We start from the raw sequence: 115,343 nt of genomic DNA, 5'->3' as shown, positions 1-115,343 counted from the left end.
GCGCCGTCGTCGAGAATCGGTTATGAGCACTCTGATTCCACCACGACCGGTCACGACGTCGTCGACCGCGACATCCGGCGGGCCAATCCGCTGCTGAACTCCGGCGACGTCCCGCAGCCGCAGAGCGTGAGCGAGGAATTCGTCCACCACCTCTCCGTGGAGATCAAGATCTACGCGGACGCCGAACTGCCGGCGCCGCTGGCCTCGGTGCGGAGCGACCACTTCTCGGAGTCCTCGCGCTCGAAGCCGTTGGTGACGTTGACGAACGACGGCGTGACCATGCGCACGGTCGTGCCGCGCCATTTCACGACGCAGGAGGAACCGGCGCAGGCGGAACCGGCACAGGATGGCGCGGCACAGGTGGACCCGGTGGCGCAGCCACGGAGCCGGGTGGCGGGCCCCGAGGACCGGACAACGCCGAGCCCGCTGGACGTGTATCTCGGCAAGCATCTCCAGGCCCTGTCTTTCCCGGGCCTCAAGCATGTCCTCGACGCCACGCCCGCCACGATCCTGCCCCGCCAGGACGCCACGGCCCACCTGTCCCGGCGCGCCGGCGCGCAGCCCTTCGCCCACACCGAGGTCTACGATCCGACCACCGACCTCGGCGTGACCCTGAGATCCTCGCTGACGAACCGGAACGTCCGCGACAACACCCAGGACCTGTTCCTGGGCAAGATGGAGCTGCCCTCCCCCACCGGCGATCCGATCCTGCTCGGCGGCCACAGCGGCGTCATCCGCCCGATCGGCGACTCGACCGCGTACAGCGGAATGAACTTCGGCGAACGCGCGTCCGAGCCGAGCTTCGGCGAGGAGTCGGGAAGCAACTGGTCCAAGGGTATGGGCTTCGGCGGCGGCGATCACGTCGGCGCCGGGGTGCCGAGCCGGTCCGGCGACGGGGAGAACACCCGCGAGCGGGAGGGCACCAGCGGCGACTACGTCGAGGACAACGCGAGTTGGTCAGGGACCACCTACGCCTACGGCGGGAAGTTCTCGTACACCTTGCACGGACCGCGGAACCACACCGTGGTGGTCGACGCCGGGAAGAACTTCGAGGGCCTGCTGCCCCGGGGCTGGGCGCTCAGGGCCGCTGAGGAGTTCCCCTCCCAGGTCGTGCACCCGGACGCGATGACGATCGCGGCTGCGGATCAGGTGCGGGACCTCGTCAACCGGGCGGGACGACCGGGGGTCGACGACACCCTGCATCTGGTCGGCGACGTGACGGGACCGGACTCCGCCGATGCGCTCAACGGGATCGCGCGGGACCTCTCCGTCCGCCTCGACCGGCGTGTGGACCTGGCCCTGGTCGTTCCTGGGACGGCCGGGAATCCGGAGCACTTGGAGCACCACGTCTTCGAGCGGACGACCGCGGAGCACCAGGCGGCGCGGGACGCGCTGGCCCGGCAGCAGGATGCTGACATGCGGCATCCGCAGCTGGAGCAGGCGGCACGGACCGCGCAGTCGATGGTCGGACCGAACGATCAAGCCCTCGTCGACCGGGCAGCCCGCAGTTCGCGGGAGCTGGCCGATCATCAGGCCCAGCATCCCGGAGACCAGTTCGCGCTGGATGCCAGGGCGCGGACCCTCAGGATCCAGGCTGAGAAGCTGACCAACGACGCCGGCAACGCGCTTGAGTTCGCGAAAACGAACAAGCAGTTGGAGGGCGACGCGCAGGAATTGGCGACCAGGGCGTCGCTCGCGTCGCAGAGCGCTGATCAGGCGACGCGGGTCGCGAACGACCGGCGTGAGCTGACCAGACTCGCCGGCCAGCACACGGAGGCTGCTCGCGGCCCGCAGACCCGTCTCATCGCACGCGAGAACGCGGAAGCGGCCTTGCGCGAGAACAGAGACGCGGCCACGACGGCCCAGACGGACCTGGACGGCGCGCATGGGCAGATGAGCGTGTCCGCACACGACACCGGGCAGCGCTTCGTCGAGGACGCCGAGAACCGCTCCGATCTGGGAGCGGCCCACCTTCCCACGCATGACGAGGCCGTGGCCCGGATGTGGAAGACCACGCCGTCGGGGTTCGTGCTGGCCGACAACAACGTGCACCTGACGACGGCGCGCGCCGTTCCCAGCGTGCCGGGCGCCACGGTGGTGTCGATCGGCGGCACGCGGGATGCGGGGACCGGGGCGCACGTCATCCGGAATCGGACGATGACGCCGCGGGAGTTGGGGGCGGCGATCGTGAACAGGCTTACTGCGCAGGGGGCGGCGGGTGCTGTGCTGCCGCGCAAGGTGGTGGTGCACGGCGACGACAGCCACGCCGTGGCCGAGGCGATCAGCCAGGCGCTGCCGAACGTCGATGTGATCGGCGCGCGTGGCAGCGTCGGGAGTTTGAAGTCCGGGCGCACGGTGGCCGGGGCCGTCGCCGCGCTGGGCAACCGGTTCCTTCTTCAGGGGAACGGCGGGGGGCGGTGGGTCGCGTATCGGAACGGGGAGCCGGTCGCGATTCCGACCATCGCGGGCCTCCGTGACCTGACATCCGTGATCGCCTCGCTGGACGCGCGGCGGCGACGGCGCGTGCCGAACCCGAACCCGAACCCGAATGCGAACCCGAACCCGAATCCGGCGCTTTTGGCGAACCCGGCCGACAATCCGCCCCTGGATCAGGGACCTGTCGCGGTCCCGATCGCTGGGGAACAGCTGACAGGAGCAACCGCGTGACCTCGACGGACCACCAGGCAGCCGACTCACGGTCGGACGCCTACCACCGGCTGCTGCTCCGCCTGGCGGGCCGCGTCCCCGACGGTCTTGTGGCGCAGGGCCGCGAATGGCTCGCCGCGGGAGACCTGGCGACGCTGGCGCGCGGGGTCGTGTCGTGCTGCGTGGCGATGCGCGTCGCGCTCCCCGCCGCCGACATCGAGGCGCTGCGCGCCGTCTTCGCGGCCGAGCGGCTGGACGCCGCGGCGCTGGACCGGCTGGTCGGCAGCGAGGCGGAGCCGTTGGTGGAGCACTCGTTCGGCGCGGCCGCGCCGAGTGTGGTGGCGGCGTGGGCTGAGCGGGGGGCGGAGTTGGGGTACTGCCTCGATCTGACGGGCGGGGGCAGCGGGCTGGCCGATGACCTCGACTGGGCGCTGGCCGACGCCGCCGCCGCGCTGCCGGGCGCCTTCGCCCTGTGGCGGACGTGGCGCTCCCCCGCCGACGGCGCCCCATGGCCCGCGCCGCGCCGCGTATTCCTGCTGGCAGTGGCCGAGGGCACGGACCCGAGCGGGACGACCGCCGCGCTCCAGGCCCGGCTGACCACGCTGGGCGAGACCGACCCGCAGGTCGAGGTCTTCCCGATCGGGGACGCGCTACCCCCGTACCAGCGCGCGGCCCGAGCCATGTCCGCCCTGCTGTGGACCGCCGCCCCGACCGCACCGATCCGCCTGGCGCAGGTCTACGACCACGTCCACCCCGAATCAGGACCCGGATTCGCACCGGACCGCGAGCACCTGGGCGAAGCCGAGGCCCAGGCCGTCACCCGCCTGCTCGAAGACGCCACCGTCCTGCTCGCCACCACAGCAGCGCTCGACGACGTCCTCCGCCCAGGAGCAGGCCACCGCGTCCCGGTGAACTTCCTCACCGACGGCACCTGGGTCTGGAGCGACGCGATCGGCTACTACGCACGCGAACACGGCGTCGCACCGGTACCCGAACTACTGGCCCACCTCCGCGCCGACCGCGAACGACAGAGCCCCGACGACGTAGCGCTATTCCGCGCAACCGCCGCGCTGACGCGCCCCGAGCAGGAAGGCTGAGGCACGTGCAAGAGCACAACGAGCAGCACGAAGCTGTCTTCCACCTGCCGGAAGTGGACCTCGCCGCGATCCTGGACCACATCGAGCCAGAACTCGAACAACAGGCCGGCCACGAAGCCGCCACCGAGTTCGAACCAGCCATGGATGTCGAACAGGCCGCTGAGTTCGAACCACATGCTGTGCTCGAAGCCGCCGCAGATCTCGAACCGGCTGCCGACCTCGAAACCCTGGCGGCGCCCGAACCGAAGCCGGGGTCGGAGCCTGAGCAAAAGCCTGGGCCGGAAGCCGAGCCGGAAACCGGGTCGGAAACCAAGTCGGTGACTGAGCCGGAAGCCGAGCCGAGGTCTGAGTCTGAGCCGGAAACCGAGTCGGAAACCAAGTCGGAGCTTGGGTCCGAGCCGGAAGCCGAGCCGGAGCCGGGGTCGGAGCCTGAGCAAAAGTCTGAGTCGGAAACCAAGTCGGAGCTTGAGTCCGAACCGGAAGCCGAGCCGGTGACTGAGTCGAAGTCCGAGCCGGAAGCCGAGCCGAAATCTGAGTCGGAATCTAAGTCGGAAGCCGAGCTGGAAACCGAGTCGGTGGCCGAGGTGGAGCCTGAATCGGAAAGCGAGTCGGAATCGAAGGTCTCCCCCGCCCCAAAACGTCGCGTCCTGATCCTCACCGGCGTCGCCGCCGCAGCCCTCCTGGCTGTCCCCCTCACCCTCGTCGGCACCGGCGGCGGCACGTCCACCGCCGCCGCCGGCTCTCGGCACGCCACACCGCAGGCCGGCGGGGCCGTCTTCGGCGCGGACGGCGCCGGTCAGCAGCTGACCAGCGATCCTGCCTCCGGCAGCATCGGCACCGCCGTCCCCGCGCCGTCCGACTCCCCCTCGACCGGCACCTCGACCGGCACGTCGACCGGCGCCTCGACCGGCCTCTCGACCGGCAGCTCGGCCCCGTCGGCGGCCGGCGCAGGCCCCGGGCCGTCGTCTCCGTCGGGAACCTCCCAGCAGCTTCCCGGTGGGGCATCGGGCTCGCAGAGCGCCTCGTCCCAGCGGGGGCCTGGCAGCCCCACCTCAGTGCGGTCCACCGCTGCGGGTGCGGCTCCGACCACGCTTCCCGGCTCCGGGCCGGGCCCGACCACGTCGCCCGCGCCCGTTGTGCCGCCCGCGCCGACGACGCCGGCGTCGAGCGCCCCGCCGGCGCCGAAGGCTGTCTTCGACGCCTTCGCTGGTCCCGGCTGTCCCGCGCCGGCGGGCGGCGGGTACTCCGCCCATGGCTGGTACGTCCAGGGGACTCAGGGCTGGTATTCGCACTCCTCCGGCGGCTGGGCCGGCAACCGCTGTGACGGCTCCATGCAGTCCATGCCGATGTCCGGCAAGGCCGGTACCGACGCGGGCAATATGGGCCTGTGGTGGTTCGGGACCGGGGCTGTGACCCAGGGGAGCTGCGACATCGGCGTCTACGTTCCCAACGACGGCAAGCCCAGCGACACCTACGGCACCGCCGCCAAATACGTGGTCTTCAACCCGTCGACCTACGCCGTGACGACGTCCTTCACCGTCAACCAGACCGCCAACCGCGGACGGTGGATGTGGTACCCGGCCGCCCCGCCCGCCGCTGGCAGCCCGGTGACCAAGGGCTTCCCGGTCACCAACGGATCCGTCGGACTGCACCTCATGGACCAGGGCGTCGACTACACCATCAGCCCCCTCGGGCACTACGGGATCTCCGCCGCCCGGCTGTACTGCACCTCTGATTGACGGAACGTGCGGCGGTACGCACCGGGTGTCGTACCGACCAGAGCCTGGAAGCGCCGCCGCATGTTCACGATGGAGTGCAAGCCGACTCGGACGGCTATCGCCTCGATGGGCATGGAGGTCTCCTCCAGCAGGACGCGGGCTTCGGCGATCCGCTGTTGGAGCAGCCATCTTCCGGGGCTCTGTCCGAGCTGTTCCTCGAACTGGCGCGCCAGGGTCCGGGACGAGACGCCGGCGCGGGCGGCGAGACGGTCCAAGGTCAGTGGGGCGTCCAGGTGCGAGCGGGCCCATTCCAGGAGCGGCGCCAGGCTCACGGCCCGAGGCGCAGACGCGGACGCGGACGCAGTTGCTGATGCGGCGACAGGCGCCGTGTAAGCGTACTGAAGTTGTCCGCCCTCACGATGCGGCGGCAGCACGGTGAACTTGGCCACCCGACTCGCATAGGCGGCGCCATGGTCCCCGCGAATCAGGTGCAGGCACAAATCGATTCCGGCACCCAGGCCGGCGCTGGTGGCCACATCCCCGTGATCGACGTACAAAACATCGGCGTCGACCTCAACCTCGGGAAAACGGGCCGCGAGTTCAGCCGTCCGCATCCAGTGAGTCGTGGCCCGGCGGCCGTCAAGCAGTCCGGCTTCGACCGGGACGAACGCCCCACTACAAATACCGGCGATGCGTGCTCCGCGGGCGTGGGCCGCGACCACGGCCGCCAACACCGGCGGGGGCACGGGCTCCCCGGCCGGCTGCCAACCGGGAATCAGGACAGTGTCGGCGTCCTCAAGAGCCTCCAGCCCACGGGTCACGGCGATCGAATACCCGGCCTGGGTACGCAGCGGTCCGGGGACCACGGCGCAGACGTCGAACGAGTAGGGCGACGGCTCGCCAGGACGGTCGGCGGCGAACAGCTCAGCAGCGAACCCCACCTCGAAGGTGGACTGCGGAGGATTGAGCAAGGCTACGACCCGATGCGGCATGGCAAGAAGATACCCAAGGATGTCAATCAAGACACTGGGCGGCCCCCTGAACGTCCGGCAGAGTCGAGGGCATGAACAACACCGCCATCTCCTTCGTCCACGTCGACGCAGTACAGCCCGAGGCCCTGGGGCCCGGTGTCAACGTCCGCGCCTTGTTCCCCACCGAGCACGCCATCTCCTGGATCGTCGATTTCGCCCCCGGCTCCACGCTGCCCGCCGTCGACGTCCACGCGACCGAGGAGCGCTATTTCGTGGTCAGCGGCGAGCTGATCGAGGGCGACGTACGGCACGGTCCGGGGACCTTCGTCGTCCAGGCCCCGGGCAGCAGCCACCGGCCGCGGACCGAGACCGGGGCGAGGATCCTGGGCTTCGCGATCGCCGAATGACTGAATCGCCGAATGACTGATCACGCCGTGACGGCCGGAGCCGGCCGGGGATTCCCGGGCCGGCTCCGGCGCATCAGTACCCGCACACGGTCAGTGCCAGCTCTGAGCCTTGTTGGCGCTGTTGCAGGCCCGCATGTAGACCCCGCCGGTGCTGCTGCTCTCCAGGCACTTGCCGTCGTCGGACTTGAACATGAGCCCGTAGGAGGTGTCGATGAGGGTCCAGCGCTGCGAGGAACCGCTCGGGTTGTGTCCGCAGTAGACACGCCAGACGGTGGTCCCGTTGGTGGTCATGCACCGGTTCATGCCGGTCGCGAGGTCGTTCACGACGTGGATGTAGCCGCCGCTGATCGGCACGAACTGCCAGTCCTGGCTGTACTGGCCCTGACAGGGGTTGGTGAACATGGTGGAGTCGACCAGGTTCCCGTCCAGGCAGCGCCCGGTCTGGTAGTTCTTCCAGGTCAGGCCGTCGCCGGGCGCGGCCTGTGCCGCCGCCGCCCCCGTGACCAGTGCCGTCGTCACGGCGCCCAGGGTGAGCGCCGAGCGAAGCAAAGCCTTGAGACGCACGTGTTCTCCTTCGAGTCGTTCGAGCATGAGACGGTGATCCCGTCCGCGGACCATGCTGGTCGGGCCCGGTTTCCCGGACAACGGAACTTGTACAGATCTGAACAGGCTTGTACGGCGACGGCTTGGAACAGGTGGATGGTTTCTCCGGAGCAAGGGCGCCTCGATCCGGCGTCGGCCTCGACGCACACCGAGTTCATCGAGTGTCTTCGAGCCCTGAAGGTGCACGTCGGCGACCCGCCGCTGCGCGAACTGGCGCGGCGGAGCGGCTTCCCGCACACCACGGTGGCGCACGCGCTGGACGCGCGGCGGTCCCGCCTGCCGTCGCTGGAACTGGTCGTCGCCCTGATCCGCGCCCTACGCGTTCCGGAGTCACAGACCGCGGTCTGGGTCGCCGCGTGGCGACGCATCCAGGCGGGCCGTCCCCCGGAGAAAACGTGGGCGCAGCCTTGGAAAACGCGCAACGACCTGCCGGCGGACGTGGCGTCCTTCACCGGGCGACGCACTGAGCTCCAACGCCTCCTGTCCGCCGCGCCCGCGCCCGGCATCCCGTCCGTCTGGGCCATCGACGGCATGGCGGGCGTGGGCAAGACGGCACTGGCGGTGCATGCCGCGCACCGGCTGACCGGAACCCACCCGGACGCGCAGTTGTACGTCGATCTCCACGGGTACACAGCCGGACGAGAGGCCCTCAGCGCCGGTGACGCACTCCACCGCCTGCTGACCGTGTGCGGGGTCGCCGACGAGCAGATACCCGCCGATCTCGACGAGCGGGCGGCGCTGTGGCGGTCGGTCGTCGCCGGTCGCAGCGCCGTTCTGGTGTTCGACAACGTGCTGAGCGCCGAGCAAGTACGGCCTCTGTTACCCGGTGCCGCGACCTGCACAGTTCTCATCACAAGCCGTAGGCGGCTGGTCGGATTGTCCGACGCGGTGTCGGTCTCCTTGGATGTAATGCCGGCCGCCGACGCCGCCGCCTTGTTCATCCGGACCGGGACCGCGGGGGTCGAGCCCGGCAGCCGGCGGAACGCGGCCGTCGACGAAGTGGTCGACAAGGCGGTCGACAGAGCAGTCGACGAAGTGGTCGCACTGTGCGGCCACTTGCCGCTCGCGATCCGGATCGTCGCGGCGCGCCTGGTCCACCGCCCCGCCTGGACGATCGACGACCTCCGGCGGCGCTTGGCCGGCGGCGTGCCGCTGGGGGCTCTGGACGACGGCCGGGTCGCGTCCGCCTTCGACCTGTCCTACCGGCAACTGATCGTCGGCGAGCAACGGCTCCTGCGATGGCTGAGTGTTCACCCCGGGCCCGACCTCGACGTGCGGCTGGCCGGTGCGCTGCTCGGAACGTCCGCGGAGTCTGCCGAGGCGATGCTGGAGGAGCTTCTCGACGTCCACCTCCTCCAGCAGTACGTGGCCGGCCGATACCGCCTGCATGATCTGGTCCGCGGCTACGCCGCCGTGCAACTGGCGAGCGCTGGTGAAGACCGGGACGGGATCTGGAGGCTGGCCTGGGGCCACTTCACCGGAACGGCCGCGGCGGCGATGGACGCGCTGTATCCGCACGAGAGTGCGCATCGCCCGGCAGTCGAAGCCATGCGTCCGACCGTGGCGCTCGCGGATCCACGCGCGTGGCTGGACGCCGAGCGCGACAACCTGCTCGCGCTGCTGGCGGACGCCGAGGCCCGGCGCGCGCCGGTGTTTTCCGGGCAGCTCGCCGCGACCTGGGCGTTCCACCTCATCGCGACAGGCCGCTATCACGACAGCCTGGTTGTGTACGGATATGCGTTGCGGGCAGCGCGGGAGTCGGGCGACGACGTATCGGAAGGGCGTGCGCTCAGCGGCCTGGGTGCTGCGTACGGCCGACTTCATCGGCTGCCCGAGGCGATGGAGCACCACCAGCGGCATCTCGACATCGCCGTCCGAACCGGCGACCTCGGCGCCGAGGCCCGGGCCCACAACAGTCTGGGCATCACCCACTTCCGCCTGGGCGACTACCCGGCGGCTCTGGGACACCATCGCCGATCGCTGGAGCTGGCCCGGAAGACGGGCGATCGGGCCGGGGAAGGCAGGGCACTGAACAACCTCGGCCTGGTGCTTCAGATGACTGGCGGATACGCCGAGGCGCTGGAGCACACGCTCAGAGCCCTGGAGATCCACAGGGAAGCCGGGAACCGGATCGGGGAAGCCAATGCTCTGACCAACGCCGGCTCCAACTGCGAACGTCTGGGCCGGTACACAGAGGCACTCAGCTACCACGAGCTGGCACTGGCGATCGCCCGCGAACGCGGCAATCACCACAGCGAGGCGATCAGCATCGGCAATATGGGCATCGCACACCACCGGCTCGGCCAGCATGACGAAGCAATCCGTTGCTTCACGCTCGCCCTGGACATGGCGCTGAGCGCCGGCGAACTGGGGCTCCAGGCCTCGGTGATGAGCAGCTACGCCGAACTGCTGCACGACCTCGGGCGCGGGTCGGAGGCCCGGGAGTTGTACGAGCAGGCGGAACGGATGGCCGTCGACGGCGGAGATCGCCTTCAGCAGGCCCGAGCGATCGACGGTCGGGGCGCCGTCCACCTGGCGGCGGGCGACCGGCGTCGGGCCGTCGAGCTTTGGCGGGAGGCGCTGGCCATTTACGGCGAGATCGGTGCGCCCGAGGCTTCGGATGTCCGGGCGGCATTGGACGGGGTCGGGTGGGGCGCTGGGGATGGTGAGGATGAAGGGGATACGTCGTCGTCGGATCCGGGCTAGGAGGTCCTGCCTGGAGTTCATGCCGACGCGATGAGCCCTCGATCGCAATGTTCGAGCTCTGATTAAGTTGGCGTGCGAGCCCCTTCCCGAACCAGGCGATATCGGCTGGAATGTTTCGGGTGCGGCGCGGGGCGGGCCGGCGCGGGGTGGGGCGGCGCGGGGTGGGGCGGCGTGGTCCTCCGTGGCGGTGGTGTCCGGCGTCCGGCGTGCCGCCGCGTCAAGCCGTCCCGGTCCGGGGCGCCGGGGTGGGCGCCGTACCGGGGAGGGGATCCCATGGCGGGATCAGCGCCAGCAGTGTTTTCCAGGCTCGGAAGGGTCTGGCGGAGATCGGCGTCGGCGGGTTGTGCGCTCGGGTTGGCCGCGGGCGGGGTGGTCGGGGTGGCGGCGGCGCCTGCGCACGCGGCTACCGGGATGACGCTGGCCTACGTCACCGACTCCGCCGGCGGTTCGGCCGGGAACGTCCGGGTGGTGGACGTGGCCACGGACGCGGTCGTCGGCACGATCCCGCTGGGCTACAACCCGGTTCAGGTTCTGGCCAGTCCGGACAGGCGCACCGCGTACGCCCTCAGCTACGGCGGGACCTCCACCGGGAACAAGGTCTACGTGATCGACGCGGGCACCAGCGCCGTCACGCATGCCATCCCGGTCTGCGACGATCCCGAACTCGAAGCGCTGAAGCCGGACGGCAGCCAGCTGTGGGTCGGCTGCGGCTCCGGTGCCGTCACGGTGATCGACACCGCGACCGCGACGGTGACTGCGACGCTCACCGCCATCGAGAACAGCCTTGAGGGTTTCAGTGGCCTGGTTTACTCGCCGGACGGGTCCAAGGTCTACAGCTCGTACTACGGGTACCGGGACGCCGCCAGCGCCATCAACGTGTTCGACAGCACGACCGGAGCGGTCATCCGCTCGATTCCGGTCACCGGGTTCGCCGGCGGGCTGGTCGAGAGCCCGGACGGGTCGACGCTCTTTGTCCCCCGGGAGAGTCCGAACTCGATCACCGTGGTCGACACCGCCAGCGGTACCGTCACCGGTTCGATCGCCCTGCCCGCGACCGGGCTGCCCGACGCCGGCGTGCTGGATCCGTCCGGCACGACCGTGTACTACTGCATGGGCGGCACCAGCATCGTCGGCGTGAGTCTGGCAAGCCGGTCGGTTGTCAGGACGCTGGCACTCACCTGCGCCATCAGTGAAGGCAGCACCGCCAGCCCCCTTTCGTTCGCACCCGACGGCACGACGATGTACGACGTCGTCGGCAAACCCGGCGGCATCGCCGTGGTCGACCTTCCCAGCGGGACGCGCATCGCCACGATCCCCAACGGGCCCCAGCTCAGGGGGCCGGGCCTCAGCGTGGCGTTCGTCCGAGGCGCCATCGCCCCGACGGTGACCGCGGTCAGCCCCGCGCAGGGCCCCGAAGCCGGCCACGGCACCGTCGTCGTCACCGGCGGCCCGTTCGTCGGCGGCTCCGGCGCCACCTCCGTCACGTTCGGCGGGATCCCGGCGCTCAGCTACACCGTCGACTCCGACACGCAGATCACCGCCGTCGCCCCGCCGCAGGTATTCCGCACCGTCGACGTCACCGTCTCCAACGACAACGGCACGAGCGCGGTCGGACCAGCCGATCAGTACACGTATCTGGAGGCGCCGCCGACCATAGGCAGCCTGACCCCGTCCAGCGGCGTGTCCAGCGGCGGCACCACGGTCATCATCAGGGGCACCGATCTGTCCACGACCCAGGCGGTGTACTTCGGCGGAACCGCGGCCGCCTCGTTCACCGTGGACTCCGACACCCAGGTCACCGCCGTAACGAGGGCGCAGACCAACGGCACGGTGAACGTCACGGTCACCAACTCCGCCGGCGTCAACGCCTCCGTCCCGGCCGGCCAATTCACGTTCTTCTCCCCCGTACCGGTGATCGGCTCGGTGAGCCCGTCCACGGGCCCGAACACCGGCGGCACCACGGTCACGATCCGCGGCATGCGGTTCACCGGCACGTTCCGCGTGGCGTTCGGCGGCTTGGCGGTGCCGTACACGCTGGACTCCGACACGCAGATCACCGTCGTCGCCCCCGCGTGGTCGTCGACCATGACGCCCGCAGCCGGGACAACAGGTTCGAACACCTCGGGCGGACCGGTCGACGTCACGGTCACCACGGACGTCGGCACCAGCGCCGTCACCGGAGCCGATCAATTCACTTACGCATCCCCTTGAATCAGCATCCGATGACAATGCCGAGCGGGGTGAACTCGTTTCGCCGCGTAGGGCCGTCGAAGGGTAAAACGTGGCGAAATGTCTCCTTGGCGAGTTTACGGCGCACTGAGAGCCGGCGAGGCCTCGGCCTCCGCCTCGGACCGCACTCGCCCATCGGGAAGCCTCGGATCCGTCGCCGTCGCCGTCGCTTGATCGAATCCGACGAGCGCGGCGAGCAGCAAGGGCCCGAGCAGGCAGATGCCGAACACCGTGAAGACCATGTGCTTGGCCACGTCGCTGTCGCCCTCGCTGAACATGACGATCCAGAACTGCGCGGCCGAGGCCAGACTCGCGGTCATGAGCACATAACCCGTCGACAGAGCGGCGCCGCAGCGGCGTCCACGAACCGCGACATACATTCCCACGGCGATCGAGCCCAGCCAAAGAGCGGGAAACACGATCCAGCGGAAAGGCTCAGCCATCGTGAACGCGGCCTCCGCGACACAGACTCGGCATTCCTTGGCATAGGGCTGATGACCGGAGCCGGCCGGATAGGTGCCGAGGTAAGGAGGTCGCGCCTTGGACAAACCGATCAGTCCGCGATCCGCTACTCCGATCAATCGCGTGGGGTGCGTCGCGTAGAAACGCAGTTCGCTGTCGAAGGAGGCGTGGTCGAGGAAGTCGGAGTAGGCCGGCAGAGTCGCGGCGCTGTCGGAAGAGACGATGGTCGCCCCGGCGGCGGAGGCGAGCGTGGGGCTCAAGCCGAGGGCCCGCAAGTCTCCGGGAACGTCATCGCTGTGCCCGAGGATCTCCTGGAAGACCCCGTTGTACAGCACGATCTCATTGAGCCACCGAGGCTGCGTCATCTGGAACCCGACAGCGAACATCACGAGCACCAGGCAGGCGGCCGCGCCCAGCGCCCTTGCGCAGATCGCCGACACCGGCTTCGCCCAGCGCCCACCCGCGCCGCGCACCAGGCGCTCGACAGCGGCCGGAATCGCGGTCGGACGCATCAGCAAGGCCGGGACGACCGCGACCAAGACGCTCACCATCTGGGTCTTCGCACCGACCGTCCACAAAGCCACGGCGACCATGGCCGCGATCTCGCGCCATCGGACTGTCTCCACGCGCAGCAACCTCAACAACGCCGGGACAACGAAAAGCAGCCCGATCACACCTGCGGGATCCGACAGCGGCGAGATGAAGTCCGGAGCGATCGCACTGTCGGACGCGACCACACCGATCCCGCTCGCCACCACGACCCGGACCCAGACCGAGCCCGGCAGTTCGCGGACGCACCAGCCGAGGGCGACTCCGACCAGCGCCGCGTACACGACGCCGAGCACGCGCAGATCGAGCACGTCGTGCGGTCCGAACAGTGGAGCGCCAAAAGCCGTGGTGAGCACTTTGGCGATCCACAACGGAATGACGGCGGTGGTGAGGTACGGCTGTCCGGTCCCGCCGGCGCTGCACGCCTCGCCGTACCAGGTGTAGGCGTCGTAGCGCGGGGCGGCGAAGGCCCAGAGGGACTGGCCGTCGGGAATGGGTTCCGGGGCCACGCCGAGCTGGCACATCAGGCGGTGGCCGTCGTAGTTGTCGGCCAGGCCCACCATGCCGCCGACGAACAGACGCAGCAGGATGAGCAGCGTCCAGGCCAGGCCGGTGCTCGACGCCGGATGCGCCTGTGCGACGCGGGCGCCGCGCCTGAGTCCGTCCCCGAGGCGGCCGACGGAACCGACGAGACGGTCGACGGCGGCACCGGCCGGCACCCGCGGCGCGGCGTCAGGACCACTCATCGGGCAGCCTCCCCCGGGACTCTGTTCGGCGCGCTCATCGGGACTCTGTTCCGCTCGATCATCGGGACTCTGCTCCGCACGCTCCCCGTGACCGCTCGGCCGGGCCTGGCCGGGCCGACCCAGCAGGTCCCGTCACGGCTGTCCGTCAACGGCGGTTCCCCGGGGATCCGCGCGCGGACGGCCAGATCGGGGCGGTCGGTCAGCGGCGTGCCGAGGTACGCGGACACCGGTCCGATGCACGCCGCGTAGACCGACGCGGCGATCGCGGCCCGAGTGCGGTGGGCGAGGTCGGCGCCGCTGACGGCGATCGTGGGCCGTACGAGCTCCGCGTCGTGCGGCCGGTCGCAGCCGACCTGGACCGGGCCGAGGGAGCACACCCGGAACCGGGCGCCGACGTCCTCGGTGAGCACGCCGCGCAAGGTCTGGGAAATCATCGCGACCCCCTGCCGGGTACGCGGCCCGAGGAGGATGTCGCACCTGACCGTGCGGACGCCGCGCCGCCATTCGGGCTCGGTGGGCACCACCGGCATGATGCTGACGTCGCGGAGGGCGTCGACCGGCTGCGCGCCGAGGTAGTCGATCATTCCCGTGCCGGCGCAGGCCGCGACCATCGCCGGGCGGATCAGGAGCGGACTGGGCCGCTGGGCCGCCGCGGCGACGGCCCCGGTCAGCGAGGCCACGGCGAACGTCTCGCTGGAATGCGGACTGTCGCAGGGCACTGCGGGCGAGGAATCGGTGTTGTAGACGGGATCGGTCTCCATGAACTGGGCCATCCGATGGCACGATCCGACGGTCCAGGTGGTGGCGAAGTCCCCGATCCCCAGCCCCAGCCGGTCCACTCGGGGCACGGCGCACGACGTCGTCAGCAGGGCGGACATCACCACGCAGGCCACGAATGCCGCCGTCGGCCGTCCCCGCCGACCCGGCCGTCGCGAGCATCCCGCCGGTCCCGACCAAACCAACCGTCCCGGCCGCGCGTCCGTCACGTCGCGCCGTGCCGTTGCGCACCGGAGACGGAGACCGGCGCGCCGGCCGGAATGTCCGCATGCTCCCGAGGCCGCACCAGTTCCGCGTTGCGCGGTGTCTTGGGCCAGGAGGTGCGGCCGGTGACGAGGCGGGCGAAAGCGCGCCAAGCAATGGCATATCCGAGGAATGAGTAGGCCATCATGGCCAAGCCGACGGCCAGCGAGTAGCGCCGCGACAGCTTGGTCTCGCAGCGCACTCGGTAGACCACACCCCACACAGCGAACTCGCCAACGGCGATCACGGAATACAGCAGGAGCATGGCCGCGCCGCCGTCGCGCAGGAACTGCTGCGTGGCCTCCGGGGCGCAGGCAGCCGCGTACGCGAACGCGATGAACGGGATGGGGTAGACAACCGCGCCCACCAGTTGCATCCAGGGCTGGAGCATGAAGTAGGTGACCTCGAACAGTCCCGCGTTGCCGAAGTGCGGGCTGCGCCAGATCCGGGGAAGGTAGCGCAGGCACTGCATGGAGCCTTGGGCCCACCGCGTCCGCTGGACCATCAGTGTGCGCAGACTCCACAACGCTTCCTGGTCGACCCAGGCGCTGGTGGTATAGGCGATGTCCCAGCCCGCCAGCATCAGCCGGAGCCCGATCTCGTAATCCTCCAGCAGCGCGTTGCCCCAGGGGCCGCCGTCGTGCTCGTCGTCCAGGCTGTCCAGCGCGCTGAGCCGGACCAGTTGGCCGTTGCCGCCCAGGTTCACCGTCCGGCACCACGCCCGCAGCGTCTGCATCGCCGAGATCGGGCACCGGAACTCGATGTCCTGGAGCCGGGCCAGCAGGCCGGCGGCGACATTGGTGATCAGTCCCCTGCCGGGCAGCGGCCTGCTGGCCGCGCGGTTGGACATGCGCACCTCGATCTGCGCCGCGCCGGTCGCCGGATCGCCCAGCAGGCGCGGACCGGCGCAGACCGCCAGCGTTTCGGGCGAGGGCCGCCCGTCCGCGTCCACGACGCAGACGACCACGGTGGCGTGATCGGTGGTCGGCTCCAGATCGGCGCACAGGGCCCGGTACGCCGCGTTGAGCGCGTCGCCCTTGCCGGTCCGCGCCTGCGGAAGCCGGCGGCGGACCAGGCGCACCCCCGGGTCCGAGCGGCCGATCTCGGCGACGATCGAGCAGGTGGCGTCGGTCGAATCGTCGTCCACGACCCAGCAGACCGCCGCCGGGAACGTGCTCCGGAGATAGGCGAGGGTCGGGCCGATCACCGCCGCCTCGTCCCGGCAGGGCACGAAGAAGTGCCAGGACAGGCTGTCCGGGTCGGCGGGCACGTCGGGACGGATCCGGAGGAAGGCCCAGACCAGGCTGACGACGTACCAGAGGAACCCGTATCCGAGGAGCACGGACACGGTGATGCAGACTTCGAGCGCGTCCACCGCAGGAATCGCCTCTCAGAGATGCTCAGAAGTGCTCATCGCACCGGTGTCGGGCCCCGGCGCACGAGTCGGGAATACAGCCACGCGCCCGCCGTCATGCCGACCAGGGTCAGAAGGGCGCCGAAGAAGGTCTGGGACCAGCCGAGCCCGGCGCGCGGTCCCCAGGCCGCCACGAGGGCGATGGTGAGCGCCAGGCGCAGCACGTCGACGATCGCCGCCACGGCGACGGCGGCCGACAGCGCGCCGGCCAGGCGGCGCAGGCGGATCCCGCCGGCCAGCGCGAGCATGGCCGTGACCAGCGCGGCCCCGACGACGATCAGCGGCCCGCCGCGGCCCAGCGCCGCCGACGGGGCCACCCGCGTCACCTGACCGGCGTGGCGGAGTTCGAGGACGCTCCCGTACTCTCCCGACGCCAGAACCGTACGGTGGCCTGGCAGGACGCCCAGTGCCGCCGTCAGCGCCCGCGTTTCCAGCGCTTGTCCCCGGAGCAGACCGAGCGCGACCAGGATCGCCCCGGAGACCGCGACAGCGGCGGCGACGATGCGCGCCGCGTCCGGCATGGGGCGTTTCGCGGAGGCGATGGCGCACGTTCCGGCCACCGCATCCTTCACCCGCGCTCCTTGCGCTGCACGAACGAGGTCCGGTACAGGCACAGGCCGATCAGGGTGACTGCGGCGGCGAGGGCGAGAAGGATCGCGATGTCGGAGGCGCCGGTGGCCGCGAGACCGCCGGACCGTCTCGGCCAGTCGTGATCGGCGAGGCCGCCGACGGCCAACAGACCCACGGCCCTGCCTGGTCTCCCGTACATCGGGCTCTCCTTTTCGCCTCCGCCAGACCGTGGACACGATCGTAGTAGTCAAAATACCGACAAATTATGCACAAACGGCCCTAATGAACGTGGCGCCTAACCCATACGGCGCAATCCACCCGGCGCCAAGGCGGGGCGACGAGGCCTGCCGACGGGGTACACCAAAGCGACACGTATCAATACAAAAGCACTGATTCAGGGTTATGTCATGCTACACGCTATGACAGCACCTTTGGACACCGAGCGCGGAACCGGCGCTCCGGTCGCGGAACCCTGGGCCCAGCGCGCGCCGGCGGCGGACTTCGACCTCTACCGCGTAGCCATGGCGGGCCTCGCTGCGATCGGGTGTGTTCTCACATTCGTGCTGATCAGATTCACCGTCGACGACGCCTTCATCGCGTGGCGCTACGGCCAGAACCTGGTGCACGGCGTATGGAACTGGAACGTCACCGCCCAGAACCGCGTCGAGGCCTACAGCGACCCGGCGTACGCCGCGCTCTCGGCGCTGCCGGCGGCCGTCGGGCTGCCGGCCGAGCCCTTCTACAAGCTGCTGTCCCTGGCCTTCGTGGCCGGGTACCTGGCTGTGGTCCGTTCACTGCCGGTCCCGCCTGTTCAGAGGCTTCTCCTGGTCGCCTGCGTCCTGGCGAACCCGATCTTCTTCGTGCACTTGTTCTCCGGGCTGGAGACCGCGGTCTTCGCGCTTCTGATCGCTTGGTTGTTCGGCCTGCTGTACACCCGGGGCCGGATCGGGTTCTCCGGCTATCTCATCGCCGCGGCGCTGGGTTTCACGCGGCCGGAGGGGATCCTGTACAGCCTGGTCGCCGTGGTCTGGTGCTATCACTTGACGCGCCGGCGCGCCGACGCCGTCGCCGGGATCGCGCTGGCCTCGGGCCTGGCCGTCTACTGGGCGATGCGGGCCATGTACTTCTCCTCGTTCTTCCCGAACTCCTACCACGTGAAGTCAGGGTCCTGGCTGGCCGATCCCGCCGTGCTGAGCAAGGCGGGCGCCGATGGCGGCCGCCTGCTGGTCGTACTGGCAGTCGGCATCGCGTTCGCCGAGACCGCGCGCCGGCTGTATCTCGGCCGTCTCGACGGCGCCGAGGTGTCGAGCGCGCCGGTGTCTCCGTGGCGCGACGTGACGCCTGCCGTCCTGGCCGCTGTCAGTGCCCTGGTCTTCGTCCTCTTGTACCACCAGTCCGCGTTGTCCATGGACTTTGGGAACAGGTTCCGGTGGCAGGTGTTGTTCCCCGTCCCGTTGGTGCTGCTGTCCCGCCCCTTGTCCGCCGCCAAGAGTGATCCGGGGGCTCCAGGATCGGCGCACGCGGTGAACAGTGCTCCTTCCGCCCGATGGAGCGGCCTCGCCGTGGCGATCTGCGCGCTGACAGCCTTCATCGCGGTGACCCCCGACCAGGTGGGAGCGGGCCTGGCGGTCCTGGCCGCGCTGACGGCGGGCGTGTGCGCCGCGGTGGTGTGGATCTCGGGTAAGTCCTCCCCGGTCGTCGTCGCCGCGGTGGGCCTGGTGATCGCCGTCTCCACCGTCAGCGTCAACCAGGTCATGGACTGGGCGTCCTACCGCTATCACCTCCGGGCGGCCCATCAGGCCATCGGGAAGGCGATCGCCAGCGATCCGACGCTGTCCGGGGTCATCGCGGCGACCGATGTCGGGGTGTTCTCCAACCAGCTGCGTCCCGATCAGCAGGTCCTCGACCTGTCCGGCATCGCCGACCCCTTCTACTCGCGCCAGCTGCCCGCCGCGCAGACCGACCGCCTGGTGGCGCTCGTCGTGGGCGCGACCGATCCGTACCAGGGCAGCCCTTGGTGGGGCGACACGTCGACCGGACCGGTCCTGCGGCAGGCCGACGCCGGGCACTTCCGCCTCGCCGGCTCGGTGATGTACGGCCCGGGGTACTGGATGCGGGTCTACATCAAGCCGGGCGTCGGCGAGCAGGCCGCCGCCGCTCTGCCCGCGATCGCGCAGGCCGCGTCGGCTTGGGATTCCGTGCCCAGCGGGCGGCTCCTCGCGCAGCATTTGTTCGATCTGCCGTTCCTGCGCGGATGATGCGCACTCGCGCGGACGCCGCGGCGTCGGCAAGGACTGTGGCCTTCGTCCTCGGCACCCGCCCGGAGATCGTCAAGCTGGCGCCGCTGGTGCGACGCTTCGGCGCCCAGGCCCGCGTCCTCCACACCGGCCAGCACTACGACCATGAGATGTCGGCGGCCTTCTTCGAGGCGTGCGGCTTGCGGGCGCCCGACGTCATGCTCGGCACCGGAGGGCTGCCGCGCGCGCGACAGATCGGATCCGCGCTCGGACTCCTCGACGAGGTGTTCGACGACGAGCGCCCGGCGGCCGTCGTGGTCCAGGGCGACACGAACTCCGCGCTGGCCGGGGCGCTGGCCGCGAACGCCCGCGAGGTGCCCCTGGTGCACGTCGAAGCCGGGTTGCGCAGCCACGACCGGCGGATGCCCGAGGAGCACAACCGGATCCTGATCGACCATCTGTCCGACGTGCTGTGCGCCCCGACCGCCGGGAACCTCGCGAACCTGATCGCCGAGGGCATTCCGGCGGATCGGTGCCACGTCACCGGCAACACGGTTGTCGAGGCACTCGTGGCGGCGCTGCCCGCACCGGACCGGCGCGCGAAGATCCTGACGGACTTCGGCGTCGAGCCCGGACGCTTCGTCCTGGCCACGATCCACCGGCTGGAGAACGCCGACGACCCGGACAGCCTCCGGCTGATCGTCGGCCACCTGGCCGAACTCGCCGCGCTCGGCTGGCCGGTGGTGTTCCCGGTGCATCCGCGCGTCCGGGATGCGCTGGCGGCGCTGGGGCCGGGGGTGCTGGGGCCTAGGGCGCTGGGGTCGGGGGTGCCGGGGCCCAGGGTGGTGGAGCCCGAGGCGATGGGGCTGGTTCGCTGGGCCCTGGGGCCCTGGCGCCCGGCGTCATCCGGTGCGATCCCCTCGGCTACCAGGAGTTCCTGTCCCTCGCCGCGGACAGCGCCTTGATCATCTCGGATTCCGGTGGCGTCCAGGAAGAGGCCTCGGTCCTGGGCCGGCCGGTGGTCGTCGTGCGCCGGTCGACCGAGCGCCCCGAGGCGCTGGGGGACTTCGCCGAGCTCGTCTCGCCGGGGCCGGAGGTGCTGCGCGCCGCCTGTCGTCTGCTGGACGACATCGACGCGGTCCACCAGCGGCTTGGCGCGCTGCCGTCTCCGTTCGGTGACGGCGGCGCCACGAGGCGCTGCGAGGAGGTGCTGAGGGCGCTGGTTCCGGGGCTTTGATTGCCGCGCCGGCCAAGCGACGTGCGGTTTTCAAGGTGGTAACCCGTACTCACACCAGCCGCCGGTCCTCTGCAAAGATTCGCTCCATGGAACCGCTGTCTCCCAACGATCCGCAGGTTGTCGGCCGCTACCGTCTGCTCGGGCGGCTGGGCAGCGGCGGCATGGGAATCGTGTATCTGGGGCAGTCGCCCGGTGGGCGGTTGGTGGCGGTGAAGTGCGTGCACCGGGAGCTGGCCGGGGACGCGGAGTTCCGGCGGCGCTTCGCGCGGGAGTCGGCGGCCGCGCGGCTGGTCGGCGGCTTCCACACCGCGCCGGTGGTGGATGCCGACCCGGACGGTGATCCGCCGTGGCTGGTGACCGCCTACATACCGGGGTTGACCTTGGCGGAGGCGGTGGCGGCGGCCGGCGGGGCGTTGCCGGAGGCCACGGTGCGGGCTCTGGGCGCCGGGCTGGCCGAGGCGCTGGAGGCCATCCACTCCACCGGGCTGGTGCATCGGGACCTCAAGCCGTCGAACGTGCTGATCACCGACGACGGGCCGCGCGTCATCGACTTCGGCATCGCGCGCGCCTTGGACGACACCGCGCTGACGCGATCGCACATGATCGTGGGGACGCCCGGTTTCAGCTCGCCCGAGCAGCTGACCGGAGCGCAGGTCGGGCCCGCGTCGGACGTGTTCTGCCTGGGGCTGGTGCTGTGCCACGCGGGCGGGGTGCCGCCGTTCGGGCGGGGGAACCACGAGGCGCTGCTGTACCGGATCGTGCATCAGGAGGCTGAGCTCGGCGGAGTCCCGGAGGACCTGCGGGCGGTCGTCGAACGGTGTCTCGCGAAGGATCCGGCGGGCCGGCCGACCGCCGCCGAGCTGCTGGAACGCTGGAGCATGGGGCCGGTGGCGGCGAGCGCGTGGCTGCCGGAGGCCGTGGCGACGAGGATCGCGGCTGTCGCGCACGGTGCGCCGGCCGCGGCACCGGAGCACGATGAAGCAGCGCCGACGCTGCCGGCTGAGCAATCGACACCGCCGACCGAACAGCCCGCACCACCGGCCGAACACTCCGCACCGCCGACCGAGCAGCCCGCACCACCGACGGAGCAGAGCGAGCCTCTCTCCATCGATCCGACAAGCACTGCGAACACAAGTGTCCTCACCCCGCCGAGCACCCCACCACCGGCGATCGCGGCACCGGCCACGCCCTCCCGCCGCCGCGTCGGCGTCCTGTCCGCCGTCACCGCCGTCGCGCTCGCGGCAGCGGGTACCGGCGTCTACTTCGCCCTGAACGGTTCCAACGACAGTTCGTCGAACCGGGGCAGCAACTCGGCGGCGCTCGGCCCGATCGGCGACTCGTCGAATCAGGTCTCGACGACGACTTCGTCCTCGGCCCCCGCGGCCGGTTCGAGCAGCAAGCCTCCCGCGGCCGCGGCACCCTCCGCCGCCGTCTGTGCGACCGGGACGCTGATCGGAGCCGGGTCCGGGGCCCACTCCGACGCGCTCAACCAGGCCGTCAAGGACTACCAGACCGCCTGTGCCGGTGCGACCGTCAACTACTTGGCGAGCGGATCCGGAGCCGGCCTCACCGCGTTCACCTCCCGTCAGGCCGACTTCGCCGTTGTCGACGCACCGCTGAGCGCGACGCAGCAAACCGCCGCCGACCAGCGATGCGGCTCCCGCAACAAGGCCCTCACGGTGATGTCGTTGGCCAATGCCATCTGGGTGGTCGCGCATCTGCCCGGCGCCGAGAACGCACAGCTGAACCTCTCACCCTCGACGCTCGCCAAGATCTTCGCCGGCACGATCACCACGTGGAACGACCCGGCGATCGCCCACGACAACCCGAGCCTCACGCTGCCGAACCTTCAGATCACGACGATCCACCGATCCGACGCCTCCTCGGCGTCGTACGACTTCTCGGCCTACCTCCACGGATCCGCCCCGTCCGACTTCGCCCAGGACCCGAACAAGACCTGGCCGGGAACCGGCGGCAACGGCTTCTCAGGTTCCGCCGGAGTCGCCGACGCCGCGCGCGCCACGGTCGGCAGCATCGCTTATATGGACGAGGCCACCGCGATCGCGAGCGGCTTCCAGCCGATCAGCCTGAACCACACGGCGCCCACCGACGGGACCGTGGGGTCGTTCCTCTCCTCGTCGGCCGTCGACACTGAGCATGGCAACGTGGTTCCGCATCTCAGCTACGCCAACGTTCCCTTCGGCCAATATCCCCTCGTGTCCATCAACTACGCAGTCGTCTGCGATGCGGACAACAACCCGGGGATGAAACTGGTCCTCCAGGGCTTCTTGAGCTTCCTGGTGAGCCAGAACGAGCAGGCCAGTCTGGCTCACAACAACTTCAGCGAAGCGCCCGCCGCGCTGCTCGCCCAGGCAGCCACCACCTTCACCGGTCTCAAGTAAGGCGAACTCCCGCGCCGCGCCGGTGAACGCCGCATGCCTAAGACGGCAGCGCAGAGCCAGCGCGGCGGAAAGACTTCCGGATTCGGCGGGACGGTCCGGCCGATCCCCTGGACGTCGCAGGGTTCTGTCTCCAGCCTGAACCTCGCACGGGGACACCGCTCGTCCGTTGGGGAGAACCGCCCATGCCTGTCTCCTGGTCTCGAAAGCTGCTCGCGGCCGTGGTCGCGAGCAGTACCGCCATAGGTCTGACCACCGTCGCGGTGGCCGCGGACCCCGCTGGTGGCATCCAGCCCGCGGCCACCGACATCGTCTCGGTCGGCTCGCAGACGTTCCAAGCCCGCGACAACGCCCTGGCAGCCGCGTACGACGCGACCAGTCCGGTCTCGAAGTACTTCAGTTGGGACGCGACCGGTTCCTCGCCGATCGTGCCCAAAACCGGCTGCGCTCCGCTGGCCCGGCCGAACGGGTCCATCGCCGGCATCGTGGCTCTGAACAACACCACCCACACGTGCATCGACATCGCCCGGTCCACCGTGGGGCCGGCGCCCGGCAACGCCGACTGGTTCATCCCCTTCGCCCAGGACGCGGACGGATGGGCGGCCGCCACCGGCGGCAACGCCCCGCACGACCTGACCACCGCCGACCTGACGGGCATCTACAACTGCACCATCACCAATTGGAACCAGATCGTCGACGAGCCCGGATACACCGGCCCGAACGCCGCGATCCAGGCGTTCCTGCCGCAGCCCGGCTCCGGCCTGCGCTCCTTCTGGCTGGCGGCGCTGGGCATCAACACCCCCCAGCCGTGCTGGCAGCCGGTCACCCCCGAGGAGAACGAGGGGACCGACCTCGCGTTCCAGGGCAACCCGAACGCGATCATCCCCTACTCGCTGGGCCACTACGTCGGACAGCTCTACCTGGGCAAAGGCGCCGGGGCCGACCTGCCCGGCGCCCTGGACGCCCTGCGCTCGATCAACAGCACCGCGCAGATCGACACCGTGAACCACCAGTGGAACGCGAACATCCCGCTGACCTACGTCAGCACCCTGTATCACGTCGTGCGGCAGGCCGACTGGGCCGACCCGACCGAGGGCCCGCGCCTGAAGGCGCTGCTGGGCCGGGCCGCCAACGGCGGCTGGGACTGCACCAACGCCGGCCTGCCCGGCGGCGGGAACGTGGTGACCGCCTACGGCTTCCGGACGATCGGCGTCCGGTGCGGCACGCTGATCGCCGGGACCGCCCCCGGGACCGTGGGCGGCTGCACCGATCCCGGCCCGGCCTCGATCCAGCCCGCACCGCCGGGCACCGAACCGTCGGTTCCGGCCAGCCCGGGCTCGGCGGTCGACGACGCGATGAAGGACGTCGGCGGCCAGTTCCTGGACCTGTGGGTAGCCAACCAGTACCCGGGGTTCGCCGGAGTGATCGCCGACGAGACCCATTCGGTGCTCGACCTGTACTGGCAGACGGGCCAGACCCTGCCGGCGCCGGTCCAGGCCATCGTGAACAACCCCGGCGGCGGCATCACGGTCACCAGGGTGGACGCGCCCTTCGGCCGGATCCAGTTGCAAAACAGTGCCCAGAGCCTCATGAGCAACCTGGGGCTCAATACTCAGATTTGCGGGTTCTTGCACACCGTGAAGATCCTGGAGGACGGCACCGGTCTGACCGCGGGCGTCGACCCCTACACGCCCGGCACCTTCGACCAGTGGCAGGCCGGGTCGACGCTCACGGCCGCCGCCGGGGTCCCGGTCACGGTCGAGGTCGGGCCGCAGCCGCAGGACAGCGCGCGCATCAGCGACACCTCGCCCTTCTACGGCGGCGCCGGCCTGACGGCGGGCACCGCGTTCTGCTCCTCCGGGTTCGGCGTCACGGACGGCACCAAGGACTTCCTGCTCACCGCCAACCACTGCTTCGCCAACGCCGCGGCCGTGAAGAACGGCAACGGCACCGTGGCGGTCGGCACGGTCACGGCCAACCGGCAGGTGAACGACTCCGAGCTGATCACCGTGGCGGCCGGCAGCGCGGCCGGCACCAGCACCTTCTTCGGCGGGGTGGGCAACGCCGGCGCCGCGGAGACCACCCAGGTGGTGCGGGTCGCCGTGGCGAACGTCCGCAACACCTCGGCCTGCACCTCCGGCGCCTCCACCGGCGAGAACTGCGGCCTGAACATCGACGCCACCAACGTGGTCATCAGGTCCCGCGCCCGGGTCAACGGCGTGATCGTCGTCGCCGTCGTCCGCAGCGACATGGTCATCGCCTCCGCCGCCGCCGGAAAGCGCTCCTCGGGCGACGGCGACAGCGGCGGCCCGGTCACCAGCGACAGCTCGAACAACCGCAGGGCACAGGGCACCATCTCGGCGGGCCGGGTGGTCGTCGGCTGCGGCGCGTTCGCCGCGGCCGGGAAGAAGTGCTACAACCAGGTGCTCTACGCCGACCTGAAGACGCTCCTGGCCGGATACAAGGTGGCCATGAAGTAGCCGCGGCGCCTGACGGCGATCAAGCGGAAGCCCCGGGCCATCGATGATGGGCCGGGGCGCGCCCGGCTGCCGACGCCGGTGGGGGGAGGCCTTCTCAGGCTGCGAAACGGTGAGCGAGTTCGTCTCGGGCGATGCGCTCGACCAGCAGGGGGATGTAGTCACGGATGCGGGCGCCGGCGAATCCGTCGGCCGTCTTGTGCACGACGTCGGCGACGTCGGTGCGAGTGCGGTCTGCGAACTTGGTCTGGAGCCGGTTCAGCACCTGCTCGATGGCACCGGTTTCCCGGTCTTGCGGTCCTGACGCGGTCATGGCGGCCTTCCGTCGCGGGGAGGGAAAGGCAGGTATGCCCTGTCTCATCTCGACCATACGCGGTGACGCCACCAGGATCTGAGGTTCTGAGGATCCAAGGACCTGTTGCGGCAGGTCTCGTACTGTGTCAAAGCAGAGGTCCCTCCTTCCGGAGGACCCGCGTCGGACCGCTTCCCATGCCCCGCATGGCGGAGGCGGCAAACCGGCAGCGAGCGGGTTCCGTGATCGCCACGCACGATAAGGCGGATGAGGTCCGACCCGGTGGATCATCGGCGTACCGCGTCCATAAAGGAGGAATCCATGGCTGGCAAGGCAAGTGTGGTGTTCGCCCACGGTTTGTGGGCCGACGGCTCGTGCTTCGCGAAACTCATCCCGACACTCCAAGCCGAGGGCCACGAGGTTCTCGCCTCCCAACACGGCCTGGACTCCCTCGAAGGCGACGTCGCCTGCGTCACCCGAGCCATCAACCGCGTGCCTGGCCCCGTCGTGCTCGTAGGCCACTCCTACGGCGGCACACTGATCACCAAAGCCGGGATCCACGACCGCGTCGGCGCCCTGGTCTACATCTGCGCCCTCGCCCCCGACGACGACGAAACCTCCCAAGAACAACAAGACAAGTTCGCCGCGACCCCGGTCTTCGAGCACATCGAGGTCGCCGACAACCGCGTCTACCTCAAGGAATCGGGCATCACCCACTTCTGCGGCGACCTCCCGCCCGAGGAGCAGAAACTCGTCCTGGCCACCGGCGCTGTACCGATCGCCGACATCTTCAACCAGCAGGTACCCGGCAACGCCTGGCGCACCAAACCCAGCTGGGCCATCGTCGGCACCCAGGACCAGACCGTGAACCCCGACCTGGAGCGCGCAGCCGCCGAGCGCATGAAGGCCACCACCATCAGCCTGGACAGCAGCCACGTCCCCATGCTCTCGCAACCCAAGGCAGTCCTCGACGTCATCCGCGACGCCGCCAGAAGCCTCGGGTAGACACTCGCTGAGCAGTGCGCGGGCGCTATGTCCTCAAGGGCATGGCGCTCGTTGCCGTCCCGGTGAACGGGAGCCCCCTACGGCGATCCCGGCGGAAGGCCGCGGCAGAAACCTCTTCACGGAAGCCTCGCCGTGACAGAGCTCTTGCATAAGTGTGGTTCGCGAACCCCCTGACCCAGTCCCACAGGGAGCAACCATGCGTCTTCCACGAATCCTCGCCTCACTCGCCGCGGCCGCCATGTTCGCCGTTCTGGCCACACCCGGTACCGCGGACGCGGACACCACGCCGCCGGCCACCGACCTCGCCTCGATCGACGCCTCGCTGCTCTACCCGTTCGAAACCGGCTTGGCGGCTCAATACGACGCGACCACCGCGGTGGCGAAGCTGCACGCGTACGAGGTCTGCCACGTCCCGGTTCCGCCCAAGACCTCCTGCCCGCCGCCGCTGCCCGCGACCTGCGGCGACGCCGCCAACGTGCTGAACGGCACGACCAGCGCCTGCTTCGACCTGGCCGCCGTCGACCGGTCGCCCCACACCGGCTCCACCGACTGGTTCATCCCCTTCGGCTCCGAGGCCGTCGGCTGGTCGGCCGCGACCGGCGGCCATGCCCCCGCCAATCTCACCTCGGCGGACCTGCGCAACATCTACACCTGCGTCATCACGCAGTGGAACCAGATCACCGACATCCCCGGCTACACCGGTCCCAGCACGGCCATCAAGATCTACGTGCCCCCGGCGGGTTCCTCCACCCGGGCGTCCTTCCTGTCCGCACTGGGCATCGCCGTCACCTCGGCACCGTGCTGGCAGGCCACCACGCCCGCCGAGAACGAGGGCACCGATCCGGTCTTCGCCGGGAACCCCGACGCCATCTTCCCGTATTCGCTGAGCCACTACGTCGGCCAGGTCTACTACGGCAGGGGCGGCGGCTCCGACCTGCCCGGCGCGCTCGACGCCCTCCGCTCCATCGACGGCGTCAACCAGATCGACTCCGCGACGAAGTCCTGGAACTCGAACGTGCCGACCGCGTTCGTCCGGTCGGTGTACCACGTCGTCCGCCAAGCCGACTGGGCCGACCCCGTCGAGGGCCCGCGCTTGAAGGCGCTGCTGTCCCGCGCGGTGGCCGGTGGCTACCTGTGCAGCGCGTTCCAGACCGGGATCACCAGCTACGGATTCCACGGTATCGGCGCCAGTTGCGGTGTTCTTGTCGCAGGAATCTGATTCAGCGGACGCCAAGGCGCTCTGTCGCCTGAATGGTTGACCTGGCATTCCAGGCAATTCCAGGAGGTGGTGGGAGGGCGGCGACGGCGATCGGTCCGGTTGCGGGCATTTGGAGGCTTTGTCACGATTGTCGCCGAGACCGGGCTGCCCTTGGGCAGCCGTCGACGGCAGTCATCCGGCTGCGCAGGACAGCGCGCCAGAACTTTGGTTCCGCCGTGGCGCGCTCGATACCTGGAGAGCACATGACAAAGCTTCCTCCGCCCATCACCCCCTATCTCGAACCGGCTGCGAAGGCGCTGTGCGAGGCGACGGATCCGCATCCCCGGATCTACGAGGTCCCGCCGGAAAAGGGTCGCGAGATCCTGGCCGAGCTGCAGAGCGATCCCAGCGTGCCTCGTCCCGATGTGGACGAGGACTGGGTCGTGGTGGACGCCGGCCAGTGGGGCAAGGTGAACACCCGCATCATCCGCCCCAAGGGCAGTACCGGGCCGCTTCCCGTCGTCATCTACATCCACGGTGCCGGCTGGGTCTTCGGTGACGACAGGACCCACGACCGCATCTTCCGTGAACTCACCGTGGGTGCCGACGCCGTGGGCGTGTTCCCCGTCTACGACCGCGCGCCCGAGCACGGCTATCCGACGCAGGTCGAGCAGAACTACGCCGTGGGCCAGTGGGTGCTGGAGAACGGCGCCGAGCACGGCATGGACACCTCGCGCATCGCCGTGACCGGCGAGTCCGTCGGCGGATGCATGTCGGCGGTGTTCGCACTGATGAACAAGGATCGCGGCGGCATCGACCTGAAGGCTCAGGTGCTGCTCTACCCGGTGACGAACGCCGACTTCGACACCCCGTCCTACCTCCAGTTCGCCGATCACTACTACCTCACCCGGGACGGGATGAAGTGGTTCTGGGACGCGTACACCACCGACCCGGCCAAGCGGGCCGAGCCGTATGCCTCGCCGTTGCAGGCATCGCTGGAGCAGCTGAAGGGACTGCCGCCGACGCTGGTCATCACCGACGAGGCCGACGTGCTGCGGGACGAGGGCGAACAGTACGCCAACAAGCTGCGCGAGGCCGGTGTCGACGTGACCGCGGTCCGAGTGGCGGGCATGGTCCACGACTTCCTCCTGCTGGACAGCTTGCGCGACACCCGTGCCGCCAATATCGCCCGCACACTGGCGATCGCGGCCCTGAAGGACGCGCTGCACGACAGCTGAGGTCGATCCCGGACCCGATTCGGGTCCGACTCGGGTCCGACTCGGGTCCGCTCGTCCCGGACAGGGGCGGGCGGGCCCGCTTTCGTCTGCCCGGGCGGCTCGCCGCACCGTAGACCGGGCCGCGCCGGTACTTTGGGCGGCATGGCGAACCACGAAGGTGTCCGCGTCGACGTTGCCGGCATTCTGCGGCAGTTGGAGGACAACGGGTTCGACGACGTCCGCGTCGAGTTCGTGTCCCAGGGCACTGACGAGTCGACGGTGCTCGACGTGGCGGGCCGGGGCGTCGCCGTGGCGAACGACGTGGCCGCGGAGCGGATCTGGGGCGCGGCGCCGACGGCGAGTATCGCGGGCGTCTCCGTGAAGTTGATGGACTTGTCCGACTTGGACGCGGTGGCTGTGTGGCTGGAAGCGTTCGTCGGCGAGCTGCGGGCCGGCGGCTTGTCCGGCGAGATCGGCGCCACGCCGCTGGTCCGGTTGCCGGAGTGGATCTCGCAGCTCGCGGAGCCGATGGTGACGGCGTACGTCGCGCTGGCCGCGCCAGCGCTCGGGGTCGGGGCCGGGGCCGGTGGAACAGCGGACGACTGGTGCGAGCGGGCAGTGGAGTGGGCGTCCGAGGCCGGGGGCGAGGCCTACCTGTCCAGTGCCGGGATGAACCAGCTGGACACGAGCAAGGATGTCGCGGCGCACCTGTCGTCCGTACTGCGGGCGAGCTCCTCGGGCGCGCTGCGCTACGCCGACGAGGGGGCGTCCCGGGCGGCGTTCGTCCAGATCGGCCCCAACGGCCAGGCGGTGTATCAGGTCCATGACCCGTCCGCCCCGCAAACGGTCCAGGTCGAGCGGGCCCGCGCGGCGATCATCGCCGAGGCCGCGCAGGCACACTTCGCCTTCGTGGCGCCGACGCCGCACCAGGCCTACGCCTGGGACGCGCGCAGCCGGGCGCTGCCGCCGCTGCGGCCGGAGGTCACCGCGGCCGCCCTGCGCGGGCACGCGGAGTTGTGGAGCCGGCTCGTCCCCGACGCGCACGGTATCCAACTCCTCACCCAGGAGCATATGGGTCTTGTCTCGGACCTGTCGCAGTGGACTGTGATCGAAGTCACACCAGGGCGGTTCGTCGTCGAGGCCCCGGATCTGACCGAGTGGCTCCGGCCCGAGGGACCTGCGAACTCGACCCTGGACAAAGCCCGAGCGGATTTCGGCAGAGCTCTGGCATCCGTCGACGATCTTCGGTAGCCGCCGCGTCCGGCGCGACAGCGATCGCAGGACATTGACCCCAGATTATGCTGCTGACAGACTTTATGAAAGTCGTAGCATTGCGTGCCTGATTCGGGGGACTGTTCCGTGCCGATTCGTCGTTTCGCGAGCTCAATCGCCATCATCGTCGCGGGGGCCCTCTTCGCGACCTCCGGGCCGATGGGAACGGTCGCCGCCAACGCGGACCCACCGCCTAAACCCACCGCGCCGCACTCGTCGAGCGCCGCTCCGTCCGCGACGAATCCGAGCCCTGCGAACACCGGCCCGGCGAACACCAGCCCGGCGGAAACGAATCCGGCAACCACGGTCCCGACTTCGCCGATATCCACGGCCGCCCCGAAGCAGCCGACCGCTGACGCCTCACCGACGACGCCCGCGAAGACCTCGGCGCCGAGCGGCGCCAAGCCGTCCGCCCCGGCCCCGGCGGTGACCCCGAACTTCGTCCTGCCGCCCTGCTCGCCCAACAGCACCGACACCTCGATCCCCGATCCGGGCGGCCCGCGCTGCATTGCCGGGCTCTCGATATCCACGCGGCGCACGCTGGGCTACGTGTACAACCCGGCCACCGCGAGCTACACGTCAGTACGCTGCGTCAGCGACCCGCGCGCCCTGGTCCCGAACGCGACCTACAACATCGTGGACTGCAAGCCATTGCGCCTCCAGGCCGAGAACATCGCCCAGAACCGCGTGATCGCCCAGCTGAACGCGGCCGGGGTATACGGCGACAGCGCGGCGACGGGCGTCACGGCCAACTTGCAGTGGGAGACGATCCTCCCCAACCCCGCCTCGCCCACCAAGAGCAACCGCCCGGACCTGCTCCTGTACGACCGCACCAAGGCCGCGGGCCCGGTCGGGCTGGTGGAGATGAAGGGCAACTGGAGCACGGACGACCCGGTGGCCGAGGTCACCAAGTACGTGGCGGACTGGCCGGCCGGCGGCCACCCGGCCGCGGCCTACCACTTCTCGCCGCCGATCAGCGACGACTTCAAGGTCCAGCTCGAACCGGCCTGCAAGGACGATCCGACGAAGCACTCCTACTACCAGTTCCACACCTACAGCGACCCGGCGAACGACGGCGTGATCCGGATCTCCCGGACCAAGGTCGAATGCCCTCCGCGGCAACGGGGAAGCGACCAGGACGAGAAGAACGGCGGCTACCAGGGAACCATCGGCGTCGACGCCGACCACAACGGCGTCGACGACATCTGGGACTTCGTCCGGGACCACCCCGAGCTGTGGTACCTGACCGGCCCGATCCTCGCCCCGGCGTTCCACCCGCTGCCCAAGCCCGTCATGGTGTCGTTGAACCGCGACGCCCTGACGGCGCTCGAGGAGGCCACTGAGGACGCCGCCCCGGACGCCATCGACGCGGAGTGGGCGGCGCTGATCGAAAGCCTGCCCCAGGAGGTCGCCGCGGCGGGCGCCGACATCGCCGCTGGCGACGCGGCGGCGCTGGGTCTGGACGCCGCCGAGCTGGCGGCGGCGGAAGTCGCGATGGACGCCGGGTTCGTCACCCTTAGCGCCTTGTTCCTGGCCCCGGTCATCGCCGCGGCGATACTGCTGGCGATCTGGGCGATGATGCACTGGCACCTGTTCGGCGACCCGCACATGACGACCCTGGACGGACTGGCCTACGACCTCCAGGACCAGGGCGAGTTCGAGGTGGTCCACGTCCCCAGCCTCAACCTCGACGTCCAAGCCAGATTCCTGCCTCAGGGCAGCTCCAGAACCTTCACCGTGGTGGACTCGGTGGCGTTCTCGATCAACGGGTCCTATGTCGAGCTGAACCAGGACGGCGACGCGGTCGTCAACGGGGTGCCGATCCCGTCCTCGCAGAAGCTGACCGATTTCGGCCAGGGGGCCGTACTGGTCCGCAACGGCAACAAGTTCGTGGCGACCTTCGGCGCGGGAAACGCCCGCCTGGCGTTCGGTGACAGCAGCCTCGGCTTCGACATCGCCCCCGGCGTGCCGACCACCGGCCTGCTCGGCAACAACGACGGCATCCCGGGCAACGACCTGGTGACGTCCGACGGCACGCCGATCACCTCGCCGACCGCCGCGGTGATCGACGGCACGTACGCGAACTCCTGGCGGCTCACCGACAACCAGTCCGACTTCACCTACGACGACGGCATGGACACCGCGGCGTACACCGACCTCACGTTCCCCTCGAACGTGGTGACGCTGGCCGACTTCGCCCAGTCCGACCAGGACCTCGCCCGCCAGGCCTGCAACGCCCAAGCGGTGCCCGCCGGTCCGCAGTTCGACGCCTGCATGCTCGACGTCGCCCAGACCGGCGACGCGAACTACGCCAAGGCGGCGGCCGCGGTCACCGACGTCCTTCAGGACTCCGCCGCGCACACCGTCGACGCCGCCGGCACGGTGACAGAGAACTTCGAAAGCGCGATCGGCAGCAACTTCCGCCCCGACAGCACCGAGTCGATCGGCGGCACGACCACGGCCGGGCCGGTGTTCGACGGCAGCGGGTACAGCTTCACCGTCCCGTCGCTGCCCGACCACTCCGGCGCCACGGTCGCGTTCGACGTCTACGCGATCGGCCTCACCAGTGCCAACGCCCAGAACCAGACGCTGACCGTGAAGGTCGGCGACCCGGCGACCTCCGCGGTGCTCTCGTTCACGCCGACCACGGCGAGCGTGTCGTCGGGGCCTGCGACGCTCACCGCGCTGGGCCAGGGCCAGACCACGCAGGGCGCGCCCTACCAGCGGTACCGGATCACCATGACGACCCCGCAGTACAGCGACGAGTTGAAGGTGCAGCTGACGCCGTCGGGGTTCCGGGGCCTCATCGGCACCAGCCTCGCCGTCGACAACATCGCGGTGGGCGTCACGCTCGTACCGGCGCAGACGTTCGCCGCCGCACTCCCCCTGGCGGTCACGGCCGGCACCGTCGACGGCACCGCCGCGGCGGGCGCCGGAACGCTGGAGAACACCGGATCGGCGGACGTGTACTCGTTCACCGTCCCGAGCGGCGGCCTGCATCTGAACCTCAGCATGGGCTCCTGCCCGACCGCGAGCCAGGCCGACATCTCCTGGACCTTGGCGACGGCGGCCGGCCGCACGACCGCCTCAGGGGGCTGTTACGCCCGGGATCTCGGCCTGGTGGCGGCGGGACAGTACACGCTGACCGTCGGCGGTCCGGGAGTCGTCGGGTCGTACACGGTCAACGTGGAGGCTCCGCAGTCCTTCGCGGCGACCGTGCCGCTGTCGGTGACCGCGAACACCGTGAACGGGACCGCCACCACCGGGGCGGGGGTGTTCGAGGACGGCGCTTCGCAGGACACGTACTCCTTCACCGTCCCGGCCGGCGGCGCGCAGCTCGCGCTGAGCCTGCGGTCGTGCCCGGCGTCGGACAACTACTCCCCCGGTACCTGGAAGCTGCTCGACGCCGCGACCCAGACCGTGGTCCACGCCGGCTACGGCGGCTGCTCGTACTCGGACTTCGGGACGCTGCCGGCCGGCTCCTACACGCTGCTCGTCGCGGCCAACGGCACACCGGGCCCGTACACGCTCGATCTGTTGTCGCCGCAGGTGTTCGCGGTGACGCTGCCGCTGACGACGACCGCGAACACGCTCAACGGGGCCTCGACGCCGGGCGCGAGCTACTTCGAGACGGGTGCTTCGCAGGACGCGTACACGTTCACGGTGCCGTCCGACGGCCAGTTCCTCAATCTCGACGTGACCACGTGCCCGACGGCGGGCTACTCCACGCCGCTGCGCTGGAAGCTGGTCAGCACGGCGACCGGGGCGACCGCCGCGAACGGCGGCTGCTCGTACTCGAACCTCGGTCCGCTGGCGGCGGGCGGCTACCGACTGGTGGTCAGCGCCGGCGGTGTGGCGGGCGGCTACGCGCTGAATCTTGAGGCGCCGCAGTCGTTCGCGACGACCCTCCCGCTGGCCGTGTCGCCGAACGTGGTCAACGGCGCGGCGGCGGCCGGGGCGGGCCGGTTCGAGACGGTGGCGTCGCAGGACATGTACACGCTCACCGCGCCGTCCGACGGATCGCCGGTGCTGCTGAACATCGCCTCGTGCCCGACCGTCGACTACAGCACCGCGCTGACTTGGCGGCTGCTGGACGGCACCGGCACCGCGATCGCCCACGGGCAGTGCGGCGTCGCCAGCCTGGGTGTCCTGGCCGCGGGCAGCTACCTGCTGGCGGTGGACTCCGGCGGCATGGTCGGAACGTACAGCCTGTTCGCCACCGCCGGCGGCGCCGGGACCCCGGCGGCGACGCTGGACGGCACGCCGGACGTGGTCACCACGACCATCGCGGCGCAGTCGGTGGCGATCGGGTTCGTCAACCCGGCGAGCCAGACCGTCGCGGTGACCGGCTCCTCCACGCTGACCAACGGCGACTGCGACTACTCGTCGCTGGTCTTCCACCTGTACGACCACGCCGGGGCCGAGGTGACCCACGGCACCCTGCAATGCGGCAGCGCCGGCATGCTCTACTCGCCGGTTCTGCCCGCCGGGTCGTACACCGTGCTCATCGTCCCGCCGGCGCCGGTGACCGGGAAGCTGGGCGTGCAGGTCTTCGGCGCGTCCTCCACGGCGGTGACGGCGACGCTGGACGGCGCGCCGGCGTCGGTGACGACGACTGCCGCCTCGCAGTCGGCGGTGGTCAGCTTCACCGTCCCGGCCAGTCAGGCGGTGACGATCACCGGCTCGGCGACCATCAGCAGCGGGGACTGCGACTACACGTCGGTGAAGTTCTACCTCTACGACCACTCCGGCGCCCAGGTAAAGAGCGGCAGCGTGAGCTGCGGCTCCGCCGGCGTGCTGTACTCGCCGACGCTGGCGGCGGGGTCCTACCAGATGTTGATCGCCCCGCCCGGGCCGGTGACGGGCACCTACGGCATCCAGGTCTTCGGCGCCGGTGCGTCGATGGCGACCGCGGCCCTGGACGGCACACCCGCCTCGGTGACGACGACCACCGCCGCCAAGTCGGTCGCGGTCGGGTTCACGCTTCCGGCGGACCAGGCGGTGACGGTGACCGGCTCGGCCGTGACCATCGGCGACTGCGACTACACGTCGGTGAAGTTCTACCTCTACGACCACTCCGGTACCCAGGTCAGCAATGGAAGCCTGAGCTGCGGCTCGTCCGGCCTGTTGTTCGGCAAGGCCCTGACAGCCGGGGCCTACACGGTGGTGGCGGTCCCGCCGGGGCCGGTGACGGGCACCTACGGCGTCCAGGTCTTCGGCGGGAGCATTCCGGCGGTCGCCACGCTGGACGGGACGCCGAAGGCGGTGACCACCACGGTCGCCTCGCAGGCGGCGGCGGTGCGCTTCACGGTGCCGAGCAGCCAGGCGGTGACGATCGCCGGATACGCGACGATCACCAGCGGCGACTGCGACTTCTCGTCGGTGAAGTTCTACCTCTACGACAGCACGGGCACGCAGTTGAAGAACCAGAACATCACCTGCGGAACGGCGGGCGCCCTGTACGGCGTGACGCTGGCGGCGGGCTCCTACACGGTGGTCGCCGTTCCGCCGGGCCCGGTGCTCGGTACCTACGGGGTCCAGGTCTTCGGGGCGACGCCGCCGGTGACCGCCGCCCTGGACGGCACGCCGGCCTCGGTGACGACCACGATCGCCTCCCGGTCGGTGGGGATCGGGTTCACCGTACCGACCGCTCAGACCGTCACGATCAGCGGCTCGTCGGCGACCACCGGCGACTGCAACTACTCATCAGTGCACTACTACCTCTACGACCACACCGGCACGCAGCTGAACAACACGAGCCTCAGCTGCGGAAGCGCGGACGCGCTGTTCGCCCCGACGCTCGCGGCGGGCACTTACACGCTGCTGATCGTGCCGCCGGGGCCGGTCACCGGTACTTACGAGGCGCAGGTGTTCGGGGCCACGGCGGCGTCGGCGACGGCGGCGCTGACCGGTGCCCCGGTCTCCGCGACCACGACGGTCGCCTCGCGATCGGTGGCGTTCGGGTTCACCGTCCCGACCAGCCAGGCGGTCACGATCACCGGCTCGGCGGCGATCACTGGCAACTGCAACTACTCATCAGTGCACTACTACCTCTACGACAGCACGGGCACCAAGGTGAAGAACACCAGCCTCACGTGCAGTACCAGCGGCCAGTTGTTCACGGCCACCCTGGCTGCGGGCTCTTACAAGGTGCTGATCGTCCCGCCGGGCCCGCAGACGGGTAAGTACGGCGCCCAGGTGTTCGGCACGGGTACGTCGTCGGCGACGGCTACCGAAAACGGCCCGCTGACGTCGGTGAAGACGACTGTCGCGGCGCAGGCTGTGTCGATCGCCTTCAGCAACCCGACGGCGAAGAACGTGACGCTGGCGGGTGCGACGACGATCACCGGCGGGACTTGTGGTACTTCGTCAGTGTTCTACTACCTGTTCGATCACACCGGTGCTCAGATCAAGAGCGGCAGCCTCAGCTGTGGCAGCAGCGGCACGCTGTACACGATGACGGCGCTGGCGGCCGGGTCTTACACGGTGCAGATCGTGCCGTTGGGGTTGGTGTACGGGTCGCTGGGGGTGAAGGTGACTGCTTCTTGATCGACTGACCGTTGGTTGACTGACTCGTGATTGAAGCAGGCTGATTGGGCCGGGTTCGCCTTCGGGCGGAGCCGGCCCAATCACTTTGTCGAGAGTATGTACAGCGTGTCGACGCCGCCTTTGCGGGACACCGGATCCGCGATCAGGCCGTCGCTGGCGTTGATGTTGTTGCCGGCGTGGGTCTTCGCGGTGATGGTCGCCGGGGTCTCGGGGTGTCGGGTGTCGATGACGAAGTCGCCTCTGATGCTCGTGACGAGGAGGTGGTGGGTGTCGACGATCTGCGCTGTGTAGATGCCGAAGATCTTGAAGATGGGTGCGGCGCCGGTGAGGTGGGCTTCCGTGGGGAGATCGGAATTGGTGATCGAGGCCGCGCCGTCGCCGTCCTGGGCTCCGGTCATGTAGGCGATGAGGCCGTTCTTGACGTCGGCGCAGCAGGGGCCGCTGTAGCTGGCGACGGGTCGAAGGACGCCGCCGGGTTCGACGAGGTTGATGACCGAGTCGTGGCGTGAGCCATCTGCTTCCAGCGCTGATTGTTCGACGTAGACGTGCCCGTTGTCGGTGGTGACCGTCGACTGGGCGTTCAGCGTGGTCAGCTTCACCGGGGCGGGAGTGTCGACCTTCCACTGCATGATGTCGAAGCTCTTGCCGTCGTCGGCGGACTGCTGCCAGGCGACGGTCCCGTCGTGGGCGGCGGGAAGCGGAATCCAGACCTGGTCCATGGGATGCGGAGCCTGGGCGAGGAGCTTGCGTGCTCCGTCCGACGCCCGGATGGCGTAAAGGTTCCAGGAGTAGCAGCCCGCCTGGGTACGGCGGCGGCACTGGCCATCCGCCTTCGGCGTCTTCTCCAACCTGGTCACCCAACCGCCGGTGATGTCATCGTTGGCGATGACGCTGGCCGGATCGATCGGAGGAATCCGGCGCAACGACCCGTCAGCCTGGCGGAGAATCCACAGTTCCCTGGCGTCCTTGTCCTGAGGCCCAGGCCCGGTCGCGGGCTTCACCGCCTCGAACGCGACGTAGTCGCCGCCAAGCCAGGCCCCGAAGTCGTCAACATGCCAGCCCGGCGGCAGGTCGTAGGCGTGCGCCACAGTCAAGCGCGGCGCCTCGGCCACCTCGGCGGCCGAAGCCGCGGGCAGGCTCGACGGGACGCCCGCCACGAGCGGAACCGCTGCCGGGGACGAAGAGGACGAGGTGCACGAGGTGCAGGCCGTGGCCGCGACGAGCAAGATCGCGGCCACGGCTATCAGCAGTCGGTTCTGCTTCACCAACCCCCCACTGGATTGGTCTACACCAGTAACGTACGGCCGAGACTCTATCGACTGCGCCGATAAACCACAGCCCCAAGCACCGGCAGCCCCACCGCGAGCACCCCGGCCGGAACCAACCCCGCCGCACCTGTCGCGGGCAACTTGCCGGGACCAGGCTTAGCGGGCTTAGCGGGCTTAACAGGCTGCGGCGGCGTCGGCGGCACCGCCCGAACGATCCGCACACTCGCGCTGCACGGCAGAGCACTGCCGCTCCCGCACTCCGCCCCGACAACCGCGGACGTCACCGCGTTGGTCAGGGTGCTGCCGACCGCCGCCTCCGCGCCGATCGTGACCGAGTAGCTGATCGTGGCGGTGGCTCCGTCGGCGAGGGGGCCGGTCCAGTGCAGCGTCTTGTCGGTCACGCTGATGGTCCCCGTGGACGCGTGCGCGTCGCCGTTGTAGGTGGCGCTGTTCAGGAGCGTGGTGAGGTCGTCGGTGGCGGTGGCCGGGGTGAGGGTGAAGCCGCTGTGGTTGGTGACGGTGAGGGTGTAGGTGACTTTGTCGCCGGGGTGGGCGGTCTGGGTGTTCGTGGTCTTGTTCAGGAGCAGGTGGGGGCTGGAGGCGTTCACCGGGACCGCGGAGGAGGAGGGGTTCGAGGTGACGGCGCCGGTTTCGGGGGCGGTGCCGTGGGCGGTCGCGGTGTTCTCGAAGTGGCCGTTCTGGCTATCGGCCGGGGTGATCGTGTGCGAGCCGGTGCAGACCATGCCGGCGGTGGGTGAGCCGGCGAAGCCGAGGGTGGTGCGGGGGCAGGTGATGTCGGTGGCGGCGGGGTCGGTCACCACCACGTCGGTGAGGTTCGTCGTGCCGGTGTTGGTGACCAGGAACTGGTAGTGGACCGTGTCGCCGGCGTTGTACACGGTGCCGCCGGTGTAGGTGGTGTCGCTGGGGGTGGACCTGGCGGAGGTCCGGGCCGCCGGGTCGACGACCGTCTTGACCAGGTTCAGCTGGTCGAGCGTGACCAGGGAGGAGGCCACCGCGTCGCGGATGAGGTGGGTGTCGGTCGCGCCGCCGGTGGAGGAGGCGAAGCCGAGCTTGTAGGTGGCGGGCCGCGGTTCGGTCATCTGGTGGGACAGGACGGGCTGGAAGCCGTTGCCGTCCTCGAAGTCGATCTCGACGGTGACCATCGGGTACGTGTCCTGGCTGACGGTCACGCGGACGGTGCGCTCGGAGGCCGCCGGGTCCGTGCCGTCGGCCCGCAGGGTGCCGGGCAGGGAGGTCTTGTAGTTCGGCGGGTTGGCGGGGTCCGGCGTGACCGTCCCGGCCAGGAAGCAGTACCCGTTCAGGCCCTGCCCGGGGCCGCGCAGGACCACCGAGTTGGGCACGACCGTGTGCTGCGGGACCGGGCTCACCTCGGTGCCGGTGCAGCCCAGGCCGCGGTTCTCCGAGTCGTTGGCGAAGTTGCCGAAGGCGTCGAGCCCGACGCCGATGTAGCCGCCTTCCACGCCGTTCGTGCCGTTGCGCTGCGCGTAGCCCAGCGAGCCGCCGTCGGCGCCGGCGCTGGTCAGGTCGGTGCTCCCGTCGACGAGGAAGAACCCGATGCCGTCGGCGCCGGAGCCGCCGTACTGGTACTGCTTGAACGTCACCTGGAGGCCGCCGTTGCCGGGCAGCGGCCGGTTGTACAGCGTGCTGCCGACCCGGAAGATCGACGGGTCCGTGAGCTGGAGGTAGCCCGGCAGCTGTCCCGGTGTGGGCACCGGCGGCGTGATCTGGTTGGCCCCCGTGCACGGTCCCAGCGTCGAGGATCCGGGCGGCGCCGACGCGGTCGCCCCGGTGAGGCAGGCGTCCTGGAGCGGGTTGAAGCCGGGGTTCGCCACCGACGTGCCGGTGAAGGGCTCGTCGAGCAGGACCGAGCCTGAGCTCGGCAGGAGCGGAGCGGCCGACGCCGGAGACAGTCCCAGCGCGCACGCGGCGAACACACATCCGAAGAAGGCCGAACCCAGCGCGGGCCGGGACAGAAGTCGAGTCACCGGCCCAACCTAGAGGAACAAATCCGGCAAATACCCCTGACGCGCGGAAGAGTGCCCTCCAACGGCACAAAACTGGAACCGATCATCCCTGCAACAACCGTCAATGAGATACAGAATCGATTTTCTCTTGACAGTCGATCAGTGCGCGAGAAGGATGAGGACATCAGCCCGACACCGCCCGGTCATGTCGGCGAAACAAGATCCCCCACCTGATCGAGCACGGAGCACCAGATGCGTATCGCCAACGTCGCCGGCCGAGCCACCCTCCTCCACCAGGACGGAACCGGCCTGGACGTCGCCAAGGCCAGCGACGGCCGCTTCCCCTCCGATCCGCAGGCCCTGTTCGAGCACTGGGACGCGCTGCGCGACTGGGCGGCCGGAGCCGCGCCCGGCGGCGACTTCGCCGTGGACGACACGCAGCTCGGCGCGCCCACGCCGGCGCCGCGGCAGGTCTTCGCGATCGGCCTCAACTACGCCGAGCACGCGAGCGAAGCCCGCTTCGCGCGGCCCGACTCGCCGCCGGTCTTCACGAAGTTCCCGACCTCGATCACCGGCCCGCGCTCCGCGGTGCGGCTGCCCAGCGCCTCGGTCGACTGGGAGGTCGAGCTGGTCGTGGCCATCGGCCGGACCGCGATCGGGGTCGCCGAGTCCGACGGCTGGAGCCACGTCGCGGGGCTGATGGTCGGCCAGGACCTGTCCGAGCGGGCCGTGCAGCTGGCCGGGCCGATCCCGCAGTTCTCGCTCGGCAAGTCCTTCCCGGGGTTCGCGCCGCTGGGCCCGGCCCTGGTCACGGCGGACGACGTGGCCGATCCCGACGACCTGGAGCTGGGCTGCGCCGTCGACGGCGAGGTGCTCCAGCGGGGCCGCACCGGCGACCTGATCTTCAGTGTCCCCGAGCTCGTCGCCCGGCTGTCGGCGGTCTGCCCGCTGCTGCCCGGCGACATCATCTTCACCGGCACCCCCTCGGGCGTCGGGATGGCGCGGGATCCGCAGCGGTTCCTCGTGCCGGGCACGACCCTCGTCAGCCATGTCGCCGGGCTCGGCGAACTGCGCAACGAACTCGTCGGCGGCCAGGGCGCGGCCGACGGCGCCTGACGCTCCGCGACCGAACCGGTCGGGTCGCGACCGACTCGATCCGCGACCGACGATTCCGCACCGACTCGATCCGCGACCGACTCGATCCGCGACCGTCCCGAAAGGACCGACGGACATGGTTTTGCATCGACTGAACCAGATCACCGTCGCAGTACCTGATGTGGCTGCGACCAGTGCGTACTACACCGAGTTCGGCCTAGGGGCAGGCAGCGGGACAACCGTCCTCACCACGCGGGACGGCGGCGACCAGCTCCGCCTCGTCCCGGGCGACCGCCGGCGGCTGCTGGAGCTGCGGATCGGCGCGGACCACCTCGACGACATCGATCGCATCGCGGCGTCGCTGAGGCGCTTGGAGATCCCGGCGACCGATTCCGGGGACGCGATCCGCGCCTACGATCCCGGCACCGAGACCATGGTCGTCGTCGAGGTGTCCGCCCGGACCGATCAGGCCGCGACCCCGACGCCGCCCTACAACGCGCCCGGCAGCACCACGCGGCCCGACACCCGCGCGCCGGGGGTCGTCCGCACCGCCGGGGTCCGGCCCCGCAAGCTCGGGCACGTCGTGCTGGGCTCCACCGACCAGGCCGGCTCCCAGCGGTTCTTCGTCGAGGGCCTGGGGCTCAGGACCAGCGACACCGTGCCCGGCCTGGCCGCGTTCCTGCGCTGTTCGACCGACCATCACAACGTCCTGGTCCAGCAGGCCCCGGTCGCCTTCCTCCACCACACCGCCTGGGAGGTGGACGACGTCGACGAGGTCGGACGCGGCGCGACGACCATGCTCGAAGGCCACCCCGAGCGCCACGTCTGGGGCCTGGGCCGGCACCACATCGGCTCCAACTTCTTCTGGTACCTGCGCGATCCCGCCGGGAACTTCTCCGAGTACTACTCCGACCTGGACTGCATCGTCGAGGACGCGTTGTGGGAGCCCGCCGTGGTGGCGGGCATGAAGGGCCTTTACAACTGGGGACCGCCGCCGCCTCCGTCCTTCCTCGCCCCCGAGGACCTGGCCGGACTCATGACCGGGAGCCACAGCTCATGACTGACCGGGAGTCACAGCTCTTGACGCGCGAATTCGCCTCCGGGACCGGCGTCCCGCCGCAGGTCTTCCGCGATCTGCTGGCCGGCGTGTGCGCGCCGGTCACGGTGATCACCACCGTCGACGGCGGCCGGCCCTTCGGGGCGACCGTCAGCTCCTTCGCGTCGCTGTCGCTGGAGCCGCCGCTGATCACCATCGCGCTGGACGAGCGCTCCAGCCTGCTGCCCCGGCTGGTCGGCGCCGGGAGGTTCGGCGTGAACCTGCTCGGCCACGGCCAGCAGGACCTGGCGATGCTGTTCGCCCGGCCGGGCGTCGACCGGTTCGCCGCCGCCGACTGGCACCTCGACCACGGGCTGCCGCGCCTGGCCGGGGCGGCGGGCTGGGCGGTCTGCACCCTGCGGGACGCCGTTCCCGGCGGCGACCACCGGCTGCTGATCGGGCTGGTCACCGCGGGCGGGCGGGCTGAACTGCCCCCGCTGGTCTACGCACACCGCACGTTCGGCACCCACTCCCGCTTCGACCAGCGGCCGCGGGCGCGGATCGTCGACCAGATCGCCGCCTGCGCGCACTGACCCGCCTTGTTCCATCCCTGGCCTGTCCCTGGCCTGTCCCTGGCCCGCCCCTGTCCCGCCCCCGTTCCCTCTGTCCCCCTGTTCCATCACCTCCGGAAAGAGCCCACCATGACCACCACCGCTACGTCCCCGGCCCAGGATGCCGTCCCGTCCGCCGCTGAGCTGGTCGACCGGGTACGCGCCCTGCAACCGCTCATCGCGGCCAACGGCGCGCAGGGTGAACAGGATCGCCGTGTCGTCGAGGAGAGCATCACCGCGCTCACCGAGGCCGGCGCCTTCAAGACCGCCCAGCCCCGGCGGTACGGCGGCTACGAGACCTCGATCCGCACCATGCTCGAGGTCTCGGCGGCGGTCGCCGAGGCCGACGGCGGCACGGCCTGGGTCGTGGCGCTGTCCAACGTCTGCGCCTGGCTCACGGGCCTGTTCCCCGAGCAGGCCCAGGACGACGTGTGGAAGGCCGACCCCGGCGCCCGGGTGTCCGGCGTGCTCGCGCCGACCGCCGAGACGGTCAAGGTCGAGGGCGGCTGGCGCGTCACCGGGCGCTGGTACTACAACTCCGGGTCCTGGCACGCCGACTGGGCCGTGCTGGGCATCCCGATCACCGACGAGTCCGGCGCGGCGGTCGATCAGGGCCTCGCCCTGATCTCCCGGGCGGACATGGACCTGGAGGAGACCTGGTTCGTGGCCGGCATGCGGTCCTCGGGCTCGAACTGCCTGGTCGCGAACGACGTCTTCGTGCCCGAGCACCGGGTCATGTCCGTACCGCCCGCGCTGACCGGCGGCTACGGGACCGAGCAGACCGAGGAGGCGCTGTACCGGTCGGCGTTCGTGCCCGTGCTGGCCCTCGTCCTGGCCGGTCCGCAGCTCGGGATGGCCAGCAAGGCGCTGGAGCTCGTCCGCGCCAAGGCCGACTCGAAGGCGATCTCGTACACCTTCTACACGGCGCAGTCCGACTCGGTCGCGTTCCAGTTGCAGATAGCCAGGGCCGCGATGCTGATCGACACCGCGCACCTGCACGCCTACCGCGCCGCCGACGACATCGACCAGGCCGCGCGCGACGGCGCGTACCCCGACGTCCTGGCCCGGACCAGGGTGCGCGCCGACACCGCCTGGGTGGTCGAGCACGTCACCCAGGCGATCGACCTGCTGATGTTCGCGCACGGCGCCGCGGGCTTCGCCGAGGTCAGCCCGTTGCAGCGGCTCTGGCGCGACTCCGCCGTCGCCGCCCGGCACGCGGTGGTCCTGCCCGCGGTGAACTACGAGGTGTACGGCAAAGCCCTGCTGAACCGCGAGGACCAGATCACACCATTGATATAGTCCGAGCAGCTCAGAACCCTGTCGAGCCGAATCGACAGGTACACCGCCGGGCGTCAGCGGAACGCGCCGAACCATGAACAGGAACCCATCATGTCCGACCCCGCAACGCCCGGCCCCGCGTCGCCAGGCCCCGCAACGCTCGGCCCCGCATCGCCCGGCCCCGCGTCATCCGGCCTCGAACCGGAGCCCGTCGACGGGCCTGCCAACGGGCTCATCGACGTCCACGCGCACTTCGTCACCGACCGGTACGCCGACGCCGCCAAGGCCGCCGGCCGCCTGCGGCCCGACGGCATGCCCGGCTGGCCGTCCTGGGACCCCGACACCCACCTGGGGCTGATGGACCAGTGGGGCGTGGCCACGGCGATGCTCTCCGTCTCCTCCCCCGGCATCCACTTCGGCGACGACAAGGCCGCCCGGGCCCTGGCCCGCGAGGTCAACGAGTTCGGCGCCGGAACCGCCCGGGCTCGTCCGGACCGTTTCGGGCACCTCGCCTCGCTGCCGCTGCCGGACGTCGACGGCGCGATCGCCGAGGCCTGCCACGCCCTGGACGAGCTGGGCAGTGACGGCGTGACGATCGAGACCAACGCCGAGGGCCGCTACCCGGGCGACCCGGAGTTCGCCCCGCTGTGGCAGGAGCTGAACGAGCGCGCAGCAGTGGTGTTCGTCCACCCCACCTCACCGCCCGGCCACGAGGCGGTGAGCCTGGGCCTGCCGCGGCCGATGATGGAGTTCCTGTTCGACTCCGCCCGGGCCGCCGCCGATCTGCTGTTCTCAGGGTTCTTGGACAGGTATCCGGACATCCAGTGGGTCTTCACCCACGGCGGCGGAGCCCTGCCGCTGTTGGCCGACCGGATCGAGCTGTTCCGGTCCGCGTTCGGTCTGGCGTCCGGCGGGGCGACCGCCACCGAGCAGCTCCGCCGGCTCTGGTACGACCTCGCGGGCACGCCGTTCCCGCATCAGACACCGGCGTTGGTCGCGGCGTTCGGCAGCGAGCACGTGCTCTACGGCAGCGACTTCTGCTGGACGCCCGCTCCGGTGGTCGGACCGCAGATCGCTTCCCTCCGCGACGCCGAACAGCCCGACGGCGGGACCTGGCACGGGCTGACCACGCGCAACGCCGTGAAGCTCTTTCCCCGGCTCGCGGCACAGGCTTCCGAGGAAGGGGCGGTTCGATGAGCGGTTCCATCACGCTGCGCGATGTGACGGTCGTGGATCCCCGCGACGGCTCGCTCGCGCCGGCCATGGACGTCACCGTCGCGGGTGAGCGGATCGTGTCCGTCGTGCCGACTGGGGGCGGCACGGCAGGCGGCACGGCAGACGGCACGACGAACGGCGGCACAGTGGTCGACGCGGCCGGACAGTACGTCGTCCCCGGCTACCTCGACATGCACGCGCACCCGCTCGGCCCGAAGGACCCCGCCGGCTCTCTGGAACTGATGCTGGCCAACGGAATCACCGGCTTCCGGCAGATGGCGGGCTCGGCGAAGCTGCTCGAACAGCGCCGCGCGGGCACGCTGCCGATCCCGCCGAACGCTCCGGAACTGCTCCTGATGCCCGGCGAGATCCTGAACCCGCTGAACGCCGGTACCGCCGAGACCGCGGTCGCGACCGTCCGGCGGCAGAAGGCGAACGGAGCGGACTTCATCAAGGTCGGGTTCGTGACGCCGCCGGTGTTCTTCGCCGCGCAGGCCGAGGCTTCACGGCTGGGGATCCCCATCGTGGGGCACCTCCCGACGGGCATCGACGTCGTCGCGGCCTCTCGCGGCGGCATGAAGTCCATCGAGCACCTCGGCCCCGGCGTCGGGATCCTCGCCGGATGCTCGACGGCGGAGGTGGAGATCGTCGAGCGACTGGCGAGCGCCCCGTCCCGGCTCAAGGCGCCGCCGTTCAAGGTCCCGTTCGCCGAGAAGATCGCGGCGCGCGTGATCCGCAAGCTGGTGGTCAACCCGTCGCTGATGGCCGGCGACGTCGATGTGGAGGTCCTGCGCCGCGCGATCGACACTTTCGACGAGGACAAGGCCCTCGCCCTGGCGGCCAGGTTCGTCGCCGACGGGACCTGGCAGGTGCCGACCCTCATCAGGGAGCGCACCAGCGAGCTGAGCGACGACCCCGAGTATCGCGACGACCCGAACCTGCGCTACGTCGCGGAGCCGACGCTGCGCCAGTGGCGGGAGGCGAGCGGCAAGTTCGCCGCTCTCGCCGCCCCGGTGAAGGCCACGTTCCGGGACGCGTACGCGCTGCGAATGCGCATCACCGGCCTGTTCGACCGGGCCGGGGTGAAGATCCTGGCCGGCAGCGATTCGTGCGGCGCCGGCTGGGAGGTGCCCGGCTTCGCCCTGCACCAGGAGTTCGACCAGCTGGCCAAGGCGGGGTTGTCGCCGCTGCGCGTGTTGCAGACGGTCACCTCGGACGCGGCCGCGTTCCTGGACGCGGGCGACACCCGGGGCGCCGTCGAGCCGGGCAAGGCGGCCGACCTCGTCCTGTTGGGGGCGAATCCGCTGGAGCGCACCGACCATCTGCACGACATCCGCGGCGTGCTGCGGGCGGGCCGCTTCCACAGCCGGGACGATCTTGAGGCGATCAAGGGCAGGGTGGCCGCCGCGCGGTCGGTGACCTGACCTTGAAAGTCAATTATCTTCTCTTAATCGATTTTCGATACAAGTGTTAGAATTGCAGTGTGGCGAAGAGAGCTGGCAGTGAGAGTCTTGTCGAGAGTGTCTACGAGCAGTTGCGCTCGTCGATCCTCAACGGCCGGGTCGCCCCCGGCGAGCGGCTCAAGCCGGCCGAGCTCGCCCAGCGGCTGGAGGTCAGCCTGGGCGTGGTCCGGGAAGCCTTCGGCCTGCTCGCCGCCCAGGGCCTGGTCCGCGTCGAGCGCAACCGCGGCTTCCACGTCACCCCCCTGTCGCTGCGCGAGCTGGCCGACCTCACCGCCACCCGCAAGATCAACGAAGGCGCCGCGCTGCGGCTGTCGATCGAGCGGGGCGACGTCACCTGGGAGTCCGAGGTCCTCGCCGCCCACCACCGCATGGCCAGCCTGCCCATCTATCTCGACGGCGATCCGAGCACCCGCAACGAGGAGTGGGCCCGGGCGCACCTGATCTTCCACCACAAGCTGATCGAGGCCTGCGACAACCCGGTGCTGCTCGACATCTGCGTCCGGCTCTCCGACGCCGCCGAACTGTACCGGGCCTGGTCCGGACCCGGAACCCGGGAGACCCACCGCGACGTGGCCGGCGAGCACAAGGGCCTGCTGGACGCGGCCCTCGCGCACGAGGCGGACCACGGCGTGGCGCTTTTCGAGGCGCACGTCGACCGCACGCAGGCGATTCTGGCCGATTCCTCCTTCAGCATCAGCCCTGGTACCAATCCCGGCACCAGCGCCAATCCCAGCACCAGCATCAGCACCAATCCCAGTTCCAGCACCAGCACCGCCTGAAGCGCCGCCACCGGAACGGCGAGGTCGTGCGGGACCGCGGCACCGCCGACGACCATCGCCACCCCGGGAGGACTTCATGACCGCGCGGCTGCACCGGGCCGTTCCCGCCGCGATGCGGCCCCGTTCGGACTCGAAGGCGACGCCACCGCCTCCCCGTCCGCGGACCATCCCTCCGGACGTCGACTGCGTCGTCGTCGGCGGCGGTCCCGTCGGCCTGCTGACCGCCGTCCTCCTCGGCCAGGCCGGCTTGCGGGTGGCGGTCGTCGAGCGCCGGGCCCGGCGCTACCCGGCGCCGCACGCCTGCACCGTCGATCATGAAGCAATGCGCATCCTGCAAGCGGTCGATTGGGGACGCGCCGCCCAGGCGGGGTGGGCCACCGCCAACAGCTTCCATCAGGCGGATCTGGAAGCAGCCCTCGAAGACCTCGCCGCCGCGACGCCGGGCGTCACCGTCCATCGGGGCTGGACCTTCCTGTCCCTGACGCAGACCGGCCATGCGGTGTCGGTCCTGGCGACCGCCACCGACGATCCGACGCGGGTCGCCCCGATTCGCGCGCGCTGGCTGATCGGTGCCGACGGGGCCGAGAGCGCCGTCCGCTCCGACTTGGGCTTCCGGGCAAGCTGCGCGAACATCTGGCGGGACGGGAACGTCTTCCTCGCCGGCGACGCGGCCCGCCTCGCATCGCCCTTGTTCGGACTGGGGCTCTGCGCGGGACTGCGCGACGCTCGAGCCCTGACCTGGCGGCTGGCGCTGGTCCACCGCGGCCTGACGACGCCGTTCGTGCTCGACAGCTACGGACCCGAGCGTGCCGGCCAGGTCCGGATGGTCCTCGACGAGAACGGTGCCGAAGGCGGCCTGGCGCCGCAGGGCCGGATCCGGGTCGGCGACCGCAGCGGCCTGTTCGACGACGTGCTCGGCGGCGGTTGGCAGCTGATCAGCCGCGCCGGGGATCCCGGAGAGCTCCTGAGCGAGGACGACCTGGCCTGGTTCCGACGGATCGGAGGCGTGGTCGCCGACCTGTCCGACGCGGGCCCCGTCCGGGATCTCGACGGCGGCTACGAGCAGTGGTTCGCCCGGCACCGCTGTCAGGCGCTCCTGGCCCGACCGGACTTCTACGTCTTCGCGGCGGGACAGCACACTGATATCGCGTACTTCGTCTCCCGGCTGCGCCAGGCGCTGCCGCCGGGGCCGGGGAGCCCTGTCGTGCACCGCTCATAGGGCCCAGCTCCCCGCCTACGCCGACTCCCCCGCGACGACCACTCAGCCGGCGGCGCTGCTGAGGCCGAGGGGATGACGCTCCCTCGGCCTCCAGCCCTCAGCCCTCAGCCCTCAGCCCTCAGCCCTCAGCCCTCAGCACCCTCGGCCTTATCGGACGACGCCGTGCGCGGCGGAGGCGATCTGCTTCTCCACCTCGTCGCTCACCGCCGACGGACCGCCGAAGACCACGACGGAGCGCGTGCGGGTGTCCTGGTAGGCGGGGAACATCGAAGCCAGCACCTTCGTCGTCCACATCGACAGCGACGCCTGCTCGGTGAGCAGCAGCGGCTGGCCGATGCTCGCCTCGTAGGCACCGCCGCTGAGCGCGTCGGGGAAGTTCGTGCCGACCGCGACGCCGGGGTGCTCGGGCGGTCCCCACTGGGCGGCCAGCCGGGCGGAGGTCTCGTACCGGTCGTTGCCGACGATCCCGTCCACGCAGGCGTCCTTGTTCCCCGAGTGCTCCAGGGCGATGAAGGCGCGCAGGGCCGGGCCGCCGACGGCGGTGATGAGGTTGACGTTGACGCACCGGTCGACGCCGCCGTTGGTCCGGACCTTGGCGTCGATGTACGCGGCGGTCGCCGGGTCGGTGATGGCGTCGTTCCCGTTCGCCTTGCCGGACAACAGGATCGCGGCCGGCTTGCCGTCCACGACCTCGGCGCTGTTGGAGGCGAACGGCCCGGCGGCGAGCGCGTCGGCGAAGTCCTCGCCGGTGGCGACGATGAGGTGCTCCGGGTCGTTGAGGCCGAGGTGCGCGATCTGCACCGCGGTGCCGTAGCGGTCGTTGCCGCCGTAGCGGACGGTCAGGTAGCCGAGCCCGCGCAGCTGCGCCTCGATCTGGGGCGACACCGCGTTCCGGCCGCCGAGGATGTAGATCGTGTGCTTGCCGTCGGCGGGCAGGACGCGGCGGATCTCGTCGAGCGTGGCGCGGCTCAGCGCCGTCGGGTCGGTGAGCAGCAGCGGACCATGCTTATAGCTGGCCAGCGGGACCCCGGCGAGCGCGTCGGGGAAGGCGTCGCCGCGGGCCAGGACGACGGCCTGCGCCTGGTCGTTCGCCGGGGCGCCGTCGAGCCCGGCCGGGGCGCTCCAGCGGGCCTGGGAGGCGGCGATGGAGGTCGCGTAGCGGTCGTCGCCGGCGATGCGGTGGACGACCGGGGTCGTGTCGACGGCCGACGGCGGCGGAGGCGGCGCGGCGACCGTGATGTGCTTGATGACCGTCGCGACGTCGTCCGGCACCAGCCCGGGGGCGGTCAGCGTGATCGTGTAGCTGCCCGCGTGGGCGTAGGTGTGGCTCGCCGTGGCCTGCGGGATCATCCGCGAGTACTGCGCCACGTAGCCGTCGCCGAAATTGATGGTCCAGTCGTCGGCGGTCGCGTCGGAGATGGTGCCCGTGGCGTTGACGTCGAGGCCCGAGGCCTGGACAGTGAGCGTCGCGACGACCTTCTGGCCCACCTTGGCGACAGCGCTCGCGGTACCGATGATGTTGTGCGCGCTGTCGTAGATCGTGACGCCCACAGTGCGGTCGAACTCGGGGCTCGTGTACGTGTACTGAGCTGTCGGGCTGGCCGTGGCCGGCTGGTCGAGCCCGATGAAGTTGAACGCGTAGGAGGCCGCGCGCGAGGTCTGACCCCATCCGAGGTGCTCGGTCACGGCGGCCTGGACCGTGAGCGGCGCGTCGCCGGAGGCCGGGGTCAGGGCGAGGGTGTACCGCGTCTCGCCGTGGGTCCGCTCGCGGGCGCCCCGGTCGCGGATGCCCGAACCGGTGCCGGTGTTGGCGACGAGCGGGTCGTCGACGGCTGCGTTTCCGAAGATGTCGGTCTCGGGCACGCCGGGCGCGGCCGCGTCGGCGGAGTCGATCGCGGGCGAGGCGTCGCTCGGCGTGAAGCCGTCGCCGATCTGCCCGTCGCCCTTGATGTCGTGCGGACCGACGGTGCCAGTCGTGATCACGTTGTAGTCGACGGCGGACCCGGCCGGCACCGCCGGCGCCGCGTCGAGGATGTTGTTGCGGACGGCGACCGCGTCGGACGTCCCGGTGACGTTGATGGTGCTCGCCGTGAAGTCGGACAGGGTGTTCTGCGTGATGGTGTTGTTGACGACGTTCAGGCCCGACACCGAGTCGGCCACCACGCCGCCGCTGCCGAAGTACCTGATGACGTCGTCACTGACCGTGACGTCGGACGAGCCCGCGGCGGCCTTGACGCCGACGGCCGCGACGTCCGGATCGCCGGTGCCGAACAGCAGGGTGCGGGTCACCGCGACGTCCGAGGAGCCCTCGATGTCGACCCCGGTCTGGTCCGCGTCGACGTCGAACCCGTCGATGGTGACGTCGTGCGCGCCGCTGACCAGGAACGAACCCTGGAGCACAGCCCGAGTGCCTTGGGCCAGCGACGCGGAACGCAGGATGATCGGGTGGCCGGGCGTCCCCGACTTCGACACCTTCACCTGACCGTCGAAGTAGTCGTGCGCGACGAGCACCGTGGTCCCCGGCCCGGTCAGCGCCGAATCCAGAGCCACCTGGATCGTGCAGAACGGGATCGCCGAGGTCCCCGCTCCGGCGGCGGTGTCGTTGCAGGTGGCACCGCTCGTCGATCCGACGAACACCGTCGCGGCGACCGTGTCCGCGTGGGCGCTCGACGCCACGAAGGGCACTGCGGTTCCGGAAGCGAGCGCCGAGACGGCCATGAGTGCGACGCGGCGGCGTGCGGACACGCCCTGTGACGCGACAAAGAAAGTAGGCAAGTAAGGAGCCCCCCATGAGATGCCGATGACATCGGTAGGATCTGCTTCGCGCCGTGCGGTGTCAAACGCACATCACGCCAGTTCCGCGGCGTGTGACGACGCGGCTTCGATCTCGGCCGGACCGAGCCCGGCCATCCGCAGTGTCGCCGCCGCCACGACTGCCGGCTCGACCGCCGCGCCACCCAACCGACGCAGCGGAATGACCACTTCCACGACCTGAATCAGCAGTGCTCCGAGTACCGATTCCGGGACCGCGTCCGCCGCCAGGTGCCCGGCTTTGGCCCCCAGCCGCCCGTAGACCGCTTGGAGTTCGTGGCGCAGGGCCCGGAAGTCGTCGAAGCGCGCATCCCCTACTTCAGGGAGCAGATAAAGGCTTCCGATGTTGTGCGGGGCGTGGGCCAGCAGCTGCGTATCCGTCACGGCGAGCGCGTAGAGCGACGCGGCGGCGGCTGCGGGGTCCGCACCGGCCCGCTCCTCCAGGCGGCGGGCCAGCTCGGCGCTGGGGCGTACCGAGCGGTCCAGCAGTTCGGCGAGGATGTCGTCCTTTCCTGCGAAGTGGTAGTACAGCGACGCCTGCCGGATGCCGACGGCGTCGGCGATGGCGCGCGTCGAGGTGCTGCCGAAGCCCTGCTCCACGAACAGTCCGGCGGCGGCGAGGAGGATCTGTTCGCGCGGCGGCAGCTGCGGGGCGGGGTCCGGGACAGCGCGCGGGCGGCCCGCGCGTGACGTCTTCTCCACAGTGGTCATTTTGGCGCGTCGGCCAGATGGGCGCGCCAGCCGCCCGCCGCGGTGATGTCCTGGGCGTCGTCGAGGGCTGATGGTTCGCACAGGAAGCCCGGAACCGTGCGGCCGTCGGCGAGCGCCACCGGGCCGATCGCCATCGGGCGCGGCAGGGAGGCGACGAGTTCGGCGAATCCGGCGGCGGGCAGCGTCCACAGCTCGCCGACGATCGAGGTGCCCTGTGTGGTGGCGGTCCGGACCAGGCCGGGTTTGGCCGGGACGGTCCGCAGCGCGAACAGCCGGTACTCCGGCGTGGTGTGGACGTCCTCGGCGAAGACGCCGCCGAGCCCTGTCAGGTGCCGGTTGAGCGGCTGACCGCGCAGGTGCGCTCCGAAGACCGCGACGTGCACCGGCGGTGCGGCGAAGCGTGCGGCGAGGTCGGCCAGGGCCTGGTCGGAGTGCGGGGCGCCGGTGAACATGATGCCGAAGGGCAGGCCGTCGACGAGCCCGGCCGGGACGGCGAGCGCCGCGAGGCCGAAGAGGTTCGCATAGTTCGTGTAGCGGCCCAGACGGCTGTTCGCGCCGACCGGGTCGGCGGCCACCTCGGCGATCGTGGGGTGGCCGGTCGTGGTCGGGGTGAGCAGGGCATCACAGTCCTCCAAGATGCCGAGTCCTTCGGCGCCGAGTTGTTCCAGGCGCTCGCGGTCGCGGAACAGGTCTGCGGCGGTCGGGGCGGCGCCGGCCAGGATAATGGCGGCGACGGTCGGGTCGAGGTCGGCGTCGGGGTGTTTGCTGATGAACTCGCCGACGGCGGCGTAGCGTTCGGCGACGAAGGCGCCGCCGTACAGCAGGGTCGCGGCTTCCAGGAGCGGGGAGATGTCGACCTCGACGATCTCGGCGCCGCGGGTCCGCAGCCGGGCTACCGCCGCCGCGAACGCCTCCGGCCAGCCGTCGGCCAGCTCGGCCAGTTGCGCCGCGAGGGGGACGGCGACGCGGGGACGCGCGGGCATCGTGCGTGGTGCCGGGGCCGGGTCGCCCATCACTTCGGCGACGGTGCGCGCGAGGGTGAGTTCGGGGGCGAACACGGTCACGCAGTCCAGGGAGCGGCAGGCCGGGACGACGCCGGAGGTCGGCACCGTGCCGACGGTGGGTTTGACTCCGACGATCCCTTGGAGGGCCGCGGGGATCCGGCCGGAACCGGCGGTGTCGGTGCCGAGGGCGAAGTCGACCTCGCCCAGGGCGACGGCGACGGCCGATCCCGAGGAGGAGCCGCCGGAGATCCGCTCCGGATCCCAGGCGTTGCGGACGGCGCCGAACGGGCTGCGGGTGCCGACCAGTCCGGTCGCGAACTGGTCGAGGTTGGTCTTGCCGATGACGATCGCCCCGGCGGCGCGCAGGCGTGCGACGCTCTCGGCGTCCTGATCCGGCTGGTAGGCGTAGGCGGCGCAGCCGGCGGTCGTGGCCATGCCCAGGACGTCGATGTTGTCCTTGACGGCGAACACCGTTCCCGCCAAGGGCAACCGCTCCCCGGCGTCGGCGCGTCTGTCGATCCGTTCCGCCTCGGCCAGGACCTCCGCCTCCGGGCGCAGGCTGATCCACACTTCGGGCCGGTCGGCCTCCCGGATCCGGGCGAACGCGGTGCGCACCCGCGTGCGGGCGGTGTCGGCGTTCGCTCCCCTGTTCACTCGCCTGTTCACTCCCCTGTTCACTCTCCCACCCCGATCGCGACCAGGGCCTGCCCCGCCGCGACCTGTTCCCCGGGGCGGGTGTAGACGTCGAGTACTCGTCCCGCGCAGGGCGCGGTCACCACCGACTCCATCTTCATCGCCTCCACCGCGGCGATCCGCTGCCCGGCCGAGACGACGGTGCCCGGTTCGACGTGCAGCTGCCACACGGTGGACAGGAACGGCGCGGCCACGACGACCGCCCCGTCCGGCACCTGGACCTGCGCCTGGTCCGGTGCGTCCGCGGCGACGGGCTCGGTCTGCCGGTCGAACTCTCCTGAGGCGTGCCAGCGCTTCTTCTCCTCGTCGAACGCGGCGCTCTGGCGCGCCCGGAAGGCGGCGATCGAGTCGGCCTCGCGCGTCAGGAACCGTTCGTAATCCGCGATGGAGAACGTTCCTTCGGCCGTCTCGAAGTCGCCGCGCCCGGCATCGGTCTCGGCCCGCAGTTCGAGCAGTTCCTCGGCGGTCACCGGGTACCACTCGATCCGGTCGAAGAATCGCAGGGCCCAGGGATGCTCGCGGAACAGTCCGCCGCGACGGAAGCGGTTCCAGATCTGGACCGTCCGTCCGACGAACTGGTAGCCGCCGGGTCCTTCCATCCCGTAGATGCACAGGTATGCCCCGCCGATCCCGACGGAGTTCTCGGCCGTCCAGGTGCGGGCCGGGTTGTATTTCGTCGTCACCAGCCGGTGCCGGGGGTCCAGCGGCGTGGCGACCGGCGCGCCCAGGTAGACGTCGCCGAGTCCCAGCACGAGGTAGGAGGCGTCGTAGACGATGCGCTGCACGTCCTCCACCGAGTCCAGTCCGTTGATCCGCCGGATGAACTCGATGTTCCACGGCGTCCAGGGGGCGTCGTCGCGCACTCCGGCCATGTAGCGCTCGATCGCGACCCGGGTGGCCGGGTCGTCCCAGGACAGCGGCAGCCGCACCGTCCGGGACGGCACGACCAGTTCCGACGTCGGCGGGATCGTCGTCTCCAGTTCGCGAAGCATCGCCGCCATGTCGGAGGCGCGCAGCTTCCGGGTGTCGGTGTGGATTTGCAGGGACCTGATTCCCGGGGTCACGTCCAGGACGCCTTGCGGCGCGTGCGAGGCCAGCGCTTCCTGCAAGGCGTGGACACGCATCCGCAGGCCGATGTCGAGCGTCATCGGCCCGTACTCGACCAGGACGTTGCCGTCGCCGTCGCGCCGGTAGGTCACCTCGGGGCGGTCGTCCTGGGCCGGCAGCCGGCCGAGGACGCCGTCGTCCCCGTCGCCGCCGCGCAGCAGCACGGCCACGGCCGGGTTGGCGCGGTCGTCGGTGAGCAGCGCCGCGTCGGCCTCCCGGACCGGGACGAACCGAACCGTGTCGCCGGGCCGCAGCTGTCCGAGCTTCCACAGGTCGCCGCCGGCCACCACGGCCGGGCACACGAAGCCGCCGAGCGAGGGCCCGTCCGGTCCGAGGATGATCGGCGTGTCGCCGGTGAAGTCGAGCGCGCCGACGGCGTACGGCGTGTCGTGGATGTTCGAGGGGTGCAGTCCGGCTTCGCCGCCGTCCGGCCGGGCCCACGCGGGCTTCGGGCCCAGCAGCCGCACCCCGGTCCGCGCCGAGTTGTGGTGCACCGTATAGCAGGACTCGTACAAAGTATCGATGTCCGCACGGGTGAAGAACTCCGGCGCGGCGTGCGGGCCCTCGGTGACGGCGATCTGCCAGTCGCCGGTGAAGGCCGGGCGGCGGTGCGCGGGGGTCGGCGGCCCGACGCGCGTCAGCCGCTCGCCGGGCGGGAACGCCGGATGCGGCCGGTCGGAGTCCGGCGATCCGGGGCGGAGCACGTCCCCGGTGATCAGGGCCCGGCCGCCGTGGCCGCCGAACCCGCCGAGGGTGAAGGTCGAGGCGCTGTCCAGATAGCGCGGCACGTCGAGACCGCCGCGCACGGCCAGGTAGACCCGAAGCCCCGGCCCGGCGACCGCGCCGACGGCGAGCTCGGACCCGGCCGCGACCTCGACCGGCTCCCACATCGGGACCGGCTCCCCGTCGAGCAGCACCTGGCACGGCGCGCCGGTGACGGCGACGATCGTCGCGGTGGAGAAGCGCAGCGTCGGACCGGAAGCGGTGGCTTCCAGCCCCGGGGCCCCGGCGGGATTGCCGACGGCGAGATTGGCCTCGGCGAAGGACACCGGGTCGAAGGGCCCGCTCGGCGGAACGCCGACGGACCACAGCCCGATCCGGCCCGGCAGGTCCTGGACCGTCGTCTGCAAGCCGGGCACCAGCACCTCCACGCGCGGCTCGGGATCGCCGGCGCGTCCCGGCTCGGCCAGCGTCGAGGTGGAATGGGTCACCGAGCGCAGCGCCGCGTCGTCGGTCAGGGCCCTGAGCAGCCCGAGGTTGGTGACGATCCCGTCCACGCGGCAGTCCTGGAGGCCCTCGCGCAGCACGTCCAGCGCGTCGTCCCGGGTCGGCCCGGACGCGATCACCTTGGCGAGCATCGGATCGTAGTGGCCGCCGACCTCCATCCCGGTCTCCAGCCAGCCGTCCACCCGCACGCCGGCCAGCGGCGGCGTGCCCTGGCCGGGAAACACCGCGGAGGTGACGAGGCCGGAGCTCGGGGCCCCGCCGCGCCCCGGATCCTCGGCGTAGACGCGGGCCTCGACGGCGTGGCCGCGCGGCTCGTGCGGAGCGAAGACCGCGTCATCGAGTCCTGACGCGCCGTCGCGCGCCAGCCGCAGCATCAGAGCCACCAGGTCCACCCCGAACACCTCCTCGGTGACCGGGTGCTCGACCTGGAGCCGGGTGTTGACCTCCAGGAACGAGGCCTCGGACCGGAGCGGGTCGTAGACGAACTCGACGGTCCCGGCCGACCGGTATCCGACGCCGGCCAGCAGGGCGCGCGCCGACTCGTGCAGCAGGGCTCGTACATCCTCGGGCAGCCCCGGAGCGGGGGCCTCCTCGATCACCTTCTGGTGCCGGCGCTGGAGCGAGCAGTCGCGGTCGCCGAACACCGCGACGCGGCCGGCTCCGTCGCCGAACAGCTGTACCTCGACATGCCGCGCGGGGCTCACCAGCCGCTCCAGGAACACCCCGCCCACGCCGAAGTTCGCGCCGGCGAGCCGGCTCACCCGGTCGAACGCCTCGCGGACCTCGCCGGCGTCGGCGCACGCGGCCATGCCGATCCCGCCGCCGCCCCCGGTCGCCTTGAGCATCACCGGGAACCCGATCCGCACGGCCTCGTCGAGCGCGTCGTCGGCCGAGGCCAGCAGTTCGGTGCCGGCGAGCATCGGCACTCCGGCGGCCGCCGCGAGGGCGCGCGCCGTGTGCTTGCTGCCGAAGGCTTCGATCTGCTCGGCGGTGGGGCCGACGAAGGCCAGGCCGGCCGCTTCGACGGCCTGGGCGAACTCCGCGTTCTCGGACAGGAAGCCGTAGCCGGGGTGCACGGCGGCGCCGTGCCGCACGGCCAGCTCCAGGATCGCCTCGGCCCGCAGGTAGCTTTCGCGGGCCGGGCCGGGGCCGATCCGGACGGCCGTGTCGGCCTCGCGGACGTGGGGCGCCGCGCGGTCGGCGTCGGAGAACACGGCGACGGTCCGCAGCCCGAGTTCGCGGGCCGAGCGGATCACGCGCCGGGCGATCTCGCCCCGGTTGGCGATCAGGACCGTGTCGAAGCGGGGGTTCACGCGTCCTCCTGGGCGGCGGTGACGATCATGCGCAGCGGGGTCGGGTCGAAGGCGTTGCAGGGGTTGTTCATCTGCGGGCAGTTGGACACGACGACCAGCACGTCCCGCTCGGCCCGCACCGCCACGCGCTTGCCCGGCGCGCTGAGGCCGTCCACGATCCCCAGCGATCCGTCGGCCTCGACCGGCACGTTCATGAACCAGTTCAGGTTGGACACCAGGTCCCGGACGCCCAACCCCCACTTGGCGCCCTCGAACAGGAAGTTCTCGCGGCAGGCGTGGTCCGCGGCCGTGTGGTGGCCGTAGCGGAGGGTGTTGGACTCCTTGGAGCAGGCCCCGCCGATCGTGTCCTGCCGGTCGACCTCGTTGTCGACGACGGTCATCAGGGGATTGCCATGGTTGGAGCGCAGTACCGTACCGGTGCGGACGTAGGCGTTGCCCGACCAGGCCAGCGTGTCCGGGACGCTGTAGCGCTCGGCCGGATCGGCGGCGTCGAACAGCAGGCAGTCCGCGCTCTGGTTCCCGCCGACGTCGACGATCGTCAGCACGTGCCCGGCCGACACGACCGCCGACCACGAGGCGCGCGCCGGGACGCGGTCGTCGCGCACCACGGGGCCGGGAACCAGAGAGCTGGACCAGTTCAGGACGGTCACTGACGGGACTCCCAGTCGTCGATGGTGTTCAGGTAGGCGCGGGTGCGTTCGGGGCTGGCGGTGAAGGACGCGTCGCCGGGGCGGGTCGGGGTGCCGCGCCAGGCGTGGATGCGCAGGGGGCCGACGGTGTAGTCGGGACGCGGGTCCAGAGGATGCGGGACGTTGGCGATCAGGACGATGAGCGGCAGTTCGGCGATCAGGTCGACCGAGGTTCCGGGACCGGCAGCGCCCTGCCATTGGAAGGCGCCGTCCTCGGCGACGCGAACTCCTTGGAAGAAGGACAGGGTCGGGCCGAGGTCCCGCATCGTCAGGCCGTGCTTCGCGGCGGCGAGGGTCAGCAGCGACTGCCCGGACGGCGTCGGCCCTTCGGGGCGGGCGTCGCCGTACTTGGCGAGGTTCCACGTGTCGGAGCCGGTGCCGAGGAAGGCGTCATGGTGCTGCGATGTGTCGGCGGCGAGGGTGGCCAGCACCCGGCCGTCGCCGGAGAGCAGGGGGTGACCGGGACCGAGGTAGGCCTGCCAGGGGATCTTGAGGGTGTCGGCGATGTTGAGGCGTTCGTAGGGCGCGTCGGCGCGTAAGAGGAACAGGTGTGCGCAGGCGTCGCCGGTGGGGTCCTGCAAGCGGATGCGGGTGCCGCGCGCGACGACGCGGTGGGTGTAGGCGGCCGGCGGGACGGTCTCGGCCCAGGTGAGGGCGTTCGGTGAGACGTCCGGCGGGAGGTACGGGGAGGACGCCGCAGGGATGTAGGGCATTGATTGGGCCGCTGTCGCGGCGGCGGAGGCGGCCTGGGATCGTGCGTCGCCGCGGGCGGCGGCGATGGTGTCCGTGCGGCGGGTGGTCATGAGGCCGCCTCGGCCACCGCTCCGACCGCGAGGCTGCCGAGCACTCGGTGGCGTCGGTGCGTGGCGGCGTAGTAGAGGCCGCCGACGGCCGTGGCCCCGGCGATGAACAGGACTCCGGACCACCGCAGCCACCAGGTGTGTCCGGTGGTGTCGTAGACGGCGGTGCGCGGCCAGAGCAGGTTGACCACCATCGTGGCCTGATACAGCACGGCGACGGCTCCGACGACGACGCCGAACCGGCCCAGGCTGAAGACGGCGCGTCCGTCCTCGTCCTGCTCGCCGTCGAACCGCGAGGTCCAGCCCGAGAGCCGGCGCCACAGCAGCGGGCCGGTCACGCCGAGGTACGCCAGATACAGCATCGCGATGCACAGGCTCGACAGGGCCGTGAACAGCGCGGTCTGGCCGATGTTCACGATCAGCGCCGCCACCGCTCCGACGCCCACGACCAGGCTCGCCGTGATCGGCGTCCCGGTCCGCGGCGACACCTTCGCCAGCGTCCCGGAGAACGGCAGCGCCTTCTCGCGCGCCATGGAGAACACCATCCGCGCCCCGGCCGTCTGGCAGGCCAGCGTGCAGGCGAACACCGCCACCGCGACCGTGCACAGCAGCAGCCGTCCCAGTACCGACCCGAACCGCTCCGAGACCACCCAGGCCAACCCGCCGGACCCCAGGTGCCCGTCACTCAGGCTCGGCGCCGCGATCAGGCCGGCCAGGATCAGCAGTCCCCCGCCCAGCCCCGACACCGCGACGGCGCGCACGATCGTCTTCGGCGTCGTGCGGCGCGGCGCGTGCGTCTCCTCGCTGAGCTCGCCGGCGGCGTCGAAGCCGACCAGGACGTACGCGGCCATCAAGGCCGAGGCCAGCCACGCGAACACGTATGAGCCGCCGGAGGCGGCGCCGGTCGTGTGCAGCACGACGGTCGCGGACCGCTTCGGCAGGAAGAACAGCAGCGCGACGAGCGCGACCACGCCGACCAGTTCGACGACCACGCCGGCGCTGGTGACCAGGGCCATGACGCGGACCGACACGATGGTCACGACCGTGGTGACGACCAGCAGGAGGCAGCCGAGCAGCACCGCGTTCTCCGCCCCCGTCGACGAGGTCGGCGTGGGGTCGGCCTGCGATCCGCCGACGATCTGGAACCCGTCCCAGATGCTCGGCAGCACCGCCTGCAAGGCCACGGCCGCCACCGCGACGGTGAGGATCTGGCCCACGATCATCGTCCAGCCGGTGAACCAGCCGAGCACCTTCCCGGCCAGGCGCGTCGACCACTGGTAGATCGCCCCGGAGACCGGCCACCACGCCGCCAGCTGCGCGAAGTTCAGGGCCACGAGCAACTGGCCGGCGAAGACCAGCGGCCAGGTCCAGAAGAAGGCCGCGCCGCCGAAGCCGAAGCCCAGGCCGAACAGCTGGAAGACCGTGGTCAGGATGCTGACGAAGGAGAAGCCGGCGGCGAAGGAGGAGAAGGAGCCGACGCCGCGGCGCAGTTCTTGGCGGTAGCCGAGGGAGGCGAGGGCGGCGGCCTCGGGAACGGCCGGCGCGAGGGCGGCGGCCGGGGCCGGCGCGGCGGCTGAGGCCGCGGCACCGGACAAGGACGGTGGTTGATCGTGTGGCGCAACGTTCTGGTGCTGGCTCATCGCGGACCTCACGGGGGCTCGGAATACCTGTCGCTCGACAGGTATCGCCTAAAGTGAGGGCCGCTGGTCACCGCCCCGTGACGCGGTTGTACGAGCCGTGTTAACTCCGGCGCATGTTCGGCGGAAGCCATCGGAGGGGAGCCAGGGCTCGTCTCCGCCTCCGTCATGCATCGCCGAGGACACAGCGACATAACGCGTTCATAACATCTTATGTTGACATCAATATACCGACCATCAATGACCGCTCGGGCGGCCGGTCGATATACATCGCGCACACGGGACCCATTTCTTCCGCGACAGGGTACCGCTCACGCCGTAGCGCGCCCCTTGCGCGCCCCGGATGCGCCCCGAATTCCCCCTCGGCGGCCGTGCGGCAGACAGATCACTTCGATCCCCGGTCGCTGAAATACGCAGATGGTTGACAGCTTCACAACATGAGCGTGCGGACATATGTGCCACACTTCATCGGCCGTTCCATGTCAGAGAGCCAACTATTCTCAGCGAACCCTCTATAGAGGTATAGGAATATGCAGGAATCACAAGGGGTGGTCGACTATCGGAGATCTTGGAGGGCCTATTGACACTCCTCCCACGCCGGATAATTTTTAGAAGGGGCCGGGGTGGGCGTGCCTTACGAGAGTTCTGAGAGTTCTTCCGAGGGGATCCGTCATGGACACGCTCTACGAGGCCTACTCCTACGCCGATAGGCTTTTCTATGATTCACCGACACGCTGGGGATCCCTCGAAGAGTTCCCCGCGGTCCACGAACCATTACCGGCGGGATGGGTGCGGGATATCCGAGAGGTGTGGGTCGTCCTTCAGCCTCAGGAGCAGCGTTTGCCGGAACAGGGCTGGAAGATCCACGTGACCGCCTGCTTGGACAACGCCGAGCAGATCCTTTCCATAGTGCACTCCTACTGCCTTGAGCGAGGGCTGGCGTTCAAATTCTTGCGCAGCCCGGCGATCGTCCACGCCCAGAACAGCAAGTACGCCTCTCGCGGATCCAGCGGAAAGTTCATGACCCTCTATCCGCTGGACGACAGTGCGCTGGAGCGGAGTCTCGGCGATCTCCAGCAGCTTCTCGAAGGCCAGCAGGGACCATATATCCTCAGCGATCTGCGATGGGGAAACGGCCCCCTTTACTTGCGCTACGGAGGATTCACCGAGCTGTACTGCCGTTCCGAGTCGGGCGAACTCGTGCTCGCCGTGCGCGAGCCCTCCGGCCGACTGCGGCCCGACCTGCGGGCAGCGGTGTTCGAAGTGCCCGAGTGGGCACCTTCCCCCGATGTGCTGCGGGACGTGCTGGCCGCGCGCGACACGCAGAGCGTCGCGGACTTCCCGTTCGCCGTCGAGCGTGCTCTGCACTTCTCCAACGGCGGCGGCATCTATCTCGCCACCCCCGCGGACGGCGGCCGCCAGGTCGTGCTCAAGGAGGCGCGGCCGCATGCCGGCCTCGACCAGCGCGGCGAGGACGCCGTGCAGCGGCTGGGCCACGAACGCGACATCCTGCGCCGCCTGGCCGGCCTCGACGCCGTCCCGGCGGAACTCGGCTACCTGACCGCCTGGGAGCACCACTTCCTGGTCCAGGAACACATCGAGGGGGAACCGCTCAACCTCTGGTTCGGGCAGCGGTTCCCGCTCATCCACCCCGATGTCGACCGGCAGGCGGTGGCCGACTACCGCGAGGAGGCCCTCAGGGTGCTGGCCTCCGTCGGCGACGGGCTGAAAGCCATCCACGACCGAGGGATCGTGTTCGGGGACCTGCATCCCCGCAATCTCATCGTCCGTCCGGACGAACGCGTCGCCTTCGTCGACTTCGAGCTCGCCTCGCCCATCGACGCCTTCCTGCGACCGGCGCTCGGCGCCGCCGGCTTCGCGGCACCCGCCACGGCCAAGGGTTTCGAAGTCGACGAGTACGCCTACGCGGCCTTGACCCTCTGGAGCTTCCTTCCTCTGCTTCCCTTGACGGCGCTGGACGCATCCAAGATCGACGATCTCGCCGAAGCCGCGCAGGACCGCTTCGACCTGCCCCCGGAACTGATGACGATCGTGCGCGCCCGCATGAAGGTGCCACCCGACGCCTCGACTCCGCCTCCGAACCGACCCAGGACCGGGATCCCGACCCGGGCCTCGGCCGATCAGGATCCGGGCAGGCTCCTGGACGGGAAGCCCGCGAGCTGGCCCGCCCTCCGCGATTCGCTCGCGGCGGCCATCACGGCGAGCGCCACACCTGAGCGCACCGACCGCCTCTTCCCCGGCGACCCGGCGCAGTTCACCCACGACGCCCTGGGTTTGGCTTACGGTGCCGCGGGAGTGCTCTACGCACTGCACGTCTCCGGTGCCGCGGTGGACCCCTGCCACGTCCAATGGCTCCTGGACGCGACGGCGCGGAACCGCGCGATGCCCGGCTTGTACATCGGATCGCACGGCGTCGCCTACGTGCTGGACCGGCTGGGCCGCACGAAGGAGGCGGTGAACCTCCTCGACCGGCTCATGGCCGCGCCCGCCGACGAACCGGGTGTCGATCTGTTCGCGGGCCTGCCGGGTATCGCGCTGACGCTGCTGCACTTCTCAGCCGTCCTCGACGACCGCGCTCTGCGGGACGCGGCCCTGAACGCCGCCGATCGCTTGGCCGACGCGCTGCGACTGCGCTCCCTGCAGCGCACGAACCCGGCGACGGCGCCGGACGCCGCGGACAAGCAGCCCGCCGCGGAAAGAGCGGGACTGCTGTACGGCGCCAGTGGTGCCGCGCTGCTATTCCTGCGCCTCTACCAGAGCACGGGCGACGACGGCATGCTCGCCCTGGCCGGCGAGGCCATCGATCGCGACCTCGCGCACTGCCTCGTGGGCGAGGACGGCACCCTCCAGGTCGACGAGGGCTTCCGGGTACTGCCGTACGTGGAGTCGGGCAGCGCGGGGATCGGGCTGGTCCTGCACGAATACCTGACGCACCGGGCGGATCCCCGGCTCCAGGAGCGCCAGGATCTGATCCGGCGGGCCGCGGAACCCGAGTTCATCGTCCAGTCGGGACTGTTCAACGGCCGGGCCGGGCTCATCGCCTATCTCGCCCGCCTGTGCGGGACGTCGGCACCGGAGGACGAGACCATCCGCCGTCACATCCGGCTGCTCGGCCTGCACCTGGTGCCCTATCAGGGCCACGCCGCCTTTCCCGGCGACCAGCTGCTCCGGCTGTCGATGGATCTGGCGACCGGCTCGGCCGGCGTGCTCCTCGGTGTGGGCTCCGCCCTCGCCGGTGTCCCCGCCCTCCCGTTCTGGGCCCCGGCCCCGGCCCCGGCTCCGGCAAGCACCCCCTGACCGTCGGCGCCGCTTCCCACCGCGACGGCACCACCCGTCGCCCACGAGTTCCGGCAACCCCGCCGGAAGCACCACCCAGCAGCACGAAGCAAGAAGGAGAGAACACCATGGCGATCCTCAACCTCCAGGCCCTGGCCGCCCCCGAGACCAGCACCGAGTTCCGCTCGCTCAGCTCGCTCAGCGTGGTCAACTGCACCACGAGCACGGTCAGCACGCTGCTGTGCCTGTAGGTACCCGCTCCTGGTCCCGTGACCGCGAACGCGGCGCACGCGGCTGAGTGAACAGAGCCGGTCCGGGCGGTATCTGCCCGCCCGGGCCGGCGTCCCTGACCCCGAAACCCCCGACCTGCGGTTCGACGTTCGTCCTCGAAACCCCGGCACCCTCCGCACCTGACAAGGTACACCGATGCGCGCAACCGCAGCCGTCCGGCCGTCCACTGCGACAGAGCACGACTTCACGTCCGCGGACCGGCTGCTGCGGCAGCTCGTCCGGCGGGCCCCGGGATGGCCGCTGGTTCTGACGGTCGCTGTGGCGATCAGCACCGCCGCCGCGCTCACGCTCCCGGCCGCCCTGGCCGACGCGGTGAACGGAGTGCTGTCCGGCCGCGGTGACAGCGCCTGCGTGCCGGCTCTGGCCGTTCTCGCCGTGCTGATCATCGCCGAAGCGCTCACCCAGCTCGCCGACCCGCACGCCACCGCCGACGCCACCGCGCTCCTGCGGGGCGATTTCCTGCGCCGCACGGCGGCGGTCGGCCGCGTGCCGGCCTTCGCCGCGCCGGGCGACCTCATCGCACGGCTCACCGGCAACGCCGCGGAGGCCGGTACAGCCGTGACATCAGTGGTCTACTCCGCCGCGCAGCTGGCCATGTCGTTCGGCGCCATCGTCGCGCTGGTCGTCCTCTACCCGCCGCTGGCCCTGGCCTTCCTCGTGACCGCGCCCGCGTGCTTCGCCCTCGTCCAGCGCTACCTGCGCCGCACCACCCGCCTGGTCGTCGGCTATCAGAAGGGCCAGGGCGCCGTGGCCGCGCTGCTCCTGGACGCGCTCACCGGGATCCGCACCATCTCCGCGTCCGGAATGGTGGACCGCGAGATCGAACGGGTGCTGCGTCCGGTGCCGGAACTCTCCCAGCGCGGCCGCGATCTGTGGCAGAGCCAGCAGCGCATCGCCTGGTACAGCGCGCTGCTGGCGCCCGCGACCCAGATCGCGGTGCTCGCGACCGCCGGCTATGCCGTCGGCACCGGAGCGCTGAGCCCGGGCGGCCTGCTCGCCGCCCTCGGCTACACCACCGTGGGTCTGAGCTTCTTCGGAACGGCACAGAGCCTGCTCATCCTGTCCAGGGCGCGAGCCGGGGCCGCACGCGTCGCCGCGGTGCTGGACCAGCCGGTTCCCACGCCGGGCACCCTCCGGCTCCCGCCCGGCGGTGGACGGCTCGAATTCCGCTCGGTCCGCGTGGTCCGAGCGGGCTCGACCATTCTGGACGAGCTCGATCTGACCGTCCCCGCGGGCTCCTGCGTCGCCCTGGTCGGCCGCTCCGGCTCGGGCAAGTCCCTGCTCGCCGCCCTCGCCGGCCGCCTGACGGAACCGCAGTCGGGCACCGTCGTGCTCGACGGCGTCCCCGTCGACCGGATCCGTGACGACGACCTGCGCGCGGCGGTCGCGTATGCGTTCGCAGATCCCTCACTTCCCGGCGAAACCCTGCACGACGCCATCGCCTTGGCCCCGTGGACCGTCCCCGAGCAGCGCGTCCGGGCGGCGGCACGCGCGGCGCAGGCCGACGCCTTCATCCGACGACTGCCCGAGGGCTACCTCACCCCGGTGGCCCGAGCGCCCTTGTCGGGCGGTGAACGCCAGCGACTGGGCCTGGCACGCGCGGTCGCCCACGGCGGGCGACTCATCGTGCTCGACGACGCGACCTCCAGCCTGGACACCGTCACCGAGGCCGTCCTGAGCCGGGCGTTCGACCAGGCGCTGAGCGACCGGACCCGCCTGGTGATCACGCATCGCACCGCGATCGCGGCCCGCGCCGACATCGTCGCTTGGCTGGACGGAGGCCGCGTCCGGGCGGCGGCTCCGCATGCGGAACTGTGGCAGGACCCGGAGTACCGCGCCGTTTTCAGCTCGTCACCGGCGCCGGAGTGAGGGGCGGCAGCCGATGACCCTCCGCGTATCCGCGGTCCAGGTGCGAACCGCGCCCCGGGCGGACTCCGACACGTCGACGCGGCCGCCGACCGGACGGCAAGGTCTGCGTCTGCTCGCCGAGAGTCTGCGGCACAGTCGGCGCGCCATGCTCCTGCTGTCGCTGTGGTCCTTGGTGTCCGCGGCGCCGGCGCTCGTATCGGGAAAGGTCCTCGCCAATGCGATCGACCGCGGGTTCCTCGCGCACGACACCGGCGCGGCCGCGCTGTGGCTCGCAGTGTTCGCCCTGGTCACACTCGTGGGCGCGGTTGCCGGACGACAGACTTTCCCCCCGCTGGCCGACATCGTCGAACCTTTGAGGGACCGGTTGCTGCGCGGTGTCGTGACCGGGACCCTCAAGCGCGCCGCCGATCCCGGTGCGCCCCGCGGGGCCGGGTCCGCGGTCGCCGTCGCGCAGATCACCCGGCAGGTGGAGGCTGTGCGCGACTCGGCCTCCGGTCAGCTGATGATCGTCTGGCAGTTCGTCCTGACGGCGGCGGCGGTCATCCTCGGCACCACGGCCCTGGCCCCGACCGCCGTGCCGCTCATCGCGGTACCGCTGGGCTTGGCACTGTGCTTGTTCGCGATGCTGATACCGAGCATGATCCGCCGGCAGCGGGCCGCCTACCTCGCGGAGGAACGCCTCGCCCGGGTGTCGGTCGATACGCTGGGATCCCTGCGCGATCTGGTCTCCTGCGGCGCGCTGGAAGCCGGGATGGCCGGCGCCCACCAGGCCGTCCTGGCCCAGGCCGCCACCGCGCGTTCCCTGGCCCGCGTCGCGGCGCTGCGACGGCTCGTCGTCGCGCTCGGCGCGCACGTGCCGATCGTCCTGATCCTGCTGGCGATCCCGGCCTTGACCCGGCGAGGGATGACCGCGGGCGGTGTGGTCGCGGTGCTCACGTATCTGACCGGCGTCCTGGAACCGGCCCTGCGGCTGCTTGTCCAAGGAGTGGGCGGCTCGCTCCTCCGGCTGGAGATCGCCGCCGAACGTCTCGCCGAGGCCTCGTGCCCCCCGCCGGACCGGACCGCCGCGCAATCCACGGCCGTGCCCGCCGGTTTTCCGGTGGAGCTGCGCGATGTCACGTTCGCGTACGGCGCGGGGGCGGAGCCAATCCTGCGCGACCTGAGCCTCACCATCGCCCCGGGCGAGCATCTGGCCGTCGTGGGGCCCTCGGGAATCGGGAAGTCCACCCTGGCCGACATCCTGGCCGGGATGACCGTCCCGGACCACGGTACGGTCGCGTACGGCGAGGTCCCGCTGCCCCGAGTGGCCAGGGCCGACCTGTATCGCGCTCGCGTCCTGCTCCCCCAGGACGCCTATGTCTTCACCGGGACACTGCGTGAGAACCTCGGCTGTCTCGCCGACAGCCCCGCGAGGATCACCGATCGCCGCCTGCTCGAAGCCCTGACCGGCCTCGGCGCGGACGGACTGCTCTCCCGGCTCGGCAGCCTCGACGCCCAACTCGACCCCGCGCAACTGTCCACCGGTGAGAAACAGCAGATCGCCCTGGCCCGGGCCTACGTGTCGTCGGCTTGGACGGTCATCCTGGACGAGGCGACCTCGCACCTGGACGCGGCCGCCGAAGCCCGCGCCGAGGAGGCTTTCCACCGTCGCCCGGGCACCGTGATCACGATCGCGCACCGGATCAGCTCGGCCCGACGGGCCGACCGGATTCTGCTGCTCGATGGCACGCACCCGCTCATCGGCACACATGCGCAGTTGCTTGTCGCGTCACCGCTGTACGCGGATCTCGTCGGCCAGTGGGATCCCAGCTCCGTCTGAGGCGTCGACCATGACAGCCCACTGTCGACGTGCCATGCTTCGTGGCAGCGTCATAAAGGTTTGTGCCTTGTGCCCGGGCTTGCGGAGTTCGACGTTCGGGGGTGGCGACAACGAGTTGGCAGGCACAGCTCGGCGAGAAGATCGGCGCCGGCTTAGCCGTCCTGACCTACGCCGCGTGGACACTGTTCTTCGTAGTGGCGCCCACCGTTTCGGATCGACGACGGGCCCGCGCCAGGCCGGGCGGCCGTCCGCCGCTGACGGCTCGTCATCGATGGGCGTTGTGGGCCGGACTCACGCTTACGCTGGCCTTGGGCACAACGCTCTCGATCGGCGCCGCGACGATCCTCTCCCATCCGCCTCCGGGCTGGCACCGGGAAGAAACGGGCAGTTGGTATCAGGGCCCGCATACATGGGGTTGGTACTACGACCAGACCCTCACCGCCAGTTATCGGCCCGGGCCGGGGTGGTATGTGGACTCCGCGGGACGCGTGGTGTTCGGCGACGTACCCGACTGGCGGCCGACGGCGTGGACCTATGTCCAGGACTGGTTTTTGGCGGGGCTGCTCGGAGCATCGCTGCGGTGGGTGATCCGGTTCTGGGATCGCGTACGGCAAGGCTGGCAGCTGTCGCCGCGCTGGGCACGGCCGCTATGGGTGCTGTGGCTGCCGGGGTTGATCGGCGGCGCCTCCTTGGTGGTCTGGGTCCTCGTTTCCGTAGGGAACCACCTCCAGCCGGGAAGCTTCGATCTGCCGACCAACGAGCCCGACACCACTATCCCGGCGTTCGCCGTGTGGGACGTCGGCCCTCTCATTCTGGTGCTCGCCGCGATCACGGTCGTTGGAACGCTGTTCGCGCCGTGGTGCTGGTACGTGATCAGGGCGTGCTTTGTCTTCGTTCGCTCGGTGGGCAGGGCGTCGTTCTTCGTCCTGCCCGGCGAGGTCGCACGTTTCGACCAGGCGGCGAAGCCTTGGCAGAACACGAAGAAGACCGCCGACGTCGAGATCTCGCTGGGCCAGTTGGCAGCGGTGCTGCGGGCCGCCACGTTGGTGAACCGGCTGGAAGCCACCGGGGATGAAGCCGTCGTCGAAGCCGCGCTGGCCGACCTGCGTCAGGCTGCGGATTCGCTGGAGATCCCCGACGGCTTCCTGTTCGGTGTGCTGAGCACCGTGATCATGCCGACGATGAGCTATGTGCTGCGGATCCGCGCTGAGCGCCTGCATTCCACGGCCGCGCTGGCGGAGTCGGTCGCGATCGCCGAGCAGCTCCGCCGGAAACGGTTCACGACCCGCAGGCCGTCCCGCATCACCGCTCACCTCACCAGTCGGGTGCTCGCGGCCCGCTGGGCACGGTCGGGCAGCGTCGCAGACCTCGATCGGGCAATCCATGAGGCCTACGAGGCCGGTGGCGGCCGTCGTTCACTGCTTCCTGGCGCTCGCCGGCTCAACCTTGCCGAACTGCTTCTCGTCCGCGCCGAGCACTTCGACGATCTCGAAGCCTTGGGCTCGGCGGACCGGCTCCTGCGCCCTGCTCGGTGGCGTTCCGGGCGGCTGCGGGCCCGCGCGCACTTCGACCGGAGCAGGGCCTTGCTGCTGCGGTTCCACCTGCACCGGGACGACCATCACAGGGACCTGAGCCTCGTTCGAGATGCGCTGAGCGACGCGCAGCGGGCGGTCGAACGCACGTCGGACCAGTCCCCATATTTGTCCGCCCGGATCTTTCAGCACGCTGAGTGTCTCTGGGTTTGGTCGACGGCTGGCGGCGCGCACGAACCTGGAGCCGAACCCGAACCCGAGCCCGAACCCGGAGCCAGAGCCGGAGCCGCGCCCGCGTCGGCACCCACGTCGGCACCCGCAACCTCGCAGGCGCGAAACCGGTGGCGGGAGGCCGCGGGGCTGTTGACGGCGCCCGCCGTCGATCGGCTGAGGGCGGCGAGGCGGTGGGCACAGGCCGCCGCGGAGGCCGGCGAGTGGGAGGAAGCATGGACCGCCTACCGAGTGGCGGTCGATCTGCTGCCTCGGCTGGTGTGGCGCGGAGTCGCCCGAGACGACCAGGAATGGCTGTTGTCGGCGTGGGGAGATCTGCCGGCCGAGGCCGTCGCCGCGGCGCTGAACGCGGGCGACCTGTCCGGCGCCGTGGAAGTGTTCGAGCAGGGGCGGGCGATCCTGTGGTCGCAGCTGGCCGACCTGCGTCGCTCCTACTCCTCCGGATCGAACGCGAACCACGAGACGATCGCCAGGCTGGACTCCATCAGAGCCCTGCTCGACACCGCGGGTTCCGCCCCGAACTGGGTCGCCAGGCAGATCCAACGCAGGCTGCCGTTGGCGACAGGGATCAGCGACGAGCAGAGGACGGCGCTGAGCCGGGAGTACGAGGCCCTCATCGCGATGGTGGATCCGGTGCCGAAGCCGGGGGTGGAGGAGCTGGGCGCCGCCGCTGCGGACGGGCCCGTCGTACTGGTCAACGTCGCGTCCCGGCGATCGGATGCATTGGTGGTCAGAGCCGGCCAGGCGCCTCAGCTCGTGCCTCTGCCCGGGCTGCGGTTGGACGAGGTGCAGGCGCGCTTGCGACGTTTGGAGGTGGCTTCCAGGCCGGTGCCGGTGCCGGTACCTGCGGAACAGTCGTCGGGCGACCTCGGCGCCGTGGCGGACTCGGACAGCGCCGGGATCGCGCGCATCAGGTTGAACCGGATGTTGGCTGGGACCTTGGAGTGGCTGTGGGACGCGGTCGCCGCACCAGTTCTGGAGGCCCTCGGGCACACCAGCCCGACAAGCCCCGCAGAGCAGGCGCCTCGTGTCTGGTGGTGTCCCAGCGGCCCGCTCGCGATGCTGCCCCTGCACGCCGCCGGCCACCATGCGAAAGGCACAGGAGAAACAGTGCCGGACCGCGTTGCAAGCTCCTACACACCGACTCTCAGATCCCTGTCAGCGATACGGGACCTTCCAGCGGCTTCCGCGGAGTCGAGGGCCCTCGTCGTGGCGATGCCACAGACACCCGGCCATGCGGCGTTGCCCGGCGCCGCTCAAGAGCGTCGGACGGTGGAGAAGGCTTTCCAGGGGCACTGCCGGGTCCTCGTCGGGTCCACGGCCACGCTGGCGGCGGTTCAGTCCGCACTCCCGGAGTGCACGTGGGTGCATTTCGCATGTCACGGAACGCAGGACCCGGATATGCCCGCAGCGGCCGGAATCGTTCTCCACGATGGCGTGCTGTCCGCACGGCTGCTCTCCGAGGCCCCGACCATGAACGCGGAGTTCGCCTACCTGTCAGCCTGCCAAAGCGCCACCCCGGACCATCGGATCTTGAACGAGTCCGCTCATCCAGCCGCCTTGTTGCACCTTCACGGCTTCCGCCAGGTCGTGGCCACCCTGGGACCGATACCCGACGCCCAAGCCAGCAGGATCGCCGAGGCGCTCTACTGCCGATGGGACGACCTCGGTCCGGCCGCCTTGCCGCTCCTGGCCCACACGCTGCGGCAGGCAGTCCTCGCCGCGCGCGACGAGCGTCCGACGGCTCCGGCACGCTGGTCGCCCTACCTTCATATCGGCCTCTGATCGCTGTCCCTGGCCGCCGCGTCTGAAGGCTGCTGATAGTGACTGACCGTCGGTCAATGCGTCACGATGGGGGCCGTGTCCACGGCTTCCGATAATCAACGGGCCCTGACTCGGCTGTGCGCGAGCCTGCCCGCCCTGAAACACGACGCCGAGTCCGACGACTGGTCCGACGTCCTCGACACGGCGCTGGCGGCGTTGCACGCCGGACGTTCGCCGGTCGACGTGCTGACCGACCTCGGCTACGAGTTCGATGAGAACTGGCAGGAACGCGGCACAGGCACAGCGGGGAGCGGGATCCCCTGGTCGCCGGTCGCCGCCATCCGTGAATACCTGTGCCCGCGCACCGTCCAGCCCTGCTCGCGGATCGCGCAACGTGATCAGCGCGGTCGCACACCACAGTGTCACTTGGACGGCGCGCCCATGCGGCCGATCGCGCCCGACCAGTCCTGATCGCTCCTTACCAGTCCCAACCCCAACCACAGCGACAACGACAGCCACAGCCACAGCCACAGCCACGAACCGGAGGATCCTATGGGGAGCGTGCTGGACGGACTCAATGCCCGGATCATCAATCGCTGGCTGGGTCAGGCATGTCTCAATGGCCTGCCGTTCGTCGCGCTGCTCATGGTGGCTCACGCCTTAGGCCAGGGCCATGCTTTCGATACGCGTCTTCTTGCCCACCGGGCCGACGTGCTGTGGGCTTCCTGGCACCACACCGCCGCCGAGACGGCCGTCCTCGTGACGGTGATCCTCGCCGTCGCTGCCATCGCCGACCTTCTCGCGGAGGCGCTCGGCGCCGAGGTCGCGGCCATGTGGCTCGGCAAGCCGCCGTGGCTGCTGAGAGTGATACGCCGCCAAGCGCCGCAGCGGCATCGACCCGAAGCGGCCGATGCCGCCGGCTACCGCCTTCAACTCACCGAAACACGCGTAACGAACCAGTACGGCTTACACCTCGGGATCGTGTGGCCCCGTATCTGGCTCCTGACTACCGACACCGCGCGCGGCGAGGTCCAAAAGGCTTGGGACGGCTACCAGGCGGCGGCCACGCGCTTTGTGTGGGGCTTGGCGTGTCTTGCGGTGGGCTGCGTCTGGTGGCCTGCCGCGGTCGCGGGCGCGGCTGTGGCCATCAGCGCACGGCAGCGGGGCAGGCACGACATTCGCATCTTTTGCGAGCTGGTCGAATCCGTGGTGGACACGACAGTGAAGCGGCTCGCCGAGACGGTCGGCATCGCCACGCCGCACGGCCAGGTAACACAGGATCTGGGCCCTCTGATGGAGGACGTCCTGGCCAAGGGAGCCGCGTATCCCCTGCCGTGAAACCGTAGTACGCCACGTCATGGTTCAAGGAGCGGCGTGAAAGAGTACGCCCCGGTCGTCTGGTCGTCGGACCACACGATCAGCACATACTGCTTGCCCGCTTCGAGCGTCGCCAGGTCGATGCCGTAGCACATCCCGGCCGGGGAGAACACGCGCGGCTGAGGGCCGTCCTCCACCACCGCGACCGACTGGTCGCAGCCGGTGGCGTCGTCCGCCAGCCGGATCTTGCCCGCTGTGGGGGCGGTGAACGTGTAGAGGTCGACGCGCCCTGCCACGTCCAGATTCCCGGTCACGTGCTGGCCGATCGTCATGGGGATGCGGCGCTCCTTCGCGGTCACGAAGCGGAACGCGTAGGGGCCGGTGTCGTTGTCGGTCCTGGAGAACTTCAGCGTGTACGAGCCGCCCTTCACGACCCGGTACTGGTAGTTGCTCGTGACGGTGAAGCCTGGCGAGTCGCTGCCGTCCGGTCCGTCCAGCGCGACGGTCAGTGTCGGATTGCCGGACGCGCCGACCTCGCCGGCGACGTCCGCGAGGCGGATCACCGTCGCCTCGCCGAGGTCCAGTGGGTAGCTGTCCACCTGGCCGGCCGAGGTGATCGCCTGGTCGATCCGGTCGCCGTCGTGGACCGTCTGGCCCGGCCGCGGTCCGCCGCTGCCGGGCTGCGGGCGGACGGATTGGCCGACGCCCTGCTCGGTGAGGGCGGCGCTGACGCCGAACGCCGGCTGGCCGGTCAGGACCATGTCGACGGCGCAGGCGTCCTGCGACACCGGGTCGCGCATGCCGAGGTCGCGGCAGAGAGCGCGCGCCGCGTCGCGGCGGCCGGGGTCGAGGTCGGCGGCGGTGACCATCTTGTCGGGGAAGGACTTGTCGGTGAACGACGCCGTGGTGGTGCCCGGCGGGTAGGGCAGGATCGAGGTCGCGTCGGTGACGCGCCAGGTGTCGGCGAAGGGGCCGTAGAGCTGGTCGTGGGCGGGTGGGTCGGCCAGGACGGTGCTTGTGCCGGAACCGCTGCCGGAGCCCGTGCCGGAGCCGGTGCTGATGACCGGGTCGTTGGCCGGGTTCCCGTCGTCGTCGCCCAGCATCCCGGTGAGATTGTCCTTGCGGGCGTCCGCCGGGTACAGCAGGATCCTGAGTCCCCAGATGCTGATCGGCTCGATGTCCGCCTCGGTGCCGTCGGGCCATGTGACGATGTACTGGCCGTCCTCGTCGAGTCCGTACGTGCCGCCGCCGGGCAGCTTCGCCGCGGTGGCGCCGTACGCGGTGTCCTTGCCGTTGACGAGCGTGTCGACCGCGGTGCCGTCGGTGCGGAACGCCAGCCGGTCGGTGGCGACCTGGAGCGCGATCGCGGTGTTGACGGACACGACGCGGGAGTCGGGGAACGGCGTCTGGCGCACCTGCACTTGCAGGCCGTCGCCCTTGGCCAGGACGAACTCGCCGACCGCCTGGAAGTCAAAGCGGCGGCCGTCGAACGTCGTCATGTGGGGGTCGCCGTTGCTGCCGCCGCCGTTGCCGCCGTGGCCGGTGCTGCCATGGGTCGGGAAGTGGCCGGGAAGCGGGTGGTTGGGCAGGCCGCAGTCGCCGAGGACGCTGGAGGGGTCGGTGGCCTTCCCCGGCGGCAGGCTGTCCGACGGGCCGTACTTCTTACGGATCGGCGTGCTCGGACCCAGGGCCCTGCGATAGGCGTTCTCGACACGGGTCGCGCGGACCTCGTCCAAGGCGATGTGGGTCGAGTCGCACTCCACGAGGTCGTCCTGGTTCCGCTCATCGTCCTGGGCGTGGGCGAGCTCGTGATAGAGCTCCGCGCACGGGATGGAGGGCGGACCCGCGACGATGTCCACCGGACCGGTATAGAACGGGTTCCAGTTGATGACCGTCACATCGCCGATCGCCTGCGCGGTGTTCCTGGCACCCGAATGACGACCGATGACGATCTGATGGCTCCCATTGATGGTGCCGAGGATGCCCTCCGGATCGTGGCCGGGCTTGCGGTAGTCCGCGATGCACTTGCTGAACTCACCGGACAACACACCGTCGCTGGAGGGATCGAGGCTGTACGACGCACTCGCCAACGTCGGCGTGGTGAGGCTGATCAACGCCGCCCCGGCGACGAGTCCCCCAAGCCGCGGGAGCCGACGCCGCGTCCTGCGCACGGCGGCGAGGACGATGAGGCCCCCTCCACTACCGCCGAGGAACAGCGGGACGAGAACCGATGCTCCGTTATCGCAATCCTTTGCCACAGTGAAGCTGATCGTCGCGACATTGCTGACACCGCTGCACGAGCCGGACCCGGCGGGCATCGCATACGTGGCCGAGATGGTGTAGCGACCCGGGGTCCCCAGGCTCCAGACCGCGGTCACCGCAGCGCCGTCGGGAAGCGCCGACACGGCAGTCAGGACCTGCCCACCGGCGGGCCCGACACCGGCCGGACCGCGAGTGCTGCTCAGGTCGAACGTGAGGGCAGCCCCGGGCGCCACCGTGTGGGAATCCGCTGCGAGCACAGCACTGTAGGCGGTGCTGTAGGACAAATGCCCGAACACGGGATCCAGACGCATACCGTCACGAGCAACGGTCAGCCCAACGGTGCCATCCGCCAGCGCGGCCAGGACGCAGGGCCCAGCAGACCGGTTGGTCACGGTGAACGTGAGCGTGACAGGGTCGCCGACCTTCGCGGCCGAACCCGTCGACACCGCGAGGCCAACGGGCTCCCCACCAGTCGCCGCCGCCGCAGCTTCAGTCGGCGCCGCGATCGCCCACCGGAGGAGGAGGACGACGGCAGCGGCGCAGAGGAGATGGCCGAGGGCCGCGAGGAGGGAGGTGGGTCGGGAACGCCCAGGTGTCATGGCATCGGACCTTAGAGATCGCGATGGGGATGTGGATCAAGGCGCGCCAGGCATTACCCGGAAAGAGTGGCTGTTGGGGTGAAATCCTGGGAAATCCAGAGCCAGGCTCGGCCACAGGGGAACCAGGTGGATCCGATGCGGTGCGAACCAACGTCGCCCGACCATGTGTGGCTCAACTGGCCGGGCCGATATCCGGCAGGAGGCGGTCCGGTCCGCCAAGATCCAGCTCAGCGCACTCCGGCGGGGTCAGGCGCAGCACGGCCCGGCCCGGCACAGTTCCAACGCGGTCCAGCACAGCTCAGCGCGGTCAAGGGCGGCCCGGCCCGACACAGTTCCAACACGGTCCAGCACAGCTCAGCGCGACCCGGCCCACACAACTATCAGCGGTCAAGCGCAGGCCGGCGCGAACCAGCCTCGCCGGGCGCACTCCGCCCCGGCGCTCCCCCGCCCAAATCCGCATGATCCGCTGCAACCATCCCAGCCGCCCCCGCCACCGGTCAGTCCTCTACAACGCCGTCCTTCCGCCGCCGCGCCGCACGCCGGAACACCAAACCGCTACCCAGCAGCGCACACGCCGTCAGCAAAGTCGCCACCGACCGGCCGCTGCCAGTATTGGCGAGCGTCCCGGCGCCCGAGCGCTCAGGCCGCGAAGCCCCCGACACCGAGCGCGACTTGGGCGGCGCCGCAGCATGCGCCCCGCAGTCCCGATCAGATGGCACCCCCGCCGCTTGCGGCAGCCGCGCCCCGAGCGCTTCGTCCGGGACATGCCAGGCCATCGCGCTCGAAGGCACACCACCCGCCGCCCCGACACCGGCATCACGCGCATCAGCCGCCTGCTCCCCGGCCAGGCACGCCCCGAGCAAACAGCCCAGGACCACCAAGCGGCGAACGACGTTGAACGAAAGCCTCGGCGCGCGAATCCGGCGTTGTGTCACCCCGTATCCGTACCCCCCGGCCACGTCGCGGCGCCGTCCGACACGCCAGCGGCGGAGGTATATTCGGGCGATTCTCCACCCGATCGAAGCAATGCCGGTCGAGGCTGCCCGGCTCCCCCGCCGCTGGCCGAAACGCCGGGCTGATGGAGGTCAGCAGTGGTCTTCTATGTAGAGCATGCGATGGCCAGCCTCGGCGTGGAACTCGTGTGCGAGATAGCGCCCCGTTGACCACTCGCCACCCGGGCCCATGTAGCTGTCCTTGAGCTTGCCCCAGAGAATCGAGCGCTCGTCGTCGACAGCAAGTCGAGGACGAGTGCCCCCGCTCTCTCCCAACACGACAACCGCCGCTTTGTCTTTGATAAGCCGCCGGACAACGCGTAGGTCCAGTCGCTTCGTGCGAAGTTGCCAGGCATCTCCGGCGTCGTCGATCAGCAAGACGGGCTGTTCGAGGCGGTCGGGGTTCGTGGGCAACGACTGCATGTCAGAAGTATGGGTGGTGGCTGTCGCGATCTACGCAAGAGCCCGCCAGCCACCCGGCACCGCCGCCAGCAGCTCGCGCGTGTACTCGTGCTCCGGTTGCTCGAACACGCGGTCGGTGGGGCCGGCTTCGACTATGTGGCCGGTGTGCATGACGAGGACGTGGTCGCAGAGGTCGCGGGCGGCGGGTAGGTCGTGGGTGATGAACAGGCAGGTGAGGTTGAGGTCGGTGCTGAGGCGGGAGAGGAGGGTGAGGATGCGTGATTGGACGGAGGCGTCGAGGGCTGAGACGGGTTCGTCGCAGATCAGGAGTTCGGGGTTGGGGGCCAGGGCGCGGGCTATGGCTACGCGTTGGCGTTGGCCGCCGGAGAGGTGGGCGGGGTGGCGGGTGGCGAGGTGGGGTGGGAGTTCGACCAGATCGAGGAGTTCGGTGACGCGGGCTCGGCGGTCGGCGCGGGTGGCGGTGTCGGTGCGGAAGGCTCGGAGTGGTTCCTCGATGATGCGGGAGACGGTGAAGCGCGGGTCGAGGGAGGCGAAGGGGTTCTGGTAGACGGTTTGGACGCGACGGCGGAGGGCGCGAAGGGGGGCGCCTCGCAGGGTGCTGATGTTTGTGCCGTTGATGTGGACCGAGCCGGCGGTCGGTTTCTCCAGGGCCAGGACCAGGCGGGCAGTTGTGGACTTTCCGCTTCCTGATTCGCCCACGATGGCGAGCGCCTCGCCGTGGTTCAGGGTGAAGCTGACGTTGTCGACGGCGCGCAGGGTGCGGCTGCCGCCGGTGGTTCGGGCGAGGGGGAAGTCCTTGGTCAGGCCTCGTACATCGAGCAGGGGGACGCGGGGTGTGTCCGAGTCCTGGTTCCGGTCGGCCTGGGGAGCGGTGGCCCGGGGCGCGGCAGCCCGGGTCGATCGACGCCGTCCAGGGATCGCTCCGACCAGTTGACGGGTGTAGGGATGCGTCGGATCTTCGAGCACCTGGCGGGCTTCGCCGCTCTCGACGATCACTCCGTTCGACATCACCGCCACCCGGTGCGCACGGTCCGCCGCGACACCCAGATCGTGCGTCACCAGCAGCAGCGCCAGCCCGTCGGTACGGGACAGGTCCTCCAAGTGGTCCAGGATCCGTCGCTGGACGGTGACGTCCAGGGCGCTGGTCGGCTCGTCGGCGACGATCAGGTCCGGGGAGGCCACGAGGGCCATCGCGATCAGGGCCCGCTGGCGCATGCCGCCCGACAGCTGGTGAGGATATTGGGACGCCCGGAGCGCGGGGTCGGGCATGCCTGCTCGTGTCAGTGCTCTGATGACGAGGTCCTGCGCCTGTTCACCTCGCGCGAGATCGTGGATGCGCAGCACCTCGGCGATCTGGTCGCCGATGCGGCGCACCGGGTTGAGCGAGACCGACGGATCCTGAGGAATGAGGCCGATTTCGCGGCCGCGCAGGCGGCGTAGCTCGTTCTCACGCAGGCGGAGCAAGTCGTTCCCTCGGAAGAGGATTTCGCCCTCGCCGATCCGCGCTCCAGGCGGGAGCAGCTTCATGGTCGCCAGCGCCGTAGTGCTCTTGCCAGAGCCCGATTCGCCGACGAGCGCGAGGATCTCGCCCGGCCGGACGGAGAGATCGACTCCGGCCACGGCCGTCACCGAGCCGCTCTTGGTGGGATAGGAGACTTGCAGCCCTCTGATTTCCAGTAGCGCAGTAGCCGCCTGCGACGGGTTGGCGCCGCTGCCCGGTTCGGCACCGCTGCTCAGGTCGGTGGTCACGACGCCCTTCCCCTCATTGGCATTTCGACATTCGTCGGGACGGCCAGGCCGGCAGTGGCGGGGCGAAGCAGCCCACTGATGGCCTGGTGCAGCATCAGCAGACCCCAGATCTCCTGCTCGACGCCGGCAACGGTCCGGGCACGCAAAACCGGCTCGGCGCCGTCCCCTCCGCGCGTCAGCTCGGCCAGGGTCTGGGAGAACCGCCAGCGGGAACCATGAAGCGCGATCAGCTCCTTCGCGGGCGCCTCGGCCGGATCGAGCAGGCTTGTGATCAGCCGAACCGGTACGCCGATCACCTCGGACTCCACGACCCGCACCGGAACGGCTAGCGCGCCGTCGCCTTCCGCGCAGCTCCCGGCGTCGTCGAGCACCGAGCGGTAGGAGCCGTCCGGGTAGACGGCGTGACACGGGAGTTCCGCCGTCATCGACACCCTCCATAGCAGGTGGGCGCCACGTTCGCGGGCCGCGCACCAGGAGCGGGCGCCAATCGTCTCGACGTCCGCCAGCACGAGATCACCGTCGCCGGCGTGGCCCAGGAATGGCAGCAAGGAAGGCGTACCACCACCAGCCGCTCCACCAATAACAGCGGCAATCGGCATCCTGCTCAGATGCTCGCCCAACACCGTCACCATGACGCGCGGCAGTTCGACACCAACGTCACGGCTCCCCACCGAACCAAGATGACGAAGGTTCTCCTCGGAATCCGGCACAGCGAATCCCGTCGAGTCCACCGCCAAGACGCGATAGCCGCGAAAGGCAGGCAGGATCGGGAGAGCCGCGCCGCGCGCTGCGAACAGTGCCCGCAACGGTTCCGGCCCCAGTCTGGCGCGGGCGCGGGAGAGCGCCGCAGCCGTCGGCACCGGGCAATCAGTGGGGCGTCCCAGCCCCCATATCAGCCCTTGAGACAGCAGCCGCGCGACGCGCTCGTACTTAAGCGACGGAAAAAGGCACAGCGCCAGGACAAAGTAGACCACCACCCGAGCGGGAAGCAGGCGCTTGCGCTGCTGGGTGCGCCCGGTCGCGGCGAGCACCAGATCAACGTGCCCGGCCGGAAACGCCCAGGTGATCAGGCCGATCGCGAGACGTTCGGCCATCTCGCCGCTACCGGACGGATCCTCCGACCCGCTGTCGTCCATGGCGGCCCCCTCCTTTGTTATGTATCTGCGCTATTCACTAAGTAAACAGCCTCTCCGATACCCCGGATATTCGGCGTAGCAGCGCTGTGAATGACCACTGTAGGCTCCGATCCGTGATCTCGGAAACCCCCGCCCTGGTGCGTCGTCTCGACGTCGACCTGGCCCGAAAGGCAAGCGCGCTGTAGTCGCCGCCGCGACCTCGTCAGCCTTCTGATTTCCCGTCACCGTCGCCGCCGATACCGCATTCGCGTCGCGATGCTTTTCCGTCGTTCATTCCCAGGAGCCCACTATGCGTCACGCCTTCGTGCTGCCTTTGCGCGAAAAGAATCGGAAACAATTCGGGACGAGCACGCTCGCGGTCCGCTCAGGACTGGCGCTGGTGCTCGCCCTGGGCGTCGCAGCCTGTTCCTCGAACAACTCCGGATCGGCGGCCGGATCCGCGACCGGCGCGGCGACGCCTCGTCCTGGCGGCACGCTGACGGTCGACATCGCGAGCAAGCCGCTGTGCCTCGACCCCCAGAACAACAACTCCAACGGCAACACCGCGATCAGCCGCCAGCTGGTGGACTCGCTGACCGATCAGGACCCGGCCACCGGCGAGCCTCGTCCCTGGCTCGCCACGTCCTTCCAGAGCGACGCCACGGCGACGTCCTTCACGTTCAAGCTCCGCGCCGGCGCCACCTTCAGCGACGGCGCCGCGGTGGACGCCGCCGCGGTCAAGGCCAACTTCGACACCATCGTGAAGCTCGGCGCCGTGGACGCGGTCGGCTCCAGCTACCTGACCGGGTACCAGGACACGAAGATCATCGACTCGCTCACCGCCACAGTGACGTTCACCCAACCGAACGCACAGTTCCTCCAGGCCACCTCCACCGCCGCGCTCGGCCTGCTGTCGCCCGCGTCCCTCGCAACATCGCCGCAGGACCGCTGCCAGGGCCGGGGACTCGCCGGATCAGGACCCTTCGTCCTCAAAGATGCCGGGCAGGGGCAGCAGATCAAGCTGACCGGCCGCCAGGGCTACTCCTGGGGCTCCTCGCTGTGGAAGCACCAGGGCGCCGCCTTCCTGAGCGAGATCGACTACAACGTCGTACCCGAGTCCGCCGTCCGGGCCGGCAGCCTGGCCTCGGGACAGGTGACCGGGGTGATAGGCGTCGACCCGCAGGACGAGCGGACGCTCGCGAACGCGGGAGCGGTCGAACTGACCCGCTCGGTGCCCGGCATCGTCTACAACCTGACCGCCAACACCACCCACCCGATCCTGGCCGACGACGTCGTCCGCAAGGCGATCACCAAGGGCATCGACCGCGCACAGATCGCCTCGACACTGCTGTCCCCGCACTACAAACCGGCCACCAGCATCCTGAGTTCCTCCACTCCCGACTACACCAACCTCTCCAGCGACCTCGCCTACGACCCGGCGGGCGCCGAGGCGCTGCTGGACGCCGACGGCTGGAAGCCCGGCGCCGACGGCGTCCGCGCCAAGGGCGGCACCCGCCTGACGGTCCAGCTCGTCTATCCCGGCGTCGACACCACGAGTCGCAATGTCCTGCAACTCGTCCAGCAGCAGCTGACCAAGGTCGGCATTGATGCCCAGCTCCAGGGTCTCGCGCTCAACCAGCTGGCCCCGGCCCAGAACGCCGGCCAGTACGACCTGCTCTGGTTCGGCCTCACCCGCGCGGACCCGGACATCTTGCGCACCGCGTTCGCGGTCTCGGCCAAGAACCGCGCCCGACTGCCCGCCGGCAACCCGTTGGAGACTGCTCTCGGCGACCAGGCCGCGACCTTGGACGCCGGGAAGCGCAAGGCACTGGCCGCCACGGCGCAGCAGTTGATCGTCCGTGACGCCTACGCGATCCCGGTCTACGAGCAGATCCAGTTCGACGCCTTCGCGCCGAGCGTGCACGGCGCCGCGCTGGACGCCTCCGCGCAGCCCGAGCTGTTCGACACCTGGCTGGCGCGCTGATCCCCGATGAGGACTGTCACAGGACGCTACCTTGCGGGCCGGGTACTGCACGCCGCCATAACCGTATGGGCCGCTTTCACGCTCTCCTTCACGATGCTCCACCTGCTTCCCGGCGACCCCGTCGTCATCATGCTCGGCGGGGCGGACGCGGCGGCCGACGCCACGCCCGCCCAGATCGCCGCGCTACGGTCCGAGTACGGCTTGGACAAACCGCTGGCCGCGCAATACCTGAGCCGGCTCGACGCCGCGGCACACGGAGACTTCGGGACCTCGCTCCAGACCGGGGACACGGTCGTCCACACGGTGACCGCCGCGATGCCCCAGACCCTCGCCTTGGCCGGCGCGGGGCTGGCGCTCGCCTGCGTCCTGGGGCTCGGCGTCGCAGTCGCGGCGGTGATGACGCGGTCCCGGTGGCTCGCCCGGATCCTCGGGGCCGTGCCGCCGGTCGGGGTCTGCCTGCCGCAGTTCGTCGTCGGCCTGGCACTGCTTCAGGTGGTGTCGTTCCAGTGGCACCTCCTGCCCGCCTTCGGCGCACCGCTCGGCGTCGGCCTGATCCTGCCCGCCGTGACGCTCGCGCTGCCCACAGCCTCGGTGCTCGCGCAGGTCTTCGCGCGCAGCCTCACGGAGACGCTGGACCAGCCCTACATCACGACGGCACGTGCCAAAGGCGCCGGGCGCGTCAGGATCCTGCTACGCCACGCGGCGCGCAACGCCGCCGTGCCGCTGCTGTCACTGGCCGGGCTCGTGGCGGGCAACCTGCTGGCCGGGTCGGTCGTCGTCGAGACGGTCTTCTCGCGCAACGGGTTCGGCCGGATCACCGCCGCGGCCGTCGAGGCGAAGGACATCCCGGTGGTTCAGGGTGCTGTCGTGCTCGGCGCGGTGGTGTTCTCGGTGGTCGGGCTTGTGGTGGATCTGCTCAACCCGTTGCTTGATCCGCGGTTCGCCAGGCGCGGCTCCGGCTTCGGTTCGAGTTCCGGCTCCGGTTCGAGTTCCGGCTCCGGCTCGAGTTCCAGCTCCGGCTCCGGCTCCGGCTCCGGCTCCGGAAGGAGCGGACGGCGATGGCTGGGAGCGCGCGCCGCATAACGGCCCCGGGCGCGGCCGTCGTCCAGGCCTTGCGGTCGCGCCCAGGGCTGGTGCTGCCGGTACTCACCTTGGCGACCGTCCTCGCATGGGCAGTGGCGCCGGACGCGTTCACGGCGCGGAACCCACTCACCGCCGCCCCCACCCGGGCCTTCACCCCGCCAAGCTCCGGTGCCTGGTTCGGCACCGACTATCTGGGCCGCGACATCTACTCGCGGGTCGTCCACGGCACGGCGCCGTCACTGCGCGCGCCGGTCATCGCGGTCGGGCTCGCACTGCTCTGCGGGACCGTCCTCGGCCTGGCGGCGGGCTGCCTCGGGGACCGGGTCGACGCCGTCCTCATGCGGTTGGTGGACGTCCTGCTCGCGATCCCGGGGATACTGGTCTCGCTCGCCGTCGTCACCGCGCTCGGGTTCGGGACCGCGCAGGTCGCCGTCGCCGTCGGTGTCGCGGGCATCGCCGGTTTCGCCCGCGTCACCCGGGCTCAGGTGCTCAAGGTCCGGCAGGAGCCGTACGTCGAGGCGGCGTTCGCCGCGGGTGTGCGGCGGCCTGTCGTGATCCTCACACATGTTCTGCCCAACGCGTACGGGCCGGTGCTGGCTTTGGCAGCCCTCGAACTCGGGACCGCGATCCTTTCGGTGTCGACGCTGAGCTTTCTCGGGCTGGGCGCGCAGCCGCCCGCCCCCGAGTGGGGCGCGATGGTCGCTGAGGGCCAGAACTATCTCGGCAGCCATTGGTGGCTCACGGCGCTGCCCGGACTGGCGCTCGCTGCCGTCACCCTCTCCGTCAACCGCCTGGCGAATGCCCTGCGGAGCCCTTCCCTTATGTGAGGAGTCAGCATGACGATCGATGTGCCGCAGAACCGGACGTTGGCTGTGGAGGCCCCGGCCAGGGAGGTCGAACAGCTGCGCGGTCGCATCACTGCCGACGGATCCAGCGGCTACCGGGCCGAGCCTGGGCGCTATCACGTGTATGTGGCGTGGGGATGCTCGTGGTCCAACCGGGCGGTGGTGGTGCGCGGGCTCAAGGGGCTGGAAGACGTCGTGTCAGTGTCCTACGTCGACGATTCGGCCGACGAGCGCGGCTGGACGTTCGGCGGCGTGTCCGGGCCGGACCCGGTCAACGGGTTCTCGCGGCTTCGTGACGCCTACGAGGCGACCGTCCCGGGCTGGCCGGGCCGTGCTTCGGTGCCGGCGCTGTGGGACCGCGTCACCGGGCGGCTGATCAGCAACGAGTCAGGAGCCATCAGTCTCGATCTGAGCACCCAGTTCGACACGTGGGCGAGCACGCCGGTGGACTTGTACCCGGAGCGGCTGCGGCCGGAGATGGACGCGCTCAACGCCAGCCTGCATGTGGACGTCAACGGAGCCGTGCACCACGCCGGGCATGCGGCAGACCCTGCCGAGCACGCGCGCGTCATCGATGTGCTGTTCGAACGGCTTGTGGAGCTGGAACACCGGCTGGAATCGGAGCGGTTTCTGTTCGGCGCCGACCTCGTCGAGCCCGACATCCGGCTGTGGCTCTCCCTCGTGCGGCTCGACATCGCGTATCCCAGGCTGCTGATCGAGTCCCTGCGTCGGCCGAGCGGCTTTCCGGCGCTATGGCGGTACGCGCGGGACCTCTACGCGTTGCCGGCCTTCCGGCAGGCGACCAATTTCGCCCAGATCCGGCAGAACTTCGCCGACAACTTCGAGCATCTGCATCCCGAGCGAGTCGTTCCTCCTCCGGCAAAGGCAGGCGGAGCCGCGGATTCGCATTGGGATGTCGATTAGGGCGCTACGGCAGAGAACCAGATGAGCTTGCCGAACCACTTCCTGTACCGTCTGCTCATTGATCACCCGGGAGGCTAGGAGCACTACGGAATGGCTGCTGAGGACGACCGTCGGGAGATCACGTTCGCTGCGGAGCTGCGGCGGCTTCGGCAGCGGGCTCAGCTGACGCTGGAAGCGTTGGCGGAGGCTTCGGGTGTCAGCGCTCGGACGATCGGTGGGCTGGAGCGGGGGCACAGCCTCGGGCCGCAGCGGCGGACCGTGATGGCGTTGGCCGATGGGTTGGGTCTGGGCGTCGCCGAGCGGGCCGGGCTGGAGCAGTTGGCGGAGGTCGGACGGCCGCGGCCGGTAACCGCGCCGGCGGGGTGGTGCGTGCCGCCGCGGCCGGTGCCGGATTTCACCGGGCGTGATGCGGAGCTCGATCGGATCGTGGCGTTGGCCGGCGGTTCCGGGCCTGCGGCGTCGGTGGTGGTGCTGTCCGGCCCCGGCGGCATCGGGAAGACGACGCTCGCGGTGCAGGCCGGGCGGCGGCTGGCGGAGGCCGCCGGGCTGGACTTGTTCTACATCGACCTGCGAGGGATGGACGCCGAGCCGCTGGACCTGGCCACGGCGTTGTTCCGGCTGCTGAAGGCGCTGGGCGTCGGGAACCGCGACCTGGCGGACGGTGTGGACGGCCGCTCGGGGCAGTTGCGGGCGTTGCTGGAACAGCAGCCTGCGATCGTCGTGCTGGACAACGCCCGGGACGAGGACCAGGTACGTCCGCTGTTGCCCGGTGTCGGAAGCGCTCCGGTGCTCGTCACCAGCCGGCGGCTGCTGACCGGGCTGGAGGGCGTCGCGCGGCTGCCGGTCCCGGTGCTGGCCGCCGACGCCGGAATCGCCTTGCTCAGTCACATTGTCGGCGACACCGGGGGCCCGCGCGGCGATGGCCTGGCCGACCTCGCCGGGCTGTGCGGCGGGTTGCCGCTGGCCCTGCGCATCATCGGCAACCGGCTGGCCACCCGCCCGAACTGGACCGCGCGCCAGCTCGCCGACCGGCTGGCCGACTCCGAGCGGCGCCTGGGGCAGATCAACGCCGGGGACCTCCAGATCACCGCCGCGTTCGCGATGTCCTACGACCAGCTGACGCCCGCCGCCCAGCGGCTGTGCCGCCGCATGGCGCTGGTCCCCGGCCCCGATTTCGAGGCCGGCCTGGCCTCAGTGCTCTGCGAAGCATCGGTCTTCGACACCGAGGACCTGCTGGAGGAGCTCTACGAGTTGGGCCTGCTGACCCAGAGCGGCGGCGGCCGCTACAGCTTCCACGACCTGATCCGCCTGTTCGCCGCCGACCGCCTGGCCGCCGAGGAGCCGCCCGAGGAGCAGGAGCGGCTGCTCAAGCTGATGGTCGACTGGCTGTTGACGGTGGCGGCCGCCGCCGGGCGCTGGTTCGAGCCCGCCCACGGCGCGGCCCCGGTCGGCTGGCAGGAGCCGGTGGACCTGTCGACGTCGGACGCCGCCTCGGCCTGGCTGCACACCGAGGCCGACAACTGGCTCGGCGCCTACCGCGTCGCCGTGGCCCGGGAATGGGACCGCGAGGTCGTGGCCACGGCCGACGCCTTCCACTGGTTCTCAGACCACTGGGACCATTGGGAGCACTGGCGGGAGGTGTTCGGCGGCGCGGTCGCGGCGGCCGTCCGGCTCGGCGACGTCGTCGCGCACGCGACCCAGCTGAACAACCTGGCGTGGGCCCACGGCGCCGGAGGCGAGCGCCTCAAAGCGGCGGACCTGGGCCTCAGCGCGGTCCGCATCGCCGAGCAGGCGGGCGACCTCGTCCAGCAGGGCTGGGGCTACCAGTACGCGGCGCACTCGCTGATACCCATCGACCCGGCCGAGTCGCTGCGCTACTCCGAGCAGGCGGACCGTTTGATGGAAGAGGCCGGAGACATCGAGGGCCGTCTGTCGGTCCTGGTGACCCAGTCCGCCGCCCTGCTGTTCCTGAACCGGCCGCAGGACGCCGCCGAAAAGGCCCGACAGACGCTGGAGATGGCCCGCGCCCCGCAAGAGGGCGAGGCCAAGCGGATGATCGCCGACATGGCGTCGTTGAGCGGCCACTGGACCCTGGCCCGCGTCCACGGAGGACTCGGCGACGACGCCGCCGCCGAGGACTCCTGCCGCACGACCGCCGCGTTGGCCGAGCGCCTCGGCCTGCCGCTGTATCAGGGCAAGGCCGAGGTCTCGCTGGCCCGGATCCTGCACCGGACCGGCCGGAACGCCGAGGCCGCGGCGGCACTGCGCGCGGCCCGGGCCAGGTTCGTGGAGCTGAAGGCCGCGGCCGACGTCGAAGAGGCCGATCAGCTGCTGGCACAGTGGGACGGCCCCAGCAGCTGATCCCGGTTCATCGGCAGGTGTCCCGGGCGGCCTGATCAATGAGGCCTGCGACGGTCTTGGGATGGCTGAGCATCGCGACGTGGGACGAGGTCGGCACTTCGACGATCCGTCGGGCGTTGGCGCGGCCGTACATCCAGCGCTCGCAGGCCGGCGGGATCGCCTTGTCCCGGCCTGCGACCAGCCCGTAGGTCGGGATCGTCTTCCAGGCCGCGGCGGTGGTGGGGAAGGTGAACGACGCGGCGTCGAACGGCCGCTGCGTGGCCTGCAAGACCTGGAACGCGGTCTTGGAGATGTCGGCGGCGAAGGCGGCCTGGCCGGCCTTGCTCAGGTACAGGTCGGTTCCGGTGGTGCCGTCAGCCTTCGTATACGGCACCGGAACGCTCACCGGGAGGACCTCGCTGCCGGGGAACTTGCTGATCAGGTCCCCCTGCGTTTCGCCGACGTCGGGCACGAACGCCGCGATGTAGACCAACGCTTTGACGTTCGCCTTGCCGGCGGCGGCGTTCGTGATGACCGTGCCGCCCATCGAGTGCGCGACCAGCACCACCGGTCCGCTGATGGAGTCCAGCAGACTGGCGATGTAGGGGGCGTCGGTCGGGATGCCGCGCAGGGGGTTCGACCCGCAGATCGTGGTGTAGCCCAGGCTCTGCAACTCCTGGATGCTGGCGTTCCAGCAGGAGGAATCGGCGTAGCCGCCGTGCACCAGCACGATCGTGGGCTTCGCCGCCCTGCTCCCCTCGTCCGCCCGGCCCGGGGCCGGCGCCGCGGCGGCGGTGCCCTCCACGCCGGCGATCAACGCCGCCGACCCGGCGACTGCCGCTCCGGCGGCCAGCAGCCGACGGCGCGAGACATCTGTGTTCATGGGGCTCCTCATATTTGGATTCGGGGTGGGCGGTCAGGCTTGGGCGGCCTGCTTGATGATTCCGGCGGTGGCGGCGACCTGGGACACGTAAACCGAGTGGCTGCCGGAGACCTCGACGACGGTGGCGCCGATCCGCTCGGCCATCGCGCGCTGAGCCGGCGGCGGGATCATGTGGTCGTCCTGGGCCACCAGGTACCACGACGGCTTGCTGCGCCACGCCGGGACGGACACCGCGCCGGCGAGCGCGTCCACGCCCCAAGGGACCTGGGAGTCGGCCATGAACGCGGCCTGCGTCAACGGCAGATCGCCGGCGAAGGACTCCGCGAACTTGTCCCGGTCCAGGAACAGGAACCCGGCGACCGGCGGCAGGATCGGCGGCACCGGGGCGCCCGGCGGCGGATCGGCGATCAAGGTGTTGACCGACTCGCCCTTGTCCGGGGCGAACGCGGCGATGTATACCAGGGCCGTGACCTTGTCGTGGGTGCCGGCCTCGCTGATCACCACGCCGCCGTAGGAGTGGCCGACGAGGGTCACCGGGCCCGACATCGCGTCGATCACCCGGTGCGTGACGACCACGTCGTCGTCGAGGGAGACCGTGGGGTGCTGCACGACGGCCACGTTGTAGCCGTCGGCCGTCAGGGCGTCGTAGACCCCCTGCCAGCCCGAGCCGTCCACGAAACCGCCGTGGACGAGTACGACGTTCCCGCGCTGCGCGCTGTCGTTCATCGAACCTCCAGATTCTCGCGGGCACTGCGATGTGCCCTTGCGAAGAACCGTAGGAAGATCGCCGACCGGGCCGCTCCCGTCATGTGACGTAGTTCGCCGGCCCGGGTCGGTCTACTTTTTCACTCCGTTTTTCCTGGAGACCGCCGGGCGTCGGGGGTTTCACTGGGGACGTGACGACGGAGGCCGATTCCAAGGACACCCTGCTGACGCACCGCCTGCGAGCGGTCTTCGCCTCCCGGATCACGGCCCTTCCGGCAGCCACCCGGTACCTGCTGCTGGTGGCGGCGCTGGACGGCAGCGACAATATTCGAACCCTGCGTCGCGCGGTGGCCGGACGGTGCAGCCTGAAGCATCTGGCCCCCGCCGAGCGGGCCCAGCTCGTCCGCGTGGATGAGCGGACCGGAACGCTGAGCTTCCGGCATTCGCTCATCCGCTCGGCTGTCGTGGAACTGTCGACCAGCGACCAGCGACGTGGCGTGCATCTGGCGTTGGCGCGAGCCTGGGGCGCCGTCCCGGAGCGGCGGGCCTGGCACCTGGCACAGGCCGCGATCGATCCGGATGAACAGGTCGCCGCCCTGCTCGAAGACAGTGCCGACGTCAGTGCCCGGCGCGGTGACGGCCCGAACGCGGTGGCCGCGCTGCTGCGAGCCGCCGATCTGAGTCCGTCAGGGGACGAACAAGCCCGGCGGCTGGCCAAGGCCGCCTACCTCGGCGCGAACCTCACCGGCGAGGTCCGCGACATACCTCGCTTGCTGCGGGACGCCCGGCAGGCCGCGCCCGACGCCGAGTCCTTACCCGCCGCGATGGCCACCGCGGTCTATCTGCTCGACAGCTACGGCGATATCGATGCCGCTCATCGCCTGATCTCCGGCACGATCGCGCTCCAGCCCGAGCCCTACGACCTGACCGATCCGTTGATGGCGGAAGCCTTGTCCACACTGCTGATCGTCTGCGTCCACGGCGGGAAGGCCGAACTGTGGAGCCAGTTCGACGATGTCGTCGCGAAGTGCAGGTCCGTCCCCGACACACTGCGGTTGCTGCGCGCGACGTTCGCCGATCCGGCGCGCGCCCGCGCGGCCGACTGGGATCGGCTCGACGCCGCCATCGCGGCCCTGCCGGGGGTCTCGGATCCGGTCCGGATCGTGCGGATCGCCACGGCCGGCGCCTATGCCGACCGTCTCGGCGCTATGGAAGAACCGTTGCTCCGCACCGCCCGCGGCGGATACACAGGAGCGAACAACTTCCCCGCCATCCAGGCCTCGTTCCTATGGGGCAGCCATGCGTTCCACACCGGCCAATGGAGGGAACTCCGCCAGGTCGTCGGCAACGGACTCGCGTTGTGCGACGAGCTGGACTATTCGCTGCGTTCCTGGACCGGGAGGTGGGTCCTGGCGTGTCTGTCAGCAGTCTGCGGCGACTTCACAGCCGCCACCGGATGCGCGGATGAGATGGACCAGTGGGCCGGACCGCACCGCGGCCACGCCGTCCGCTGCTACGCCGCTCATGCCAGGACCCTGATCGCCCTGTCCCGAGGCGATTTCGAGGAGGCCCATCGGTATGCGTGCGTCATCACGCCGACCGGGAGCTTCGCGCCCTTTGCCGGGCATGCTTTGTGGTCGGTGCTCGATCAGGTGGAAGCCGCGGTGCGGACCGGCCGGCGCGACAGTGCATTCGAGCACGTCCAGGCGGCGAGGCGGCTCGGTCTGGCTGATGTGTCACCTCGGCTGCGTATGGTCCTGCTCGCCTCGGCGGCTCTCGCGGCGGAGGACTATGACGAAGCGGTCAGAGGATTCAGCGAAGCCCTGTCCGTCGACGACGGTGAGCAGTGGCCGTTCGATCAGGCCCGCATCCGGCTGTACTACGGCGAGCGGCTGCGACGGAACCGGGCCGCCGCCCGGGCTCGGGAGCAGTTGGCTGCCGCCTCGGAGCTTTTCACCCGGTTGGGAGCCGCCCCGTGGGCTGCGCGCGCTGACAAGGAGCTTCGTGCCTGCGGCACCCTCATGCGCTCGACCGCCAGGGTCGACGGATCGATGTTGACGCCGCAACAACGGGAGATCGCGAGCCTCGCAGCCGCAGGACTGACCAATAAGCAGATCGGTGAGAGGCTGTTCCTGTCGCCTCGGACCGTGTCCACTCATCTGTATCAGGCCTTTCCGAAGCTCGGGGTCGCGTCTCGCGCGGCGCTGCGAGACGCGCTGGCTCGGCTGGAACGGACGTCGTCGCCTTGACCGACTGTTCAGTGTCCCTTTTCGCGAGTATCAGTGTTCGAGGATGAGTCGGGCAATGGCGAGGTCTTCCAAGCCCATGCCGATGGACCGGAAGAAGACGGGGCGGGTTCCGGAGGGCGGCGGGCAGGCGCCGGTGAGCAGTTCGGGCAGATCGCCGCGCAGCTGCTCGGCCGTCCAGTCGCCCCGCTCGGCGGCGATGACCATCTCGCCCGCGGAGCGCACGACGGTGGGCCGGTAGTCCCCGTAGACGTCGAGCGCGGGCAGTGCCGCCGGGTCGATCTCGTGGGCTCGCGCCACGTTGGTGCTGATCGAGGTGATCACGGTGCCGGGCGGCAGGCTCGCGGCGTCGATCAAGGCTTCGCCCGCGCTGGTGCACAGCAGCACGACGTCCGCGCCGGACACGGCCTGTGCGGCGCTCGCGGCGACCTTCACCCCCTCGGGGGCGTCGGCTTGCGTCAGGCTCCGCGAGAACATGCGCACGTCGGTGAATTCGCGCACTGCTCGGGCATAGCGCAGGTGGGCCCGGGCCTGGGCGCCTGATCCGATGATCGCGAGCGTCGCGGCGTCCGGGCGGGCGAGCAGATCGACGGCCAGCGCCGATGTGGCGGAGGTGCGCTCGACGGTGAGCCCGGCCGCGTCGACCAGCAGTTCGGGCCGGCCGGTGGCGGTGTCGAGGAGGATGGTCCACGCGGTGACCACCGCGGAGCCGTCGGTCTGGGGCAGGTACGGCGAGACCTTGACGCTGTATGTGGCGCCGAGCTGACCCTGATAGAGGATGACGTCTCCCCCGCCCGGGAGGAGGGTGACGGTCTGCGGCGGCTGAGCGGCGTTTCCGCGCCCCAGTTCGGTGAACGCGCTGCGCAGAGCGTCGAGAACGGCAATGGCGTCAAGGGCCGGGACCTGTTCGACCACGGATATACTGGTGCTCGTCATGTAAATTATAGTGCACATAGGGAGGGTGCTGATGTCAACGCCGTCGATACCGTCGATACCGTCGATACCGTCGACGCCGACCGGGAGCGAACCCGCGGAGGCTGCGGAGAGCCCGGAGGCCGCGGAGGACCCGGCAGGCACCCCGGCTGGACCGTTCATCGAGCGCCTGGGCCGCGAAGTGCGACGGCGCCGCAGGCTCGCCGGTCTGACCATGCAGGGTCTGGCGGACGCCGCAGGCCTGAGCCGGCGCGGGTTGAGCCAGATCGAGCAGGGCGACGGCAATCCGAGCCTGGTCACGGTGGACAAGATCGCCAGGGCGCTGGGGACCGACTTCGCCGGCCTCGTGACCCAGTGCGGACAGGATCCGCTGCACGTCTCCGAGCCGGTCGAGGTGTGGCGCGGCCCGCGCGACAGCCGTGCCGTGCTGCAAGTTCCCAGTGGCCGCGCGGGCGGGCCCGAGCTGTGGGAGTGGACGCTCGGGCCGGGCCAGCGCTACCAGGGCGAGCCGGATCCGGCGGGGTCGGAGGAGCTGATCCTGGTCTTGGACGGCTCGTTGAGCGTGGAGGTGGAGGGGCGCGCCACACGGCTCGAAGCCGGCGCGGCCGCACGCTTGCTGAGCGATCGCGAGTATGCGTTCGCGGCGGGTGATGCGGACGTTCCGACGCGGTTCATCCGCGTTGTGGATCTCCGGGAGCCGGCGTAGTCGTCGAGTTTTTGTGCATTCCAGTGCACATTTCATGGGCATCGGAGTGCACTTGGCGAGGTCGGTCAGGCCGGTGGCGGGCGGGGTAGCGGGCCAGGAGCCGGGCGGGTGGCTGGCGGGGTGCCAGGCCGCTGTCATTCCGGTGTCAGCGGTCCGGTCACGATGGCTTCCAACCGGATGCGGATAGCTGTCCGGGCGCGGTCGTAGGCGACCGGGTCGTCGTGCATGATCGAGGTCGCGTTGGCCGCGTCAAGGAACGCGTTGAGCTCGAACGCGAGCTGTCCGGCGTCGGTGTCCTCGGCCAGTTCGCCGAGCTGGCGCGCGTCCTCCACCGTCCGTTCGACGAACCGCTTCCAGTCCCGGCCGGCGGCGGCCAACGCATCGCGGACCGGTCCGACCTGCGCGTCGAACTCCGCACTCGCGGCGAAGAAGAAGCAGCCGCCGGGGAAGACCCGCTGGCGGGAGTAGTCGAGCCAGCTGTCGCAGAGCTGCCATACCCGGCGTAGGCCGGGAGGGACGGCCAAGGCGGGTTCGATCACGTGCCTGCGGTAGATGACCGCGGCCGCCTGCACCGCTGCCAGCTGGAGTTCCTCCTTGGAGCCGAAGCGGGTGAACACACCGCTCTTGCTGATCTCCAACTCCTTGGCGAGCCGGCCGATCGAGAGCCCCTCCAGGCCCTCCACCGAGGCGATGTCGACCGCTCGGCGCAGGATCCGGCGCCGGGTCTCGTCGCCCCGGGCCACGCGTCCGTCGGTGCGCCCCTCGGTTCGTGCGTCGATCTCCGTCTCCTCGCCCGTCAACACCGTGAACGATCGGTCTGCCCAACGTCCCGGCAGCCTTGCGTACCGGCCAGCGTACATGCAAAAGTATATGCACGATCGTTCGTACATAAATATTGAGGGGGACTCGATGGAGCTGCGCGAGCTGGACCTGAGAGACCTGGACCGCCGGGCTCTGGCGGCGACCGGCGAGATCGTCGGGAAGGTCGGCGCCCACCAGCTGGGCCTGCCGACGCCGTGTACCGAGTGGACGCTGGGTGAGCTGCTGCGCCACCTGGTCAGCGAGAACCAGGGTTTCGCCGTCAACGCGCGCGGCGTCCCCGACAGGTCGGTCTGGGACGGCGGCCGGCTCGGCGAGGACCCCCACGCCGCCTACCTGGAGTCCGCCGAGCTGGTCACGGCGGCGTTCGCGGACGACGACGTGTTCGGCCGCGACGTCGAGGTACGGGAGTTCGGCGTCTTCAGCGCCGAGATCGCCCTGAGCCTGCACTTCGTCGACTTCCTGGTGCACGGCTGGGACGTGGCGAAGGCGATCGGCGCCCCGATCGAGTTCGAGGAGGAACTGGCCGTCACGGCGCTGGCGATCGCCCACCGCTGGCCCGACGACCGCCCGAACGCCGCGTTCGACATCGAGGTCGAAGTCACTGCGGCCGCCTCCCCCACCCAGCAGCTGGTCGCCTTCCTCGGCCGACCGCCGTCCTGGCCCACGGTCTGAAGCTTGAACATCGCCGTCTCCATGACCGGTTCGACTCTGAACCTCATCTCGCGCATCGCTCCTCCCCTTGCCGGGAGACTGGCGTTCGCCTTGTTCTGCCACCCCATTCGGCGTGGCCGAGTGCGCGCCGCAGAGCGCGGCGTCCACACGCAGGCCGCGGTCGGGACCATGCAGGTCTGCGGCAAAGACGTGGTCACCTACCGATGGGGCGACGGCGCCGATCCTGTACTGCTGGTCCACGGTTGGCAGTCACGCGGCTCCCGCTACGCAGAACTCGTGCCGCGACTACAAGCGCTGGGCTACACACCGATCACCTTCGACGCTCCGGGCCACGGCGCCTCGCGCGGGACAAGCACCACGATCCTCGAATACCGGGAGATCATCCGCCAACTCCAGGACCAGTACGGCGTGTTCCGAGCCATCATCGCCAACTCCTTCGGAGTGACCTGCGCCTTCTACGCCCTGAACACGGGCACCGAGGCGGAGAAGCTGGTGGCGGTCAGCGGCGTCTGCGACTTCGGCTACCTGCCGGACAAGTTCTCCGAGGAACTCGGACTACGCACCCAGACCCGACACGACCTGCGCCGCCGCATCGAGCAAGAGCTGTTCCCCGGTCAAACGGGGGTCTGGGACCAGTTCTCCGCCAACCACACCCCCACAACCATCAGCATCCCGATCCTGGTGATCCACGACGAGGACGACGAGATGGTCGAGCTGGAGCAGGCGCACCGGATCGTGAACGCCCACGCGCCCAGGGCACGGCTGGTGGTGACCAGCCGGCTCGGCCATCGCGGAATCCTGGCAAGGCCGCAGGTCGTCGGGAGCGCATTGGATTTCATCGCTGAACATGCGGAGGTCGGGCCGGTCCAGGTACTGGGCTGAACTGGGCTGAACTGAACTGAGAGGAATTCTCATGGTGAATAGCACTTGATAGGCCTTGCCGAAGGACTCGGCGACGGCGGTGAGTCCGAGGCGGGTTCTCAGCACACCAGGCCGGGAACGGATGCCATCCGTTCCCGGCCTCTGGTTTGCAGCAGTCGGCGAGTAGCTCTGCGTACGTAGCGGTGCCAGGTCAGCTGTTGTCCTCAGCGGCCTGCTCGATCAGCTTCGCGACCGCGTCCGGGTGGCTGATCATGACCACGTGGGAGGCGCCGGGGACTTCGACGATCTTCTTGGCGTTCGCGCGGTGGTATTCCCAGCGTTCGAGGGCTGGGGGGATGGCGTTGTCCTTGCCGGCCACCACGCCGTAGACCGGGAGGGTGTGCCAGGCCGCGGAGGTGGTGGGGTCGGTGAAGGAGGTGGCGGCGAAGGGGCGTTGTTCGGCGGCGATCAGGGCTTGGTCTTGCTTGGGCAGGTCGCCGGCGAAGGCTTCTGCCACCTTGGCGGGTTGCAGGTACAGGTCGGTGCCGGTGGTGCCGTCGGGGTTGGTGAAGGGGACCGGGTTCAGGTCGGCGCCGATCAGGCTGCCGGGGAACTTGGTGATCAGGGTGCCGAGTTGTTCGCCGGTGTCGGGGACGAAGGCGGCCACGTAGACCAGGGCTTTGACGTTGGGGTTGTCCTGGACGGCGTTGGTGATGACCGCGCCGCCGTAGGAGTGGCCGACGAGGATGATCGGGCCCTTGATCGAGGTCAGGACGCTGTGGATGTAGGTGGAGTCGGTCGGTATGCCGCGCAGTGGGTTGGCCGGTGCGATGACCGGGTAGCCCTGCTTTTCGAGCAGCTTGATCACGCCGTTCCAGTTGGAGGCGTCGGCGAACCCGCCGTGGATCAGGACCACGGTGGGCTTGGGCCCGTGGTGGTTGGCCGCGGCGGCGGTGATCTGGGCGGCGGTGATCCGGGCAGTGGTAGCGGTCGGTGTTGTGGACGCTGCGGCTGAGGGGGCGAAGGTGGCGAAGGCGGCCAGGCCGAGGGCGGCTGCGGCGGCGGTCGAGGCGGCGGCGTAGGTCCGGCGCTTGGTGGGGGTGCTCATGGTGGCGCTCCTTGGGGAAGTCGGAATTCGGCGGCGGGTCGGGTCAGCGGCGGGTCGGGTCGGGTCAGCGGCGGGTCGGGTCGAGTCAGTGGCGGGTCGAGTCAGCCCCGGGCCGCCTGCTTGATGAGGTCGGCCGTGGCGGCGGGCTGGGAGACGTAGACGGAGTGGCTGGCGCCGGGGGCCTCGACGGTGGTCGCGCCGATGCGCTCGGCCATGGCGCGCTGGGCCGGCGGCGGGATCATCCGGTCGTCGGCGGCGACCAGGTACCAGGCGGGCTTGCCGCGCCAAGCGGGCTCGGTCACGGCGCCGTTCAGCGCCTCCAGGCCCCAGGGCACCTGGGAGTCGGCCATGAAGCGGGCCTGGGCCGGGGGCAGGTCGGCGGCGAAGGAGTCGGCGAACTGGGCGGGGTCCAGGGTCAGGAAGCCGTCGACCGGGGGCAGGATCGGCGGGACCGGGGCACCCGGGGCCGGGTTCGCGATCAGGGTGGCCACCGACTCGTCCTTGTCCGGGGCGAAGGCGGCGATGTAGGCCAGCGCGGCGACCTTCTCGTGGGTGCCGGCCTCGGTGATCACCGCGCCGCCGTAGGAGTGGCCGACCAGGACCACCGGGCCGGGCATGGCCTCGATCGCCTGGAGGGTGGCGGCCACGTCGCCGGCCAGGGAGAAGGTCGGGTTCTGCACGACGGCGACGGTGAAGCCGTCGGCGGTCAGCGCGTCGTACACGCCCTGCCAGCCCGAGCCGTCCACGAAGCCGCCGTGGACCAGGACCACGTTCGAGAGCTGCGGGTTGGTGTTGGTGTCGGCGCTGGCGTTGGCGTTGGCGTTGGTGTCGGCGTTGGTGTTCATGACTTCCTCCGGTCGGCGATCAACAGGATCAGACTGTTCGGTCTGACGGATCAGACTGTTCCGTCTGATCTGGGGCAGACGTTAGACCTGCGCCGACGAGGGACGCAAGAGGCTCATGAGTGTGACGTGGGTCACATTGACCGGCAAAATCAGACCGCATAGTCTGACAGATCAGAACGTCTAGTCTGGTCGTGGAGCGCCGCGATCCGGGAGGAACCATGCCCACATCCGATCCGGCCACCTGGCAGCCGGCCGCCCCCGTCGCTACCGCGCCCGCCAAGCCCGAGCAGATCCGCCGCGCGGCCTTGAAGGTCTTCCTCGACCAGGGCTACGCCAACGCCAGCATCGACATGATCCTGACCGAGGCGGACGTCTCCCGCCAGACGCTCTACCGCTACTTCAAGGGCAAGGAGCCCCTGTTCCTGGCCGTGGTCGCGGACATCCTGCAGAACGTCCTGTCCGCCATAGCGGACGCGATCCGCGACGCCGACCTGGACCACAGCGACGACCTGGAGGCCGACCTGGCCGACGTGGGCCGGGCCTGGCTGCGCATCATGCTCCAGCCCGACGTCCTGGCCCTGCGCCGGCTGGTCATCGGCGAGGCCGCCCGGCTCCCCCACCTGGCCGCCGCCTGGGACGACCACGGTCCGGGCCAGGTCCGCAAGATCCTGGAGCCCCGCTTCCGCACCCTGGCCGAACGCGGCCTGATGACCCTGGACCCCGACCCCCAGCTCACCGTCGCCTTCTACGCCCGCACCATGATCATCCCGGTCGAGATCGCGATGATGAACACCGATTTCGCCCCCGCCCAGGACGTCATCGACACCTACGTCCGGGGCGGCGTGAAGATGTTCCTCGCCCGGTACGGCGTCGCCGGAGGATGACCGTACTCTGACATAGTGACTCCGCAGCTGCTTGCCGGACGCTATCGGCTGGTGCACGTTCTGGGGCGCGGCGGGATGGGTGCGGTATGGCAGGCCCATGACATCCTTCTTGAGCGCGAGGTCGCCATCAAGGAGATCCACGGTCTCCCGGTCGGTGATGACGAAACCGTCCAGGTCGCGGTGCGCAGGGCGCTGCGCGAGGCTCAGGCGACGGCCCGTCTCAAGCATCCGGGGATCGTCCTGGTCCATGACGTCGTCGTCGAGGACGAGCGACCGTGGATCGTCATGGAGCTGGTCCACGGCCCGTCGCTGGCTCAGGTGGTCGAGAGGGATGGCGCGCTGTCCGTGCAGCGGGCGGCGGCGATCGGGATCCAAGTGCTGGAGGCGCTGGACGCCGCGCACCGGCTGGGAATCCGGCATCGGGACGTCAAGCCGGGCAACATCCTGCTCGACGGCGAGCGCGCGGTGCTGACGGACTTCGGCATCGCGACGTTCGACGGGGCCACCGGTCTCACGGCCACTGGTCAGGTGATCGGGTCGCCCGAGTATCTCGCGCCGGAGCGCATCACCGGAGGTGATGTCGGGGCCGCCGCCGACTTGTGGGCCGTAGGCGTCACGCTGTGTGTGATGGTCACCGGCGACACGCCTTTCCGGCGGTCCGACGCGCAAGCCACCATCGCGGCCGTTCTGGCCGGTCTGTCGAAGCCTCCGACCGGGGTGGGCCCGCTGTGGCCGGCTATCAAAGGGCTGTTGGAGAGCGATCCCCGCGAAAGGCTGACTGCGGCCCAGGCAGTGCGTCTGCTCAGCGCGGTGGTGTCGGTGGTGTCGGGTCCGGGGCTCGGCTCACCGGTCAGAAAAGCCCGCAGCAGCAAGACCGCCTGGCTTTCGGCGATTCCCATCCTGGCGATCCTGATCCTGGCAGGAGCCCTCGCTTGGTCGGGCCCGAACGGTTCCGCAGACACCTCGCACCGGAATACCCGCGCCAAGGAGCAGGCAACCACTCCGCTGGCTTCTCACACTCCGCCGCCCTCCCACACTCCGACCCCCACTCCCACCACTCCCCCGAGCAGCAGCCGCAGCCTTCCCCCCTCGCCGACTCCGCCTGCCGGATCCAAATTCATCAACATCGGTAACGGCTTCGGCATCGCGGTGCCCCAGGACTGGGGGGCCACGATCAACGACGGCTCAGCCACAGACAACTACCCGCCAGACATCCATGTGGAGATCCAAGGCAGTCCCGTCACCCGCGCCCGCCCGCCGGACTCGGCGCTGAGCGACCTGACGCTGACCGAGATGGACACCCGCGGGAACGAGAGCCAATACCGGCTCCTCTCCTTGACCTCGGTCACGCCCCAGCCACCGTCCTCCAGCGAGGCCCAGTGGGACTACACAACGACTCCCGGCTGGTGGACCACCACCCCGACGTACATGCGGTACCGGGTCTACGAGCTCGTCCTACCCGACCATGGCATCTTCGTCATCACCGCCAGCGTCTCAGCTCGTAGCGAAGCAGACCGGGCACGGGTGTGGGCCGATCTGCAACCGACACTCGCGACCGCGCTGAGCAGCTTCCAGCCAGCCTTCTGATCATCAGCACCCTCCCACTCCCGCTCCACTCGCACTCAATCGAGCACCTGGAAACTGTCCAACATCGTGGTCAGAGTCGGCTGGGCGGCAGACCAAGCGCTGCTTGTATCCGAGGCTGTCCCGGCGTTCACCCAGGCGGTCAGGTAGTAGGCCTCGTTGTCGGGACCGATGTAGGCGCGCATCAAGATGTGGCTGTAGACCAGGCCCGGGTGGCCGGGCGCTGTGGTGTACTCCCATCGCGCCGCGCTGTGCGCCCAGGGCGGCGCGGTCAACGCGCTCAGCGCCACGCGCTGGTACTGGCCGTTGGGAAAGAGCGAGGATGTCGAAGCCTCGCGACCTGTGAGGTCGTCCAGAATCGAGCTCTGCGAAGACAGCTGGCGGTGGCTGACCTCCACCGAGATCAAGGGACCGGGCTTGTCGCCGGTGCGATTGGCCCAGCTGGTGGAGCTGCCCACCCATGACTTCGGAATGTAGAGGAAGAAGCCTTCGCGGGCGTTGTCCATCGGCGTGAATCCCGGTGGGGCGGGACGTGGTGAGAACGGCACAGGAGTGATGGTGGAAGCCGTGGGAGTGTTGGGAGCGGTAGGAGTGGGAGCGACGGTCGCGCCTGCCGGCGTCACCGACACGCTAATCGGTGACGTTGGTGCGAGCGACCGCGACGGCTGTGGTGAAAAGAAGCTTTCCGCTCGCGGCGGTGCTGCGGCGCCCCGGTCGAATCGCCACGCTGTTGCGCCGGCGGCCAGCAACGCAGCGAACAGCACGGGTACCAGCCACTTCCGTGGTCTCGGTGGCACCGTGGGAGCGACCACGGGAGCGGGGTTGGGCTCCGTCTGCGTGCTTGATGCCGACTCCACGGCAGCCAACAGCGCTGCTGCCTGCTCGGCGCCGATCCGCTGATCCGGGTCTTTACACAGCAGCCCACTGATAACCGTCGTCAGATGCCCGGCCGTCGGCAACGGATCGGGATCGATGCCGAGCACCGCCGCGATGGTGGCCTGAACGCTGTCCCGCTGAAACGGCGAGCGTCCGGTGACCATCGCATACAGGGTGACGCCGAGCGACCACAGGTCGCCTGGCGGACCCGCGTCGCGGCCGAGAATCCGCTCCGGAGCCATGTATTGCGGCGAGCCGACCAGCATCCCGCTACTGGTCAGAGCGGCAGCCCCGCCTATCGCCGCGATGCCGAAGTCGGTGAGGACCGCGCGCTCGCCGTCCAGAAGAATGTTGGCCGGCTTCACATCCCGGTGCACGATCCCGTGCCGATGCGCCGTCTCCAGCGCACCGAGCACCTGAAGGCCGATCGCGGCCGTCCGGGGAGCGGCGAGCGGCCCCTCCTGCTTCAGCACGTCCGACAACGACCGGCCGTTGATCAGCTCCATGACGATCCACGGCCGACCGTCATGCGTGACGACATCGTGCACTGTCACGATTCCCGGATGCTTGAGCCGAGCAGCCGCTTGGGCCTCACGCACCGCGCGCCGCACGACCTGGTCCGCCGCCTCGTCGCCGTCGATCGCGGGCAGAAGCGCCAGCTCCTTGACGGCGATCTCGCGGCCAAGAAGCTCGTCGCGGGCCAGCCACACGACGCCCATGCCGCCGCGACCCAGCGCACGTATCAGCTGGTACCGTCCCGCAATCATCCGCTCTGCATCCGCTGTGAGTCCTGCTCGGGCGAAGCCTCACTACAGCGTGGCGGTGTCAGCGGTGTCGCGTCCATGCCACACCGGTGCGGCATGGACTGTCGGGCTCACTTTTCCGCGCGCATTCCCTCCACGAGGATTGCGGCGATCTGGGCGCCGATCGCCTCCGGATCGGGCCGCGACGCGCCGTTGTCAGCGGCGGGGCCGTCCGCCCGGGCCAGTCGGAGGCCGGCCGTCAACGCCCCGAACAGCGCGTGCCGCAGCACTTCGGAGGTCACGTCGGCGCGCAGTTCGCCGGCGGCTTGGCCGCGCACGATGAGGCTGTCGACGCGTTCGACGACGGCGGCGGTGTCGTGGGCGTGCGTCCCGCCGGCGAGCACGATCGGATAGTCGGCGCCGATGCGGGCCAGGGCCCGGATCAGCCGGGTCAGGGTCGCCGCGGAGTCCTCGTCCTGGTCCTGGGCGGCGTCGAGCGCGGCGGCGAACTCCTCGATCGCCTCCCGGCCGATCGCCTCGATCAGCACTTCCCGGGTGGGGTAGCGGCGGTACACGGTGGGCCGGGCCACCTCGGCCTCGTCGGCGATGCGCTGCATGCTCGCCGCCGGGTCGTCGGCCAGGACGCGGGCCGCGGCCAGCAGGATGCGCCGCTGGTTGCGCCGGGCGTCGGACCGGAGGTCGGGGGTCTGCGGATCGGGGGCGGCCGCGGAGCCGGTGGCGTTCAATTGATACAGTCCAGTCTCACTTGATACAATGATGTCTCAGTTAAGGGCGCGCCGTTCTGCTTCGCAACCCTGAAGGAACACCCATGTCCTCACTCACCATCGACCGATCCGATCTCACCGCGAAGGAAGTCACCGACATCCTGCGCGCCCGCCTGGGCGCCGGGTACAACGTACTCCCCGGCCTGCGCACCAGCCGCAAGCCGCTGGCCCGGCCGAAGCCGACGACGCCCGACACCGTGCTGGTCGGCCGCGGCTCCAACCGCCTGTTCTGCGCGCACGTCACGCTCACTCGGCGGGCCGGGCAGACCGAGGTCGAGATCGTCCCCGGCGGCCTCGGCTGGGAGACGGCGGTCAACAGCGTCAGGCTCGGCCGGCGGATCCGTCGCGTGCTGGCCGAGCTGCCGCCAGCGCCCGGGCGCTGAGGCCCGAGGCGCTGATGCGCTGAGACGTACATACGCACAGACCAACAGCCCGCATTTCCCGATAGTCCGCCAGGGTGGGCCGGTGGCGCACGGCCGTTGCCTTCACGCGATCCGCGTGAAGGCAACGGCTGGCTGGAGCCGGGCCGCTCGCCACGCGGCGACGGCACCGCCCAGCACTCCCCCGAGCACCGCGAGCAGCGCTGCTCCGGCAATGAGCGCGGCGTCCGCATGCGGTGCGAGATGGACGGCGACAGTAGAGCTCTGAATGCTCTGCGGATCCTGCGGCACCGTCGCCGACAACGTCGGGGCCAGGGCGCCGACGAGGGCGATTCCGGCCAAGCCGGCGATCGCTCCCGCTATCGCTCCGAGCACCCCGATGGCCGCCGACTCGCCGATGACCTGCCCGGCGATCCGGCCGGCGGGCCAGCCGAGCGCCTTGAGCGTCCCGAGTTCCCGGAGCCGCGCGGCCACCCCGCCGACGATGAATAGGCCTGCCACCACGCTCGCCATCGTCAGCGCCGCGGCCGCGACCCAGGTGCCGAGCTCGCCGATCAGGTCGGCCGCTTGGCGCAGGGAGCCGGTGACGGCGTTCGCCTCCGCGTCGGCGCCGGTGACGGTCGCGGTGGGCAGCAGGTGGACGATGGCGCGCTGGACGTCCGCGACGTGCGAAGCGCTGTCCGCCGCGGCGTAGACGACGTTCACCCGGTCGGCGAACGGCCGGCCGTCGGGCGCCCGGGCCAGCGTTTGGGCGGCGGCCAGCGGCAGGTAGACGTCGGCCGATCCGATCTCCTGCGACCGCTTCACGATGCCCACCACCTCGAACGGAGCACCCGCGACGGTGACCGTGGATCCGACCGACAGGTGCTGCGCGGTGGCGTAGCCGCCGTCGAGGACGGCGACCTTCCGCGTCGTGTCGGCGGCGGCGAGCATCCGTCCGGCGACGACGTCGGCCGCCGCGAGCGGTCCGGGCGCGACCTGCGCCGGGTCCACGCCGTCCACCCTGGTGCGGGAGAACAGCGCGCCGGACTGCGTGAGCTCGGCCAGTTGCAGACCGCCGCTGGCAGCGGCGACGTGTGGCAGCGCAGAGATCGTCGCCGCTTGCGAGGGCGGCAAAGGCTCCAAAGTGCCCGTCAGCGCGTGGGAGGAGTCCTGGAGCGCGCCGACGGAACGCATCGGCTGATCGACGGTCAGCTGGGTGCCGACGCCGTAAAGCGACCGGAGCACCGAACTCTGCGCGCGGTCGGCTCCGGCGGACACGGCCGAGACGACCATGACGAGCCCGACGCCGAGCCCGAGACCGGCCGCGCTCAGCAGTGTCCTGCGAGCCCGTCTCAGCAGCTCACTGCACAGATAGCGGAGCCCGAACGGCCACCTCGGGCCGGACCTGCGATGGCCGGCCATCAGTTTCCTTCGGAGCCGACGACGACGGCGAGGCGCCCGGCGTCCATCACGGCGACCCGGCGCGCGCGCTCGGACACGTCGGCGTCGTGCGTCACCACCACGAGCGTCAGATCGCGCTCCCGCCACAGCGTCTCCAACAGCGCCAGGATCTCGTCTCGGGTCGCCGTGTCGAGGTTGCCGGTGGGCTCGTCGGCGAGCAGCACCCTGGGCTGCTTGACCAGCGCCCGCGCGATGCCGACCCGCTGCTGCTGCCCGCCGGAGAGCTCGGAGGGCAGGTGACGGGCCCGGTCGGCGAGGCCGACGTCCGCCAGGGCGGCGGCGGCCCGGGTTTGTCGCTCGGCCCCGGGCAGCCGCAGCGGAACCAGGGCGGCTTCGACGTTCTCCAGGGCCGACAACGTGGGGATCAGGTTGAAGGTCTGGAACACGAAACCGATCGCCTCGCCCCGGACCCGGGTCAGCTCCGCCTCGCGCAGACCGGCGAGGTCGCGGCCGTCGAACTCGACCGCGCCGCGATCGGGGCGGTGCATGGCGCCGAGCAGCTGGAGCAGGGTGCTCTTGCCGCTGCCGGTGCGTCCTTTGATCGCCAGCCAGTCGCCGTCGGCGATCACCAGGTCGACGCCGTCGACGGCGGTCACGGTGCCTTCACGTCCGCGGTGGTAGGTCTTGGTCACGCTGCTGAGGGTGTACATGGATTCTCCTGCCAGGTGTCTCAGGGTTTTTGTCAGGTCTGATGAGTTCTGGCCTAGCCGACGTCGGACATCGCCGCGGCCGGTGGCAGCCGCGACGCGCGCCAGCTGCCGACCAGGCCCGCGACCAGGCCCCCGGCCAGCGCCGTCGCCACTGCCACCAGGAGCAGCGAGGCCGAGACCGGGGCGGCCATCCGCACGGCCAGGTCGTGGAGCGAGCCCGGGGCGTCGGTGACGTGCATGCCGGTGGCGTTGATGCCGACGTTCTTCGGCGCCACGTTCCCCGGACTGTTCGCGACGGTGGCCGTCAGCTTCGGCGCGATCGCCGACAGCACCGCGGCGCCCCCGAGTCCGATTGCCACGCCGAACACGGCGCCGACGGCACCGGTGACCAGGGCTTCGGCCGTGATCTGCCCGACCACGAGACGTCGCGGCCAGCCGAGCGCCCGCAGCGTGCCGAGCTCCCGGCGCCGGCTGCTCACCGCGGCCAGCGTCAGCAGACTGGCCAGGACGAAGGCGGCGGTCAGCACACCCGCCGAGAGCCACCGGCCGAGCTGGTTGATGAGCCGCGACACGTCCTTCAGCGACCCGCTCACCTGGTCGGCCAGGCTGGAGGCGCTGCTGACGGTCGCCGCCGGGAGGAGGCGGGCCAGGCCGGAGCGCACGCCGGCGACGTCGGAGGCGCCGGCGGCCCGGACGTAGATGTCGGTGACCATGTCAGGGCTCGTCATCCCGGTGTAAGGGCTCGTGGACGAGGCTTTCGCGAGGGCTTGCGCGCGGGCCAGCGGGATCGAGACGTCGGCGCTGCCGGCGGGCTGGGCGGCCAGGCCGATGATCGTGAACCGGTGCAGCTCGACGGTGACGGACCCGCCGACGGCCAGGCTGTGCGCGGCGGCGTAGGCGGAGTCGACGACGGCCACATCGGCGCCGCGGTCCGCGTCGGTGAAACCGCGTCCGGCGACGAGCTTGGCGGAAGCGAACGGACCAAGGCTGGGATGGGCCACGTCGACGCCGCTGACCAGGAGCGTGGTCGGGAAGGCACTGGCCGGGGGCGTGCCGTCCGGGGCGATCTGGGACAGGGCCGGGACGATGAACGAGGTGTCCGACAGCGTGAGTCCGCCGGCCACTTCGGCCACGCCGTGCAGCCGGCCGGCCTGCGCGGCCGCGGCGGACGGCAGCCAGCTCAAGCCCGGGGCCGGAGTCAGCTGGTCGACGGGCTGCGGGTCCTTGCCCGGGGAGTAGCCGATCCCCTTGCCCGAGGATCCGGACGCGTTCAGGTCCTTCGGGTCGGGCGCGCCGGCGCTCGGCGAGGCCTTGGTGACCGAGATGTCGGTGCCGACGCCGTAGAGGGAGTGGAGCACGGCGCGCTCGGCGTCGCCGAGGCCGTTGGCGGCCGCCATGACCGTCACGACCAGGCCGATGCCGACGCCGAGGCCCGCGCCGGAGAGCAGGGTCTGGCGCCAGCGGCGGCGGACCTCGCGGAGCGGGTGGATGGCGCGGAGGGGGCGGGTGGGGCGGTCCGGGCGGAGGCCGAGGCCGTGATCGGGCCGGGTGGCGCGGTCTTCACGGTCGCCACGCGCGGCACGGTCAGTACGGTCGGTACGAGTCCGGCTCATGACTGGGCCCCCACCGGTCCGCTCGACAGCCACGCCGCCGGCGCCAACGTCCGGCACGGGCCGTTGAGGGCGGCCAGGAACTGCGGCGACGCGGGGTCGACCCCGCTGCCCGGCGCGAGCCAGTCCGCTTTGGCAGCCTCCGGATCGGGGAACGCCGGCACGCCGTTCGCGCGCATGCAGCGGGCGAAGTCGGCGGTGAAGGAGACGGTGGTGCCGCGCTGCGCGGTGCCGGTCACATCGGCGTCCGGGTGGATGGCCACCGGACCGCTGCTCGTATTCATCGGGTTCATCGGGATTGTCGGGTCGGCCGGATTCATCGCGTTCGCCGTTGCCGAGGCGGTCGGCGATCCGAGCACCGACCCGGAGGTGACCATCCTCGGCCGGGCACTGCTGCACGCGGCCACTCCGGCCAGCACGACCGCCGTCCCAGCAAGCGCGAACGCCATCACAGTCAGCGCGCGGGGCCGTGCGGTGCGCCTCCGCGGTCCCGCTGCTCTCATTTCACTGTCCATGCCGTCACTTCTACGGAGCACCCGATTGCGGCGGCGCAACGCAGTTGCATTTCTGCAACAGGTGGCGGTGGCATCCTGGAGCCATGCGGGTGCTGCTGGTCGAGGACCACGCCAAGCTGGCGCTGACCCTGGCCGCGGGGCTGCGCCGGGCCGGGATGGCGGTCGACGTCGTCTTCGACGGCGACGACGCCCTCGAACGCGTCGCCGAGACCGCCTACGAGGTCGTGGTCCTGGACCGCGACCTGCCCGGCACCCACGGCGACGACGTCTGCCGCCGGATCGCGGCCGGCGGCGCCGGGAGCAGGGTCCTGATGCTCACGGCGGCCGGCGCGGTCGGCGACCGGATCGAGGGCCTGGCCATCGGCGCGGACGACTACCTGCCCAAGCCCTGCGACTTCTCCGAACTGGTCGCCCGCATCCGCGCGCTGGGCCGACGCCCGGGGGTCGGACTGCCCGCGGTGCTCTCCCACGCGGACCTGACGCTGGATCCGTCACGGCGGGTCGCCACCCGCGACGGCCGTCAGCTGACCCTCAACCCCAAGGAGTTCGCGGTGTTGGAGACCCTCCTCGCCGCGAGAGGTGCCGTGGTGTCGGCCGAGGAACTGCTGGAGCGGGTCTGGGACGAGATGGCGAACCCCTTCAGCCAGGCGGTCCGCACCACGATGAGCCGCCTGCGGGCCAAACTGGGCGATCCGCCGCTCATCGCCACCGTGGCCAAAGCCGGCTACCGCATCGGCGGGGACTGACCATGGCCTCCCCGCCCAGACGAGCCGACATGGTCTCCTCGGTCTTCTTTCTCCCGAGGCCGACAGTGCGGCTGCGCCTCACGCTGCTGTACGGACTGTGCTTCGTGGCCTCCGGCACGGCGCTGCTCGGGATCACCTACGCGCTCGTCAACACCCGGCTGTCCCGCCTCCAGGTGTCGACCGGGTCCAGCCCGGACAGCGCGAGCACCGAACACGCGCACGCCACCACGTCCGCCGCGGACAGCCTGCACGCCCAACGGACCGCCGACCTGCACCAGCTCGTCGTCCAGTCCGGTATCGCCCTCGCGATCATGGCGGTCGTGTCGGTCGGGCTGGGCTGGCTCCTGGCCGGCCGCACCCTGCGCCCGCTCCGCGAAATCACCAGCGCCACGCGCACCATCTCCGAACACAACCTCCACGACCGGCTCGCCCACACCGGGCCCGACGACGAGCTCAAGGACCTGGCCGGCACCATCGACGCCCTCCTGGCCAGACTTGAATCCGCCTTCGACTCGCAGAAACGCTTCGTGGCCAACGCCTCGCACGAACTCCGCACTCCGATCATGCTCGGCAAGACCCTCCTCCAAGTGGCTCTGGCCGATCCCGACCTCACCCTGCCCGCCCTGCGCGCGGCGTGCCACGAAGTCCTCGTCACCGCCGACGACCAGGAACACCTGATCCAGGCCCTCCTCACCCTGGCTCGCAGCCAGGCCGGCCTCGACCACCGCGAGCCCTTCGACCTCGCGAAGGTGACACAAGGAGTGGTCGACGCGCACCACGAGGAGATCGGCCGCAGAGGTCTGCGACTCGACACCGCGCTGGAGCGGGCGCCGATGGACGGCGACCCTCAGCTGATGGAGGTTCTGGTGACGAACCTGCTGGAGAACGCCATTCGACACAACGTCGTCGGGGGGAGCATCCGCATAGCCACCGGCGATGCCGCCGCCGTCGGATCGGCCGGGCCGGCCGCTGACATCCACGCCGCACGACCGGTCCTGGCTGTCAGCAACACCGGTGACTTCATCCCCACAGCCGAGGTGCAACGCATCCTGCAACCTTTCCAACACCTCGCGCGACCGCGCGGCCACAACCACGAAGGACTCGGCCTCGGCCTGTCGATCGTCGCCGCTATCGCCGACGCCCACACCGCCGCCCTGTCGCTGCAAGCACCGCCGACCGGGGGCCTGGCTGTACACGTGGGCTTGCGCAAGGAAGCCCGGGGCTCTTGACGGCCGCGTCGCGGCCACCGTACTTTTGTCCCGCGCACGGCCCCACAATTGAATACACCGCTGACGATACTGTGCGGGAGAGCTCACGACTCGGTGGAGTTGTGGCGCCGAAGGAGCAAATCCTCCCCGGAAACTCTCAGGCCTCGTTACCGCATGAGTGGAGGCGGACTCTGGAAAGTAGGCGCCCATGCGTCTCGCCCACGGTGAAAGCCGCGCTCTACGCGCGGTGAAACTCTCAGGCCAATGACAGAGGGGGAGGCTCACTCGGCCGCACACCCTGGTGTGCGCTAGGAACACGAGGATGCCCCTATGCCTGTCGTAGCACTGGCCCATCACACGGCCTTCAGCCCGCCGTTCGACCTGGTGCCCGTCTTGGTACTCAAGGTGGCGCTCCCCCTCAAGTAGCTCTGCTGGGCCGCGTTCCGCGTCCTGCCTTTTGACAACTCAATACCGCGCTGTTCGAACCGCAGCGGGAGAGTCCTCGTCCAGCCTGGGCGAGGCGCCGAAGGAGCAACACTCCCCAGAATCTCTCAGGCCCCCATACCGCCGCGGTGAGGCAACTCTGGAAAGTCAGGGCCCTGTGCCCTGCGCCCACGGTGCAAACCGCCCGATCCGGCGGTGAAGCTCTCAGGTATCGATGACAGAGCGGGGAGGTCACCCATCCATGGCGCCGCGTTCGCGGCGTACCAGCAGGGAGCCTCCCTATGAGCTCTGATGAGCCGTCCACGCACGGCGCTTTTTCTGCCCGCCATATCGGCGTCCGTGACGCCGACCGCGCCAAGATGCTGGCCGAGGTCGGCTATCGCACGCTCGGTGAGCTTGTCGACGCCGCCGTTCCCGCCGGCATCCGCACCGTCGGCGACCTGGACCTCCCGACGGCCGCGAGCGAGGCCGAGGCCCGCGCCGAGCTGGTGGAGCTGGCCGCCCGGAACACGGTGGGCATCGCCATGATCGGGCTGGGCTACTTCCCGACGGTGACGCCCGCGGTGATCCGGCGCAATGTGCTGGAGGATCCGGCGTGGTACACCGCGTACACGCCGTACCAGCCGGAGATCAGCCAGGGCCGGTTGGAAGCGCTGATCAACTTCCAGACCATGGTGGGTGATCTGACCGGGCTGCCCACCGCCAACGCCTCGCTGCTCGACGAGGGCACGGCGGTCGCCGAGGCGGTCACGGTCATGCGCCGCGTGGCCGGCAAGCAGGGCGGCGCGCGTGTGCTGGTCGACGCCGACACCCTGCCGCAGACCCTTGATGTCCTGCGCACCCGGGCCGCGGCGGTCGGGATCGAGGTCGTCGAGGTCGACGTCACCGCGCCGCTGCCGGAGGGCGGCTTCTTCGGACTGGTGCTGTCCTACCCGGGCTGCTCCGGGGCGGTCCGTGACCTGCACGCTGTGACTGCCGCGGCGAAGGCGCGCGGTGCGTTGGTGGCGGTGGCCGCGGACCTGCTGGCATTGACGCTGCTGGTTCCGCCGGGTGAGTTCGGCGCGGACATCTGTGTGGGGTCGACGCAGCGGTTCGGCGTCCCGCTGTTCTACGGCGGCCCGCACGCCGGGTACATGGCGGTGCGCGAAGGATTGGAGCGGCACCTGCCCGGGCGGCTGGTGGGCGTGTCCGTGGACGCGTCGGGCCGGCCCGCCTACCGGCTGGCATTGCAGACCCGTGAGCAGCACATCCGCCGCGACAAGGCGACGTCGAACATTTGCACCGCGCAGGTGCTGCTGGCCGTGGTCGCCTCGATGTATGCCGTGTACCACGGTCCAGAGGGTTTGACCGAGATCGCTCAGCGGATCCACGGGTACGCGGCGCACCTCGCGACCGGTCTGGAGGCCGACGGTGTCGAGGTGGTGCATACAGAGTTCTTCGACACCTTGTCGGTCCGCGTTCCCGGACGCGCCGCGCAGGTGGTCGCGACCGCGCATGACCTGGGGCTCCGGCTGCGGCTGGTGGACGACGACCACGTCGGCGTGTCCTGCTCGGAGATCACGACCAAGGCGCATATCGATTTGGTCCGGCAGGCCTTTGGGCGCCAGGACACCGCAAGAGCAGACGGATCAGAGGATTCGTCAGGGAGTTCAGAAGCCTCGGCTATTGCAGGGAGCTGCGAGAGGTTGCCGCCTGCCCTGCGCCGCACCTCGGACTTCCTCACGCACCCGGTGTTCGGCGCGCATCGCTCGGAGACGGAGATGTTGCGCTATCTGCGGCGGCTCTCCGACCGGGACTTCGCGCTGGACCGCGGCATGATCCCGCTGGGGTCGTGCACGATGAAGCTGAACGCGACCACCGAGATGGAGCCGGTGAGCTGGCCCGGCTTCGCCGACCTGCACCCGTTCGCCCCGGCCGGCGACACCGCCGGGTACGCCGAGCTGATCGCGCAGCTTGAGACCTGGCTGGCGGAGGTCACCGGATACGCGAAGGTGTCCATCCAGCCCAACGCCGGGTCCCAGGGCGAACTGGCCGGACTGCTGGCGATCCGGGCCTATCACCGTGCCCGCAGCCAGGGCGGACGGGACGTGTGCCTGATCCCGGCCAGTGCGCACGGCACCAACGCCGCGTCGGCCGCGATGGCCGGGATGCGGGTGGTCGTCGTCGCCTCGCGACCCGACGGCACCGTCGATCTGGCGGATCTGGAAGCCAAGTGTGCGCAGCATGCTGATTCCCTCGCCGCGATCATGGTCACGTACCCGTCGACGCACGGCGTCTACGAGGAGGGCATCACCCGACTGTGCGAACTGGTGCACGAGCACGGCGGCCAGGTGTATGTAGACGGCGCCAACCTCAACGCGCTGCTCGGCGTCGCCAAGCCGGGCGAGTTCGGCGGGGACGTGTCCCACCTGAACCTGCACAAGACGTTCTGCATCCCGCACGGCGGAGGCGGCCCAGGCGTCGGGCCGGTCGCGGTGGCCGCTCATCTGGCGCCCTATCTGCCGAGCCATCCGCTGCACCCCGAGACCGCGCGCCGCGACGGCATCGGATCGGTGAGCGCCGCGCCGTTCGGGAGCGCCGGGATCCTGCCGATCCCGTGGGCGTACATCCGCATGATGGGCGCCGAAGGGCTGGTCGCGGCCACCCGGACCGCGGTGCTGGCCGCCAACTACATTGCGCGCCGCCTGGGCCCGCACTTCCCGGTGCTGTACACCGGGGCGGCCGGTCTGGTCGCCCACGAATGCATCCTGGACGTGCGCCCGATCACGGCGGCCACCGGCGTCACGGTCGACGACATCGCCAAGCGGCTCATCGACTACGGCTTCCATGCCCCCACCATGAGCTTCCCGGTCGCCGGCACGTTGATGGTCGAGCCCACCGAAAGCGAGAACCTCGCCGAGCTGGACCGGTTCTGCGAGGCGATGATCGCCATTCGCGGCGAGATCGACCTGGTCGGTAACGGTGAGTGGGCTTTGGAAGACAGTCCTCTGCGACACGCTCCGCACACCGCCGCCTCGATCGTCGGGGAGTGGAGCCGGGCGTACTCCCGGGAGCGGGCCGTGTTCCCGGCCGGGATCGGCACCGACAAGTACTGGCCGCCGGTCGGCCGGATCGACGGCGCCTTCGGCGACCGGAACCTGGTGTGCTCCTGCCCGCCCATCGACTCCTCCGCGTCCTGACCGCACCGGTCACGACGCCTGCCACCGCCACCGCACCGCCACCGCACCGCCACCGAGAGGCACCGCCATGTCGAAGAAGACACCGTTGCACGACCTCCATGCCGCGCTCGGCGCGACGTTCACCGATTTCGCCGGATGGTCGATGCCGGTGCGCTACACCTCCGAGCTCGACGAGCATCATGCCGTGCGCAAGGCGGCCGGCCTGTTCGACCTCACGCACATGGGCGAGATCGAGCTGTCCGGCCCCGAGGTGGGCCGGGCGTTGGACTATGCCCTGGTCGGGGAGCCCTCGAAGATCGCGATCGGGCGGGCCCGCTACTCCATGCTGGTCCACGAGACCGGCGGCATTCTCGACGACCTGATCGTGTACCGGCTCGGCGCGACGGAGTACCTCGTCGTCGCCAACGCGGGCAACGCCCAGCTGGTCTGCGCCACCCTGCGGGACCGGATCGACGGTTACGCCGTCACGGTCTCGGACGCCTGCGACGACTGGGCCCTGCTCGCCGTCCAGGGGCCGCAATCGGCCGCGATCGTCGCCGAGCTGGCCGACGTCGATGTCAAGACCCTGAAGTACTACGGCATCGACCCGGCGGGGCTGGCCGGCCATGCCGTCCTGCTGGCCCGAACCGGCTACACCGGCGAGGACGGATTCGAGATCTACTGCCGCCCGGCCGACGCCGCCGATCTGTGGAAGGCACTGACCGAGGCCGGCACCGGGTACGGGCTTCAGCCGTGCGGTCTGGCCTGTCGCGACACGCTGCGGTTGGAGGCCGGGATGCCGTTGTACGGCCAGGAGCTCACCACCCGCACGACGCCGTTCGACGCCGGCCAGGGCCGCATCGTGGTGTTCGACAAGCCCGGCGGGTTCGTCGGCGAGGCCGCGCTGGCCATCCGGCGTGCCGAGGGGCCCCGGCAGAAGCTGGTCGGGCTGACCACTGGCGGGCGGCGGGCACCGCGCACCGGCTACGCCGTCCTGGACGTGGAAAGCGGCGACGTCATCGGGGAGATCACCTCCGGCGCCTTGTCGCCCAGCCTGGGTTATCCCGTGGCGATGGCGTACGTGCCGGCCGACTACGCCGGAACCGAAGTGCTCGTCGATGTTCGCGGCACCCAGGTGCGCGGCAGCATCACGCCGCTGCCGTTCTACCGCCGCCAGGTCTGAGCACTGACCAGCCATCTCCTTCCGCCATCCGGCCATCAGGCCATCAGGCCATCAGGCCACCGAGTCATCCGGCCATCAGGCCACCGAGTCATCCGGCCATTGCGCCATCACGCCATCACGTCACTAGAGAAAAGAAGCGACCATGACTGTTCCCGCTGAGCTGAGCTACACCGCCGACCACGAGTGGATCGCCACCGACGGCGACGTCTCGACCGTCGGCATCACCTCGCACGCCGCCGAGGCCCTCGGCGACATCGTCTACATCAGCCTGCCCTCGGTCGGCGACACGATCACCGCAGGGCAGTCGTGCGGGGAGATCGAATCGACCAAGTCCGTCAGCGACCTGTTCGCCCCGGCCGACGGCGACGTCGTCGAGATCAACGGGGCCGCCGAGGCCGACCCCGCGTCGATCAACACTGATCCGTTCGGCAAGGGCTGGCTGTTCCGCATGCGGATCACCGGTTCGCCCGACCTGCTGGACGCCGCGGCCTACACGGCGCTCACCGAAGGGGCCTGACCATGTCGATCCTGGACAGCCGACTCGCCGACGTCGACCCCGACGTGTACGCCGCCGTGCGCGCGGAGCTGGAACGCCAGCAGAACACCCTGGAGATGATCGCCAGCGAGAACTTCGCGCCGGTCGCGGTCATGGAAGCACAGGGCTCGGTCCTGACCAACAAGTACGCCGAAGGCTATCCGGGACGGCGCTACTACGGCGGCTGCGAGCACGTCGACGTCACCGAGACCCTCGCGATCGAGCGGGTGAAGGCCCTGTTCGACGCCGGGTTCGCCAACGTGCAGCCGCACTCGGGAGCCCAGGCGAACGCCGCGGCGATGATGGCCCTGATCCAGCCCGGCGACACCATCCTCGGCCTGGACCTCGCCCACGGCGGGCACCTCACGCACGGTATGCGGATCAACTTCTCGGGCAAGCTCTACAACGTCGTCGCCTACCACGTGTCGGCCGACAGCAACCGCGTCGACCTGGCCGAGGTCCAGCGCCTGGCCGAGGAGCACCGGCCCAAGCTCATCGTCGCCGGCTGGTCGGCGTACCCGAGGCAGCTCGACTTCGCCGTCTTCCGGCGGATCGCGGACCTGGTGGGCGCGTATCTGATGGTCGACATGGCGCACTTCGCGGGCCTGGTGGCGGCCGGGCTGCACCCGAACCCGGTGCCGTATGCGGACGTGGTCACCACCACCACGCACAAGACACTCGGCGGCCCGCGCGGGGGCGTGATCCTGACCAACCGCGAGGACGTGGCCAAGAAGGTCAACAGCGCGGTGTTCCCCGGCCAGCAGGGCGGGCCGCTGGAGCATGTGATCGCGGCGAAGGCCGTGGCGTTCAAGCTGGCCGCCGGGCCGGAGTTCCGGGAGCGGCAGGAGCGGACGCTGAAGGGCGCCCGGGCCATCGCCGAGCGTCTGGGCGCCGCCGACGTCGCCACCGCTGGCGTCTCGGTGCTGTCCGGAGGCACTGACGTCCACCTGGTACTGGTCGACCTGCGCGAATCAGAGCTCGACGGCAAGCAGGCCGAGGACCGGCTGCACTCGATCGGCATCACGGTGAACCGCAACGCGGTTCCCTTCGATCCTCGACCGCCGATGGTGACCTCGGGGCTTCGCATCGGCACGCCCGCGCTGGCCACGCGCGGCTTCACCATGGCCGCCTTCGCCGAGGTCGCCGACGTCATCGCCGAGGCGCTGAAGCCCGGCTACGACGAGGGTGTGGCCGGGAAGCTGCGGGCCCGGGTCGCGGTGCTGACCGGCGAGTTCCCTCTGTATCCGGAGCTGTGAGGTGGTCGGCAACACTACCACGGCCGTCACCCCGGAGCCAGAAGGCCGCAAGCTGCTCCGGCTTGAGGTCCGCAACAGCGCCGTCCCGATCGAGAAGAAACCGAGCTGGATCAAGACCCGGGCGAAGATGGGACCGGAATACACCGGCCTGAAGAACCTGGTGA

Annotated in this window: 82 protein-coding genes, 1 pseudogene and 2 riboswitches (1 of these 85 running past the window's edge); of the genes and pseudogenes, 50 read left to right on the top strand and 33 right to left on the bottom strand. The window is 70.3% G+C overall.

What is annotated here, in order from left to right:
* The 3 genes in view from ABD481_RS15975 to ABD481_RS15965 are tightly spaced (at most 5 nt apart) and all read left to right on the top strand, a layout consistent with a single transcriptional unit that may run on beyond the window.
* Window positions 1-2,667, top strand: partial view of a hypothetical protein gene (locus ABD481_RS15975; RefSeq protein ID WP_344666443.1) — the final stretch only. 8,364 nt of this gene lie to the left of the window's left edge; 2,667 of the gene's 11,031 nt are visible here — the last part of the coding sequence; the start codon falls outside the window, past its left edge; the stop codon is at window positions 2,665-2,667.
* Window positions 2,664-3,743 carry a hypothetical protein gene (locus ABD481_RS15970; RefSeq protein ID WP_344666442.1) on the top strand — a complete coding sequence of 360 codons (1,080 nt, stop codon included), beginning with the start codon at window positions 2,664-2,666 and terminating at the stop codon, window positions 3,741-3,743. Before ABD481_RS15975 ends, ABD481_RS15970 begins: the two co-directional genes overlap by 4 nt.
* A 5-nt stretch (window positions 3,744-3,748) precedes the next feature.
* Entirely contained in the window at window positions 3,749-5,482 is a 1,734-nt protein-coding gene (locus ABD481_RS15965; RefSeq protein ID WP_344666441.1) for a hypothetical protein, read from the top strand.
* Here ABD481_RS15965 and ABD481_RS15960 read toward each other — a convergent pair.
* Entirely contained in the window at window positions 5,440-6,453 is a 1,014-nt protein-coding gene (locus ABD481_RS15960; protein ID WP_344666440.1) for a helix-turn-helix domain-containing protein, read from the bottom strand. The genes ABD481_RS15965 and ABD481_RS15960 overlap by 43 nt on opposite strands.
* A gap of 71 nt (window positions 6,454-6,524) precedes the next feature.
* On the opposite strand from ABD481_RS15960, the gene ABD481_RS15955 reads away from it, so the two are divergent.
* Complete coding sequence (locus tag ABD481_RS15955) at window positions 6,525-6,839, top strand: cupin domain-containing protein (RefSeq protein ID WP_344666439.1); 315 nt, start codon at window positions 6,525-6,527, stop codon at window positions 6,837-6,839.
* Between the two features lie 90 nt (window positions 6,840-6,929).
* Here ABD481_RS15955 and ABD481_RS15950 read toward each other — a convergent pair whose 3' ends face one another.
* Entirely contained in the window at window positions 6,930-7,403 is a 474-nt protein-coding gene (locus tag ABD481_RS15950) for an RICIN domain-containing protein (RefSeq protein ID WP_344666438.1), read from the bottom strand.
* A 135-nt stretch (window positions 7,404-7,538) separates the two neighbouring features.
* Here ABD481_RS15950 and ABD481_RS15945 point away from each other — a divergent pair, with 135 nt between their 5' ends.
* Window positions 7,539-10,148, top strand: a complete 2,610-nt coding sequence (locus ABD481_RS15945; protein WP_344666437.1) for an ATP-binding protein — start codon at window positions 7,539-7,541, stop codon at window positions 10,146-10,148.
* A gap of 378 nt (window positions 10,149-10,526) precedes the next feature.
* A complete protein-coding gene (locus ABD481_RS15940) occupies window positions 10,527-12,359 on the top strand; it encodes an IPT/TIG domain-containing protein (RefSeq protein WP_344666436.1) in 1,833 nt (610 codons plus the stop codon).
* Window positions 12,360-12,454: 95 nt separating this feature from the next.
* Here ABD481_RS15940 and wsfD read toward each other — a convergent pair whose 3' ends face one another.
* The 5 genes from wsfD to ABD481_RS15915 all read right to left on the bottom strand — a co-directional run bounded on the left by wsfD (window position 12,455) and on the right by ABD481_RS15915 (window position 17,337).
* Window positions 12,455-14,134, bottom strand: a complete 1,680-nt coding sequence (wsfD, locus tag ABD481_RS15935; RefSeq protein ID WP_344666435.1) for a glycan biosynthesis hexose transferase WsfD — start codon at window positions 14,132-14,134, stop codon at window positions 12,455-12,457.
* A complete protein-coding gene (locus ABD481_RS15930; protein WP_344666434.1) occupies window positions 14,131-15,012 on the bottom strand; it encodes a septum formation family protein in 882 nt (293 codons plus the stop codon). The genes wsfD and ABD481_RS15930 overlap by 4 nt, the downstream gene beginning before the upstream one ends.
* A 104-nt stretch (window positions 15,013-15,116) precedes the next feature.
* Entirely contained in the window at window positions 15,117-16,529 is a 1,413-nt protein-coding gene (locus tag ABD481_RS15925; protein WP_344666433.1) for an XrtP-associated glycosyltransferase, read from the bottom strand.
* Window positions 16,530-16,564: 35 nt separating this feature from the next.
* Complete coding sequence (locus ABD481_RS15920; RefSeq protein ID WP_344666432.1) at window positions 16,565-17,140, bottom strand: hypothetical protein; 576 nt, start codon at window positions 17,138-17,140, stop codon at window positions 16,565-16,567.
* On the bottom strand, window positions 17,137-17,337 hold the full coding sequence (locus tag ABD481_RS15915) for a hypothetical protein (RefSeq protein ID WP_344666431.1): 201 nt from the start codon (window positions 17,335-17,337) through the stop codon (window positions 17,137-17,139). Before ABD481_RS15915 ends, ABD481_RS15920 begins: the two co-directional genes overlap by 4 nt.
* 220 nt (window positions 17,338-17,557) lie before the next feature.
* Here ABD481_RS15915 and ABD481_RS15910 point away from each other — a divergent pair, with 220 nt between their 5' ends.
* The 5 genes from ABD481_RS15910 (at window position 17,558) to ABD481_RS15890 (ending at window position 25,491) form a co-directional block, all read left to right on the top strand.
* Window positions 17,558-19,396, top strand: a complete 1,839-nt coding sequence (locus ABD481_RS15910) for a hypothetical protein (protein WP_344666430.1) — start codon at window positions 17,558-17,560, stop codon at window positions 19,394-19,396.
* Complete coding sequence (locus ABD481_RS15905; RefSeq protein ID WP_344666429.1) at window positions 19,393-20,340, top strand: UDP-N-acetyl glucosamine 2-epimerase; 948 nt, start codon at window positions 19,393-19,395, stop codon at window positions 20,338-20,340. Before ABD481_RS15910 ends, ABD481_RS15905 begins: the two co-directional genes overlap by 4 nt.
* Window positions 20,250-20,612: a UDP-N-acetylglucosamine 2-epimerase gene (locus tag ABD481_RS15900; RefSeq protein ID WP_344666480.1), complete on the top strand. Its 363-nt coding sequence runs from the start codon at window positions 20,250-20,252 to the stop codon at window positions 20,610-20,612. Before ABD481_RS15905 ends, ABD481_RS15900 begins: the two co-directional genes overlap by 91 nt.
* Window positions 20,609-23,014 (top strand): extracellular solute-binding protein, encoded by a 2,406-nt coding sequence (locus ABD481_RS15895; RefSeq protein WP_425559186.1) that lies wholly within the window; start codon window positions 20,609-20,611, stop codon window positions 23,012-23,014. The genes ABD481_RS15900 and ABD481_RS15895 overlap by 4 nt, the downstream gene beginning before the upstream one ends.
* 182 nt (window positions 23,015-23,196) lie before the next feature.
* Entirely contained in the window at window positions 23,197-25,491 is a 2,295-nt protein-coding gene (locus ABD481_RS15890; RefSeq protein ID WP_344666427.1) for a trypsin-like serine protease, read from the top strand.
* A 94-nt stretch (window positions 25,492-25,585) separates the two neighbouring features.
* On the opposite strand, the gene ABD481_RS15885 is transcribed toward ABD481_RS15890, so the two are convergent.
* Window positions 25,586-25,801 (bottom strand): three-helix bundle dimerization domain-containing protein, encoded by a 216-nt coding sequence (locus ABD481_RS15885; RefSeq protein ID WP_344666426.1) that lies wholly within the window; start codon window positions 25,799-25,801, stop codon window positions 25,586-25,588.
* A gap of 300 nt (window positions 25,802-26,101) precedes the next feature.
* On the opposite strand from ABD481_RS15885, the gene ABD481_RS15880 reads away from it, so the two are divergent.
* From ABD481_RS15880 to ABD481_RS15860, 5 genes are all read left to right on the top strand, one after another.
* Window positions 26,102-26,785 (top strand): alpha/beta fold hydrolase, encoded by a 684-nt coding sequence (locus ABD481_RS15880; protein WP_344666425.1) that lies wholly within the window; start codon window positions 26,102-26,104, stop codon window positions 26,783-26,785.
* A 196-nt stretch (window positions 26,786-26,981) separates the two neighbouring features.
* Window positions 26,982-28,004 (top strand): substrate-binding domain-containing protein, encoded by a 1,023-nt coding sequence (locus ABD481_RS15875; RefSeq protein ID WP_344666424.1) that lies wholly within the window; start codon window positions 26,982-26,984, stop codon window positions 28,002-28,004.
* Between the two features lie 242 nt (window positions 28,005-28,246).
* Window positions 28,247-29,221: an alpha/beta hydrolase gene (locus ABD481_RS15870; protein WP_344666423.1), complete on the top strand. Its 975-nt coding sequence runs from the start codon at window positions 28,247-28,249 to the stop codon at window positions 29,219-29,221.
* A gap of 141 nt (window positions 29,222-29,362) precedes the next feature.
* Window positions 29,363-30,451: a hypothetical protein gene (locus ABD481_RS15865; protein ID WP_344666422.1), complete on the top strand. Its 1,089-nt coding sequence runs from the start codon at window positions 29,363-29,365 to the stop codon at window positions 30,449-30,451.
* A gap of 108 nt (window positions 30,452-30,559) precedes the next feature.
* Window positions 30,560-37,021 (top strand): VWD domain-containing protein, encoded by a 6,462-nt coding sequence (locus tag ABD481_RS15860; RefSeq protein ID WP_344666421.1) that lies wholly within the window; start codon window positions 30,560-30,562, stop codon window positions 37,019-37,021.
* An 80-nt stretch (window positions 37,022-37,101) separates the two neighbouring features.
* Here ABD481_RS15860 and ABD481_RS15855 read toward each other — a convergent pair whose 3' ends face one another.
* Window positions 37,102-38,286, bottom strand: coding sequence for a hypothetical protein (locus tag ABD481_RS15855; protein ID WP_344666420.1), 1,185 nt, complete (start codon window positions 38,284-38,286; stop codon window positions 37,102-37,104).
* Window positions 38,287-38,333: 47 nt separating this feature from the next.
* Complete coding sequence (locus tag ABD481_RS15850) at window positions 38,334-40,295, bottom strand: DUF7507 domain-containing protein (RefSeq protein WP_344666419.1); 1,962 nt, start codon at window positions 40,293-40,295, stop codon at window positions 38,334-38,336.
* A 231-nt stretch (window positions 40,296-40,526) separates the two neighbouring features.
* On the opposite strand from ABD481_RS15850, the gene ABD481_RS15845 reads away from it, so the two are divergent.
* The 8 genes from ABD481_RS15845 to ABD481_RS15810 all read left to right on the top strand — a co-directional run bounded on the left by ABD481_RS15845 (window position 40,527) and on the right by ABD481_RS15810 (window position 48,970).
* The gene (locus ABD481_RS15845; protein WP_344666418.1) at window positions 40,527-41,390 is read left to right on the top strand and encodes a fumarylacetoacetate hydrolase family protein; all 864 of its coding nucleotides are present in this window, start codon (window positions 40,527-40,529) and stop codon (window positions 41,388-41,390) included.
* Between the two features lie 115 nt (window positions 41,391-41,505).
* Complete coding sequence (locus ABD481_RS15840) at window positions 41,506-42,429, top strand: VOC family protein (protein WP_344666417.1); 924 nt, start codon at window positions 41,506-41,508, stop codon at window positions 42,427-42,429.
* 20 nt (window positions 42,430-42,449) lie between these two features.
* Window positions 42,450-42,998 carry a flavin reductase family protein gene (locus tag ABD481_RS15835; protein WP_344666416.1) on the top strand — a complete coding sequence of 183 codons (549 nt, stop codon included), beginning with the start codon at window positions 42,450-42,452 and terminating at the stop codon, window positions 42,996-42,998.
* A 108-nt stretch (window positions 42,999-43,106) separates the two neighbouring features.
* On the top strand, window positions 43,107-44,315 hold the full coding sequence (locus tag ABD481_RS15830; RefSeq protein ID WP_344666415.1) for an acyl-CoA dehydrogenase family protein: 1,209 nt from the start codon (window positions 43,107-43,109) through the stop codon (window positions 44,313-44,315).
* 90 nt (window positions 44,316-44,405) lie between these two features.
* On the top strand, window positions 44,406-45,491 hold the full coding sequence (locus tag ABD481_RS15825) for an amidohydrolase family protein (RefSeq protein ID WP_344666414.1): 1,086 nt from the start codon (window positions 44,406-44,408) through the stop codon (window positions 45,489-45,491).
* Window positions 45,488-46,933 (top strand): amidohydrolase family protein, encoded by a 1,446-nt coding sequence (locus ABD481_RS15820; protein WP_344666413.1) that lies wholly within the window; start codon window positions 45,488-45,490, stop codon window positions 46,931-46,933. The genes ABD481_RS15825 and ABD481_RS15820 overlap by 4 nt, the downstream gene beginning before the upstream one ends.
* Window positions 46,934-46,992: 59 nt before the next feature.
* Window positions 46,993-47,751, top strand: a complete 759-nt coding sequence (locus ABD481_RS15815) for a GntR family transcriptional regulator (RefSeq protein ID WP_344666412.1) — start codon at window positions 46,993-46,995, stop codon at window positions 47,749-47,751.
* A 76-nt stretch (window positions 47,752-47,827) separates the two neighbouring features.
* Entirely contained in the window at window positions 47,828-48,970 is a 1,143-nt protein-coding gene (locus ABD481_RS15810) for an FAD-dependent monooxygenase (protein WP_344666411.1), read from the top strand.
* Window positions 48,971-49,117: 147 nt separating this feature from the next.
* Here the strand turns inward: ABD481_RS15810 and ABD481_RS15805 are convergent, their stop codons facing one another.
* The 7 genes from ABD481_RS15805 to ABD481_RS15775 form a co-directional block, all read right to left on the bottom strand.
* A complete protein-coding gene (locus ABD481_RS15805) occupies window positions 49,118-51,715 on the bottom strand; it encodes a cell wall-binding repeat-containing protein (RefSeq protein ID WP_344666410.1) in 2,598 nt (865 codons plus the stop codon).
* Between the two features lie 102 nt (window positions 51,716-51,817).
* A complete protein-coding gene (locus ABD481_RS15800; protein ID WP_344666409.1) occupies window positions 51,818-52,492 on the bottom strand; it encodes a TetR family transcriptional regulator in 675 nt (224 codons plus the stop codon).
* Complete coding sequence (gene atzF, locus ABD481_RS15795; RefSeq protein ID WP_344666408.1) at window positions 52,489-54,150, bottom strand: allophanate hydrolase; 1,662 nt, start codon at window positions 54,148-54,150, stop codon at window positions 52,489-52,491. Before atzF ends, ABD481_RS15800 begins: the two co-directional genes overlap by 4 nt.
* Window positions 54,151-54,170: 20 nt before the next feature.
* Window positions 54,171-57,836 carry an urea carboxylase gene (gene uca, locus ABD481_RS15790; RefSeq protein ID WP_344666407.1) on the bottom strand — a complete coding sequence of 1,222 codons (3,666 nt, stop codon included), beginning with the start codon at window positions 57,834-57,836 and terminating at the stop codon, window positions 54,171-54,173.
* Window positions 57,833-58,486, bottom strand: coding sequence for an urea amidolyase associated protein UAAP2 (locus ABD481_RS15785; protein ID WP_344666406.1), 654 nt, complete (start codon window positions 58,484-58,486; stop codon window positions 57,833-57,835). The genes uca and ABD481_RS15785 overlap by 4 nt, the downstream gene beginning before the upstream one ends.
* Complete coding sequence (locus ABD481_RS15780; RefSeq protein WP_344666405.1) at window positions 58,483-59,328, bottom strand: urea amidolyase associated protein UAAP1; 846 nt, start codon at window positions 59,326-59,328, stop codon at window positions 58,483-58,485. The genes ABD481_RS15785 and ABD481_RS15780 overlap by 4 nt, the downstream gene beginning before the upstream one ends.
* A complete protein-coding gene (locus ABD481_RS15775) occupies window positions 59,325-60,920 on the bottom strand; it encodes an amino acid permease (protein ID WP_425559185.1) in 1,596 nt (531 codons plus the stop codon). Before ABD481_RS15775 ends, ABD481_RS15780 begins: the two co-directional genes overlap by 4 nt.
* Before the next feature lie 714 nt (window positions 60,921-61,634).
* Between ABD481_RS15775 and lanKC the strand changes: the two genes are divergently transcribed.
* The 7 genes from lanKC (at window position 61,635) to ABD481_RS15740 (ending at window position 73,103) form a co-directional block, all read left to right on the top strand.
* A complete protein-coding gene (lanKC, locus tag ABD481_RS15770) occupies window positions 61,635-64,280 on the top strand; it encodes a class III lanthionine synthetase LanKC (RefSeq protein ID WP_344666404.1) in 2,646 nt (881 codons plus the stop codon).
* A gap of 107 nt (window positions 64,281-64,387) precedes the next feature.
* Window positions 64,388-64,510: a SapB/AmfS family lanthipeptide gene (locus ABD481_RS15765; protein ID WP_344666403.1), complete on the top strand. Its 123-nt coding sequence runs from the start codon at window positions 64,388-64,390 to the stop codon at window positions 64,508-64,510.
* Window positions 64,511-64,685: 175 nt separating this feature from the next.
* A complete protein-coding gene (locus ABD481_RS15760) occupies window positions 64,686-66,419 on the top strand; it encodes an ABC transporter ATP-binding protein (protein WP_344666402.1) in 1,734 nt (577 codons plus the stop codon).
* A gap of 13 nt (window positions 66,420-66,432) precedes the next feature.
* Complete coding sequence (locus tag ABD481_RS15755; protein ID WP_344666401.1) at window positions 66,433-68,238, top strand: ATP-binding cassette domain-containing protein; 1,806 nt, start codon at window positions 66,433-66,435, stop codon at window positions 68,236-68,238.
* A 308-nt stretch (window positions 68,239-68,546) separates the two neighbouring features.
* Window positions 68,547-71,786, top strand: a complete 3,240-nt coding sequence (locus ABD481_RS15750; RefSeq protein ID WP_344666400.1) for a CHAT domain-containing protein — start codon at window positions 68,547-68,549, stop codon at window positions 71,784-71,786.
* A gap of 75 nt (window positions 71,787-71,861) precedes the next feature.
* Window positions 71,862-72,236, top strand: coding sequence for a hypothetical protein (locus tag ABD481_RS15745; protein WP_344666399.1), 375 nt, complete (start codon window positions 71,862-71,864; stop codon window positions 72,234-72,236).
* A 90-nt stretch (window positions 72,237-72,326) separates the two neighbouring features.
* Window positions 72,327-73,103 carry a hypothetical protein gene (locus ABD481_RS15740; protein WP_344666398.1) on the top strand — a complete coding sequence of 259 codons (777 nt, stop codon included), beginning with the start codon at window positions 72,327-72,329 and terminating at the stop codon, window positions 73,101-73,103.
* A 17-nt stretch (window positions 73,104-73,120) separates the two neighbouring features.
* Here ABD481_RS15740 and ABD481_RS15735 read toward each other — a convergent pair whose 3' ends face one another.
* The 4 genes from ABD481_RS15735 to ABD481_RS15720 all read right to left on the bottom strand — a co-directional run bounded on the left by ABD481_RS15735 (window position 73,121) and on the right by ABD481_RS15720 (window position 80,243).
* Window positions 73,121-75,655, bottom strand: a complete 2,535-nt coding sequence (locus ABD481_RS15735) for a VWD domain-containing protein (RefSeq protein ID WP_344666397.1) — start codon at window positions 75,653-75,655, stop codon at window positions 73,121-73,123.
* A gap of 1,373 nt (window positions 75,656-77,028) precedes the next feature.
* Window positions 77,029-77,358: a hypothetical protein gene (locus ABD481_RS15730; protein WP_344666396.1), complete on the bottom strand. Its 330-nt coding sequence runs from the start codon at window positions 77,356-77,358 to the stop codon at window positions 77,029-77,031.
* Window positions 77,359-77,388: 30 nt separating this feature from the next.
* A complete protein-coding gene (locus ABD481_RS15725; protein WP_344666395.1) occupies window positions 77,389-79,107 on the bottom strand; it encodes a dipeptide ABC transporter ATP-binding protein in 1,719 nt (572 codons plus the stop codon).
* Window positions 79,104-80,243: a transposase domain-containing protein gene (locus tag ABD481_RS15720; RefSeq protein WP_344666394.1), complete on the bottom strand. Its 1,140-nt coding sequence runs from the start codon at window positions 80,241-80,243 to the stop codon at window positions 79,104-79,106. Before ABD481_RS15720 ends, ABD481_RS15725 begins: the two co-directional genes overlap by 4 nt.
* A 289-nt stretch (window positions 80,244-80,532) precedes the next feature.
* On the opposite strand from ABD481_RS15720, the gene ABD481_RS15715 reads away from it, so the two are divergent.
* From ABD481_RS15715 to ABD481_RS15695, 5 genes are all read left to right on the top strand, one after another.
* Entirely contained in the window at window positions 80,533-82,206 is a 1,674-nt protein-coding gene (locus tag ABD481_RS15715) for an ABC transporter substrate-binding protein (RefSeq protein WP_344666393.1), read from the top strand.
* A gap of 6 nt (window positions 82,207-82,212) precedes the next feature.
* A complete protein-coding gene (locus ABD481_RS15710; protein WP_344666392.1) occupies window positions 82,213-83,289 on the top strand; it encodes an ABC transporter permease in 1,077 nt (358 codons plus the stop codon).
* Entirely contained in the window at window positions 83,265-84,116 is an 852-nt protein-coding gene (locus ABD481_RS15705; RefSeq protein WP_344666391.1) for an ABC transporter permease, read from the top strand. Before ABD481_RS15710 ends, ABD481_RS15705 begins: the two co-directional genes overlap by 25 nt.
* Window positions 84,117-84,125: 9 nt before the next feature.
* Window positions 84,126-85,058, top strand: a complete 933-nt coding sequence (locus ABD481_RS15700; protein WP_344666390.1) for a glutathione S-transferase C-terminal domain-containing protein — start codon at window positions 84,126-84,128, stop codon at window positions 85,056-85,058.
* Between the two features lie 90 nt (window positions 85,059-85,148).
* On the top strand, window positions 85,149-87,419 hold the full coding sequence (locus ABD481_RS15695) for a helix-turn-helix domain-containing protein (protein WP_344666389.1): 2,271 nt from the start codon (window positions 85,149-85,151) through the stop codon (window positions 87,417-87,419).
* Between the two features lie 7 nt (window positions 87,420-87,426).
* On the opposite strand, the gene ABD481_RS15690 is transcribed toward ABD481_RS15695, so the two are convergent.
* Window positions 87,427-88,281: an alpha/beta fold hydrolase gene (locus ABD481_RS15690; RefSeq protein ID WP_344666388.1), complete on the bottom strand. Its 855-nt coding sequence runs from the start codon at window positions 88,279-88,281 to the stop codon at window positions 87,427-87,429.
* Window positions 88,282-88,314: 33 nt separating this feature from the next.
* Window positions 88,315-89,007, bottom strand: coding sequence for an alpha/beta fold hydrolase (locus ABD481_RS15685; RefSeq protein WP_344666387.1), 693 nt, complete (start codon window positions 89,005-89,007; stop codon window positions 88,315-88,317).
* A gap of 170 nt (window positions 89,008-89,177) precedes the next feature.
* Here ABD481_RS15685 and ABD481_RS15680 point away from each other — a divergent pair, with 170 nt between their 5' ends.
* Entirely contained in the window at window positions 89,178-91,235 is a 2,058-nt protein-coding gene (locus ABD481_RS15680) for a helix-turn-helix transcriptional regulator (RefSeq protein WP_344666386.1), read from the top strand.
* Window positions 91,236-91,265: 30 nt separating this feature from the next.
* On the opposite strand, the gene ABD481_RS15675 is transcribed toward ABD481_RS15680, so the two are convergent.
* Window positions 91,266-92,168, bottom strand: coding sequence for an ornithine cyclodeaminase family protein (locus ABD481_RS15675; RefSeq protein WP_344666385.1), 903 nt, complete (start codon window positions 92,166-92,168; stop codon window positions 91,266-91,268).
* A 31-nt stretch (window positions 92,169-92,199) separates the two neighbouring features.
* Here ABD481_RS15675 and ABD481_RS15670 point away from each other — a divergent pair, with 31 nt between their 5' ends.
* On the top strand, window positions 92,200-92,871 hold the full coding sequence (locus ABD481_RS15670) for a helix-turn-helix domain-containing protein (protein WP_344666384.1): 672 nt from the start codon (window positions 92,200-92,202) through the stop codon (window positions 92,869-92,871).
* A 134-nt stretch (window positions 92,872-93,005) separates the two neighbouring features.
* Here ABD481_RS15670 and ABD481_RS15665 read toward each other — a convergent pair whose 3' ends face one another.
* On the bottom strand, window positions 93,006-93,671 hold the full coding sequence (locus tag ABD481_RS15665) for a TetR/AcrR family transcriptional regulator (protein WP_344666383.1): 666 nt from the start codon (window positions 93,669-93,671) through the stop codon (window positions 93,006-93,008).
* Between the two features lie 70 nt (window positions 93,672-93,741).
* Here ABD481_RS15665 and ABD481_RS15660 point away from each other — a divergent pair, with 70 nt between their 5' ends.
* Entirely contained in the window at window positions 93,742-94,365 is a 624-nt protein-coding gene (locus tag ABD481_RS15660) for a TIGR03086 family metal-binding protein (protein WP_344666382.1), read from the top strand.
* A gap of 120 nt (window positions 94,366-94,485) precedes the next feature.
* Complete coding sequence (locus tag ABD481_RS15655; RefSeq protein ID WP_344666381.1) at window positions 94,486-95,247, top strand: alpha/beta fold hydrolase; 762 nt, start codon at window positions 94,486-94,488, stop codon at window positions 95,245-95,247.
* 190 nt (window positions 95,248-95,437) lie between these two features.
* Here ABD481_RS15655 and ABD481_RS15650 read toward each other — a convergent pair whose 3' ends face one another.
* Together ABD481_RS15650 and ABD481_RS15645 are read right to left on the bottom strand one after the other, a co-directional pair.
* Entirely contained in the window at window positions 95,438-96,334 is an 897-nt protein-coding gene (locus ABD481_RS15650) for an alpha/beta fold hydrolase (RefSeq protein WP_344666380.1), read from the bottom strand.
* A 101-nt stretch (window positions 96,335-96,435) separates the two neighbouring features.
* Complete coding sequence (locus ABD481_RS15645; protein WP_344666379.1) at window positions 96,436-97,179, bottom strand: alpha/beta fold hydrolase; 744 nt, start codon at window positions 97,177-97,179, stop codon at window positions 96,436-96,438.
* A 218-nt stretch (window positions 97,180-97,397) separates the two neighbouring features.
* Here ABD481_RS15645 and ABD481_RS15640 point away from each other — a divergent pair, with 218 nt between their 5' ends.
* A complete protein-coding gene (locus ABD481_RS15640) occupies window positions 97,398-98,063 on the top strand; it encodes a TetR/AcrR family transcriptional regulator (protein ID WP_344666378.1) in 666 nt (221 codons plus the stop codon).
* A 15-nt stretch (window positions 98,064-98,078) separates the two neighbouring features.
* Window positions 98,079-99,650 carry a serine/threonine-protein kinase gene (locus tag ABD481_RS15635; RefSeq protein ID WP_344666377.1) on the top strand — a complete coding sequence of 524 codons (1,572 nt, stop codon included), beginning with the start codon at window positions 98,079-98,081 and terminating at the stop codon, window positions 99,648-99,650.
* Window positions 99,651-99,685: 35 nt separating this feature from the next.
* On the opposite strand, the gene ABD481_RS15630 is transcribed toward ABD481_RS15635, so the two are convergent.
* Both ABD481_RS15630 and ABD481_RS15625 read right to left on the bottom strand, forming a co-directional pair.
* Window positions 99,686-101,290, bottom strand: a complete 1,605-nt coding sequence (locus tag ABD481_RS15630) for a serine/threonine-protein kinase (protein ID WP_344666376.1) — start codon at window positions 101,288-101,290, stop codon at window positions 99,686-99,688.
* Between the two features lie 107 nt (window positions 101,291-101,397).
* Window positions 101,398-102,012 carry a TetR/AcrR family transcriptional regulator gene (locus ABD481_RS15625; protein ID WP_344666375.1) on the bottom strand — a complete coding sequence of 205 codons (615 nt, stop codon included), beginning with the start codon at window positions 102,010-102,012 and terminating at the stop codon, window positions 101,398-101,400.
* Between the two features lie 83 nt (window positions 102,013-102,095).
* Here ABD481_RS15625 and ABD481_RS15620 point away from each other — a divergent pair, with 83 nt between their 5' ends.
* Window positions 102,096-102,434 (top strand): hypothetical protein, encoded by a 339-nt coding sequence (locus ABD481_RS15620; RefSeq protein WP_344666374.1) that lies wholly within the window; start codon window positions 102,096-102,098, stop codon window positions 102,432-102,434.
* A gap of 102 nt (window positions 102,435-102,536) precedes the next feature.
* Here ABD481_RS15620 and ABD481_RS15615 read toward each other — a convergent pair whose 3' ends face one another.
* Genes ABD481_RS15615 through ABD481_RS15600 form a run of 4 tightly spaced genes read right to left on the bottom strand, consistent with a single transcriptional unit; the run spans window position 102,537 to window position 106,583 of the window.
* A complete protein-coding gene (locus ABD481_RS15615; protein ID WP_344666373.1) occupies window positions 102,537-103,835 on the bottom strand; it encodes an ABC transporter permease in 1,299 nt (432 codons plus the stop codon).
* A complete protein-coding gene (locus tag ABD481_RS15610) occupies window positions 103,835-104,524 on the bottom strand; it encodes an ABC transporter ATP-binding protein (RefSeq protein WP_344666372.1) in 690 nt (229 codons plus the stop codon). The genes ABD481_RS15615 and ABD481_RS15610 overlap by 1 nt, the downstream gene beginning before the upstream one ends.
* A 53-nt stretch (window positions 104,525-104,577) precedes the next feature.
* Window positions 104,578-106,137, bottom strand: coding sequence for an ABC transporter permease (locus tag ABD481_RS15605; RefSeq protein ID WP_344666371.1), 1,560 nt, complete (start codon window positions 106,135-106,137; stop codon window positions 104,578-104,580).
* Window positions 106,134-106,583, bottom strand: a complete 450-nt coding sequence (locus ABD481_RS15600) for a hypothetical protein (protein ID WP_344666370.1) — start codon at window positions 106,581-106,583, stop codon at window positions 106,134-106,136. Before ABD481_RS15600 ends, ABD481_RS15605 begins: the two co-directional genes overlap by 4 nt.
* A 149-nt stretch (window positions 106,584-106,732) precedes the next feature.
* Here ABD481_RS15600 and ABD481_RS15595 point away from each other — a divergent pair, with 149 nt between their 5' ends.
* From ABD481_RS15595 to ABD481_RS15565, 7 genes and pseudogenes are all read left to right on the top strand, one after another.
* Window positions 106,733-107,395 (top strand): response regulator transcription factor, encoded by a 663-nt coding sequence (locus ABD481_RS15595; RefSeq protein WP_344666369.1) that lies wholly within the window; start codon window positions 106,733-106,735, stop codon window positions 107,393-107,395.
* Window positions 107,396-107,397: 2 nt separating this feature from the next.
* The gene (locus ABD481_RS15590) at window positions 107,398-108,624 is read left to right on the top strand and encodes a sensor histidine kinase (protein ID WP_344666368.1); all 1,227 of its coding nucleotides are present in this window, start codon (window positions 107,398-107,400) and stop codon (window positions 108,622-108,624) included.
* A 64-nt stretch (window positions 108,625-108,688) separates the two neighbouring features.
* Window positions 108,689-108,786, top strand: a riboswitch (glycine riboswitch).
* 298 nt (window positions 108,787-109,084) lie between these two features.
* A riboswitch (glycine riboswitch) is annotated at window positions 109,085-109,180 on the top strand.
* A 148-nt stretch (window positions 109,181-109,328) separates the two neighbouring features.
* The gene (gcvP, locus tag ABD481_RS15585) at window positions 109,329-112,226 is read left to right on the top strand and encodes an aminomethyl-transferring glycine dehydrogenase (protein WP_344666367.1); all 2,898 of its coding nucleotides are present in this window, start codon (window positions 109,329-109,331) and stop codon (window positions 112,224-112,226) included.
* A gap of 67 nt (window positions 112,227-112,293) precedes the next feature.
* Complete coding sequence (gene gcvT / locus ABD481_RS15580; protein ID WP_344666366.1) at window positions 112,294-113,388, top strand: glycine cleavage system aminomethyltransferase GcvT; 1,095 nt, start codon at window positions 112,294-112,296, stop codon at window positions 113,386-113,388.
* Between the two features lie 142 nt (window positions 113,389-113,530).
* On the top strand, window positions 113,531-113,905 hold the full coding sequence (gene gcvH / locus ABD481_RS15575; protein ID WP_344666365.1) for a glycine cleavage system protein GcvH: 375 nt from the start codon (window positions 113,531-113,533) through the stop codon (window positions 113,903-113,905).
* A gap of 2 nt (window positions 113,906-113,907) precedes the next feature.
* Window positions 113,908-115,179 (top strand): serine hydroxymethyltransferase, encoded by a 1,272-nt coding sequence (glyA, locus tag ABD481_RS15570; protein WP_344666364.1) that lies wholly within the window; start codon window positions 113,908-113,910, stop codon window positions 115,177-115,179.
* 1 nt (window position 115,180) lies between these two features.
* Window positions 115,181-115,343, top strand: a pseudogene (locus ABD481_RS15565) (lipoyl synthase); the annotation flags it as partial.

This window comes from Catenulispora yoronensis (assembly GCF_039531695.1).
In the GTDB taxonomy this organism is placed as follows: domain Bacteria; phylum Actinomycetota; class Actinomycetes; order Streptomycetales; family Catenulisporaceae; genus Catenulispora; species Catenulispora yoronensis.
This window is presented reverse-complemented; position numbering and strand designations above follow the sequence as displayed.

Coding starts and splice junctions, on each gene's coding strand:
- ABD481_RS15960 (WP_344666440.1), bottom strand. CDS start 6,453: ATGCCGCATCGGGTCGTAGCCTTGCTCAATCCTCCGCAGTCCACCTTC.
- ABD481_RS15955 (WP_344666439.1), top strand. CDS start 6,525: ATGAACAACACCGCCATCTCCTTCGTCCACGTCGACGCAGTACAGCCC.
- ABD481_RS15945 (WP_344666437.1), top strand. CDS start 7,539: ATGGTTTCTCCGGAGCAAGGGCGCCTCGATCCGGCGTCGGCCTCGACG.
- wsfD (WP_344666435.1), bottom strand. CDS start 14,134: ATGAGTGGTCCTGACGCCGCGCCGCGGGTGCCGGCCGGTGCCGCCGTC.
- ABD481_RS15930 (WP_344666434.1), bottom strand. CDS start 15,012: ATGTCCGCCCTGCTGACGACGTCGTGCGCCGTGCCCCGAGTGGACCGG.
- ABD481_RS15915 (WP_344666431.1), bottom strand. CDS start 17,337: ATGTACGGGAGACCAGGCAGGGCCGTGGGTCTGTTGGCCGTCGGCGGC.
- ABD481_RS15910 (WP_344666430.1), top strand. CDS start 17,558: ATGACAGCACCTTTGGACACCGAGCGCGGAACCGGCGCTCCGGTCGCG.
- ABD481_RS15905 (WP_344666429.1), top strand. CDS start 19,393: ATGATGCGCACTCGCGCGGACGCCGCGGCGTCGGCAAGGACTGTGGCC.
- ABD481_RS15890 (WP_344666427.1), top strand. CDS start 23,197: ATGCCTGTCTCCTGGTCTCGAAAGCTGCTCGCGGCCGTGGTCGCGAGC.
- ABD481_RS15885 (WP_344666426.1), bottom strand. CDS start 25,801: ATGACCGCGTCAGGACCGCAAGACCGGGAAACCGGTGCCATCGAGCAG.
- ABD481_RS15880 (WP_344666425.1), top strand. CDS start 26,102: ATGGCTGGCAAGGCAAGTGTGGTGTTCGCCCACGGTTTGTGGGCCGAC.
- ABD481_RS15875 (WP_344666424.1), top strand. CDS start 26,982: ATGCGTCTTCCACGAATCCTCGCCTCACTCGCCGCGGCCGCCATGTTC.
- ABD481_RS15870 (WP_344666423.1), top strand. CDS start 28,247: ATGACAAAGCTTCCTCCGCCCATCACCCCCTATCTCGAACCGGCTGCG.
- ABD481_RS15865 (WP_344666422.1), top strand. CDS start 29,363: ATGGCGAACCACGAAGGTGTCCGCGTCGACGTTGCCGGCATTCTGCGG.
- ABD481_RS15845 (WP_344666418.1), top strand. CDS start 40,527: ATGCGTATCGCCAACGTCGCCGGCCGAGCCACCCTCCTCCACCAGGAC.
- ABD481_RS15840 (WP_344666417.1), top strand. CDS start 41,506: ATGGTTTTGCATCGACTGAACCAGATCACCGTCGCAGTACCTGATGTG.
- ABD481_RS15830 (WP_344666415.1), top strand. CDS start 43,107: ATGACCACCACCGCTACGTCCCCGGCCCAGGATGCCGTCCCGTCCGCC.
- ABD481_RS15825 (WP_344666414.1), top strand. CDS start 44,406: ATGTCCGACCCCGCAACGCCCGGCCCCGCGTCGCCAGGCCCCGCAACG.
- ABD481_RS15820 (WP_344666413.1), top strand. CDS start 45,488: ATGAGCGGTTCCATCACGCTGCGCGATGTGACGGTCGTGGATCCCCGC.
- ABD481_RS15810 (WP_344666411.1), top strand. CDS start 47,828: ATGACCGCGCGGCTGCACCGGGCCGTTCCCGCCGCGATGCGGCCCCGT.
- ABD481_RS15800 (WP_344666409.1), bottom strand. CDS start 52,492: ATGACCACTGTGGAGAAGACGTCACGCGCGGGCCGCCCGCGCGCTGTC.
- ABD481_RS15780 (WP_344666405.1), bottom strand. CDS start 59,328: ATGACCACCCGCCGCACGGACACCATCGCCGCCGCCCGCGGCGACGCA.
- lanKC (WP_344666404.1), top strand. CDS start 61,635: ATGGACACGCTCTACGAGGCCTACTCCTACGCCGATAGGCTTTTCTAT.
- ABD481_RS15765 (WP_344666403.1), top strand. CDS start 64,388: ATGGCGATCCTCAACCTCCAGGCCCTGGCCGCCCCCGAGACCAGCACC.
- ABD481_RS15760 (WP_344666402.1), top strand. CDS start 64,686: ATGCGCGCAACCGCAGCCGTCCGGCCGTCCACTGCGACAGAGCACGAC.
- ABD481_RS15755 (WP_344666401.1), top strand. CDS start 66,433: ATGACCCTCCGCGTATCCGCGGTCCAGGTGCGAACCGCGCCCCGGGCG.
- ABD481_RS15735 (WP_344666397.1), bottom strand. CDS start 75,655: ATGCGTCTGGATCCCGTGTTCGGGCATTTGTCCTACAGCACCGCCTAC.
- ABD481_RS15730 (WP_344666396.1), bottom strand. CDS start 77,358: ATGCAGTCGTTGCCCACGAACCCCGACCGCCTCGAACAGCCCGTCTTG.
- ABD481_RS15720 (WP_344666394.1), bottom strand. CDS start 80,243: ATGGACGACAGCGGGTCGGAGGATCCGTCCGGTAGCGGCGAGATGGCC.
- ABD481_RS15715 (WP_344666393.1), top strand. CDS start 80,533: ATGCGTCACGCCTTCGTGCTGCCTTTGCGCGAAAAGAATCGGAAACAA.
- ABD481_RS15710 (WP_344666392.1), top strand. CDS start 82,213: ATGAGGACTGTCACAGGACGCTACCTTGCGGGCCGGGTACTGCACGCC.
- ABD481_RS15705 (WP_344666391.1), top strand. CDS start 83,265: ATGGCTGGGAGCGCGCGCCGCATAACGGCCCCGGGCGCGGCCGTCGTC.
- ABD481_RS15700 (WP_344666390.1), top strand. CDS start 84,126: ATGACGATCGATGTGCCGCAGAACCGGACGTTGGCTGTGGAGGCCCCG.
- ABD481_RS15695 (WP_344666389.1), top strand. CDS start 85,149: ATGGCTGCTGAGGACGACCGTCGGGAGATCACGTTCGCTGCGGAGCTG.
- ABD481_RS15690 (WP_344666388.1), bottom strand. CDS start 88,281: ATGAACACAGATGTCTCGCGCCGTCGGCTGCTGGCCGCCGGAGCGGCA.
- ABD481_RS15685 (WP_344666387.1), bottom strand. CDS start 89,007: ATGAACGACAGCGCGCAGCGCGGGAACGTCGTACTCGTCCACGGCGGT.
- ABD481_RS15675 (WP_344666385.1), bottom strand. CDS start 92,168: ATGACGAGCACCAGTATATCCGTGGTCGAACAGGTCCCGGCCCTTGAC.
- ABD481_RS15670 (WP_344666384.1), top strand. CDS start 92,200: ATGTCAACGCCGTCGATACCGTCGATACCGTCGATACCGTCGACGCCG.
- ABD481_RS15660 (WP_344666382.1), top strand. CDS start 93,742: ATGCACGATCGTTCGTACATAAATATTGAGGGGGACTCGATGGAGCTG.
- ABD481_RS15650 (WP_344666380.1), bottom strand. CDS start 96,334: ATGAGCACCCCCACCAAGCGCCGGACCTACGCCGCCGCCTCGACCGCC.
- ABD481_RS15645 (WP_344666379.1), bottom strand. CDS start 97,179: ATGAACACCAACGCCGACACCAACGCCAACGCCAACGCCAGCGCCGAC.
- ABD481_RS15640 (WP_344666378.1), top strand. CDS start 97,398: ATGCCCACATCCGATCCGGCCACCTGGCAGCCGGCCGCCCCCGTCGCT.
- ABD481_RS15630 (WP_344666376.1), bottom strand. CDS start 101,290: ATGATTGCGGGACGGTACCAGCTGATACGTGCGCTGGGTCGCGGCGGC.
- ABD481_RS15620 (WP_344666374.1), top strand. CDS start 102,096: ATGTCCTCACTCACCATCGACCGATCCGATCTCACCGCGAAGGAAGTC.
- ABD481_RS15615 (WP_344666373.1), bottom strand. CDS start 103,835: ATGGCCGGCCATCGCAGGTCCGGCCCGAGGTGGCCGTTCGGGCTCCGC.
- ABD481_RS15610 (WP_344666372.1), bottom strand. CDS start 104,524: ATGTACACCCTCAGCAGCGTGACCAAGACCTACCACCGCGGACGTGAA.
- ABD481_RS15605 (WP_344666371.1), bottom strand. CDS start 106,137: ATGAGCCGGACTCGTACCGACCGTACTGACCGTGCCGCGCGTGGCGAC.
- ABD481_RS15600 (WP_344666370.1), bottom strand. CDS start 106,583: ATGGCGTTCGCGCTTGCTGGGACGGCGGTCGTGCTGGCCGGAGTGGCC.
- ABD481_RS15595 (WP_344666369.1), top strand. CDS start 106,733: ATGCGGGTGCTGCTGGTCGAGGACCACGCCAAGCTGGCGCTGACCCTG.
- ABD481_RS15590 (WP_344666368.1), top strand. CDS start 107,398: ATGGCCTCCCCGCCCAGACGAGCCGACATGGTCTCCTCGGTCTTCTTT.
- gcvP (WP_344666367.1), top strand. CDS start 109,329: ATGAGCTCTGATGAGCCGTCCACGCACGGCGCTTTTTCTGCCCGCCAT.
- gcvT (WP_344666366.1), top strand. CDS start 112,294: ATGTCGAAGAAGACACCGTTGCACGACCTCCATGCCGCGCTCGGCGCG.
- gcvH (WP_344666365.1), top strand. CDS start 113,531: ATGACTGTTCCCGCTGAGCTGAGCTACACCGCCGACCACGAGTGGATC.
- glyA (WP_344666364.1), top strand. CDS start 113,908: ATGTCGATCCTGGACAGCCGACTCGCCGACGTCGACCCCGACGTGTAC.